70 protein-coding genes and 3 pseudogenes (1 of these 73 running past the window's edge) are annotated in these 85,027 nt (G+C 49.8%); 51 read left to right on the top strand and 22 right to left on the bottom strand.

What is annotated here, in order from left to right; genetic code table 11:
- Nucleotides 1-171 precede the first annotated feature (171 nt).
- The gene (locus BLW33_RS04550) at nt 172-987 is read left to right on the top strand and encodes a MerR family transcriptional regulator (protein ID WP_090305713.1); all 816 of its coding nucleotides are present in this window, start codon (nt 172-174) and stop codon (nt 985-987) included.
- Between the two features lie 82 nt (nt 988-1,069).
- On the opposite strand, the gene BLW33_RS04545 is transcribed toward BLW33_RS04550, so the two are convergent.
- From BLW33_RS04545 to BLW33_RS04535, 3 genes are read right to left on the bottom strand one after another with little or no spacing between them, the layout of a single operon-like run.
- Nucleotides 1,070-5,359, bottom strand: coding sequence for a SpaA isopeptide-forming pilin-related protein (locus BLW33_RS04545; protein WP_090305709.1), 4,290 nt, complete (start codon nt 5,357-5,359; stop codon nt 1,070-1,072).
- A 39-nt stretch (nt 5,360-5,398) separates the two neighbouring features.
- The gene (locus tag BLW33_RS04540; protein ID WP_090305706.1) at nt 5,399-6,223 is read right to left on the bottom strand and encodes a class C sortase; all 825 of its coding nucleotides are present in this window, start codon (nt 6,221-6,223) and stop codon (nt 5,399-5,401) included.
- A gap of 35 nt (nt 6,224-6,258) precedes the next feature.
- Nucleotides 6,259-7,914, bottom strand: a complete 1,656-nt coding sequence (locus tag BLW33_RS04535) for a SpaH/EbpB family LPXTG-anchored major pilin (protein WP_090305703.1) — start codon at nt 7,912-7,914, stop codon at nt 6,259-6,261.
- A gap of 370 nt (nt 7,915-8,284) precedes the next feature.
- Here BLW33_RS04535 and BLW33_RS04530 point away from each other — a divergent pair.
- The 6 genes and pseudogenes from BLW33_RS04530 to BLW33_RS04500 all read left to right on the top strand — a co-directional run bounded on the left by BLW33_RS04530 (nt 8,285) and on the right by BLW33_RS04500 (nt 14,430).
- Nucleotides 8,285-9,540, top strand: a pseudogene (locus BLW33_RS04530) (putative bifunctional diguanylate cyclase/phosphodiesterase).
- A gap of 112 nt (nt 9,541-9,652) precedes the next feature.
- A complete protein-coding gene (locus tag BLW33_RS04520) occupies nt 9,653-10,366 on the top strand; it encodes an alpha/beta fold hydrolase (protein ID WP_090305694.1) in 714 nt (237 codons plus the stop codon).
- Between the two features lie 78 nt (nt 10,367-10,444).
- Nucleotides 10,445-11,191 (top strand): GntR family transcriptional regulator, encoded by a 747-nt coding sequence (locus tag BLW33_RS04515; RefSeq protein WP_090305692.1) that lies wholly within the window; start codon nt 10,445-10,447, stop codon nt 11,189-11,191.
- A gap of 104 nt (nt 11,192-11,295) precedes the next feature.
- Nucleotides 11,296-11,982, top strand: a complete 687-nt coding sequence (gene deoC, locus BLW33_RS04510; RefSeq protein ID WP_090305689.1) for a deoxyribose-phosphate aldolase — start codon at nt 11,296-11,298, stop codon at nt 11,980-11,982.
- 18 nt (nt 11,983-12,000) lie between these two features.
- A complete protein-coding gene (gene xylB / locus BLW33_RS04505) occupies nt 12,001-13,521 on the top strand; it encodes a xylulokinase (RefSeq protein WP_090305686.1) in 1,521 nt (506 codons plus the stop codon).
- Between the two features lie 96 nt (nt 13,522-13,617).
- Entirely contained in the window at nt 13,618-14,430 is an 813-nt protein-coding gene (locus BLW33_RS04500; RefSeq protein ID WP_143032588.1) for a CpsB/CapC family capsule biosynthesis tyrosine phosphatase, read from the top strand.
- On the opposite strand, the gene BLW33_RS04495 is transcribed toward BLW33_RS04500, so the two are convergent.
- Together BLW33_RS04495 and BLW33_RS04490 are read right to left on the bottom strand one after the other, a co-directional pair.
- Nucleotides 14,354-15,604: a sensor histidine kinase gene (locus tag BLW33_RS04495; RefSeq protein WP_090305680.1), complete on the bottom strand. Its 1,251-nt coding sequence runs from the start codon at nt 15,602-15,604 to the stop codon at nt 14,354-14,356. The genes BLW33_RS04500 and BLW33_RS04495 overlap by 77 nt on opposite strands.
- Nucleotides 15,597-16,295, bottom strand: a complete 699-nt coding sequence (locus tag BLW33_RS04490; RefSeq protein ID WP_090305678.1) for a response regulator transcription factor — start codon at nt 16,293-16,295, stop codon at nt 15,597-15,599. The genes BLW33_RS04495 and BLW33_RS04490 overlap by 8 nt, the downstream gene beginning before the upstream one ends.
- Nucleotides 16,296-16,457: 162 nt before the next feature.
- Between BLW33_RS04490 and BLW33_RS04485 the strand changes: the two genes are divergently transcribed.
- The 4 genes from BLW33_RS04485 (at nt 16,458) to BLW33_RS04470 (ending at nt 19,270) form a co-directional block, all read left to right on the top strand.
- Nucleotides 16,458-17,369, top strand: coding sequence for an ABC transporter ATP-binding protein (locus BLW33_RS04485; RefSeq protein WP_090305676.1), 912 nt, complete (start codon nt 16,458-16,460; stop codon nt 17,367-17,369).
- Nucleotides 17,369-18,106: an ABC transporter permease gene (locus BLW33_RS04480; RefSeq protein ID WP_090305674.1), complete on the top strand. Its 738-nt coding sequence runs from the start codon at nt 17,369-17,371 to the stop codon at nt 18,104-18,106. Before BLW33_RS04485 ends, BLW33_RS04480 begins: the two co-directional genes overlap by 1 nt.
- Nucleotides 18,107-18,108: 2 nt before the next feature.
- Nucleotides 18,109-18,843: an ABC transporter permease gene (locus BLW33_RS04475; protein WP_242911592.1), complete on the top strand. Its 735-nt coding sequence runs from the start codon at nt 18,109-18,111 to the stop codon at nt 18,841-18,843.
- 94 nt (nt 18,844-18,937) lie between these two features.
- On the top strand, nt 18,938-19,270 hold the full coding sequence (locus BLW33_RS04470; RefSeq protein WP_090305671.1) for a CGGC domain-containing protein: 333 nt from the start codon (nt 18,938-18,940) through the stop codon (nt 19,268-19,270).
- An 87-nt stretch (nt 19,271-19,357) separates the two neighbouring features.
- Here BLW33_RS04470 and nagA read toward each other — a convergent pair whose 3' ends face one another.
- Nucleotides 19,358-20,482, bottom strand: coding sequence for an N-acetylglucosamine-6-phosphate deacetylase (gene nagA / locus BLW33_RS04465; protein ID WP_090305668.1), 1,125 nt, complete (start codon nt 20,480-20,482; stop codon nt 19,358-19,360).
- On the bottom strand, nt 20,472-21,218 hold the full coding sequence (gene nagB, locus BLW33_RS04460) for a glucosamine-6-phosphate deaminase (RefSeq protein WP_090305735.1): 747 nt from the start codon (nt 21,216-21,218) through the stop codon (nt 20,472-20,474). The genes nagA and nagB overlap by 11 nt, the downstream gene beginning before the upstream one ends.
- A 169-nt stretch (nt 21,219-21,387) precedes the next feature.
- Between nagB and BLW33_RS04455 the strand changes: the two genes are divergently transcribed.
- The 6 genes from BLW33_RS04455 (at nt 21,388) to BLW33_RS04430 (ending at nt 26,925) form a co-directional block, all read left to right on the top strand.
- Nucleotides 21,388-22,209 (top strand): MurR/RpiR family transcriptional regulator, encoded by an 822-nt coding sequence (locus BLW33_RS04455; RefSeq protein ID WP_090305665.1) that lies wholly within the window; start codon nt 21,388-21,390, stop codon nt 22,207-22,209.
- A gap of 166 nt (nt 22,210-22,375) precedes the next feature.
- On the top strand, nt 22,376-23,074 hold the full coding sequence (locus BLW33_RS04450; protein WP_090305662.1) for an N-acetylmannosamine-6-phosphate 2-epimerase: 699 nt from the start codon (nt 22,376-22,378) through the stop codon (nt 23,072-23,074).
- Between the two features lie 68 nt (nt 23,075-23,142).
- On the top strand, nt 23,143-24,012 hold the full coding sequence (locus tag BLW33_RS04445) for an N-acetylneuraminate lyase (protein WP_090305660.1): 870 nt from the start codon (nt 23,143-23,145) through the stop codon (nt 24,010-24,012).
- A 20-nt stretch (nt 24,013-24,032) separates the two neighbouring features.
- Nucleotides 24,033-25,574 (top strand): sodium:solute symporter family protein, encoded by a 1,542-nt coding sequence (locus tag BLW33_RS04440; RefSeq protein ID WP_090305657.1) that lies wholly within the window; start codon nt 24,033-24,035, stop codon nt 25,572-25,574.
- 2 nt (nt 25,575-25,576) lie between these two features.
- Complete coding sequence (locus BLW33_RS04435) at nt 25,577-26,026, top strand: NanQ anomerase/TabA/YiaL family protein (protein ID WP_090305654.1); 450 nt, start codon at nt 25,577-25,579, stop codon at nt 26,024-26,026.
- Nucleotides 26,023-26,925, top strand: coding sequence for an ROK family protein (locus BLW33_RS04430; protein WP_090305650.1), 903 nt, complete (start codon nt 26,023-26,025; stop codon nt 26,923-26,925). The genes BLW33_RS04435 and BLW33_RS04430 overlap by 4 nt, the downstream gene beginning before the upstream one ends.
- 95 nt (nt 26,926-27,020) lie before the next feature.
- Here BLW33_RS04430 and BLW33_RS04425 read toward each other — a convergent pair whose 3' ends face one another.
- The gene (locus tag BLW33_RS04425; RefSeq protein ID WP_090305646.1) at nt 27,021-28,277 is read right to left on the bottom strand and encodes a cytochrome c biogenesis protein/redoxin; all 1,257 of its coding nucleotides are present in this window, start codon (nt 28,275-28,277) and stop codon (nt 27,021-27,023) included.
- A gap of 175 nt (nt 28,278-28,452) precedes the next feature.
- Between BLW33_RS04425 and BLW33_RS04420 the strand changes: the two genes are divergently transcribed.
- The gene (locus tag BLW33_RS04420; protein WP_090305643.1) at nt 28,453-30,531 is read left to right on the top strand and encodes a DEAD/DEAH box helicase; all 2,079 of its coding nucleotides are present in this window, start codon (nt 28,453-28,455) and stop codon (nt 30,529-30,531) included.
- Nucleotides 30,532-30,570: 39 nt separating this feature from the next.
- Here the strand turns inward: BLW33_RS04420 and BLW33_RS14460 are convergent.
- Nucleotides 30,571-31,047, bottom strand: a pseudogene (locus BLW33_RS14460) (DUF308 domain-containing protein); the annotation flags it as partial.
- 261 nt (nt 31,048-31,308) lie between these two features.
- Between BLW33_RS14460 and ahpC the strand changes: the two are divergent.
- The 6 genes from ahpC (at nt 31,309) to BLW33_RS04385 (ending at nt 38,400) form a co-directional block, all read left to right on the top strand.
- A complete protein-coding gene (gene ahpC / locus BLW33_RS04410; RefSeq protein ID WP_090244631.1) occupies nt 31,309-31,872 on the top strand; it encodes an alkyl hydroperoxide reductase subunit C in 564 nt (187 codons plus the stop codon).
- A 4-nt stretch (nt 31,873-31,876) separates the two neighbouring features.
- Entirely contained in the window at nt 31,877-33,487 is a 1,611-nt protein-coding gene (locus tag BLW33_RS04405) for an FAD-dependent oxidoreductase (protein WP_090305638.1), read from the top strand.
- Nucleotides 33,488-33,692: 205 nt separating this feature from the next.
- Nucleotides 33,693-35,087 carry a solute carrier family 23 protein gene (locus tag BLW33_RS04400; protein WP_242911590.1) on the top strand — a complete coding sequence of 465 codons (1,395 nt, stop codon included), beginning with the start codon at nt 33,693-33,695 and terminating at the stop codon, nt 35,085-35,087.
- Nucleotides 35,088-35,190: 103 nt separating this feature from the next.
- Nucleotides 35,191-35,847 carry a TetR/AcrR family transcriptional regulator gene (locus BLW33_RS04395; protein WP_090305636.1) on the top strand — a complete coding sequence of 219 codons (657 nt, stop codon included), beginning with the start codon at nt 35,191-35,193 and terminating at the stop codon, nt 35,845-35,847.
- Nucleotides 35,848-35,912: 65 nt separating this feature from the next.
- Nucleotides 35,913-37,178, top strand: coding sequence for an MFS transporter (locus tag BLW33_RS04390; RefSeq protein WP_090305633.1), 1,266 nt, complete (start codon nt 35,913-35,915; stop codon nt 37,176-37,178).
- Between the two features lie 61 nt (nt 37,179-37,239).
- On the top strand, nt 37,240-38,400 hold the full coding sequence (locus tag BLW33_RS04385; RefSeq protein ID WP_090305631.1) for a PP-loop family protein: 1,161 nt from the start codon (nt 37,240-37,242) through the stop codon (nt 38,398-38,400).
- A 33-nt stretch (nt 38,401-38,433) separates the two neighbouring features.
- Here BLW33_RS04385 and BLW33_RS04380 read toward each other — a convergent pair whose 3' ends face one another.
- On the bottom strand, nt 38,434-39,072 hold the full coding sequence (locus BLW33_RS04380; RefSeq protein ID WP_176966626.1) for a YigZ family protein: 639 nt from the start codon (nt 39,070-39,072) through the stop codon (nt 38,434-38,436).
- Complete coding sequence (gene hflX, locus BLW33_RS04375) at nt 39,044-40,882, bottom strand: GTPase HflX (RefSeq protein WP_090305624.1); 1,839 nt, start codon at nt 40,880-40,882, stop codon at nt 39,044-39,046. The genes BLW33_RS04380 and hflX overlap by 29 nt, the downstream gene beginning before the upstream one ends.
- A 106-nt stretch (nt 40,883-40,988) precedes the next feature.
- Between hflX and BLW33_RS04370 the strand changes: the two genes are divergently transcribed.
- From BLW33_RS04370 to BLW33_RS04340, 7 genes and pseudogenes are all read left to right on the top strand, one after another.
- Entirely contained in the window at nt 40,989-41,483 is a 495-nt protein-coding gene (locus BLW33_RS04370; protein WP_090305622.1) for an HD domain-containing protein, read from the top strand.
- Between the two features lie 191 nt (nt 41,484-41,674).
- On the top strand, nt 41,675-43,486 hold the full coding sequence (gene kdpA / locus BLW33_RS04365) for a potassium-transporting ATPase subunit KdpA (protein WP_090305619.1): 1,812 nt from the start codon (nt 41,675-41,677) through the stop codon (nt 43,484-43,486).
- A gap of 11 nt (nt 43,487-43,497) precedes the next feature.
- A pseudogene (kdpB, locus tag BLW33_RS04360) lies at nt 43,498-45,564 on the top strand (potassium-transporting ATPase subunit KdpB).
- A 25-nt stretch (nt 45,565-45,589) separates the two neighbouring features.
- Nucleotides 45,590-46,195: a potassium-transporting ATPase subunit C gene (locus tag BLW33_RS04355; protein ID WP_423230232.1), complete on the top strand. Its 606-nt coding sequence runs from the start codon at nt 45,590-45,592 to the stop codon at nt 46,193-46,195.
- A gap of 63 nt (nt 46,196-46,258) precedes the next feature.
- Complete coding sequence (locus BLW33_RS04350; protein ID WP_090305613.1) at nt 46,259-48,949, top strand: sensor histidine kinase; 2,691 nt, start codon at nt 46,259-46,261, stop codon at nt 48,947-48,949.
- Nucleotides 48,939-49,634 carry a response regulator gene (locus BLW33_RS04345; protein ID WP_278286188.1) on the top strand — a complete coding sequence of 232 codons (696 nt, stop codon included), beginning with the start codon at nt 48,939-48,941 and terminating at the stop codon, nt 49,632-49,634. Before BLW33_RS04350 ends, BLW33_RS04345 begins: the two co-directional genes overlap by 11 nt.
- 108 nt (nt 49,635-49,742) lie before the next feature.
- Entirely contained in the window at nt 49,743-50,420 is a 678-nt protein-coding gene (locus tag BLW33_RS04340; protein ID WP_176966625.1) for a cobalamin B12-binding domain-containing protein, read from the top strand.
- 46 nt (nt 50,421-50,466) lie between these two features.
- Here the strand turns inward: BLW33_RS04340 and BLW33_RS04335 are convergent, their stop codons facing one another.
- Nucleotides 50,467-51,270: a methyltetrahydrofolate cobalamin methyltransferase gene (locus tag BLW33_RS04335; protein ID WP_090305607.1), complete on the bottom strand. Its 804-nt coding sequence runs from the start codon at nt 51,268-51,270 to the stop codon at nt 50,467-50,469.
- A 272-nt stretch (nt 51,271-51,542) separates the two neighbouring features.
- Here BLW33_RS04335 and BLW33_RS04330 point away from each other — a divergent pair, with 272 nt between their 5' ends.
- The gene (locus tag BLW33_RS04330) at nt 51,543-52,175 is read left to right on the top strand and encodes a cobalamin B12-binding domain-containing protein (protein WP_090305604.1); all 633 of its coding nucleotides are present in this window, start codon (nt 51,543-51,545) and stop codon (nt 52,173-52,175) included.
- Nucleotides 52,176-52,265: 90 nt separating this feature from the next.
- Here BLW33_RS04330 and BLW33_RS04325 read toward each other — a convergent pair whose 3' ends face one another.
- The 3 genes from BLW33_RS04325 to BLW33_RS04315 form a co-directional block, all read right to left on the bottom strand.
- The gene (locus BLW33_RS04325) at nt 52,266-53,801 is read right to left on the bottom strand and encodes a BCCT family transporter (RefSeq protein ID WP_090305601.1); all 1,536 of its coding nucleotides are present in this window, start codon (nt 53,799-53,801) and stop codon (nt 52,266-52,268) included.
- 96 nt (nt 53,802-53,897) lie between these two features.
- Nucleotides 53,898-55,208 carry an MFS transporter gene (locus BLW33_RS04320; RefSeq protein ID WP_176966624.1) on the bottom strand — a complete coding sequence of 437 codons (1,311 nt, stop codon included), beginning with the start codon at nt 55,206-55,208 and terminating at the stop codon, nt 53,898-53,900.
- 104 nt (nt 55,209-55,312) lie between these two features.
- A complete protein-coding gene (locus BLW33_RS04315; RefSeq protein WP_090305595.1) occupies nt 55,313-56,773 on the bottom strand; it encodes a trimethylamine methyltransferase family protein in 1,461 nt (486 codons plus the stop codon).
- A 247-nt stretch (nt 56,774-57,020) separates the two neighbouring features.
- Between BLW33_RS04315 and BLW33_RS04310 the strand changes: the two genes are divergently transcribed.
- Nucleotides 57,021-58,424, top strand: a complete 1,404-nt coding sequence (locus BLW33_RS04310) for a sigma-54 interaction domain-containing protein (RefSeq protein WP_090305593.1) — start codon at nt 57,021-57,023, stop codon at nt 58,422-58,424.
- A 26-nt stretch (nt 58,425-58,450) separates the two neighbouring features.
- On the opposite strand, the gene BLW33_RS04305 is transcribed toward BLW33_RS04310, so the two are convergent.
- Nucleotides 58,451-60,247, bottom strand: a complete 1,797-nt coding sequence (locus tag BLW33_RS04305) for an ASKHA domain-containing protein (RefSeq protein WP_090305590.1) — start codon at nt 60,245-60,247, stop codon at nt 58,451-58,453.
- A gap of 170 nt (nt 60,248-60,417) precedes the next feature.
- Between BLW33_RS04305 and BLW33_RS04300 the strand changes: the two genes are divergently transcribed.
- From BLW33_RS04300 to BLW33_RS04280, 5 genes are all read left to right on the top strand, one after another.
- Nucleotides 60,418-61,062, top strand: a complete 645-nt coding sequence (locus BLW33_RS04300; protein ID WP_176966623.1) for a DUF1638 domain-containing protein — start codon at nt 60,418-60,420, stop codon at nt 61,060-61,062.
- 395 nt (nt 61,063-61,457) lie between these two features.
- On the top strand, nt 61,458-62,279 hold the full coding sequence (locus BLW33_RS04295) for a hypothetical protein (RefSeq protein WP_143032586.1): 822 nt from the start codon (nt 61,458-61,460) through the stop codon (nt 62,277-62,279).
- Nucleotides 62,224-62,610, top strand: a complete 387-nt coding sequence (locus BLW33_RS04290) for a hypothetical protein (RefSeq protein WP_143032585.1) — start codon at nt 62,224-62,226, stop codon at nt 62,608-62,610. The genes BLW33_RS04295 and BLW33_RS04290 overlap by 56 nt, the downstream gene beginning before the upstream one ends.
- Entirely contained in the window at nt 62,595-62,783 is a 189-nt protein-coding gene (locus BLW33_RS04285) for a hypothetical protein (RefSeq protein ID WP_090305577.1), read from the top strand. The genes BLW33_RS04290 and BLW33_RS04285 overlap by 16 nt, the downstream gene beginning before the upstream one ends.
- Before the next feature lie 11 nt (nt 62,784-62,794).
- On the top strand, nt 62,795-63,445 hold the full coding sequence (locus BLW33_RS04280; RefSeq protein WP_090305574.1) for a DUF1638 domain-containing protein: 651 nt from the start codon (nt 62,795-62,797) through the stop codon (nt 63,443-63,445).
- Nucleotides 63,446-63,449: 4 nt separating this feature from the next.
- Here the strand turns inward: BLW33_RS04280 and BLW33_RS04275 are convergent, their stop codons facing one another.
- The 4 genes from BLW33_RS04275 to BLW33_RS04260 all read right to left on the bottom strand — a co-directional run bounded on the left by BLW33_RS04275 (nt 63,450) and on the right by BLW33_RS04260 (nt 68,727).
- The gene (locus BLW33_RS04275; protein WP_090305572.1) at nt 63,450-64,892 is read right to left on the bottom strand and encodes a sigma-54 interaction domain-containing protein; all 1,443 of its coding nucleotides are present in this window, start codon (nt 64,890-64,892) and stop codon (nt 63,450-63,452) included.
- A gap of 106 nt (nt 64,893-64,998) precedes the next feature.
- Nucleotides 64,999-66,414: a trimethylamine methyltransferase family protein gene (locus BLW33_RS04270; protein ID WP_090305568.1), complete on the bottom strand. Its 1,416-nt coding sequence runs from the start codon at nt 66,412-66,414 to the stop codon at nt 64,999-65,001.
- 52 nt (nt 66,415-66,466) lie between these two features.
- Complete coding sequence (locus BLW33_RS04265) at nt 66,467-67,897, bottom strand: trimethylamine methyltransferase family protein (protein WP_090305566.1); 1,431 nt, start codon at nt 67,895-67,897, stop codon at nt 66,467-66,469.
- A 50-nt stretch (nt 67,898-67,947) separates the two neighbouring features.
- Entirely contained in the window at nt 67,948-68,727 is a 780-nt protein-coding gene (locus tag BLW33_RS04260; RefSeq protein ID WP_090305564.1) for an aspartate/glutamate racemase family protein, read from the bottom strand.
- A gap of 530 nt (nt 68,728-69,257) precedes the next feature.
- On the opposite strand from BLW33_RS04260, the gene BLW33_RS04255 reads away from it, so the two are divergent.
- The 13 genes from BLW33_RS04255 (at nt 69,258) to BLW33_RS04195 (ending at nt 84,221) form a co-directional block, all read left to right on the top strand.
- Nucleotides 69,258-70,979 (top strand): BCCT family transporter, encoded by a 1,722-nt coding sequence (locus tag BLW33_RS04255; protein WP_090305555.1) that lies wholly within the window; start codon nt 69,258-69,260, stop codon nt 70,977-70,979.
- A 395-nt stretch (nt 70,980-71,374) separates the two neighbouring features.
- The gene (locus BLW33_RS04250; RefSeq protein ID WP_090305553.1) at nt 71,375-72,592 is read left to right on the top strand and encodes an NAD/NADP octopine/nopaline dehydrogenase family protein; all 1,218 of its coding nucleotides are present in this window, start codon (nt 71,375-71,377) and stop codon (nt 72,590-72,592) included.
- Nucleotides 72,593-72,615: 23 nt separating this feature from the next.
- Nucleotides 72,616-73,467: a 3-methyl-2-oxobutanoate hydroxymethyltransferase gene (panB, locus tag BLW33_RS04245; RefSeq protein WP_090305550.1), complete on the top strand. Its 852-nt coding sequence runs from the start codon at nt 72,616-72,618 to the stop codon at nt 73,465-73,467.
- A gap of 20 nt (nt 73,468-73,487) precedes the next feature.
- Nucleotides 73,488-74,111 carry a cobalamin-dependent protein gene (locus tag BLW33_RS04240; RefSeq protein WP_090305547.1) on the top strand — a complete coding sequence of 208 codons (624 nt, stop codon included), beginning with the start codon at nt 73,488-73,490 and terminating at the stop codon, nt 74,109-74,111.
- A 94-nt stretch (nt 74,112-74,205) separates the two neighbouring features.
- Nucleotides 74,206-75,063, top strand: a complete 858-nt coding sequence (locus BLW33_RS04235; RefSeq protein WP_090305544.1) for a DMT family transporter — start codon at nt 74,206-74,208, stop codon at nt 75,061-75,063.
- Between the two features lie 28 nt (nt 75,064-75,091).
- A complete protein-coding gene (locus BLW33_RS04230; RefSeq protein ID WP_090305541.1) occupies nt 75,092-76,447 on the top strand; it encodes a uroporphyrinogen decarboxylase family protein in 1,356 nt (451 codons plus the stop codon).
- Between the two features lie 76 nt (nt 76,448-76,523).
- Entirely contained in the window at nt 76,524-77,459 is a 936-nt protein-coding gene (locus tag BLW33_RS04225) for a CobW family GTP-binding protein (RefSeq protein ID WP_090305538.1), read from the top strand.
- A gap of 163 nt (nt 77,460-77,622) precedes the next feature.
- Nucleotides 77,623-78,267 (top strand): cobalamin B12-binding domain-containing protein, encoded by a 645-nt coding sequence (locus BLW33_RS04220; RefSeq protein WP_176966622.1) that lies wholly within the window; start codon nt 77,623-77,625, stop codon nt 78,265-78,267.
- A complete protein-coding gene (locus BLW33_RS04215) occupies nt 78,254-78,979 on the top strand; it encodes a GntR family transcriptional regulator (RefSeq protein ID WP_090305531.1) in 726 nt (241 codons plus the stop codon). The genes BLW33_RS04220 and BLW33_RS04215 overlap by 14 nt, the downstream gene beginning before the upstream one ends.
- An 11-nt stretch (nt 78,980-78,990) precedes the next feature.
- On the top strand, nt 78,991-79,674 hold the full coding sequence (locus BLW33_RS04210) for a GntR family transcriptional regulator (protein ID WP_090305528.1): 684 nt from the start codon (nt 78,991-78,993) through the stop codon (nt 79,672-79,674).
- Between the two features lie 206 nt (nt 79,675-79,880).
- Nucleotides 79,881-81,170 carry an MFS transporter gene (locus tag BLW33_RS04205; RefSeq protein WP_090305526.1) on the top strand — a complete coding sequence of 430 codons (1,290 nt, stop codon included), beginning with the start codon at nt 79,881-79,883 and terminating at the stop codon, nt 81,168-81,170.
- 36 nt (nt 81,171-81,206) lie between these two features.
- Complete coding sequence (locus BLW33_RS04200; protein WP_090305524.1) at nt 81,207-82,613, top strand: trimethylamine methyltransferase family protein; 1,407 nt, start codon at nt 81,207-81,209, stop codon at nt 82,611-82,613.
- A gap of 72 nt (nt 82,614-82,685) precedes the next feature.
- Nucleotides 82,686-84,221, top strand: coding sequence for a BCCT family transporter (locus tag BLW33_RS04195; protein WP_207647804.1), 1,536 nt, complete (start codon nt 82,686-82,688; stop codon nt 84,219-84,221).
- A gap of 26 nt (nt 84,222-84,247) precedes the next feature.
- On the opposite strand, the gene BLW33_RS04190 is transcribed toward BLW33_RS04195, so the two are convergent.
- Together BLW33_RS04190 and BLW33_RS04185 are read right to left on the bottom strand one after the other, a co-directional pair.
- A complete protein-coding gene (locus BLW33_RS04190) occupies nt 84,248-84,952 on the bottom strand; it encodes a GntR family transcriptional regulator (RefSeq protein WP_090305519.1) in 705 nt (234 codons plus the stop codon).
- A protein-coding gene (locus tag BLW33_RS04185; protein WP_090305516.1) for a DUF3089 domain-containing protein crosses the window boundary here: on the bottom strand, nt 84,949-85,027 show its end. 857 nt of this gene lie beyond the right edge of the window; the window shows 79 of its 936 coding nt (coding positions 858-936); its start codon lies beyond the right edge, outside the window; its stop codon occupies nt 84,949-84,951. Before BLW33_RS04185 ends, BLW33_RS04190 begins: the two co-directional genes overlap by 4 nt.

The following is an 85,027-nucleotide window of genomic DNA, read 5'->3' as shown; positions in this document are numbered from 1 at the left end:
TCATTTGTTTGCCTTCCCACACCTTACTAACACACCTGCCTATTATTCATTATAAATCCTTCGGATTTTTGTCTTGACAAGCGCACCATTATAATAACCCGTTGACTCTGACATGGTGTGAGGCATTATGATAATGGTGAGCTCAACAAAACACACGTGTGGAGGAATCGAATGTTAAAAATTGGTGATTTTTCAAAACTATCCAGGGTCAGCATTCGGATGCTGCGCTACTACGATGATAATGGACTGCTAAAGCCTGCGACCACCGATACCTTTACGGGATATCGGTATTACAGTGAGGATCAGCTTCCCATCATTGGGCGTATCGTGGCACTTCGGGATATGGGATTCGGATTAGCGGCAATCCACGAGATATTGGACTGCTACGAAAACCGCTCCCAGCTTGAAAAATGTCTGCACATTAAGCGGGCGGAGCTGTCCGTACTGCAAGAAGAAACAGACAAGCGTTTGCGACTCCTGGATACAGCCATTGAAAGGCTGAGAAAGGACGAAAAAATGGACTATGATGTCAGTATTAAAACCCTGCCCGAGCGTCAGGTCGCCAGTGTGCATCGGATTATTCCCAGTTACGACCAAGAGGGAATACTGTGGGAGATGATGATGAAGGAAACTGCCGGGATGAATTTAATTCCCGGAGATCCCTGCTATTGCAGCGTTATCTTTTATGATGGAGAGTATAAGGAATCGGATGTCGATGTGGAGGCCCAAAAGACGGTGCGGGGTGCGTATCCCGATACCGACAATGTGCGCTTTAAGAAAATGCCGGCGGTCACCTTTGCCAGTGCAACCTATAAGGGGCCCTATGATTTGATTAATGATGTCAATACTGCAGTGGCGGCTTGGGTAGAGGCCAATGGCTATACCTATGATGGCCCGGCCTTTAATATCTACCATGTCAGCCCCCACGAAACACAGAACCCCGAAGAATATGTTACGGAGGTCTGTTATCCGGTGAAAAAACAATAAATAAGAATACCTGCCATCAAAAGCTCTGCTATCGACGATGGGATAGCAGAGCTTTTGGTTGTGTTGAAGCAGAACCGTTGGGTTAGTGGCGCCAGTACCGAAGGGTAAATAGGGCAGAAGCGCCGATCAGAACACTGCCAGCAATGATGGCTCCCAGGAGGCTGAAGCTGCCACTGGCAGGGAGGGCGAAGCCTGGGTAATTTTTAATGGTCAAGGGGAGAATAGCCGAGGTGCTGGATCCATCACTTCCCAGGGAAGCGGTTCGACCATCTACCGTCGCCTGGGCCTTCCCTGTAGAGCCATCTACTGTGGTGATGACAAGGAGGACGGGCCGCTTAAGGAGCTGATACCCTGGGAGGGTCTGGGTTTCGGTTAGATAATAGGTGCCGGGCCCAATACCTCGAATGGTAATTTTCCCTTGGGCATTGGTTTCCAGTACGGGGCTTCCTCCCGTTTGGGGGACCATGCTGCCGGTATAGGCACCACTGACAACGGGGTTGAATTCGAGGACGGTGCCATCGGAACGGGTGAGGGTAAAGCGGACCCCCGCCAGTTGTGTACTGCTTAAAAGGGAAGCACCTTCACCTAATTTTTCAATATTGAGCCCGTAGGTGTAAAGAATACAGGGTGGGGCTTTAATGGTGCTGGTTAATCCATCCCCGGCACGATAATTGAAAGCCGCTGTATTTTGATTTCCTTTTTGACCCAACAGGGCGTCCGCCGTGGGGACCATGGTGTAATGAATATAGAAATTGGGATTCCATGGTGCTGTCTGAGCCAAAAAGTCACTTGAAAAGTGAATGGTTAATGTTCCTTTATCAAGGTTTTGAGTATAATCGACGCCTTGGGTCAGCCGTGTGCCCTGGGCATTGGTACCGCTATAGATGGCCAGAGTATTGGGCAGGAGGCTCAGTCCAGCATCCGCTGTGTCCGTGATGTCAAGGGCCGTCAGTCCGGCGCTGGGACGCTCCATGGTTAGAGAGAGGCTAACACCCACAGGCTTTCCAATATCGGTACTGAGGCGGGTGCCTCCTTCAGTGGTACTGCCGTCCAGGCGTTTTTGAAGGCTCATGGACAAAGGGCGATAAACCGCATAATATTTGGCATCGCTGTTTTGAATCGTTTGCTCCGGAGCATAGGGGGTTCCCGTTCCATCGGCTTTGGTATTCCACTCTTTAAATTCCAGATAGTTGCCCTGGGCATTAATCGTAGCACCGGGGTTTTGAGCCGGGGCAGCACCGACGGAACGACCGGATAGAATTCCTGAGTTAATGCTAACATAGGGATTCTGGGGTGTGGTTCGAATCGGATCAATGAAGAAGGTGTTGTACACCCGGGCTACGGTGATTTGCAGCTTGGCATCTTCGGCCAAATCCTTATAGGAAAGGACTTCACCATTGTCCAGAGGCTGGGTTGCGTTACAGTTCAGGGTGAGGACCTTGGTTCCACCGGTCAGGGTGGCTAACAGATAATCTCGAAGGATGCTTCCTTTTTCAACCACATACCCGGAGCCATCGGGACTCTTAAAAAGATCATAAGCCGCTTTGGTCAGTTGGTAATGGGTTCCGTCAGGAGAGTCCACAGGGCTGGCCGTCGTCCATCCCGTGGTGGTACTGCCTGAGGATAGGCTAAGGTTCGTCACGGCATAGCGGGGCAGACCATCGCTTCCCGGGACAAGCCGATAGGACAGGTACACGGGGGTGCCATCGTTAAAGGTAGCCTGGGTACTAGAAAATGGCGTAGAACTCAGGCTGGATCCTGTGGTCGAGGCACCGATGAGGGCAGCTTCTGCATTCGGGGTGCCATCAGTATTGACCACAGTAATGGAGACCTGGTGGGTGCTATCCTTTAAAGAAATAATTTTACCGTTTCGAATGAAGCGACCATCAGAAAGCTCCCAAACATAATCCATATAGTAATGGCCGTCCTCCCCCTTGACAAATGGGGTCTGGGCTGTCCATTTTTTATCCAAGGCTGAATAACTTCCATTATCCACAGGGTTTTGAATCCAGCCCTGGAGGGTATTGGATGTAATGACTGTGCCAGCCGCCAGGGTATCTGGTGCGAGTTTAGCCAGCAGGGCATGAATCCGATGACTGGTAAGGGGAGAGGCACCGTCGGCATAGTTCAGGCGTGTGCTGGAATTGGTAGCCTTGTTGTAGGTGTTGTCAAAGGTATATACCGCTTTGTTAGGATCAAATTCCCCAGTATTGGGGTCCATAGCGCCATTGGTGTCCAGAATGGGGGCGGTGCTGTAGGTGAGCACTGGCGTCGTTATTGAAGGAACTCCCCGATGGTCATAGGTTGAACCAATGGATTGTTGGACATCGGCACCGGGAGATAGGGTACAGGTGGGAACCAGACGGATTTCCCGTCGGGCAGTTTGATCCCCTTGGGTAACCAGGGCATTGACCCATTCCACTCCGGGTGCCGAATCGACAACGTAGTTTTTTCCACCCAATTGTCCTAGAGTGACAACTGGAAGAGTGCGCTTAAAGGCTGCCCCGGCACCACTACCGATGATGGTTTGGGCTGGACGATAGCCCAGAGAACCGTCGCTTAGGCGGGTGTAGACCCCTAAAGCCCAGGTGAGGTTATCCATGGTCGCCATGGGAAAACGGACCGTAATGTCCCTGACGGTATCGTACACGGTGGTGGGGAGTGCCCGGTTGTTGTACCCGCTGTTCCAAGTATCAAGATAGACAGTGGTGACGGAAGCCAGGGAGTTGGCCTGAACCAGATTGGCATCCTTACCCCAAATGGCTGAATCTCCATCAGAGAAGGCGGTCAGTTGGGGGTAGGAACCCGAATGATAACGCCAGCCCGTGTTATTACTTGAAAAGCCTTTAAATCCAGCGGTGCCTGGGGCTTCCGTCAAACCGGTTTGTCCATCGGCCCCTGTGGTTAGGATACCGATTAGGGTAGTGGTGGGTTGGGTCGATTGGGTATAGCTGTTGCCTCCAAAGCCCTTTTCTCGCATGGCGGAGGTTTGTTTATCATAATAACAATTGGTAAAAACCAACCCATTTCGATAATCTCCGGAAAAGCCACCCTGGGTTCCCGTTTGGCTGGGCAAGGTTTTTAAGGAGCCCACCTCCCCTGCGGCGTAGCAATCGGCAAAGCGATAGGTCGAATTGGTAGTGTTGCCAATGAAACCACCGAGATTGGAGCCAGCGGTAAGGACCCCGACTTGAGCTGTGGTATAGCAGCGGGTAAAGTTTACGGTACCGCTATCTGCTCCAGCGTAAAACCCGCCGACATCCTGGGTACCCTCGCATCGTCCGGTGGTAAAGCAATCGGTGAAGGTGAGGTTGCCCGTGGTTTTATAGCCAAAGAAAGTTCCTGCTTTATCGGCAGAGCAATACACTTTGATATTGGCAAAACATTTTGAAAAGGTGGCTGAAATGGCGTTAGCATTGCCATAACAGCTGGCAAAGCCCCCAGAGTGCCCCCCAGTAATGACATAACCATTGACAACCCCAGTGTTACTGATGGTTTGACCAGTCGTACTGGTTTGAAGGGAAACGGTGGCTCCATGGTTTTTAGCCAGGACATAAGCATTGGTTAAAAAACATCGATCAATTTGGTACCCTCCAAAGGTTAAGATTGAGGCATAAGTATTATTCACCGTCATCGCATTATCAATTCGGATATTACTTAAAACCTGATTGCGAAGGTTCACCGCATCGTGGGAGCCAAAGAGGCTGAGGGGGCGGGTACCGATGCCAGCGTTTGCGGCGGCAGAAGCTAATACGACATTCTTAAATTTGAGGTTTTTAATGGTCGTACCATTTCCCGTCGCTCGGATAAAGCCTGTATCCGAATAAAAATTATAGAGGGTATATTCCTGACCATCAAACTGGATGTTGGTGGTAGCGAAATTGTTGGCATTGGTAGCGTTGGCCAGTGCCGTAAAACGATAGCCATTAAAGTCTAAATCGGCCGTTAAACGAATCCCTTTGTTGTTTAAAGTGGCGGCAGGCAGGTTAAAAACCGCCTGAAGTTCACCAGGAGTAGCGACATTGTACCACAGGCGGGTACCATCGGAAACGGGTGTTGGAACGATGCCGACTTGGCCATTCCAGGGAGTAATGCCCGAAACGGATTGAGGAAAAGCGCCCTGGGTATTGTCCAGAAATTCCTGCTGGGCCAAGGTCCATTCATCATTATACTTGGTGTAGAGGGCATCACCACTGCCGACGTTTATATAATTCATGGCAAATAAATCAGATGGTGCCGTGGCGGTTAGTTGTCCGTTGGCATCCACACCAGCGTTTACTGAACCGGGAAAAAGGCAGAAAATCGCCATGAGTATTAAGATCGTTACGCTTGTGTGGACAGAGAATAAAATAGAAGATTCCAGTGATTTCATAGCTTTTTCCTTATCTGTTCAGGGGTAACCCTGGAATAACTACTTGCGCCGAAAAAGAAGGATTCCACATCCAATGAATAAAATCGTTCCAAGGATGAGAACCATGGAGTAAAGCTGCCAAAAGGTGAGGGTGAAGGACTCTTTCGGCGGTTCTGGCATTCTTTGGCTCTCGGAAATGCGGCTTCCTTGAACCAGGAGACGCTGGGAGTTGATACCCGGCGGGGTACAAGTCACCAGGGTCACTAAATCTTCTCCCGGCTGGATGCGGAGATCCCCAAGGTCCTGGGGATCGACAATCTTCTTTTGGCGAACCTGATAGGCGAGATGTTCACCGATGATATCCAGGTAAAAGACATCCCCGACTTTAAGACCATCAAGGTCCGTAAAAATCCTGGCACCGGGAAGTCCGGCATGGCCAGAGATGACTGCATGGGTATCCCTCCCTCCCACGGGGAGGGAGGTGTTTTCTAAATGGCCGACTCCCGTTGATAGCACGGAATCAGAGGTGCCATGATAGATGGCTTCCGATACGGAGATGGATGGAATGGATAAAATTCCCATAATACTGTTACCTTTGGGATTGAGTAAATCGCGGTAGGGCGTTTCCAGAGTGCGCAGGACATCAGGATCGAAGGGGTCGGTAAGAACCGCGCTATCGGCCAGGGTGCTGTTGTAGGTTCGGGCATCGGAAAGGACTGCTTGCCGTTCGGCTTCAGAAAGTGCTGCCACGGCTGAGTCGTATTGCCCCCATACCTTGTCCTGCTGTCTGTCCCTCAGGGCGTTGCTAATGGCGGGATAAGCCAAAAGGGCCAGCCCTGAGAGCAGGCAGATGAACAGGAGTGCTGGAACAAGTTTTTTCTTCATGGCAGGTATCCTCAGGCCGACTCATCGGCAATGGGTTAAACTTGCTTTTTCTTCCAGATAATCAGTAAAAGAGTCGCTCCGCCAACGAGGGTAATTCCCAGGAGGACCATGGTGATGGTCCCTGTGCTACCGGTAGCAGGCATGTTGAAACCACGATTGTTCTGAATGGTCAGAGGGACCAGGGCGGTAGTGTTCTCACCACCTTCGTCCAGCATAGTGACGGCTTTATCTGAAACTTTAGCCGTGACGGCACCGCTGAGACTGTTTTCCACAGCAATGATTTCAACCTTAACAGGATTCTTTAGAAGCTGATATCCGGTATTGGTTTTGGTTTCTGTCAGATAGTAGGTACCCGGGGCCAGGCCACGGATATTGATTTGTCCGTTTGCGTTGGTGGACAGGCTTTCCTGGGAACCGGCGGCGGTAGATGGCGAGTAAATATCCGATAAATTATGATTAAAGGTCATTGCTGGCTGACCATCGCGGTGGCACGTGAAAGTGACATCTTGAAGCTTGGCCCCATTATCTCCCAGTTTGGATAGCTGAATCCCATAGGTATAAACCTTAGGAGAAGGATGGGCATCATCCAAATTAACCGTTGTGACCTTTGTGGGGGGATCTCCCTTTTTTACATAATCAAAGGCGACGGTATTGGTGTGTCCGTTTTGCCCCATAACGGCCTGGTCATTTAGAACACCCGTATACGTCACGGTATAATCCTGAGTGCCTGCGGTTAAAGTATTTAGATGGGTCGATTTTAAATCAATGGCGAGTTTACCGCCATCGGAAGTAACACTGTAGTCGGTATCCCGGGTGAGTTCGGTTTTACCATCGCCATGGCCAAGATACACTTTAACCGATTGGGGATCTAAAATTAATGCCATATCGGGAGTATCCCGGATGGTCAGACTTGTTAGTCCTTCGGTAGGTACAATCGCGGTAAAGGGGACTTCATAGTTGATGGTGTCTCCGATCGATACGGCATAATTCTTGGTTATTCCATGATCGGTAAGAATTCGTTTATCCAGTTCCGTTAAAGCAGTGGTGTTTTTCGGATAGAGGTTAATTTGATAAAGCCAGCCGTTTCCATTTTGATTGGACATCGGAAGAGAGATTAAGACTGGAAGCGCATTTTGGGTGACATTACTCGGATAGTCTGTCTCAACGACGATGTACAAGCCAAAATCTAAATTTGAAAAAGCGGTTTGTCCATCGGCATTGGTCGGGTGGGGATCAATGTGTCCGGTCCAGTTGGAAATATCTTGTAAATCCCCGGCTTTTTTGCCATTGATCAAAGCTTGGAGTGTTGCACTGGAGTAGACCTCACCAACGGTGATGTTTGATCCGGCCCAACTGGCAAAATCTGAGGAGGTTACCTTGTACTGAAGGGCGTTATCCTCCTGGACTAAATCTGCAACCTTTTGGGTGGTGAAAATGACATTGGCAAGAGGGGTTCCCCCTGTGGGGGCATCAGCGGTGGTGCCGGTTAGTGTGCCAGCAGCTGCAGTGGAGGGGGTGTAGCCATCACCGCCATATTTGGTAATGGTCATACTGCAACGGCCTTTCATCGAATCGTCAATGGTACTTGGTGGACTTGCCGATGCCCCAAGAACAGGGAGACACGACAGTAAAAAAAGAATGAAAAAGGTAATAGCAACAGGGATAATGGTAAAATGAAATTTCCTTTCCATAATGGACTTCTCAGAATACTTAGAATCTTGCCCGATACCAACGCGTAAGAATATCGGGAGCCGAAGGAATAGAAATCAGACCGCTTTTTCTAGAAAAAATCGGCTCTTTCCATGTAATCCCATCAGTCTGGCCAGAGAGGATGGTTCTGTTTAGAGACAATCATCTGATTGATTAGGGCCCATTATAAAACCTTTTGCAACCGAGGACAATCTTTATTAATAAATTTAATATGACTTTAAGGGAACGTTGTTGGAGAAATACAGATAAAACACAGGTTATTCTTAAAAAAGAGATTGACAATAAGGTCCTAAAGTACGAAAATGATTTTAATTAGGACACAAAAGAAAAAGATTGAAAGAGAGGAATCGGATGAATAACCCGATCACTACCCGGGACCCATTAACAGGGCTATTGGATCGATCTGGATTTCTATGCTATGTTGAGAACCAGCTAAAAGCAAATAATGGGGCTCAATATACTATTATTTATGGGAATATCCATAATTTTAAAGTAATTAATGAAATCAGAGGAACCCAGGTTGGGGACAAGGTTTTAATTGACTTCGCAGAAAAATTTTCCAGTTGCTCTCATTTGGAAGCGGCTCGGATGGAATCCGACCATTTTATCCTTTGTATCCCCCTGGAGGATTTTGACGTGGATCGGCTGGTTGGCTTGAGCCAAAATCAATATAAGGACATTCGATATACTGCTCGTTTTGGTATTTATCGCATCCGGGATCTTACAATGAGTGTTAACGCCATGTGTGACCGGGCCAAAGCAGCAAAAAGGTATATCACCGATGAGTATTACGTCCCTTACGCCATTTGGGATGAAACGATGCGGGAAGAAATTGTTTCAGAAGGAATATTGTCCACAGAGCTGAAACCAGCCATTGAAGCTGGAGAATTTGTCGTATACTATCAGCCTATTGTGGATGCTAAGACTCAGGAAATTGCTTCGGCGGAGGCCTTAATTCGATGGAATCACCCGAAATACGGATTTATTTCTCCAGGAAAATTTATTCCTGTGTTTGAAAAAAATGCCTCTATTGCCAAATTGGATTATTTTGTAGGAATCACTGTTGTAAACTTCATCCAATCCCGGCTGTCTGTGGGAAAAGCCATTGTTCCCATTTCGGTTAATGCGTCCCGAATGGATTTTCATAATCATCAGATTGCACATCTCATCATCAGTAAGGTGGATTGCCTCGGAGTACCCCCGGAATTGCTGCGGATAGAGGTTACAGAATCCATTTATGCCCTGGAGCCAAAGCAGATATTGACTGAGATTCAGCAAATGCGGACCTATGGCATCCAGGTTCTTTTAGACGATTTTGGCAGTGGGTATTCGTCCTTTAATACCCTCACAACATTGATGTGGATATCGTTAAAATCGATATGAAATTTATTGCTGATTTCGAAAGCAATCATAAATGTCGCATTATTATCAAATCCATTATCACCATGTGCCATGATTTGGGCTATCGTGTGGTTGCAGAGGGCGTCGAAACCAAGGAAGAATTTGAATTTTTGAGGGAGTCCCAGTGTGACTTTATCCAAGGATTTTATTTTTATAAACCTATGTCTCAAGCTGATTTTGAGGATTCTCTCGATGCGTCTTTATAATGGTTGTGAGCCCCCTTTGGCTATTTGCCAAAGGGGGCTCACAACCTTATGCCTCAAACTCAAGAAAAACGGGTTATAATGGCTACAAAAACGAATTAAAGGGGAGGATAGAATGGAATCACAATCAACGCAACATCGAGGATTGAAACGGTTGGGGTTAGGATTGGTTGTTTTTTTAGTGGTATGCATTCTGGGGTTTTATGCGTATACCTCAGACTACTACCATGCCGATGCTACGGCCCGCGCCGTGATGACGACGGATTCGACCATTGAGGTGGTGGACAATTTAACTATCCTGCACCCGGAGAATCCCAATGGAACGGGTCTGATTTTCTACCCTGGAGCCAAGGTTGAGGCAAAGGCCTATCTGCCACTCTTGGAAAAACTAAAGGTCCAGGGCATTACCTGTGTGCTGGTGAAAATGCCTTATAATATGGCCATTTTCAATCCCGATGCGGCGGATGCGGTCTATGCGGCAGTCCCAGAAATCAGCCGGTGGTATATTGGCGGGCACTCCATGGGCGGGGCCATGGCCAGCAGCTATGCTGCCGGGCATCCCCAGGATGTCGAGGGACTGATTCTCTTAGGGGCCTATATTTATGGAGATTACCTGCCGGAAAAAACCTTGACGGTTTATGGCTCTTTTAACGCAAACCTGGAAAAAAATATCAACTATACGGAAAATATTGTGGTCATTGACGGTGGAAACCATGCTCAATTTGGCAATTATGGGATCCAGAAGGGTGACCCTCTGGCAACCATTAGCTCAGAGGAACAGCAAAATGCAGCGGTGGCGGCCATAGTGGACTTTATGAAAGAGAAATGAGCAAATACAAGTCATTGTATAGACATTATAACATAGAACGGGTATACTGGAATTAATCAAATTGAAAGGATGAACAGTATGGATTTCTTAGAGCGAAAACTTAACCGCAATATTCCGGTACCACTTTATTACCAGCTTAAGGGATATCTTGAAGATTATATAAAAAATGAACATGGTTCGTTAGATGTCCCCATTCCAACGGAACTGGAAATCAGTGAAGCATTTGGTGTCAGCCGTCCCACTGTCAGGCAGGCGATTAATGAACTTGTTGTAGAAGGAAAACTCTATCGTAAAAAAAGCAAAGGAACCTTTATAACAAAGCCGAAAATTAATCAGGATTTTTTAACATCCATTCAAAGTTTTGATGATGAAATGCGGGCAAAGGGTCTAACACCGAAAACAAAGGTACTCGGCATCTATGCCAGAGAGAGTACGGCGGAAGAGGCAGAAGCGCTTCAATTACCCCTAAAAAGCAATGTCCTTTGCTTAGAAAGATGCCGTTATGCCGATAATGCTCCTGTCGTCTATGTTATGACTGTATTACCGGAAAAAGAATGCCACTCTTTAATAGAAACCGATTTTTCTAACCATTCCTTATACAGCATGTTAGAAGACACGCTTGGATTAAAAATCGCCTATGCAACCCGGCAGCTGGAAGCTATCGTTGCTGATATTGCGACGGCTAAGCTTTTAAATGTTGCGAAAGGATCACCAATCCAGTTTATTAAGACAATTACCTATTTGGAAAATGATCACCCCATTGAGTATTCTCAAGCTGCATATCGCGGTGATCGAAGTCAATTTTCTTTTTTATTAAAACGATAATCTACTCTCAACTCCTCGAAAGAGGATTTTTTTATTGACATTATTTTGACGTTACGTTATTATGTAATTACATTAAGTCAATATAGAAAATTGGAGGATATAATATGGAGAGATTAACGGTGGAAGCATTGGCAAATTATTTTGACCATACTCTTTTAAAACCTTTCGTGGATGATGAAAAATTTAAAAAGTTGTGCGATGAGGCCCATCACTATGGTTTTAAAATGGTGGCAATCAATTCAGCACCCGTTGAATTATGTAAATCTTACCTTAAGGATTCACCCGTACACGTTGGAGCAGCTATCAGCTTCCCTTTAGGACAAACAACCATAGATGCAAAAGCTTTTGAAACAAAAGATGCCATTGCTAACGGAGCAGACGAAATTGACTATGTCATCAATATCGTTGAATTAAAAAATGGGAATTTAGAATATATCGAAAAGGAAATGAAAATCATTGTCGATATTTGCCGTCAAGCGGGGGTATGTTCCAAAGTTATTTTCGAAACCTGTTATTTAACAGAAGAAGAAATCGTATCGGTGGCTGAAATTGCAGGCAGAGTAAAGCCCGATTTTATTAAAACATCCACAGGGTTTGGGACGGCTGGAGCAACGGTAGAACATGTTCAATTAATGAAAAATACGGTGGGGGATCGAGTAAAGGTAAAGGCATCCGGAGGAATCCGTGATCTCGAAACCTGCCTGGCCATGATAGAAGCGGGAGCGGAACGGATTGGAACCAGTAGCAGTATAAAAATTCTGGATGAATATCGCGCTTATTTAAAACAATAATATTACGGGGGTAATAAAATGAAATATTTATTAGCACATGATTTAGGGACATCCGGCAATAAGGCGACGCTCTATAGTACAGACGGTCAATTGGTTGGAAGCAGTGTAAAGGCTTATGATCTTCACGTTACCAATAATAACTGGGCGGAACAAAACCCTAATGATTGGTGGCAAGCTGTTTGTCAGTCAACCCAGGAGTTATTAACGGATATCAATCCGGCTGATGTTTTGGGAGTATCTTTCAGTGGACAGATGATGGGCTGTATTTGTGTAGATAAAGGAGGGAATCCTTTAAGAAATGCTATTATCTGGGCAGATATGCGTGCCACGAGAGAAGAAGAATTGATTCGAGAACGAATATCGGAGATGGATTCTTATAAATTGACAGGGCATAAGATCAGTCCATCTTACGGTGGACAGAAGTTAATGTGGGTCAAACGGAATCAGCCGGATATTTATGAAAAAACCTATAAGATGTTAAATGCCAAGGATTATATTATCCTCAAATTGACAGGGCGTTTTGTAACAGAATATACAGATGCGTCTTCGACTAATTTGTTAGATCTCAACAAGCTGGAGTGGTCCGATGCGCTCCTTAATATTATGGAAATAGATGCGGACAAAATGCCAGAACTTCTGAGATCCACAGACATTGCCGGGACTGTTACACCGGAAGCGGCACAATTTACAGGACTATTACCGGGAACACCTGTGGTTTGTGGTGGCGGGGATGGTGTTTGTGCTGCCGTTGGAACAGGATGCACACGGGAAGGGATTGCCCATAGCTGTATGGGGACATCCTCATGGATATCGATCACAACGGAAAAACCCATCTATGATGATGAAATGAAAACTTTCACTTGGGCGCACATCGTACCAGGATATGTGCTACCAACCGGAACGATGCAATGTGGTGGTGGTGCCTTCAATTGGTATAAAGATATTCTTTGTCGGGAAGAAGAAATGATAGCGGCTCAAGAAGGGAAAAGTCCCTTCGAGTTATTGAAAGAGGAGGTAGCATCATCACCGGTAGGGGCTAATGGCCTGCTGTTTTTACCTTATCTTATTGGTGAACGGAGTCCCCGATGGAATCCTGATGCAAAGGGAGCCTTTGTGGGTTTAAAAATGGAAACCCAGAAAAAGGATATGGCCCGAGCTGTGCAGGAGGGAGTAGGGATGAACCTGAACGTCGTTTTAGACACTTTCCGAAAAAATGGCGTGACCATCGAAGATATGCTAGTTATCGGAGGCGGAGCGCAAAGTGATGGATGGCTTCAGATTTTGGCGGATATCTATCGAATGAGGATACAAAAACCAAATATGCTGGAAAAAGCCACTTCCATGGGGGCGGCAATCACTGCAGGGGTTGGCATTGGTGTATTCAAAAACTTTGATGTTATCGATCAGTTCCTAAAAGTAGTCGATACGAAAGTTCCCAACGAAGAAAATGCAAAAATATACGATCGCTTAAAGCCCCTATTTGATGAAAGCTATTTTGGCCTAAAAAAAGTATTTGGTGCTTTATCACAGTTCAGCTAGGCAGAAAATAATAGGAGATTACGTTTTCCTTACGAATATTGAGCAGAGAAGAAAGTGCAGAATATTTTCTGGAAATAAATATCAATCTAAATTATAATGGAAAAGAAAAACATACTTTATAGAGAAGAGAATTCCATTATGATTGATCTCCACACCCATTTTCTCCCCGGCGCCGATGGCTGCGTCGCCACCGCCAAAGAAAGCCTGTCTATTTTGAAAAGTGCCGCAGCCCTGGGCTTTACGGATATTGTGCTGTCGGTCTGTTATCTGCCCCATTTGGGGTATACCCAAAACGTGGCAGAAAATGCAGCGGTCCAGAGAACGTTGCAGGAGATGGTGGATACCGCTGGACTGCATCTGCACCTTCACCCGGGAAATGAAATACTATTTGATAATGCACTACTTAACCGTATCGGGGATGGCGCCTTCTGCCCTCTGGGGACCGGAAAGGTCTTTCTAACGGAGCTGCCCGGGGATGATTCTGTGCTGATATCGCTTTTGGAGCGGGGCTATACCCCGCTGCTGGCCAACCCAGAGCGTTACGAAGCCATCCAGCGTTCCCCGGAAAAGCTGGCCCATTACCGGCGCCTGGGAATGATGGCCCAGGGAAGCCTGTTAAGCTTGGCGGATCATTATGGGAGTGCCGCCCGAAAGACCCTGATCCAGCTGCTAAAGGCGGGCGAGATTGACTGCCTGGCCACGGGTGCCCGGGATGGATCGGCCTATACCCAGTTTGATGAGCTGGCACAACGTGCCCGGAGCATTGTGGGGGAGCAAAAATTTGAGGCGTTGATGACGACGGTTCCGGCACGACTGCTCGGAATAAGCCCCTTTAAGGAAAGGGATGGTACCATCGACGGGATGGCAGCCACAGCTCAGCCTGAAGCCGCCCCGCTTCCGGTGAAGTAAAGGCCAGCCGCCCCTTATGTACGGCGGCGATGCGGCGGACAAGGGTGAGGCCGGTGCCGTGGGGTGCCAGACCGTCGGGGCTTTTCCCACGGGTTGGTGGGGCAGTACCCAGTTGGGCCAGCTGGGAAGGGGTGAGGCCGGGCCAGGCGTTGGTCACGGTAAAGATCACCTGGCGTCTACGGGTGGTCAAGCCCAGAGTCAGAGTGTTTTCTGACCCGTGCCGAAGGGCGTTTTGAATCAGGTTGAGCAGCGCCCGGCGCAGCAGTGACGGATCCGCCCGGAGGATGAGCTTCTCGGCTTCAGCGGCGATGTTGATTTCCAGGGAGGAAGCCAGGCCGCTATTGAGGACTTCGGCACCTAGGGCGCGTAAAAGCGGGGCTGGTGCCACAGATTCCAGACCCAAGGGTTCCATGGCATAATCCAGGCGCATGGTCAGGTTTAAATCTGAAATCAGATCCCGGACATTTTGGCTGGCCGTCAGAATGGCATTAGCGTCCTGGGCCACCGGGCCACAAAGGGTAGAGTCTGTGGAGAGGGCCTCTGCCTTACCCATGATGATGGCAAGGGGTGTGCGAATATCATGGCTGATGCCGTCAATCCATCCAGATCGTGCGCGGTCTCTTTTTTTTTGCCCGTAATGGAGAATGAGGATGACCAGAAGGATGACCGAGATGAGCAGGGTGAAGAAAAAGGTTGGAATTCCCCGCTTTAACAGCTCCATAATGGCAATGGAGATGGTGAGGTTATATTTCCACTGCATCCCCGGGGGGCTACCAGCCACTAGAAGGCCATCCGCCCGATTCCACACCGTCACGGGGTAATCCCCCAGATACCAGTGGGTAAAGCTGGCCACATCCGATAGGGTGTAGTGATCGGGGATATCCTCGGGCTTGTTCTGGGACCAGATAATCTCCCCCTCATCGTTTATCAGAATGGCCCAGGCCGAGTATTCTGAAAGCAGGTCCTGACACTCCGGGGCCAGGGTATAGCCGCCGGCATCGGTGGTGAGTCCCTGGGACAAAAGGCGGATGGGGACTGCGGCAGCTCCCATGTCCTGATGGGTGAGATAGCCGGCGTAGCCTGCCAGGCCAAGAAAGGCCACCATAAAAAGCCCGAGGGAGAGGATGAGGGCCCCTGAAAAAATTCCGATTCCCCGGAGTAGATGTTTAATCATGTCGATCCTCCACCACAAGCTTATAGCCCAGCCCCCGGACGGTTAAGAGTCGGGTGGGATGGGAGGGGTCCACCTCGATTTTTTTGCGCAGGCGGCGGATGTGGACCATTAGGGTGTTTTCGTAGCCGATGAGCTCCCCCTCCCAAAGGGTGGCGCAGAGGGCATCGATGGTGACGATTTTGCCGCTGTTCTCCCACAGCTTTTTCAAAAGGGCATACTCCTTGGCGGTGAGGCGTTCCTCACGGCCACCGTCATGGGTGATGGTGGCGCTGTCAAAATCCACCAGGATATTCTCCAGTCTCAGGTGATGGCCAGTGTCGGACCCGTACACCCGGCGAAAGACGGCGGCGATGCGCAGCTCCAGCTCCTTTAACAGAAAAGGCTTGGTAATATAGTCGTCAGCCCCCAAACCCAGGCCCTTCAGCCGGGCGGCATCCTCGTCCCGGGCGGAGAGGAAGAGCACCGGCAGGTCTGGCCGCACACGGCGCAGGGCACCAAAGAGGGAAAAACCATCGCCGTCGGGGAGCATGATATCTAAGAGCACGGCGTCCGGGGCGGCAGCGTTAAAAATATCCAGGGCCTGGGCACAGCAGGTGGCGGTGTCCACCTCATAACCGGCCTGGACGAGGTGCTTAGCCACCATCTGCCCCAAGGCGGGCTCATCGTCTACCAGTAATATCTTTCGTCCCATTTACCGTCCCTCCAATTCGTTAACATAAATCTATTATAATCCACAGGCCCCTTTAGACCAAGATGTCAGGGCCTTTTTTAATGTAAATGTCAGGATGCCGTCATGGAGGCGTAAGCCGGAGGTGGTAGAATTGAGGAAACGAAAAAAGAAAGAGGTACGCCGATGGATATTGTACAAACCCAGGATTTACGCAAGCGCTACGGTAAGGTAGACCGGGTGTGTGACTTAAGCCTCCATGTTCCGGAGAAAAAGGTCTATGGTTTCTTGGGTCCCAATGGGGCGGGAAAGACAACTACCCTTAAAATGATATTGGGACTCATCCACCCCAGCGATGGCGGGGTGACCCTCTTTGGGCAGCCCATGGATGGGAAAAACAGACTGTCCCTCCTCCGGGATGTGGGCAGCTTAATTGAAAGTCCCAGCTATTATGGGCATTTGACGGGTCTTGAGAATATGGTGGTGGCCGCCCGGATGCGGGGGCTGGGAATGGCAGAAATTGATGAGGCCCTGGGGGCCGTGCGCCTGTCCGAGGCCAAGGATCGACGGGTGCGGGAATACAGCCTGGGCATGAAGCAGCGCCTGGGTCTGGCCATCGCCATTCTGGGGCGGCCCAAACTGCTGATTTTAGACGAACCCACCAATGGCTTAGACCCCGCAGGCATCCAGGAAATCCGGGAGCTGATTATTAGCCTGCCGATACGCTACGGCATGACGGTTCTGATTTCCAGCCATTTGCTGTCGGAAATCGATCAAATGGCCGATGTGGTGGGGGTCATTAACGAGGGACAGCTGATTTTTGAGGACAAACTCTCTGCCCTCCACGCCCTTAGCCAGCAGGCCTTGGCCATTCGTACCACGGACAACCACGCCGCCGGGGAGCTTCTGACGGCGGCAAAGGTGGCCTGGCAACGGTCTGAGGACTACCTGCTGCTCAATCGCCTAAGGGACGACAATGTGGCCCGGCTGAGCCAGATCCTGGTGGCCAAGGGCATCGGCCTTTTGCGCATAGAGGAACGCCAGAGCAGCTTAGAGGATATCTTTCTGCGCATTACCGGAGGGGCGGTGAGTCTGTGATGCTGTTCACCCTGGAATTTTATAAAAGCCGGCGGCGCCATCTCTTTCTGGTGGAGGGATGCTTTCTTTTCGCCATTCTCTTTTACTTTGGTTTTGATATGGCCCGGATGGATCCCATTAATGGCTGGATGGATGTAATCTACACCGTTCCCATTTTGGATGCTCTATTCCTGCCCCTTACCCTGGCCCTGGTGGCCAGCCGTCTGTGTGAGGCGGAGCACAAGGGACAGACCTTTAAGTGGCTTTCGACCACCGCAAAGCCCGGGGCCATCTACGATGCCAAGTGGCTGTGCGGCGGGGTGCACGTACTCCTCGTGGTTGTCCTGCAAACCCTGTTCCTTCTGGTGATGGGCCTACTTTTAGGCTTTCCCCGGCCAGTACCCCTTGGCCCCCTGTTTGGTTACAGCGCATCGGTGCTGACGGTAAGCCTGACCATCTACAGCCTGCAATACGGCCTATCCATGGTCTTTGCCAACCAGATGATTCCCCTGGCGGTGGGAGTAGTGGGTAGCTTCATCGGTCTTTTCTCCCTGTATTTTCCCCAGGCGATCCAAAAGCTTTTGCCCTGGGGCTATTACGGCGTGCTGGCCGTGGTGGGAATGGATTGGAATCCGGCAACCCGTGTGATCCGCTATTATTGGGCGAGCTACGATTATCTGGGCCTGGCTCTGCTGGGACTATGGTTCATTGCCATCTTTGGTGGATTCCGGGCGATCTTTGTCCGACAGGAGGTTTGAAAATGGGATTTAAACAGGCTTTTATGGCTGAATGGGTTAAGTTTCGGCACAGTCCGGTGTGGCTGGCCTTCGTGGTGATGTTGGTGCTCTCCGCCTTCATGGGGACCGTTAACTACCAGGCGAATGTGGCGGTCCTCACCCAGGGCTGGGTGAGCCTGTGGACCCAGCACACCCTTTTTTCCTGTGCAGTGTTTCTTCCGGCGGCCCTGGGGGTACTGTGTGCCTGGCAGTGGCGGTTAGAGCATACCGACCACAGCTGGAACCAGATTATGGCGGCGCCCCTTGGACTGGGGGCCATCTGGTGGGCGAAGCTGTGCTGGGCGGGGGTGATCGCTCTGGGAACGGCGGTTATAGTAGGGCTTTTTTATATTGTCGGTGGTGTCCTCATCGGTCTGCCCCTGGGGGATTTACCACCAGAGCTGCCGGGTTGGCTGTTTTTCGGATTTCTGGGCATGGTGGCCATTTGTGCCTGGGAGGAGTTTATTGCCATGGTGATCCGTATCTTTGCAGTGCCGGTGGCCATAGGTCTCTTCGGGGGAATTGTGGGGCTGTACATCACGGCCAAGGGCTTTGGCCTGTACTGGCCCTGGGCTTTGCTCAGTCTGGGAATGCGGGCCAATAATCCCAATCTGGAGCTGGCGGTGGCCCCTTTTGTCCTGCTGTGCCTTGTCTTTACTCTGATTCCAGGGGCTATTGCCCTGGGCGGTGCCAGAGTACGGGATGTGCGGTCGGAGTAAATGAATCCTAAATGGATTTATGATAAAATAATATCCCTTCTTTTGTAAGGAAGATAGGAACACGTTTAATGAAAATAAAAAATGGAGGGACAGCATGAAATTAGGGATTATACGGTGCGCACAGACAGAAGATTATTGTCCGGGGACAAGAGATTTTGCAGTGATCCGGGAAAAGCAAGGGGCTTTTGCGGGGGGAACCGAGGAAATTGAAATCATTGGCTTTATCAATTGTGGGGGCTGCCCTGGGAAAAAGACCGTGCTGCGGGCCCGGGAGCTGGTAAAACGGGGGGCAGATACCATCGCCTTTGCCTCTTGTATCCAAAAGGGCATGCCCATTGGGTACCCCTGTCCCTTTGCGAAAAAGATGAAGGATGTGGTCCAGGAGGATTTGGGAGAATCCGTCCGATTTTTGGACCATACCCACTGAGGTTATCTAACTAAAAAAATACCCTTCGGTTTTCAAAACCAGAGGGTATTTTGGTTTAAAATAGGGCAAAGGGATGAGACTGCGGCATCATGCGCTGTGGGGATAGACCTCTCCCTTAATCATGACATTGACGATGTTTAACTCCCGATCCAAGAGGACCACATTGGCCAGACAGCCTGGGGCCAACTTCCCAAGCTGGGTCTCACCAATTCGGCGGGCGGGGTTTAAGGTGGCTGCCTGGACGGCTGTTTCCAGGGGAATACCGAAGGATACAGCCTGGCGGAGGCAATCCATGAGGTTGGTGGTGGAGCCGGCAATGGTGCCGCTCGAAAGGGTGGCCCGTCCGTTAACAACCTTGACAGGCTGTCCCCCCAGGCTGTAATCTCCATCGGCCAGTCCGGCAGCCCGCATGGTGTCGCTAATGAGGATCACCCGATCTGGGCCGAAGAGCTTAAAGGCCGCTCGGACCATAGAGGGATCGATGTGAATGCCGTCCGAGATCAGCTCCACCGTGGCATCCGGCTGATCAAAGGCGGCGCCAACCACACCGGTTTCCCGATGGCCAAAGGGTGGCATGGCATTGAAGAGATGGGTCACGTGGCAGGCTCCCACCTCGAAGGCCGTCCGGGCCGTGTCGTAATCCGCCGTGGTGTGGCCAAGGGCCAGGACGGTTTGACCTGCGGTGTGATGGATGAAATCCATGGCTCCGGGCAGCTCCGGGGCGATGGTCATTAAACGGATACTCCGGCCAGATGCTGCCATGAGGCGTTCAAACATTTTTCGGTTAGGCACTTGGAGGTAATCGGCGTTTTGGGCGCCCTTTTTTTCCTTGGAGAGAAAGGGGCCCTCCATATTGATGCCCAGGAGCATGGCACCGGACTTAGGCTTGTGGTCCCTGGCGTTGGAGAAAATATCCGACAGCTGGGCTTCGGGCAAGGTCATGGATGCCGGAGTAAAAGCGGTGATGCCGTTTTGGGCCTCGTACTGGGCAATGGTCGCTAAAGATTCTGGGGTGCCATCACAAAAATCTGCATCCATGGCGCCGTGAAGGTGAAGGTCAATGAGTCCAGGGATGGCATAAAGTCCCTGGGCATCCAGTACGGGATGGGATTTTGCCCCCGGGCCAGTGGCAATGATTGGCCCATCGATGACCAGGTCCTGCTGTTTAAAGCGGCCATCGGGGGTGAAGACCGCTGCGTTTTTAATGATCATGGTGGACTCGCTCAATAACGGTCATGGCGGCTTCATCGGCCACAACCATCAAGCCGGAATGAAGCTGGAGGATGGAAGCCGGGACCTGGGGGGTGATGGGGCCGTACAAGCTTTGATACAGGGCTTCCGCCTTGGTGGCACCACTGACCACCAGCAGAATGCGTTTGGCCTGCATGATCGCCTTGATTCCCAGGGTGAAGGCGTATTTTGGCATAGCTTCTATGGTGTCAAAATACCGGGCATTGGCGGCGATGGTACTCTCGGTTAAGGCCACACAATGGGTTTCCCGTTCAAAGGATTCACCGGGTTCATTAAAACCAATATGGCCATTCTGCCCCAAACCCAGGATTTGCAAATCGATCCCGCCGGATTCATGGAGAAGGGCGTTATACCGACGGCATTCCGCGGCATCGTCAATGGCCATGCCATTGGGCAGTTGGGTATTGGCTTTGTCAATATTAATATGATTAAATAAATGGGTGTCCATGAAATAGCGGTAACTCTGGGGATGATCACCCTTCAGCCCCTTGTATTCATCCAAATTGATGGACTTTACCCTGGAAAAATCCAAATCGCCCTTATTATACCACTCCACCAGATGTTCATAAAGACCGATGGGGGTAGATCCTGTGGCCAGACCGAGGATACAGTTCGGTTTCATAATGACCTGGGCGGATACAATATTAGCAGCCTTGCGGCTGAGGGTTTTATAATTTTCTGCACGATAAAATTCCATAATAGCTCCCTTCATGGATAACAGTTTCCTATAGCATAGCGAAGAAGAGGGGGCTTTTCAATTGTTTTAGTAATACAGAAAGAACTTTCAGGCTGGGCTAAGAAAAAAGGTGAAAGAAGGGAGAAAATTTGTTATGATGGAACCAAGAGTCATGGATTGAGGTGTACACATGAAGGATTACAAAAAAACAGTGGTTCCGGTGATCGAAAAGGCCTATGGAGAGATGACCGCAGTGGAACGCAATATTGCGGATTTCTTCATCCATAATAATGAAGAAATGGATTTTTCAGCCAAGAGTATTGCCGCCCATCTCTTTGTTTCAGAGGCGTCCCTATCCCGCTTTGCTAAAAAATGTGGTTTTAAAGGGTATCGGGAATTTCTATATCACTACGACAGTACCTTTACAAAAAATGAGAAAACCATTGATGATTTGACCAAGGGGGTTCTCAATACCTATCAGGAACTCCTGAATAAAAGCTATGCCCTGGTGGATGAAAACCAGATGCGCCGCATCGCCCTGCGCTTAAGCAAAAGCCCCCGGGTCTTTGTTTATGGCATGGGGAGTTCAGGTTTGGCGGCCCAGGAGCTGAAAATGCGTTTTATGCGTCTTGGTCTGGATGTGGAGGCCATCGTCGATTCCCATATTATGAAAATGAATTCTGTTCTGGTGAATGAGCGGACGCTGGTCATCGGAATCAGCATCAAAGGAAAAACCCAGGAGGTGCTCAGCTCTTTAAAGGCAGCCAAAGCCCATGGTGCCAAAACCGTATTGATTACAGGTAATGCCGCTCCAGGACAGCATCAGTACTGCGATGAGCTTTTACCCATTGCCCTCACTAAAAATTTAGAAGGAGGGAGCATTATCTCTCCCCAGTTTCCCATTCAAATTATGGTCGATATTTTTTATGCGTTCTTTTTAAATACCGATTTTACGAATAAAACCGCTCTGCACACAGAGACCGTCGGAGCTTTGAAGAAATTGGCAGATTGAAACAAATTGAATTGAAAGTCAGTGCAAATGCGCTGGCTTTTTTGTATGTGACGGTTTCTTAACTGGGCTGAAAGTTCTTTCTATAATGAACCGAAATATTGAAATTAAAAACAAACTTCGCTATACTGAGTGCAACAGAAATCAAACAGAGATGGAGAGCATTGAAATGAGTCAAGAAGACAGTTTAAACATAAAGGGACATTTGATTGTCTCCTGTCAGGCGTTGCCCAACGAACCGCTGCATTCTTCTTTTATTATGGGAAGAATGGCCCTGGCGGCTGCGGAAGGCGGGGCCTATGGTATTCGGGCCAACACACCTGAGGATATCGAAGAAATTAAAAAAAATGTGACACTGCCCGTTATTGGGATTGTCAAAAAAGATTACCCGGATAGTCCGGTGTATATTACACCAACCATGACCGAGGTGGATGTCTTGGTGGCAGCCGGGGCGGAGATTATCGCCATGGATGCTACGGTCAACCAACGACCGGGTGGATTGGATTTGGAAACATTTTTTAAAGAAGTGAAGCAGCGCTACCCCAATCAGCTATTCATGGCTGATTGTGCCACGGTAGACGAAGCGGTCGTTGCTGATGGTTTGGGTTTCGATTTTATCGGGACAACCCTGGTGGGGTATACCGCCCAGAGTATTGGGGATCGCATTGAGGCGGATGATTTTAAAATCATCCGGGAAATCTTAGAACACGTCAGCCACCCGGTGATTGCCGAGGGAAATATCGATACCACGGATAAAGCCGTGCGGGTGCTCGATTTAGGGTGCTATAGTGTGGTGGTGGGGTCCATCATTACCAGACCACAGCTCATTGCAAAGCGGTTTTCAGAACGTATTGAAAACCGGGACTGAGATTATTTTTTCGTTTTTTTAAGCCGACTGTGGCTTTGAGCAATAAAGAAATATAGGAGAGTTTTATTATGAAAGGTATTTATTCTGCATTATTAGCTTCTTTTGATGAACAGGGCAAGATTAACGCCCAGGGAATCCGGGAAATCGTTCGGCACAATATTGATGTGATGAAAATCGATGGTCTATATGTCGGGGGGAGCACGGGTGAAAACTTTATGCTTTCAACCGAAGAAAAGAAAGAAATTTTTGATATCGCCAAGGATGAAGCTGGGGATCAGGTCAAGCTCATCGCCCAGGTAGGGTCCATCAATGTTTATGAATCCATGGAGCTGGCGAAGTACGCCACCAAGCTGGGGTATGATGCCATCTCAGCGGTTACCCCTTTTTACTATAAGTTTAGCTTTGCGGAAATCAAGGAATACTACAATATGATTATGGAGGGCGTGGATAATGAGCTGATCATCTACTCCATTCCCTTCCTGACCGGTGTGGACATGAGTGTGGAACAATTTGCAGAGCTCTTTGAGAACCCCAAGATTATTGGTGTGAAGTTTACCGCCGCCGATTTCTTCCTGTTGGAACGGATGCGCAAGGCCTTCCCGGATAAGCTGATCTTTGCTGGCTTTGATGAGATGATGCTGTCTGCTGCGGTTCTGGATGTGGATGGTGCCATTGGTTCTACCTTCAATATTAATGGGATTCGGGCAAGACAGATCTTCGAGCTGGCTAAGGCAGGTAAGATTGATGAAGCCCGTGCCATTCAGCATGTGACCAATGATCTCATTGCCGCAGTTCTGGACAATGGCCTGTATCCCACCATTAAGTGTATCCTGGAAGAACAGGGTGTCCATGCGGGGTATTGCAGGAAACCCATGGCCAGTGCCACTGAGGAAACCCGGGCCAAAGCGGTGGAAATTTACAACACCTATATTAAATAAGGGAAAGTGGGGGAATTATTATGCAAGGTTTTACAATGATCGATTTGATCATTCTCATTGTGTATTTGGCAGCGGTGCTCATTATCGGGCTGGCCTTTGCCAAGAAGGATATGGAGGGGAAGGAGTTTTTCAGAGGGGATGGCACCATTCCCTGGTGGGTCACCTCAGTGTCTATCTTCGCCACGCTGTTAAGTCCTATTTCCTTCCTCTCCCTTGTGGGGAATTCCTATGCAGGGACATGGATTTTATGGTTTGCCCAACTGGGGATGCTTATTGCCATCCCGGTGACCATTCGATTCTTCCTGCCCATGTACAGCCGCCTGGATATCGATACGGCTTATGAGTATTTGCAGCTTCGCTTTAACAGCAAGGGGCTGCGCATCCTTGGGGCCATTATGTTTATTATTTACCAGGTGGGTCGGATGTCCATCATTATGTACCTGCCATCCATGGTGCTGTCGAATCTCATTCACGTGGATGTGAATATCTTGATTGTGCTCATGGGGGTTGTCGCCATTATTTACTCCTATGCTGGCGGGATTAAATCCGTGCTATGGACTGACTTTATCCAGGGATGTGTGCTGATTGTAGGAGTTGTTTTCTCCCTTATTTACCTGGTTGCCAGTATTGACGGCGGGATGGGTGCCATTGCAACCACCTTGGCTAATGGGAAATTCCTATCGGATACCCAGGCCCTTATCGATCCCCAGATTTGGAAGGACAGCATTCTGATTATCTTAATTGGGGCAGGCTTCAATACCTTCTCATCCTATGTGTCCAGCCAGGATATTGTCCAGCGGTTTACGACGACTACGGATGTTAAAAAACTGAATAAGATGATGCTGACCAATGGGGCGCTGTCTATCTTTATTGCCACGGTATTTTACTTAATCGGAACCGGCCTTTATGTTTTTTATGGTCAGAATCCAAGCCTGGCTCAGACGGCCCAGCAGGACCAGATCTTTGGCTCCTTTATTGCTTATCAGCTGCCGGTGGGGATTACCGGAATTCTGCTGGCTGCCATTTATGCCGCATCCCAGTCCACATTGTCAACGGGGCTGAACTCTGTGGCTACCAGCTGGACCCTGGATATCCAGACCATGGTTTCCAAGAAATCCCTGAGCTTTAAAACCCAGACCCGCATTGCTCAATTTATTACCCTGGGAGTGGGTGTTCTGTCCATTGTTGTGGCGATTATCCTGGCCAACGGGGAAATTAAATCGGCTTACGAATGGTTCAATGGCTTTATGGGGTTGGTATTAGGGGTTCTGGGCGGCACCTTCGTCCTTGGCGCTTTCACCAAAAAAGCCACCAATGTGGGGGCCTATGTTGCCTTTGCAGTTTCTGCCATCCTGGTGGTTTTCCTAAAATACAGCGGAGCGGGCGTATCCATCTGGTCTTACTCCATTATCTCTATTTTGGTCTCCCTCATCGTGGGTTATGTGGCAAGCTTGATCCACCGGAAATTGGTTCCTGAACAACAAATCTGCGATGTCCGAACCACTATTTTTTATCACAAGGGAAAGAATATTGCCCTTGATGAGGAAAAGGCAGGTGAATAATTATGATCTTTGGACAACTTGACGGGGCTCATCCGTATGGCTTTTTAGACAAAGCCATTCAGAGATGTTTTGATTATTGCCGGGAAACGGATTTAAAGGCTCTGGCCTTAGGCTCCTACCCCATTGAGGATCAGGATATCTTTGTCAATATTGTCTCCTATGAAACGGGCACATCCCAAGACCGCAGCTGGGAAGCCCACCGGAAGTATCTGGATATCCATGTGATGCTGGATGGAACAGAAACCATTGAAATGGCCTTTATTTCAAAGATGGATCAGGGGACCTTCGACCCGGATGCCGATAACCTCCCTCTCACAGGGACGGCACAATGTGGCATATCCCTGATGCCCGGAGATTTTCTGATTTGCTATCCAGAGGATGGGCATAAGCCTGGGGTCTGCGTGTCGGATCCCCAGGTCATTAAGAAAGCGATTTTCAAGGTACGGATATGAAACCCTATCTCTGTATTGATATTGGAGGGACGGCCATTAAGCACGGACTATTCTCCGAGGATTTTAAGTGTATGGCTAAAAAGAAGGTGCCGACCCATAGTGCGGCAGGACCAGAGCCCGGTGTGTTAGAGCAGGTTTTCACCATTATAAAGGATTGGCAGGCCCAAACAGAAGTTGAGGGGATTGCCATTTCCACGACGGGGATTGTCGACCCAAAAGCTGGCCAGATTATTTATGCCTCAGAGGTCATGCCGGGTTACACCGGGACAAAGCTGAAGGCACCTGTGGAGAACGCTTTCAATCTCCCCTGTATCGTTGAAAATGATGTGAATTGCATGGGGTTGGCTGAAGCCAACCTCGGGGCAGGCCGAAGTGCCCAAAGCTGTCTATGCATCACCGTGGGAACAGGCATTGGGGGATCTTTCATCTGTGGTGGCGAGATATTCCATGGCTTTAGTAACAGTGCCTGCGAGGTTGGTTATCTCCGGGTACCTGGTGGGGTTTATCAGGATTTAGCATCCACCAGTCAGCTGGTTAAAAAAATTGCCGAAGGCCGGGGGATCTCACCCTCCTCCATCAATGGCTTCCAAATTTTTGAAGAAGCCCGGGCAGGGGCCAAGGATTGCATCATCGCCATTGATGAAATGGTGGATATCCTGGCAGATGGTTTGGCCAACATAGTCTATCTCCTTAATCCAGAGATGGTCATCCTTGGTGGTGGTATTATGGAGCAGCGGGATTATATGGAACCCCGCATTCAGTCGGCTTTATCCAAACGGATCATCCCGGTGGTGTTTGATCAAACCCAGATCGCCCTGGCACAGCACGGCAATGATGCGGGTATGCTCGGTGCGCTGATGGTGCTTCTGCGTCAGTTAAAAGAATCGAGCGAAGGATAAAAAGGCTTCACTATACGGAGATGTAAAAAGAGAGGGTACCCATTACAGGATATCCCCTCTTTTTTACATGCGGTGTATTGATGGAATTTTTTGTGTTATTGTGCCTGGGGGGCACCAGTCTGGGTTTGCGTCACGATGCTCTCCATAATATCCATGGTCAGGGCGCTGCTGACATAGCCGTAGATATTCCCCTGGGAGTCGATCATATAGGTGGTGGGATAGGCGCTGATGCCATAGGGGATGGTGGCGGCGGTCCCCCCTTCATCCATGACCACCGGGAAGGTATAACCATTATCCGAGAGGAAAGACTTGATGTCCCCCGCACTGCCTTCCTGGCCCACATTGGGGGAGGCTACCCCTAGAACGATGAGGTCCCCCTGGTTTTTGCCATGGGCCTCATAGAGCTTTTGGATGTCCGGCATTTCACCCCGGCAGGGGGGACACCAGGTGGCCCAGAAATTCAGGAAAACCGTTTTGCCCTTATAATCCGAAAGGCGATGGGAGACGCCATTTTGGTCGGTCAGGGTAAAATCTGGGGCGGGGGTTAAGGCTTTGGTGCTGGGGACAGGGGTAGTCTGTGGGGTTGGGGTGGCTGCCCCTTGCTCCTGGGTGGTGGAATTGGTGGTGCCCACATTGGAGAGATAGCCGGTCAGCCCATTCATAAAGCCCGTTAAGGTCATCAGGCCCATGAGGATGAGGAGAATGGCCCCGGCCTTTACCGTATAGCGGACAATGTTTTTATGCTTTTTAAAGAAAGCCAGGACCTGGGCGGTAAAGAGTCCCACGGCGAGGAAGGGCAGAATAAAGCCAAGGGTGTACACACCGATGAGGAGAAAGCCATCCGCCATTGTACCCGCAGACCCAGCCATCAGAAGGACGCTGCCTAAAATGGGCCCTACGCAGGGGGTCCAGGCGAAACTAAAAGCAAACCCCAGGATAAAGGCACCCAGGGGACCCATGGCCAGCTTATCCAGCTTAAAGGGCAGGCGCCACTCGCGCTCGCTGTTTTTACTGTGGAAAAGCCCGAATTGGTAGAGGCCAAAGAGAATCATTACGATCCCACTAATGCGGACAAACCACAGGCGATTATTGTTAAAGAACTGACCTAAGGCTGTAAATCCAAAGCCCAGGATAAAGAAGGTCGCACTGATACCCAGCACAAAGAACAGGGTATTGACAAAGACCTTTCCCCGGGGATACTGGGGGTTGCCATCGGCGTCCATCGTCGAGGCACCACCAGCAAAATAGCCGATGTATAATGGAATCAGGGGAAGTACGCAGGGAGAGAAAAAGCTGAGGAGCCCCTGGGCAAAGACGGTGAGCACTGGGACACTTAAATCGAGAGAAAACATAGTCGTCAGACCTCCTAAATGTATTTTGTAAAATTACAGTTATAGCTTAATTTATAACACGCTCAGTTACAGTTGTCAAGAAAAAGCCAGGGGACTAAAGGAATCCCCAGAATTTGACAAAGGCATCTTGCCCATCCTATAATGAGGGTATTACATCACATTTGAAGGAGTTTCCATGGCACGATCCAAGCAGCAAGCCAGTCGGCGCGCCCGCCTGCGCAAGACTTTTCTGAGTGAGGAAAATCAGGCCGCACTCAAAGCTTTAAATGAAGCCCGATACCCCACCCGGGAAGAAGCGGCCCATACCGCCATTACCTTTTACAGTAACCGCTTCAAACATGAGCGGCTTTATCAGTTTAGTGGCAACAGGCGAGGTGGGAAGAAGGAAATCACCAGTACCTTTGAGTACGATTTATCGGAATTTGTTGAAAAACATCCGGAAATGGGGGCCATGCGCTATTTTAGGCGGCCACCAGACAATGAGGGCGAGAAGCTCCTTCGGGGTATTTTTTATAATGATAACCCCAAGCTTCGGGGAATTGAATCCGTTGTGAAGGAAAGTGGCCGGGTAGAAACCGTGGACAGGATGATTGCCAGACGGCTCAACCGTATCTGGCAAAGCGCCCTGGCCCAGGAGGTCGCAGATTATTTTACCAAGGATGTCATCTTTGACTGCGTGGAGGACAACGGCTATTATCCCTTCACCACGAAGCGTAAGGAGGCCCGGGAGGCCATGCTCAAGGAAATTCCTGAGAGTATGCCGGAGCTGTTTCCTGCAGCCAGAAAGCTGACCCGGCACTTTATCCTCCATGTGGGGCCCACCAACTCCGGAAAGACCCACGATGCCGTGGAGGATTGCGCCGCCGCCAAGCGGGGAATCTATTTAGCCCCCCTGCGACTGTTAGCCATGGAAATTGCGGAACGCCTTAATAAAGAGGGGGTTCCCTGCAGCATGATTACCGGGGAGGAGGAACAGATTATTCCCGGAGCTCAGCACGTAGCATCCACTGTGGAGATGATGGATTTTTCCTGGTACGATGTGGCGGTTATTGATGAATGCCAGATGGTGGGAGAACGGGAGCGGGGCTGGGCCTGGACCCAGGCCATTTTAGGAGTAACGGCGGGGACCGTCCATGCCTGTATGGCTCCGGAGGCAGAGTCCCTGATCATCGCGCTCATTGAAGAGTGTGGCGATACCTGGGAAGTGGTGCGCCACCGCCGGGCGACGCCCCTGCGCATGGACGATGAAGAATTCATGTTCCCCGAGGATGTCCGGGATGGGGACGCCCTGGTGGTGTTTTCCCGGCGAAGCGTCCTCCAGGCGGCCTCTCTCTTAGAGGATGCCGGCCGACAGGTCAGCGTGATTTATGGCGCTCTGCCCTACCAGGCCCGCCGGGCGGAAACCGAGAAATTTGCCCGGGGTGAAACCAAGGTGGTCGTGGCCACCGATGCCATCGGCATGGGGATGAACCTTCCGGTGAAGCGCATCATCTTTTTGGAAACCCAGAAATTTGACGGTCAGAAAAAGCGAGATTTGGAGCCGGCAGAGGTTAAGCAGGTGGCAGGCCGTGCCGGAAGGCGAGGCTACGAGGAGCTGGGTCTGGTGAATGCCTGCTTTGATAAAAATAGCGTTAAATGGAAACTAAAGGTTAAAAACCCTCCCATTGAGGCGGCCCGGACCACCATGCCAGGGTTCTTAGTCAATATGGACCGATCCCTTTCCCAAACCATGCGGGACTGGCAGAGCCTGACGGATCATGCCCCCTATAAAAAGGCCAGCATGACCCGAGCCATTGATTTGTGTGAGTGGATGGAGACCCATTGCCCCCTGCCCAAGGACGAAATGTACCGGGGAATTACCATCCCTTTTGATGAAACCAACTACGATATCCTCTCCCGGTGGAAGGAAGCCATGCACAACCGCTTAAAGGGAAGGCCAATTCTGGAGGGGCTAACCATTGTCATTGCCCAGGAGGGGGATTCCCTGGAAACCTTGGAGGGAAAATACAAGATTCTGGATTTGCTCTATTCCATCCTGCGCAGCTTTAGTTCCGATGAGGAAGAGGCAGAGGCCCAGAAGGCTTATATTCTAGAGTGTAAGCTGGAACTCTCCGGAGCCATTATCGCGAAGCTTAAGCAGAATAAGAATACCTATAAAAAATGTAAAATCTGCGGGGATCGGCTGCCCTGGAATTACCCCTATGGCATTTGCAGTGCTTGTCATGCCCTGGAGATGGTAAGATCGGATCACTAAGCCCCATCCAAAGTGCATTGCTTATTATTTTTCGGTGTATTAATCGGATTGTTCAGCACTTTTTTCTGCCCGAGCAAAAAAGCTGATAATCCCTTCAAAGATCATATCTATCCCCAGAAGGAGGACATGGTGCTCCACACTGTTAAAGGGATTAAAGATAACGGCCATAGAAAGGGAAAATTCTATCAGGCCCTTAAGAAGATCCCAAAAGAAATTTTTCCCGTGGGCCATTTTAAACAGGGCGGTATTGAGGTAACCCGTTGCCTGGGTTAGGCCTGTCAGCCCCCAGAAAATGGCGATGATGAAAAGGGCATCCTCTTGGGCGAAGAAGATACCAACACCCACGGCAATGGCAGAAAAGGACTTGACTAGGTCAGTCTGTTCTAAAATCTTGTAATCCCGATTAATGATGCCTTTGTAAAATTGCAGCCCACCCTTGATGACCAGAATACCACCGCAAAAAGTGGGAAGGAGATGGGTGACATTTTTAGCGAAAATAAGACAGAGAATTCCGTTGAGTAAAACGAGGAATGCATCGGTTCTTTTATAGGTTACTTACTTCATAAGAGAATCCTTCTTTCTTTGGAATGTGAAAATATTAATTTTATTATAACATGTGCACATTCCTGTGACATTTCTGATTTAGTTTAAAATAATTATAAAAAACAATTGACAGCCTTCACTAACATTGCTATAATTTAGTCAAGTTAGCAATAACTAACACAATTGTTTATTACGTATTTTATAGAATTTTTTTAGACATAGGAGGAAATTAACATGTCATTGATTAAAAAGCAAGTCAGCGATTTTGCAGTACAGGCCTACGTAGGTGGTGAATTCAAGGAAGTTAAAAAAGAAGATATCCTCGGACGTTGGTCCATCTTTTTCTTCTATCCTGCAGACTTTACCTTTGTGTGTCCCACTGAGCTGGAAGATTTAGCGAATAAATATGATGAATTCCAGAAAATCGGCTGTGATATCTACTCGGTTTCCTGCGATTCCCACTTTGTCCATAAAGCATGGCACGATGCCTCCGACACCATCAAGAAGATCCAGTACACCATGCTGGCGGATCCCACTGGCGTCCTCGCCCGGGATTTCGATGTCATGATTGAAGCCGATGGTATGGCAGAACGTGGTACCTTCATCGTTAATCCCGAAGGAGAAATCGTCGCTTACGAAGTTATCGCCGGGAATGTTGGCCGAAACGCTGACGAGCTGCTTCGTCGGGTTCAGGCATCCCAATTTGTGGCTGAACACGGTGATGAAGTTTGCCCCGCCAAATGGCAGCCTGGTGCCGAAACCTTAAAGCCCAGCTTAGATTTAGTGGGCCTCATCTAGTCCCATGTCGAACCAGTATGATGTGATTATCGTCGGCGGAGGCCCTGCGGGGCTCTCCGCCGCGATTTATATGGCCCGGGCACAATACAAGACCCTGGTGGTGGAAAAGGAACATTTTGGCGGACAGATCACCATCACCTCGGAAGTGGTGAATTACCCGGGAGTACGAAAGACCAGCGGGACGGAGCTTACCGAGGATATGCGTAAGCAGGCGGAATCCTTCGGGGCAGAATTTTTATTGGCAGAGGTTTCAGAGCTGACACTGGATGCCGATGTTAAAAAGATTAAAACCGATAAGGGCACCTATGAAGCCTTTGGGGTGATATTGGCCACCGGGGCCTCCCCCCGGATGATTGGCTTCCAGGGAGAAGCGGATTTCCGGGGACGGGGTGTGGCCTACTGTGCCACCTGCGATGGCGAATTCTTCACCGGTAAGGATGTCTTTGTGGTGGGAGCTGGATTCGCTGCGGCTGAGGAAGCGGTGTTTTTAACAAAGTATGCCCGACAGGTCACTATCCTGGCCAGAGAGCCAGACTTTACCTGTGCCGCCGCTGTGGCCGATGAAGCCAAAAATCATGAGAAAATTACCATCCATTACAATACCCAGGTGGTCGAGGTGGATGGAGATACCAAGCTGCGTCATATTATTTATAAGAATGATATGACCGGGGAAATCACCCGTTATGATGCCCCAGCTGGGGACACCTTTGGTGTTTTTGTTTTTGCAGGCTACGCCCCGGCCAACAGCTTGTTTAAAGGTCAGGTTGAGCTGGATGCCCAAGGCTATTTAGTGACGGATATAAACCAAAAGACCTCTATGGATGGCGTCTATGGTGCCGGCGATATCTGTATTAAAAACCTGCGCCAGGTGGTCACTGCCGTGTCCGATGGGGCCAAGGCAGCCACTTCCCTGGAACATCATGTCTCCACCCTCCATGAAAAGCTGGGTATTCCAGCCTTTGAGGTAAAGGGGATGAAGCAACCTGAGGAAGCGCCCCAGGCTGATACCGGGGCAGACGGCGGCTTTATCACCGCAGAAATCCGGGCTCAGCTGGCGGGTGTCTTTGCCCGATTTGAACGCCCTGTGGTGCTAAAGGCACACGTTGACGGCACAGCCATCGCCAAGGAAGCCTCCGGCTTCGTCCAGGAGGTAGCGGCATTGTCCGACCTGCTGAGTGCTGAAATCATCCAAGGGGGAGAAGAATGCCCTGCCATTGAAATTTGTGATGGTGCCGGGGTCCCCACTGGTTTTGCCTTCCACGGTGTCCCTGGAGGCCACGAGTTCAACTCCTTCGTGGTGACCCTGTACAACGCCGCTGGACCGGGACAGCCCCTGGGGGACGAACAATTAGCCGCCATCAATGCGATTTCCGGTACCCATCATCTTCAGATTGCCATCTCCCTCTCCTGCACCCAGTGCCCGGATTTGGTCATGGCTGCCGCCCGATTGGGTTTAGAAAACCCCAACATTACCGTGGATGTTTACGACCTCAACCACTTTGAAGACTTGAAAAACAAGTATGACATCATGAGCGTCCCCTGTATGGTGGTGGATGGCCAGGACGTCCAGTTCGGTAAGAAAAATCTGGATCAGTTGATCGGATTGCTTTCCTAGGTTCAGATTGCTTCTAAAATACCCATTCCTGTTTGCCAGGGAATGGGTATTTTTTGATGAGATAGTGTCACATAATATGATAATAAAATATCATACATCGATAAAAAATTATTGAAACGAACACCATTCCTTGTTATAATAAAAAAATAAAGTGTAATTTTATCAATTTTTTATCAATTGGAGAAAAAAGATTAGGGGGATTTTAATGGAAAACTACCAGGGAATGGATGGCGATATCGTCTCGGTAACAGCATTGGGGAAGGCAGCGGTGCCAGCAAAGTCGGAACTCGCAGAGAACTTATTGGCAGGCCTGCAGCATGTGCTTACCATGTGTCCGGGGGCCATTGCCGTTCCGATGATTTTAGGCAATGGCATGGGACTCGATCATCAGACCATTGCCTTTTTAATAGCAGCAAATTTTTTTGCAGCGGCCCTGGCCACCCTATTGCAGGTGGTGGGTGTCGGAAAATTTGTGGGGTCGAAGCTGCCCATTGCCCTGGGCTCAGCTTTTGCCCCCCTGGGACCGATGATCATCATCGGACAGGCCCATGGTCTGCCGGCGGTCTTTGGTGGGGTTATCGCGTCTGGGGCCATCCTCTTTGTGGTGTGTATGGGCATCAACCGGATTTTGAAATTTTTCCCGCCCATTGTGCTGGGGGCCTTTTTAACCATGGTGGGGGTGACGCTGATTCCCACGGCCTTTGAAAATTTGGCAGGTGGCGCCGGTGCGGTAAATTTTGGTAGTCCCATTAATCTGGTCCTGGGCTTTGGGGTGCTGCTGCTTATCGTGCTGCTCAACCAATTTGGGAACACCCTTCTTCGGTCTACAGCCCTGCTCATCGGTCTGGGAACCGGGACGCTTCTGGCCATTCCCTTCGGCTTGGTGGATTTATCTCCGGTGGCCGGGGCGGCACTTTTTGATTTCAACCTGCCCTTTCATTTTGGAATGCCGGAGTTTCGCCTGGATGCCATCCTCATCATGACCCTTTTTAGCGTCATCAATATGGTGCAGTGCATTGGGGTGTTTGCATTTCTGGACAATGTCCGGGGAACAACAACGGATGAGGCCACCATCACCCGGGGAATGCGGGCCCAGTCCCTATCCCAGATGATGGCGGGTGTCTTTAATTCTTTTCCTTCGGCGATGTTCAATGAAAATGTCAGCGTCGTAAAGCTTTCAGGGAACGATAGCCGCCAATCCGTCGCCTTTGCGGCGGTGCTGCTGCTGATCCTCAGTCTGTGTCCCAAGCTGTCCACCTTTATTACCTGTATCCCCACTCCGGTCATTGGTGGGGCTATGGTGGCTCTCTTTGGGACCATCGCTGCGGCAGGGGTTTCCATCCTGGCGAAGGTGGATTTGTCCGATAATAAAAACACCCTGATTCTTGGGGCTGGTCTGGCCGCCGGGGTGGGGGCACATTTTACCACCGATGCCTTCAGCGGCTTGCCGGAGGTGGCAGCGATGCTCTTTAGCAATGGCCTGTTCATGGTTGCTTTGGTAACCGTGGTGCTCAATGTTGTTTTTAATTGGAAAACCTTTTGGGAAAGGGAGGAAAGCCCAGCTCCTTGTAAAGGTGGTGAGGGTCAATTGGCAGAATAAAAGTGCGTGTGGTAATATTCATTCTTCAGAGTTTCTTGACAATGGAAAAGGGACGTGGTATCATCCATACATACTACCGGTATGTATAATAGGAGGAGTAAAGATGGCACGCAATAAATACCCCGAGGAGACAGTGGAAAAAATTTTGGAGGTGGCCCTGCGCCTATTCCTAGAAAAGGGTTATGATAAAACCTCCATTCAGGATATTATCGATGGGCTTGGAGGGCTGAGCAAGGGGGCCATTTACCATCATTTTAAGTCCAAGGAGGCCATTCTTTTGGCAGTTACCGATCGGGTAGGGATGGAGTCCGCCCGTGAGATGGATCGGCTTCTCCACGATTCATCTTTAAATGGAGCTGGAAAATTGCAGAAAATGTTTTTATCCTCATGGAAGAATACGCCCCAGCGGGATTTTATCGCCTCCATGCCCAACCTCCTTCAGAATCCCCAGCTTCTCTCGATTCATATGGCGAGCACCATAGAGGATGTGGTTCCCCATTATATCTTGCCTGTCATCAAGGAAGGGATAGCCGATGAATCGATTCAATGTGATTATCCCCAGGAGATGGCGGATGTGCTCATGCTCCTGACCAATGTTTGGATGAATCCTCTGATTTACCCGGGAGACGGCGAGGCGGTGGATCGAAAAATTGATTTTTTTAATGTCCTCCTGAATAAGCTGGGCTTCCCCTCCCTGGAGGAGGGCATGGCAGAGCATATGCATCAGATGGAAGAGAAAAGAAAGGTGTCGATTCCTTAAATCCCTTAGGGGATTTAAATTTTACAACAATACATACCAACGGTTGGTATTAAAGGAGAAATATGATGAATACTAAATTATTTCAACGGGATTTTACACTGGTGGTGGTGGGACAGATTATTTCTTTATTTGGGAATAATATTTTAAGGTACGCCCTGCCCCTGTACCTCCTCAACCAAACGGGTTCGCCCACCCTTTACGGGATGGTGCTGGGCCTATCTTTTATCCCCATGCTCTTGCTTTCCCCGGTGGGGGGGATTATTGCAGACCGGGTGAATAAGCGCAATGTGATGGTGTTTTTGGATTTCTTTACAGCGGCCCTAGTGGGATTTTATGCCCTGAGCTATCTTCGGATGGAGCTGGTTCCCCTGCTGGTGGTGGTGCTAATGCTCCTCTATGGCATACAAGGGGCTTACCAGCCAGCGGTGCAGGCATCCCTTCCGGTGCTTTTACACTCGGACCATCTGATGGCAGGGAATGCGGTTATTAACGGGGTTAACTCCTTGGCGGGCATCCTTGGGCCGGTGCTGGGGGGACTGATGTATGGGTTGTACGGCCTGGAACCCATATTATACCTGAGTGTCCTGTGCTTCCTGATTTCGGCCATTATGGAGATCTTTATCCATATTCCCTTTCAGAAACGTGGGGAAGACCAAGGGATTCTGGCCCTGGCAAAGCTGGATTTATTAGAAAGCTGGCACTTTATTCGGCATACCCGTCCAGAAATTGGGCAGGTTGGGGTGTTGATGATGGTCATTAACCTGGTGTTCTCTGCTCTGATCATCATTGGGCTGCCGGTGGTTATTACAAGACACCTTGGCTTTCCAGAGGGGTTGGGGAACAGCCTGTACGGCTACGCCCAGGGTGCCCTGGCCGCAGGAGGACTACTGGGGGCCTTGCTTTCCGGGAGTCTGGGGCAGCGGTTGGACATCCGACATTCCCATCGCCTTTTGCTCCTGTGTGCCTTGGCCTTGGTCCCCATTGGCTTAGTCCTTTGGCTGAAGGCAGACCCCTGGATCATCTATGGCGTCATCACCCTAACCTGTGGGTTGATGATGGTGTTCTCCACCTTGATCAGCATCCAGATGCTCACCTATGTCCAACAGGTGACCCCAGAGGGACTCATCGGCAAGGTGATGGCCCTGATTACCTGTTTGGTGCTTTGTGCCAATCCCCTGGGACAGGCCGTGTACGGGGTGCTCTTTGAACATTTAGCAGGCCAGCTGCCCATGATTTATGGTGGGGCCTTTCTCCTTTCCGTCCTCATCTGCCGGTTCTCCAAAAGGATATTTGGAAAGCTTGGGGATGTCCGTTGTTCCGATGCGGGTTAAATGGTATGATGGTATTCGAAAATCCTAAACAGATGAAAACACGGAAAGGATTGGAGAATCCATGACCAATAATAATGAAACAACCATTACTCTGGGGGAATTAGACAAATTATCCTCAGAGGAATATATCCTCATCGATATCCGGGATGAAGCCGCCTACACCCTGGGCCATATCCCCGGAGCCATCCGCATGGATGAGGGGGAGCTGTTGGCAGAAGGCTGTGCGCTGCCTCTGGATAAGCTTATCATTCCCTATTGTATCCAGGGCCTCTTAAGTGAGGCGACCGTTGATGCCCTGGTGGACCGGGGCTATCGGGCGGCGAATCTGATGGGGGGCTATCGGGAATGGCTCCTTGGGGCCATTCAGAAGGATCTTAAAAAAACGGATCGGAATCAGACCATTGAGAAAAGCCTTCAAAAGAAATATCACAAAAAGCTTTTGGGACGATTTACCAAGGCCGTGGTGGAGTATGCTCTCATCGAGCCTGGGGATAAAATTGCGGTATGCATCTCCGGGGGAAAGGACTCCATGCTCATGGCTAAGCTTTTTCAGGAGCTGAAGCGCCATAATAAAATCCCCTTTGAGCTGGTGTTTTTAGTGATGGACCCGGGGTATAGCCCGGTCAACCGCCAGGTCATTGAGGGGAATGCCAGGCTAATGGGGATTCCCATCGAAATCTTTGACAGTCAGATCTTTGATGCGGTGGTGAACATTGAAAAATCCCCCTGCTATCTGTGTGCCAGAATGCGTCGGGGGCATCTGTACAATGCGGCCAAGGAGCGGGGCTGTAATAAAATCGCCCTGGGCCATCATTTTGACGATGTGATTGAGACCATCCTCATGGGGATGCTCTACGGCGGTCAGGTTCAGACCATGATGCCCAAGCTTCACAGCACGAATTTTGAGGGAATGGAGCTCATTCGCCCCCTATACCTCGTTCGGGAGGATGATATCAAAGCTTGGCGGGATGATAATGACCTCCATTTCATCCAGTGTGCCTGTCATTTTACGCATACCTGCTCCCTGGAAGGGAAGAGCATGGGGGATGGCGGATCGAAACGGGTGGAAATCAAGCACCTCATTGCCGAGCTGAAGAAAACCAACCCCCATGTGGAGAATAATATCTTTAAAAGTGTGGAAAATGTCTGCCTGGACGCCGTTATCGGCTATAAACAGGGTGGGGTGCGGCATCGGTTTTTGGAAGGGTATGATGGGAAATAGATGGGCACCAGCGAAGGGGCGCTTTAATCGTCTTTACGCCTTCTCCACCACATCCACAAACCGCTGCTCCAATACCGCATAGTCAAATCGGTCATTGGTGGCATCCCGAATCATGCTGATAAAGCCCTCGGTTTCAGCCACGGGGAGGTAGAAATCCAGGGTAACTTTCTCTCCAAAGTCCTCGGCGATGGGGGTGTAGCCCCACTCCGTCAGCTTATTGAGGAGTCCCCCGTATTGGGGATAATCAATTTCCAGGGAGAGGCAGTCGGAGTATTGCTTTTTAATGATGGAGGACTGGGCGATGACCTCGGCGGCACAGCCGGAGTAAGCCCGAATGAGTCCCCCGGCTCCCAGCTTAATGCCCCCAAAGTAGCGGATGACGAGGACGAGGACATTTTTTAACGTCCGCTTATGAATGACCTCCAGGATGGGCTTGCCTGCAGTACCCGAGGGCTCGCCATCGTCATTGGATTTTTGGCGCTCGGGGACGGTGTGGAGGACGTAGGCAGAGCACACATGGGTAGCCTTGTAGTGCTCCTTCTTCACCCGGGAAATAATTTCTTCAATGGCGGTTTCATCCTCTACATGGTATACCCGGCCGATAAATCGGGATTTTTTTATTTCAATTTCAATTTCACAATCCTCAAGAATTGTCCGGTAATCCTGTTCCATGATCCTCCTCTGTCAGTGCATAGGCTTCAAAACGGTGGCTGGGGAAATCCTGATCGGTGATAGCCGTAACCTGGGTGCCCGCTTCCACATAATCCATTTGGGTGACCTCTGCTTTTTGGTGGAGGGCAGCCAGCGCCTTGCTGTGGGTGTAGGGAATAAGGAATTGACGTGTGCAGGTACCGCCTCCCAGATGGGTGGAGATGGCGGCGGTGAGGCTGTCGATGCCCAGGCCTTCCCGAGCAGAGATGCACACCGCCCCTTCCCGTTCAGCCCGATTTTGTAAGGCCAGGGCGCCCTCTTCATCCAGAAGGTCAATTTTATTATACACGACCAAAATATCCTGGTGTCCGGCACCGATGCTCCCCAGGACCTCATCCACCACGGCCATTTGGGCCTGGGCGTGGGGCCCGGCGGCATCCACCACATGGAGGAGTAAATCGGCATCATCCACCTCCTTTAAGGTGGTCCGGAAGGCGGTGACCAGGTCATGGGGGAGCTTTTCGATAAAACCGACAGTATCTGAGAGCAGGTAATTGCCATATTCCGGATTGATTTGACGCATGGTGGAATCCAGGGTGATAAAGAGTCCATCCTGCATGACCACATCGCTGTCGGTCAGGCGGTTGAACAGGGTGCTTTTACCGGAGTTGGTGTAGCCCACTAGGGCGACCGTGCGGACCTGGTTACGGGTTCGCTGTTTGGCACCCAGAGCGTTACTCTTGTCAATGCGCTCCAGGCGGCTCAGAAGCTCGTCAATCTGACGGCGGATATGGCGCCGATCGGTTTCCAGCTTCTTCTCCCCAGGGCCCCGGGTGCCAATGCCCCCACCGGTTCGAGAGAGGACGATGCCCAGGCCCTTGAGGTGGCCCATGCGATATTTTTGTTGGGCCAGTTCGACCTGGAGCTTCCCCTCTCTGGTCTTGGCGTGGCGGGCGAAGATATCTAAGATGATGGTGGTGCGGTCGATGGTTTTACACCCGGTAAGGGATTCGATACAGGCAATCTGGTTGGAATTCAGCTCGTCATTGGCGACGATGAGGTTGGCGTCGGCATTCTGGACGAGGCGCACAATCTCCCGAAGCTTTCCCTTCCCCAGATAAAAGACGGGGTCGATTTGGCTGCGGCTTTGGGTAACCACATCGACCACCCGGCCATCGGCGGTTTCCACTAGGCGGCGCAGCTCTTCCATGGAGGAGGCCAGATCGATGCCGATGCCCCGGGTGCCTAAATCCACCCCAAGGAGCAGGGCCCGCTCCTCGGTATCCACGGTGTCAAAGCCGGCCCCCGGCAGGCGGCGCAGCTCCCTTGAGGCCAGGGCGGCATAGCCCGACACATCCAGGGCATTTAAACGCTTTAATGAATCCACCAAGGCGTAGCGGTACACCAGGGCCTCGTCCTCCACCATGGGCAGGCCGATGCCGAAGCGGTTGGTCCCGTCCGGGGCGACACCCACGGCGACCATGCACTGCAGGCGCTGACGGACCGCTGCGGAGAGGTCCTCATCGGAGAGATGGGGATTGCCCCCGGGATGGGTGTGAATGACCCGGATGCGGTTTAGTCCGATGGCGGTGGTTTCCATTTTGGCATCGCCAAAGGCCACGGTATTCACATCCCCCAGGGCAACGTTGTGGATGACGTTGTGGTCGTCCAGCATGAGGAGGACCTCCCGGTTCAGCTTGAGGGTGATGTCGGTGAGGAGCTTTAGGACGGTTTCGTCCAGCAGGCGCCCCTCTTCCATCGCTGTGCCCTTTAAATTATTTAATTCGTTGAGGATGCTTTTACGCACACCCTCGGCTTTTAGTTCGCTCATGTTTTATCCTTTATTAAAATGGCTTAAGCCATTATTCATTTAATTTTATTATAGCATGGGGGGCTTATAATAAAACAATAAAAACACAATTCAAGGAGGCCCCTTTATGGACACAAATCAATTAACCCTGGCGATGATGGAATATTATAACGGTGATCCCAAGCGCATCCAGCATTTTTTAAAGGTACATAGTCTGGCTTCTCTCATCGGGCAGATGGAGAAAATCGATTCGGTGGATCAGGAGGTCTTGGAGGTGGCTGCCCTGGTCCACGATATTGGCATAAAGGTAGGGGAAGAAAAATACGGTCGGTGCGATGGTAAAATCCAGGAGGAAATGGGACCCGCCGAAGCTGAAGCCCTGCTTGACCGATTGGGCTACGATGATGTTATCATTGCCCGGGTGAGCTCTTTGGTAGCCAACCACCACAGCTATACCGATATCCAGGGAAAGGACCATCAAATCCTGGTAGAGGCAGATTTCCTGGTGAATATGTACGAGGATGGGGCTGAGAAAAAGAGCGTGATGGCCGCCTACCGGAATATCTTTAAAACCCACGCGGGCAAGAAGCTTTGCCGGATGATGTACGGGCTGGGGGAATAGAGAATCTCATTTTTATACAATCTTAATACCAATCCCCAAACCCTAACACCATCTTTATACAGATGGTGTTAAAATTTTGTCATCAAATAGAAAGAGGTGCATAAAATGACCATTGTCATACCAATTATTGGGGCAGTTGCTTTGGGGTTGCTTGTTTATTATTGTGTCATACTGATTCGAGGTGACAAGAGATGAGTGCTTTAATTCTGGAATACGCATTATACTTAATGGTCCTGGTGGCCTTAGCCATCCCCCTGGGAATGTATATCAATAAGGTGATGTCCGGGGAACGGGTGTTTTTATCGGCGGTGTTAAAGCCCTGTGAAAGTCTGATCTACCGGGTGCTCCACATCAATCCGGAGGAGGAGATGGGCTGGAAACAGTATTTGCTCTCGGTTCTGATTTTTAATCTTTTTGGGCTGGTCTTTTTATGGGTGCTGCTGATGCTCCAGGGGGTGCTTCCCGGCAACCCCATGCAAATCCCCGGAATGCCCTGGGATTTGGCCCTGAACACCGCCATCAGCTTTGTGACCAATACCAATTGGCAGGCCTACAGCGGGGAATTCCAGCTAAGTTATCTCTCCCAGGCCCTGGGGCTGACGGTCCAGAATTTTGTTTCAGCAGCTACGGGGATTGCCGTACTTTTTGCCCTGATTCGTGGTTTTATGAAGGTTCAAAAGAAGGGCCTGGGCAATTTCTGGATCGACCTGACCCGGGGAACCCTGTATATCCTGTTGCCCCTGTCCATTATTTTAACGGTGGGCATCGCCTCCCAGGGGGTAGTACAGACCTTTCAGCCCGGACAAACGGTTAAGCTGGTGGAACCGGTGGCAGTGGATGCCCAGGGAAGGCTGATTGCTGGTGGGGTCATTCAAGATGGTGTGGTGACGGTGGATGGAGCACCGGTGCCAGGAGCGACCGTGGTCAATGAAGAAACCATCCCCCTGGGACCAGGGGCCAGCCAGATCGCCATTAAGCAGCTCGGGACCAACGGTGGGGGATTCTACGGCGTCAATTCTGCCCATCCCTTGGAAAACCCGACCCCTTTCTCAAATTTCTTGGAGGTTATCTCTATTTTGCTGATTCCCATGGCCCTGTGCTTCAGCTTTGGCCGAGCGGTGAAGGATAAGAAGCAGGGCCGGGCTATTTTCGCGGCGATGTTCATTCTATTGATGGTGGCTTTGGCCAGCGTCGCCGTGAGTGAACAGGCGGCCACGCCTCAGCTGTCAGCCGGGGGCGCAGTGAATCTGACCGTGGCCGACCAGGCGGGGGGCAATATGGAAGGAAAGGAAGCCCGCTTCGGCATTGCGTCTTCCGCCACCTGGGCAGCCTTTACGACGGCGGCCTCCAATGGATCGGTGAATTCCATGCACGACAGCTACACTCCCTTGGGTGGGATGATGACCATGCTGCTGATGCAGCTGGGCGAGGTGGTCTTCGGCGGTGTGGGCTGCGGCCTCTATGGAATGCTGGCCTTTGCTATTCTCACGGTGTTTATCGCCGGGCTGATGGTAGGGCGAACCCCGGAATATCTGGGGAAAAAGATCGAGCCCTACGAGATGAAGATGGCGGTGTTGGTCTGCCTGGCCACACCGGTGGCCATTTTAATGGGCAGTGGGATTGCCGCCCTGCTCCCGGACACCATGGCGAGCTTAAGTAACAGTGGTCCCCATGGTCTGTCGGAAATGCTCTACGCCTATTCCTCTGCCGGGGGCAATAATGGCTCGGCCTTTGCCGGATTTAAAGCCGACACCCTCTTCTTTAATCTGAGCCTGGGCATCATTATGCTCGGTGTGCGATTTGTGCCGATTTTTGGAATTCTGGGCATTGCCGGCAGTTTGGCAGCAAAGAAAAAGGTGGCCGTCACGGCAGGGACCCTGTCGACCACGGGGCCAATCTTTGTTTTCCTGCTCATTGTTGTGGTACTGCTCATTGGGGCGTTAAGCTTCTTCCCGGCACTGTCCCTGGGGCCCCTGGCTGAATTCTTCAGTCTGTCCATATAAAGGTGAATACGATGAAAACTCAAGAAAAAAGTGTTCTGGCGGATCGTCAGATGGTTCTGGGAGCGGTGAAGGATGCCTTTGCAAAGCTGGCACCCCGCACCTAGGCCAAAAACCCAGTGATGCTGCTGGTTTATATTTCAGCCATTCTCACGACAGGGCTTTTTATCCTCTCGTTGTTTGGTATTTCAGATGCCCCCGGTGGCTATACCCTGGCCATTGCCATCATTCTTTGTCTGACGGTGCTTTTTGCCAATTTTGCCGAAGCCATTGCCGAAGGGCGGGGAAAGGCCCAGGCCGAGTCCCTTCGGGCGGCCCGACAGAATGTTATGGCCCATCGCATAATGGATGTGGTGAACCGGGAAGCATGGGAAGAAGTGATTTCGACCCAGCTTAAAAAGGGTGATTTGGTGGTGGTGGCCGCCGGAGAACAGATTTCTGCCGATGGCGATGTCATCGATGGGGCGGCTTCGGTGGATGAATCCGCCATTACTGGGGAATCCGCTCCGGTTATCCGGGAAAGTGGCGGGGACCGCAGTGCGGTTACCGGCGGGACCACCGTGCTGTCCGATTGGCTGGTCATCCAGGTGACCAGTGAAAACGGTAAAAGCTTTTTGGATCAGATGATCGCCATGGTGGAAGGGGCCTCCCGGAAAAAGACACCCAACGAAATGGCCTTGGAAATCTTTCTGGTGGCCCTATCCATTATCTTTATTTTAGTCACCATGGCCTTATATGCCTACTCCGCATTTTCAGCCCAGCTCATCGGGGTGCATAATCCCACCTCAGTCACCACCTTGGTGGCCCTGCTGGTCTGTCTGGTACCTACCACCATCGGGGCTTTGCTGTCGGCCATTGGGATTGCAGGGATGAGCCGGCTGAACCAGGCCAATGTCCTAGCCATGAGCGGCCGAGCCATTGAAGCCGCCGGGGATGTGGATACCCTAATGCTCGATAAAACCGGAACCATCACCCTGGGGAACCGCCAGACCTGCGCCTTCATTCCCGTGGATGGAGCCAGCGAAGCGGAGCTGGCCGATGCGGCCCAGCTGTCCAGCTTAGCCGATGAAACCCCTGAGGGCCGGAGCGTGGTAATCCTGGCCAAAGAAAAATATGGTCTTCGGGGACGGGTTGTCGGAGAGGGAATGACCTTTATTGGCTTTACGGCTAAAACTCGGATGAGCGGGGTGGATCACGACGGCATCGAGATCCGCAAGGGGGCGGCAGAAGCCGTCCGGGATTATGCAGTCGAGGCCGGTGGGCGTTACAGTGACGCGTGCGATCGGGTGGTTAAGGACATTGCCGGACAGGGGGGAACTCCTCTGGTGGTGGCCAAGGACCATCGTATCCTCGGGGTCATTCACTTAAAGGATATTGTAAAGGATGGGGTGAAGGAAAAATTCTCAGACTTGCGTAAGATGGGGATCCGGACCATTATGATCACCGGGGACAACCCCATGACCGCAGCCGCCATCGCCGGGGAAGCCGGTGTGGACGATTTTCTGGCGGAAGCCACCCCCGAGGGCAAGCTTGAAATGATTCGGGACCTCCAGGCCAAGGGCCATCTGGTGGCCATGACCGGGGACGGAACCAACGATGCCCCGGCGCTGGCCCAGGCCGATGTGGCTGTGGCCATGAACACCGGGACCCAGGCCGCTAAAGAGGCGGGGAATATGGTGGATTTGGATTCCTCTCCCACCAAGCTCATCGATATTATGCGCATTGGCAAGCAGCTTCTCATGACCCGGGGGAGCCTGACCACCTTTAGCATCGCCAATGATGTAGCCAAGTATTTTGCCATCATTCCGGCGCTGTTTATGGTCCTGTATCCGGGGCTGGCCGCCCTCAATATTATGGGGCTTCATTCCCCCATGACAGCGGTGCTTTCCGCCATTATCTACAATGCCCTTGTTATTGTGGCGTTGATTCCCCTGGCCCTTCGGGGGGTGGCATATCGGGAGGTTCCTGCAGGGGAGCTGCTTTCCCGGAATCTGCTCATCTACGGTTTGGGGGGAATCATCACCCCGTTTATCTGTATTAAGTTGATCGATATGATCTTAGTGCTGTTGGGTGTGGCATAAGCCAGACCCCAGGACATTGGAGGAAATGATGAATACAAGTTTAAAAGGGACAGGGCTCCGGGCATTGGGGCTTCTGGCCATCATGATGATCATCTGCGGCGTATTGTACACTGGGGTCATGACGGGCTTAACTCGCCTGCTTTTCCCCGAACAGAGCACCGGCAGCATTATAACCGTGGACGGGGTGGCCTATGGCAGTGCCTTTATGGGACAGCCCTTTACGGCCACCAACCATTTATGGGGACGGCCCGAGGCCTGGACCGCAATCCAGGGAGATGACGGCACGCTAAGGCTGTACGGCGCACCCACTAATTTAAGCCCTGGGGATGATGCCTATGGCGCAGAGATTAAGGAGCGGGTAGCAAGGATCGCCGCTGCCCACCCAGACCAGGGGAATAACCCGGTACCTGTGGATTTGGTCACTGGCTCAGGCAGCGGTCTGGACCCTGAAATCTCGGTGGCAGCAGCCCGTTATCAGGTGGGCCGACTGAGCCAGACCACTGGAAAGAGTGCCGCGGAAATTAACCAGATTATCGATGAATGCACCCGAGGAAAATTCCTGGGGATCTTTGGGGAAAAGACCGTGAATGTCCTGAAGGTCAACCTGATGCTGGATGGGATTCTTAAATAAAGGTAAGGAAATTGTGTTATACTGAAAAAAAGCCGGGATATCTGGGAGGGAAGAGGTGTCGCTATGGATGATGGACGGGCAGCTCCCGAAATCTTTTTAAAACAAATTGAAGCCGAGGAAGCGATGGAGAGCCGTGGCCGCCTGAAGATATTTCTAGGCTATGCTGCTGGTGTGGGGAAAACCTACGCCATGCTCCAGGCTGCCCATCAGGCCATGGCAGAGGGAATCGACGTGGTGGCAGGGTACATTGAGCCCCACGATCGGGCGGAGACCAAGTCTTTAATGGAGGGATTGGTCATCCTGCCGCCCCTGGAAGATGAGCACCACGGGGTTCGTGTCCGGGAATTCGATCTGGATGCGGCCCTGGAAAGAAAACCAGAACTAATCCTGGTGGATGAACTGGCCCATACCAATGGAGAAGGTTGCCGGCATGCCAAGCGGTATCAGGATATTGCAGAGCTCCTCAAAGCAGGCATCAATGTGTACACCACCGTGAACATTCAGCATGTGGAGAGTCTCAACGATATTGTGGCAGGGATAACCGGGGTAATGGTCCGGGAGCGGATTCCCGATCGGATCTTCGATTCCGCAGATAGCGTTACCCTGGTTGACATCGATCCCGGGGAGCTCATTGATCGTCTGAAGGCGGGGAAAATCTATAATAAGATTCAGGCAGAACGGGCAGTTGTCAATTTCTTTACCATCGATAATCTGATGGCCCTTCGGGAAATTGCCTTACGAAGGATGGCTGAGCGGGAGACCAATCGCTCGGCTTTTTTGGCGATGGGGGAAGGACGATTTAGTGGGGAGCATATCCTGGTCTGCGTTTCTTCGGCGCCCTCCTCTGCGCGTATTATCCGGGCAGCGGCCCGCTTGGCCAAAGCCTTTCAGGCCAATCTCACAGCACTCTTTGTGGAGACCACCGATTTTCCTCAACTATCGGCAGGCGATAAAAACCGGCTTCGGGAAAATTTCAAATTAGCAGAGCAGCTGGATGCCCATCTGGATTTAGTTTATGGGGATGAGGTGCCTGAGGAAATCATGACCTATGCACAATCCGCCGGGATTACCAAGATTGTATTGGGAAAATCCAATATGAAAAGTGGTCTTTTCGGTAGCCGTCGAACCTTGGTGGAAAAGCTGTCGGAGATGGACTCCAATCTGGATATCTATATTATTCCAGATCAGGAGGGTAAAACCAGCCGCCGGGAGAGATGGTGCCCCTGGAAAAGCCGCTTTCCAGATCTGACCTTGAAAGACAGCGCGAAAACAGTCGCTATTTTTGTTTTGGCTGTCTTGCTGAGTACCACCTTTCGGGCGCTGGCCTTTAATGATGCCGATGTGGTGACCGTTTTTCTGTTGGCGGTTCTGGTCACCGCCGTAGTTACCCGAGAGCGTGTTTATAGTGTCGCCATGGCCATTATGGGGGTGGTGGTCTTTAATTTTCTTTTTGTAGACCCTCTTTTCACATTGGCCACCCAGGAACGGGGCTTTGTCGTGACCTATGTGGTGATGTTCATTGCGGCATTGGTGAGTGGTCATCTGGCTAGCAGCATCAAAAAACAAGCGGAGGCATCGGCCCAAACCGCCCAGCGTACAGGGGTGCTGTTGGAAACCAACCAGCTTCTCCAACGGGCAGCGGATAGTGCCGCCATTTTAGAAACGACGGCTAGACAGCTGATGAAACTTTCGGGGCGGCCGGTGGTGGTTTATGGGATAGAGGATGGGGAACTGGCGGAGCCCCACTATTACGCCGCAGATGCCTCCATTGATGGTAATCCCTATTTGGTTGAGCATGAACGCCTGGTGGCCCACTGGGTATATGTCAATAACCAGCACGCCGGAGTGGGAACGAAAACTTTTTCTGGGGCGAAATGCCTGTACCTAGCCATTCGCAATGGTCATCAGGTCTTTGGGGTGGTGGGCATTGCGGTTTCCTCTGCGTTGGAGGTGTTGGAGAATAATCTGATTCTCTCGATTTTAGGGGAAGCGGCCCTGGCCTTGGAAAAGGATTTGTACAATCAAAAACAGCAGGCTACAGAGCTAAAGGCCCAGCAGGAAAAGCTTCGGGGAACCCTGCTTCGAGCCATTTCCCACGATTTGCGCACCCCCCTCACCAGCATTAGCGGGAATGCCCGAATGCTCATGACCCGTGGCCCTCAAATGGAGGATGAACGCCGAAATCAGCTCGTTGTGGATATTTATGACGACTCCCTCTGGCTAATCAACCTGGTTGAAAATCTGCTCTCCATTACAAGGCTGGAGGAAAACAGTCTGCCCATTAAGATGGAGGCTGAATTGGTGGAGGATATTGTGAATGAAGCGCTGCAGCACACCAGCCGTTTGGCCGTGGAGTACCATATTGGGGTCAAACCCATGGACCCCCTGCTCATGGCCCAGATGGATGCCCGACTGATTATACAGGTTATTATTAACTTGGTGGACAACGCCATTAAGTACACGGCCCCTGGATCGACGATTCTCATCGGGGCCCAGTCCGAGGGAAAGGGTACCATCGGGATTGAAATTTCTGACGATGGCCCGGGAATGGATCCAAAAATGATGGATCAGGTTTTTGAAATGTTTTACACAGCGGGCCGGGGCTCCGGAGATAGCCGTCGGGGCCTTGGATTGGGCTTGCCCCTGTGCAAAAATATTATTGAAGCCCATGGCGGTGAATTGACGGTTCGGGCCAATAAGCCCATGGGGACGGTCTTTCATTTCACCCTGAAGGAGGTTAAAATTGAAGCATGATTATTCCATACTGGTGGTAGAGGACAATCCGGCGCTCCAGCATCTGATGTCGGCAGCCCTGGAGACCAGTGGATATTTCCATCAAATGGCACAAACAGTGGCTGAGGGCATTGGCATGGCGGCCCAAATGGAGCCAGGGGTTATTCTGCTGGATTTAGGTTTGCCCGATGGCGATGGCCTGGAGGTTATCAAACGGGTGCGGACCTGGAGTGAGGTTCCCATCATCGTCATTAGTGCCCGGGGGGAGGATGGGGATAAAATTATCGCCCTGGATGCTGGTGCAGATGATTATCTGACGAAGCCCTTTTCGGTGGAAGAGCTTTTGGCCCGAATTCGGGTGGCCATTCGGCGGCTTACAAACCTGGGCCAACCCCTGGAAAATGCTGCCTACTTTAATGGGAATCTCACCATTGATTACGCTGCCGGTAACGTGCTGGTGGCGGGCCAGGAGGTCCACTTGACCCCCAATGAGTACCGCCTCCTCGTGCTTCTGGCACAAAATACAGGGAAGGTCCTGACCCACACCTTTATTTTAAACCATGTTTGGGGCAGCACCTTGAAAAGTGATATGGCCAGCCTGCGGGTGACGGTGGCGACGCTGCGTAAAAAGTTGGCCCGGCAGGCATCTGCCGCCAATATTCAAACCCATGTGGGTATCGGATATCGGATGATGCGGGCGGAGTAGCGCTTTATGCGGCCTCAAAAATGAGGGGTAAAGTATTGTGGAGTGCGGACAAAAATGACAGAATGTGCTATAATGATACCTAACATAAGAACGTAAATGAGGGGTAATATGAAAAATAGCATAGTGCGTTCAGTTGAAGCACTCCACGAAGAAATGACTATTGAATTGGTGCGCATGGCCCTGGAGCGGGGCTATCCTGCCATTGAAGTCATCCGTTGGATGCAGCAGGGAATGGAAAAGGTTGGCCTGAAATATGAGAATGGGGAATATTTTATCGGTGATCTGATTTTTGCAGGAATCCTTCTTGATGAGGTTCTGAATCTGCCGGAATGGCTTCAGGCTTATGCCCAATCCATGGGGAGTGCATCAGAAAAAAAATACGAGGGAAAAATATTGGCTTTCTCGGTGTATGGCTGCTGCCATAACCTGGGAAAAAATATCTTTGTGAGCTACGCCAAGGCGGCGGGCTTTAATGTGAAGGATCTGGGGCAGGACGTGCCCCTGGAGGTGGTTCTGGATGAGCTCGATCGATTTCGACCGGATATCATCGGCATGAGCGGCATGCTCTCAGAAACCGCCGAGGAAATGAACCGGGTGATCAAAACCCTTGAGGAACGGGGTATTCGCAGTCGGTACCGCATTATTTTAGGGGGAGAAGCCGTTTCCAATCATGATGGCTTACATATCCAGGCAGATGCCGCCACCCAGGATGTGGTGGAAGGCGTCGAGATTTGTAAAAAATGGATGCAGGAAAAGGAATCCCAGCGGAAAGTGAGTGGGATGTAAGGAGAAAAAAAGACTGTCGCCCAAGGAGATGCGACAGTCTTTTCTTCTATTTCTCTGGGCCAATCTTCCCTTTTCGGAAGGCCTTGCTGTAATTTCGACACAGGCGATCCCGTCCAAGGAGCGCTTCGGTGGCGTAGATGGTTCCCATCATATCCCGGTTGGTGGGATCCATGACGGCGGCATCCATACCCGCGCTGATGGCCAGGGTCATGGCGTTGGTGTTCATGAGCTTCCGGGCAGGGACGCCGAAGGAAATATTGCTGATGGCACCTAGTACATGGATTCCTGGGAAGGCCGCTAAAATCGCCTTGATTTCTTCCGTCAGGTTGAGCATGGCGGCATTTTCAGCGGAGAGTGCCATGACGCAGGGATCGATGTACATCCGATCAACGGAGACACCGTAGGCGGCGGCGCGTTCGACCATGTCCCGGGTAATGGCTAGCTTTCGGGCTACATCCTTTGGGATACCGTCATTATCGCAGGTCAGGCCGACGACCCCCCACTGGGTATCCTTCATCAAGGGCAGAAGGACATCACATTTATCCCCCTCACCGGAAATGGAATTAATGAGGCCAGGCTTCTGGGCATAGGGCAGGCAAGCCTCGATGACTCGCGGGTCCGGGCTATCCACACACAGGGGTACATCCGTTACGTTCTGGACCACGTCCATCAGCCAGCGCAGAGCTTCAATCTCTTTGTCCGGGGAGGTACTGGCGCACACATCGACATAGTCTGCACCTGCTTCTACTTGCTTCACAGCCCGGTCTGCAATAAAATCGGCATCCCGTCTTTCGATAGCATCTTTCACGACGGGAATGGTTCCATTAATCTTTTCACCAATAATAATCATTACCAAAACTCCTCTCTCTACCAAAATCTTACAATGGTTTTAACCGTAAAAAAGCATCTGTATCTTCTATCAAAATCATAGCACTCTGGGCAAAAAGAAGTCAATTAAAAGATAGGAGAAAAAAAGCACTGATGCGGGAGTAATCCTTTTCACAAAAAGGGGACAAATACTTATAATGGAAAGCTTTTGACAAAGGGAAGGAAAGGGTCTAAGATTAAATTAGAATCAAAAGAGCGGGTACCTGAGGTGCCACAAAGAGGAGGATTTTAAAAATGTTAGATCTCGAAAAATTAACCCAGGCTGTCGGTGAATTGGAAGAGGATGATGTCAATGAACTCTTAGAGGACTTCATGGCAGAAAATCCTGACGAAGCGGCAGCACAGGATGCCGTAGCCGCATGCCAAAAGGGGATGGCAATTGTCGGGGACCTGTTTGAACAGGGTGAATATTTTGTTGGTGATTTGATCTTTGCGGGAGAACTCCTCACCAATGCCATTAACATCGTTAAACCGGCCCTGAGTACCGATGGCGATGTGGCTGGCGGAAAGCTCCTCATTGGAACGGTCCATGGCGATCTCCACGACATTGGAAAAAATATCTTTAAGAGTATGGCAGAAGCAGCCGGGCTAGAAGTTATTGATCTCGGTATTGACGTGGCTCCGGAAGTCTTTGTTGAAAAGGCAAAGGAATTTAATCCAGATATCATTGGAATGAGCGGCGTGTTAACCCTGGCCATCGACTCCATGAAGGATACCATCGATGCCTTTAAGGCTGCAGGTATCACTAAGAAATTCATCATTGGCGGCAACCCGGTAACCAAGGAAGCCTGCGAAATGGTCGGTGCCGATGCTTATACGACTAACGCAGCGGAAGGCGTTAAGATTTGCCAGAATTGGGTCGCCTAGTTATTGAAGTAAAACCAATCCCTTAAATCACTAAAAAAAGCTGGAGTGGAAAAATCCTCTCCAGCTTTTTTAGTGACCCGATAAAATTGATTAGTAATGGGTGTTGTAATAGTCCCGGAGCATTTTAAAGCAGCCCAAACAAATAATAACATACAGAATACAGGTGGGCAAAGCCATGACCACGCTGAGGGTTTGGAGCTGGGTTAAAGAGCCGCCCAAAAGCATCATGATCATGGGGATGGCAGCAATACACACCGCCCAAAAGACACAAAAGGTCTTACTGGGGCGGCCCCCCAGTTGAATCTTCCGTGAAGAGACCATGGCCATGGTGTAAGAGGCGGAATCGAAGTTTGTCGCCATGGACAGCATAGAAGTCAGCAGGATGACAAAGACGAAGATGGTCCCGGCGGGGAGCTGGAAAAAAACTTCTACCACAGTGGCTGGGCCGCCAGCGGTTTGAAGGCTCTCCAGAATATTGAAGTTGCCGAAGAGCTGGACCCCCATAAAGTAATTGCCAAAGACAGAGAAAAATACGAAGGAGCCCAGGAAGCCGTAGCCCAATCCACCAAAAATGACCTGACGAACGGTACGTCCCCCCGAGATTTTGGCGACGAAGATCCCCATGAAGATGGAGTAGCTCATCCACCAGGCCCAATAAAACACCGTCCAGTTTTCGGGATATCCGGCGCTGACCCCCACGGGGTCCAGCCAGGTACTCAGCCGGACGAATTCATCCAGCATAACACCGATGGAGGTGGTTTGCATCTTCAGAATAAAGGTGGTCGGTCCAAAGATGAATAAAAAGATGACGGTGCCCAGCATGAGATAAATATTGATATCACTTAAGATCTTAATCCCTTTATTGATCCCCTTGTAGGCGCTAATGGTAAAGATGCAGGACACGATGATAATGACGATAAACCGCAGCAGGGGCGTATCCGGGATATTGAATAATTTATTCAGGCAGGCCGAAACCAAAGGGGAGCCAATGCCCAGGGCGGTTCCAACCCCACCCAGGATACCCAGGATAAAGAAGACATTAAGGACCTGGCCCAGCCAGCCATCCACACGGTCTCCAAAGATTGGGCGGCAGGCATTGCCCACATCAAATTTCTCACTCTTTTTATTGAAATGGATGAAGGCAAAGGCCACCGCAGGAATAAGGTACAGGCTCCAGGCCGAAATCCCCCAATTGAAAATGGGGATGGTGGCGGCGTACTCAGCGGCCAGCCAGCTTTCGGGCTCAATTCCGAAGGGGGGCGCGATATAATGGCTGGCCCATTCGATGCTGCCCCAATAGATAAAGCCCGCCGCCATGGAGGCACAGAACATCATGGAGGCCCAGGAAAATTCAGAGAAGGCCTTTTTCCCTTCCCCAAGCTTAATCTTACCGTACTTGCTGCAGCCCAATGCCACACAAGCGATGATGGATAAAAAGGTCAGCCAGACGTACACAAAGCCGAGATTGCTGCTGATAATTCCATTAAGATCCGTGATTATGCCTTCGGATTTATTGGGAAACATCAGGAGCAGGGCACAAATCAAGGTAATGATGCATAAAACACTGATGACCGTACCCTTGGCAACATTGGAAAAGGGACGGAGATCATTCACTTGTTTTTTCATAATAACATCCCGTCTAAAATAAGGAAGCACTGATTACAGATTACATCAGTGTTTCCTTTCAACCATTGGATCATTTAAAATTAAAGCGTAATCGAATTACAACGATTCCCGGGTGTTCTCCTCAACAGGAACAGGATCGCCGTTTTCCCCTTTGTGTTTCTTGACATAACGCAGGGTGATCACACAGAAAACCATGGCGATAAGGGCACTGACCAACAGACAGATGAAAATATAATTATATCCTGTGTTGGCATAGTTATCAATAAAGGTTCCGAAAATTTGGGCCATAAAGCTTTCTGGAAGGAATCCAATAACGGAAAGCAGGCCGGTGGCGGCACCAAAGATATGGGCCGGAACATGGGTTTCTGTTAAAAGGGAGGACGCTACGCCGTAGGCACCGTTAGCCACAAATCCCAGCAGCAGGGTAATGATGATGGCCATTGTCAGGAAGGTCGCTGTGGTGGGGAGGATTAAATAGCCCCCAACGCAAAGGGCGGAAGCTGCCATGGCGATGAAGGTCACCTTAGAGGGAGAGCCCACTTTTTTGGCCAAACTCCCCATAAGGGGCGAGGCCACGATGGCAATGCCATAGTAGCGAATCATCCCGACGATACTGACCAGGGTCAGAGGAGCCAGGAAGACATTGGTCAGGTAGGGCGTGGTGTAATTCATGCCCATGTAGACAATCATGACAAAGAACAGGGTGGTGCTGGCCAGCCATACCCCTGGGGTCTTGAGGGCCTGAAGGAATTCGTTGACGTTGAACTTCTTATCCGGATCGGTGACGATTTCCCCCTTGAATTTAGGAATGGCAATCCAGGAAACAATGCCCAGCACCAGGATGACCACGGCCAGGAAGATGAGGGAAATCTGAACGCCGGTCCGGTAATCCGGTGTAGAATTGAATACCGAGAGGGTGGCCGCATTGATGACCAGTCCCCCTAAACCGTACAGGGCGTAACTGATCCCAACGATGAGGGGATAGTCCCTCTCTGAGCCGGAGAAGCGGAGGAGCTTATACCGACAGCCCCAGAAAATGAGGATGGTCGTCACGGCCAAAAGGGCGAAAATCAGCACCAGAATGGCGTAGGATGGCAGGAAGGAATACCAGAGCACCACGGCAGCGGTGCTGATAAACCCCCCGGCCGCCAGGGTACGGATGCGAAATTTATCGGCCACAATACCACAGGGAATGTACAAGATGGTGGCCATGATGCCATACATCCCCGTTAAGAAGCCCAGCTGGGCATTACTGACATTCAGGCCCACCAGCAAAGGCTCGTAAAATACGTTTTTTAGGTAAACCGGAACGTAAATAATCCCGCTTCCGGCACCGGATAAGAAAATCATCAGGGCGCGTTGGAATTTGCTCAGTTGTTTGTAGGTTATTTCTTCTTTATTTCTCATAATCATTCCTTTTGTCGATTCATCGACAGAGTTGAAAGAAAGCGGCAGAACCGTCCTGCACTCTGCCGCTTAACCACATTTTTAAAATCAATTGACGGGATAACCTAGAACTGATACTTCTTAGGAAGATGCTTATTCAAGAGATCCCTTTGGGTCTTCGTCATATCTGGGAGCTGATAGTTTTCGATACGTTCTTTAAAGACCTTGTAGGCCCGTTCTTCAATGGGTGGGGTTGCGGCGATGCCTTCGGGAGTGGAAGTGCCGCGGTTGAACACCGGGGTAGTCAGATAGGTTTCCTGGCGGTAATCCTTGGGTGTCCGGCCCGTTAAATAGACACCACGGGGGCCCACCTTTTTAATCAGGTCAAAGTTGGCTTTCTTTTCAGAAATCATCACACCCTGGCGCAGCCGTTTCATGTATCGCAGCATTTCTTCATCCATCATGAATTTAGGGAAGCTCAGCAGGTTGAAGTTGGACAAGTCGCCGGAGGCATGGGGCAGGATACAGCCGTTGGTTAAAGCGATGGCCAGGGCGCCCAGAGTACTCTCCACACCAGCCTGGTAGTCGAAGGTATTGCCATCGGCCAAGGAGCCACTACAGCGGATGGGAATTCGGTAGTAATCCCCCAGGGCCAGGTGTCCGAGCATAATCAGCAGGAATTCCGGTGCTCCGGTCATCAGGCGGACCTCCCGGAGGTCGGCGATGGATGAGAAGGGACTGAGAATGACAGGCAGGCCCGGGTTCTTTAACTGGATGAGTACCGCTACAGCTAGCATATTGGCAAAGTCCGAGACGATGGAGCCCATGAGGGACGGCGGTGCCGTCATAGCTGTCATGGAGCAGGTGGTAATGGTAATAGGCTGATTTTCTTCGGCGAAGGCCATGTAATGCTGGACGGCATCCCAGCCAACGGTCAGTGGCGGCAGGACGCACATACCAGAGTAGCACACATAATCGTCGAAATTATCCATGTATTGTTTAATGAGCTGGATACAGGCCCGCGCCCCTTCCTTAGCGGTGCCGCATTTGTAATTGTGGGGGGTGATACCCAGGATATTGTACATGGGCTTGGTGGAATACTTGGCCATCATGGCCATCTGGGCCAGGGCAGATTCCGTGGGGCAATCTTCAAAACCAGGAATATCCGCAGCCACCTGGCTGGAAATGCCATACACATCGCTGCTGTTGATAATCTTATAGAAATCCACTAAATCATCAGAATTTACCGGGCGGTAGGTGTGGTCCCAATCCTCCAGCTTCGGACAGCCATTGGTGGGGGCGATGATCAGATCCTTGCCGATGCCGATCTCCAGCTTACTGGAGGGCCCGACGATTTCGAAGGATTCCGGAACAGTGGACAGGGCCTTGGTGATGAGGGCTTCATCTAAAAATACGAGATCCCCATCGATCTTTGCGCCGTGTTCCCGGAAGATTTCTAAAGCTTCTTCATCTTCAAATTTGACACCGACCTCGCCACAGACCCGCAGGACGTTTTCGTGCATCAATTCGATATCTTCCTTGGAAAAGAACGTTGAAAATAAATTCCCCTTTAAAGTATTACTCATCCTCTTACTCTCCTTTTAAAAAATAGTATAGCTAGCTTTTGTATTAATATAAAAGCAATAACCGTGCCAGAATGATATGAATCTTAAAAGCCTGGATTTATGCCGTTTTAGCGGGAAATGCCTAGGATTTTGGTTATCAAAGTTGAGAATATGAACGTTGCTCAATCAAGGGTGAGAAATTATCATAGTCGAAAGAGAGTGACTGCGTTATAATGATAGAAAACCATTAACAAAAGGGGGGAGGGCTATGGAAAATCGGAAAATCATGAATAAGGCCTATCTGCATTATTTGGAATCCTTGCCGAAGGAGGTTTATATGCAGATTCTCCAAAACTGCTATGTGGAAATCACAGCGACGGACCCTGAGGGCAATGTGATTTACGCCAATCCAGCCAGTGTGCAATATCATAATATGCTGCCCGAGGAGATGACAAAATTTAATTTTGCCACATCCTTTAACGGTCTGTGGACACCGCCGTCCATCGACTATGCCAAGCAGGTCAAGCGCACCGTTTTCGTGCGCCAGCGATATTTACTGACCAATGAAGTGCATGTGACCATCACCACGCCCATTTATAATCAACACAAACAGCTTGAGATGATCCTTTTTACCTCCTTCAAGGAAAAGCCCATTACGGCCTTTGATCTGGATTGTATGCAGAAGGAATCTGACGCTCCCAAGAACCTCCACGAGAAGAACAAGGTGCATAACCATATCATCGGACGAAGCTACGTGATCTATGCGACTTTGGAGAAACTGAAACGGGGCGCGCGGTCGGATATCCCGGTACTGCTTTTGGGGGAAAGCGGTGTGGGGAAAACCCTTTTTGCCAAGTATGTCCATGACTGCAGTCCTCGGAGCGATAAGCCTTTTATCTCGGTGAACTGCGCCTCCATTCCCGATAATCTCATCGAGAGTGAGCTCTTCGGATACGTGCCCTACGCCTTTACCGGGGCCAGCCCCAAGGGAAAGAAGGGGCTCTTTGAGCTGGCTGACGGGGGCACCCTTTTTCTGGACGAAATTGGGGAGCTTCAGATGAATATTCAGGTGAAGCTTCTGGAATTTCTAGAAAGCCACCAGTTCATTTGCGTGGGTGGGTTGGAGCCCACCACCGTGGATACCCGGATTATCACGGCCACCAATAAGGATTTGGAGGAGCGGGTGAAGGAGGGCTCCTTCCGGGAGGATTTATACTGGCGGATCAACGGCATCGCCCAGACCATTCCACCCCTGCGGGAGCGGCGCAACGATATTTTTCCCATTGCCAATTTCTTTTTGGATAAGTACAATGCCAAGTATAAGAAGGACAAGGTGTTTTCCAACGAGGTGGTGGAGGCCTTCAATTATTATGACTGGCCGGGGAATGTCCGGGAGCTGCGTAACGCTGTGGAGTATATGGCGGTGCTCAGCATCGGTAATATCATCGACGACAATAAGCTGCCAGAGCAGATTCTGCGTTTCATTAATAATGGAGAGCATTTGAAGCACCAAACCATCTTTGAGGATATGGTGGAGGGCTATAAAAAGGATACAGTGGAGAAATATTATATCCTCTATCCTGAGGTCCCGGAATTTTCCGAGGCCCTGGGGGTCAGTCAGGCCACGGCCTATCGGCTCATAAAAAAATACATCAGGCCGGGGGAGGCGTGATGTATAGGGGGACGGCTGTTCGCCGCTTACCGATAGCTACTACCCAAATCCTCAAACTGCGTGTTCATCATATAGGTGTTGACAAAATCCGGGTCTGAGGCCAGCTCCACGTGGGTGGTAATGGTGGGGAGGGCGGTGCAGCGGGCTACCTCTTCCTGACTTAAGAGGAAGCGCTTGACGCCCATGCCGGCACCGTTGCCGATGGAGCGGACGGGGACGCCGGGGAAGGTGGGGAGCAGGCCCATGGCCTGGGCGTTCTGAATGTCGATATAATTGCCAAAGGCGCCGGAGATAACAATTTCAGAAAGATCCTTTCCCTGGATGCCATAACGGCTCAGAAGCAGCTCACAGCCGGTGTGGATGGCACCCTTGGCCAGCTGGATGGCACGGATATCCTTTTGGGTGATGACCATGGGGATCGTACCGCCATTTTCCTCGGCAGTTAATAGGGTGAACTGTCGCTGGCCATCCTCACAGAGGGTAATCCGATGGGCCAGGGGATGTCCCTCAAGCTTTGCACCCTTGTAGAAATTCCCCATGGGCGCCACAATTCCGGCCACCAGCAGCTGGGTAATGGCATCGATAATGCCAGAGCCGCAGAAACCCTTAGCGGGACCGCCACCAATGACCTCGCAGACAAAGCGGCCGTCCTGGTATTTGACGGCTTCAATGGCCCCGGTGGTTCCCCGCATGCCCATGGTGAGCCCGGCTCCCTCCAGGGCTGGGCCACAGGCCGTAGAGGCCACCAGATAACGGCTGCCATCTCCCACGGCGATTTCCCCGTTGGTGCCCAGGTCAATCATCAGGCGGGTGGCACCATCGGTGGGGAGCCCCAGGAGTACCGCTGTGGTATCCGCCCCCACAAATCCCCCCAGGAGCGGCAGCACCCGGTGGACGCAGCCATCAGCCACCGGCAGCCCCAGGGCGTTGTCCCGGAGGTCGATGCCGTTCTGGATGGTATTAATGAAGGGCACCCGGCCCAGCCGAGCAGGGTCCAGCTTTAGAAGCAGATTGACCATGGTGCTGTTGCCGCAGTAAGCGGCGTTATAAATCATAGAGGAGGGGATTCCCGCCTTTTCACACAGGGTGTGGATAATATCCGACAGGGTTTGGCGGATGGCATCGTGGATTTGGTTCAAATGGCCTTTGTCCACACCGGCGTATTCAATGCGGCTGATCACATCGGCGCCAAAGCTAATCTGGCCATTGAGGGCTGAAGCCTGGGCCAGGGGGAGCCCCGTGTTCATATCGAAGAGGAATCCGACGACGGAGGTTGTCCCGATGTCGAAGGCCAGACCATAAATACGGGGCGGGGTATCCCCGGCAAAGAGATCAAGGACTTCATCCCCTAGGGTGACGACATTCAGACGGGGTTTAGCGGTTTTACCGCCATCCCGCAAAAGCTGATTGAACCGTTGGATCAGGGGCCAGGATAAGGGCTTAAGGGAACGGCCAATCTCCTGGGACAGGGCACTAAAGTCAAAGCCTCCGAGGCTGGGCTGGAGGGCGTTTAGGCTCATGCTGTGAACCGCCACCGATGGATCGAAAGGGATACTTTGCAGGGCAGCGTCATCCTCCAGAATTTTATCCTTCTGGGTGCTGGGCTCCAGCAGAATGGTCATATTGTCAGATATCGGGTGTCTGCAGGCCATCACCAGGGATGTGGTTCCATCCTCCACGACGGCGATTTCGCATTTCTTGCAGGTTCCGTTCCCACCGCAAACGAGGTTGAGGGGATGGCCGACGCGCTGACAAGCCTCAGCAACGGTAATGCCCGCCTCCATAATGGATGAGAGGGATAGGTACGGAAAGTGAATTTTCATAATAGCCTCCTTGCTTCATAGCTCCATTATAGGGCACAATAAATGGGAGGACAAGTATTAACGTGAAAAAGTAAAAGCCCATCAAATCGGGGAAGAAAACGTAGACAAATCATTCCAGTGAAAAATTCCAGTAAAAAGCATAGCCCGTGGCGCTATCGGAGAGGATGATAATGAAAAAGAGTATCGTGATTGCATGTCAAACCTTACAGGACGAAATCGAAATGATTTGCCGGGACCAGGGGGTTACCCCGGAAATAAAATGGATGGATAACACCCTCCATGCCTTTCCGGAGAAGCTCAAGGCAGCCCTTCAGGAAACCATTGACACCTTAAGGGATGTGGATGAGATCCGCCTGGCCTATGGGAATTGCGGCAATGGTTTGGCGGGACTCACCGGAAATCAGGCCACCCTGGTGATTCCTGCCTTTGCCGACTGTATTGCCATGCTTTTGTGGAAACGGGAGGATATGAATACCCTCCGGACCAACACTTATTTTTTAACAAAGGGATGGCTGGATAGTGAAAAGGGTCTGGAGTGGGAGATGGCCTACAATAAAAAACGCTATGGTGAAAAACGGGCGAAGCAAATTAATCAGATTTTGTATGAAAACTATTCCGATCTCATGCTCATCCGAACCGGTGCCTATGATCCCGAATCCATTCGCAGCCGCATCGACCACCTGGCCCATGAGATGGAGATGGAGGTGGTGGAGTCCGATGGAGACCTGACCCCCTTGGAAAACCTGCTCCTGGGACGGGCGGATGATTCTTTTATTACAGTGAAGCCCGGGGAGTTTTCACCGGCGTACACCTGAGATCTGGGGAATGGCCTTATTCAAATTTTCCATCCAGAAAGGCATTGAGGATATTTTGCGGGGCATCATAGTAAAAGCTACTGTTATAGTCGTTCATTTCTCTGGTAATCATCCTGCAATTGAAAGTTTTCTTTATTATAGTACAGAGGGTGTAAAAATGCAGAGTGCTTTTCTTACATGAACCTGATTGAGCATTGGGGGAACATAGCTTTTAAACATCAAGCAACGAAGAGCAATAATTTCTAAGCAGAATCATTCATATCGGAGTGAGACTGCTTTTTTAAATTTTGAACAAAAAGCGAAGGACTGATGAATGGAAACAACGAATTGGCATAGAAATTGCTTTATTATCACCATAAGAAATCTCAAAAAATCATTCCAGAAAATGAGGTGGTATGATGATTAAATTTATCAAAACCGATTTTTCCTTCGATGAGGAAAAAATCTTTCGGCAGCTCCATTTAAAGGAAAACCGAAGTGCAACGAAGCACACCCGAATGGTGCTGCCCATGCTGACGAAACTCCTTAAGGAAAATATGGAGCTGACCACTTGCTACAGTTTGCAGGACAATGATTTTCAGGCACCACTGCCTGGAATTGGATGCTGCAGCCAAGTGGCTCTGTGCTATTGCTCCTGTACCCGGCGCATCAATGATGTGATCGACACGATGTTAAGCCAGGGGGAAATACTGGACGGATTTTTGCTCAATCACATGGCCAATGCGGTGTTTTTTGAAGCTTCCAATCAAATGAATGGGAAGCTTGCCCATGTTCTTTCAGAGCGAGGACTCCATCTGACAAAGCGTTATGCCGCCGGGGAGGGGGAAGTGCCCCTTTCTGTCCAGGCCATTATCCTGGATGCCCTTAAAACTGAGACTGAGCTGGAAGTGAATTTGACCTCGAATTATATGCTGGAACCGGAGCACTCCATGCTCTACTATTTCGGGGCCGACGCCGGCATTACCGGGCATTCCACCCGGCATGACTGTGGGGCCTGTAATTCAGAGGATTGTCCCTTTCGGGATGTGGAGGGAGATGTGGCAGAGGGCTTGATAAAAAATGCAAAACCACAGACCAGCTGGTCTGCCTTGAGGGCATTTGATCGGCTGTATCGGGGGTTTTCCAGCCACAGGGTAATTCCCTTCTTCCGGGGTGCTGTAAATGCTTGGACCTGGCCAGCTGGCGGCGGGACCATCCCTTTTGGGGGGAAGCGCTGAAGCAGAAGGCCTTGGCCCCCATCGGGATTGCCACCTGCACGACACTCGGGGGTTTTTACACAGCAACACCCCAGGGGATAACCGGGGTCACCTGGCCCGTCAGAATACCCTGCGCAACCAGACCGCTTACGATGAAAAGCAGGCGGTGCACGAGGCCATGATCACCCGTCTGAGGACCAGTATTTGCAATGCCCTGATGAATAAACGGGAGCGCTATAGGTACAAAGCGACTATGGCAGCGTCGATGTCAGATACCTGCGGCACCTGGGCCGGGTATCGGCACCCCGGCTTTTTCGGAAGCCAGAGGGGGATGATGTGGTGGATCTTTTAGCGGTGCGCCGGGCCAGGCAGCAGGGCATTGCAGTGCTGGGGGTGTATTGCGGAAAGCCAAAGGACCTGGCGGCGGAGCAGAAAATCTACGGCAGCCAGTTTATCTACACCCGGGATAAACGCCGCTTTGCGGATGTGGTTTCGGTTTATTTAAAACGTGTGATTGCGGATTAAGGAGGGAAAAAATGAAAAAAGTAATCATTGGCTGCTCGGTGCTGCGCAGAGAAATCGAAGCGGCTTTAGGAGCGCGGGAGGATTTTACCTGCATTTGGCTGGAGGACCAGCTTCACAATGTGCCGGAAACCCTGCACCAGAAGGTCCAGGCCGCCATCGATGCCGCAGTGGAAGCGGAGCGGATCTATTTGCTCTATGGCCATTGCGGCCGGGCACTGAATGGGGTGGTGGCTCGATATTGCCCCCTGGTGCTGCCCCGGGTGGAGGATTGTATCGACGTGATGCTCCATGGCAATCCAGCGGTTCCAGAGCTGCGCCGAACCTCCTACTTTGTTTCCCAGGGCTGGCTCTGGGGTGAGGAGGGCCTGGGCTACGAATACGACCGGATGAAGGCGGCCCGGGGAGAGAAGCGGGCCCTGTGCATGGTGCAGGCTATGTACCGAAATTATAAGTATATCCAATTTGTTTCAACCGGGGTGGAAACCCCGGAGGACCGGGAAAAGTGCGCCCATGTGGCAGAGACTCTGGGCCTTGAGCTGGCGGAGCTAACCGGCAGCGTTACCCTTCTCACAGATATGTTAGACGGTGCGGAGGATAATCGATTTATTGCGGTGCCGCCGGGTGGGGAGATTGTGGAGGGGATGTTTCATCGTGTGGATTAAATCCTTACCGCCCCAGCCCATACTGTTTTATCTTATACTGCAGATTCTGCCGGGAAAGACCAAGCTTTCGGGCGCTCTTACTGATGTTGTAATCACAGGCGTCTAAGGTTTCTTTTATAATAGAGCGTTCAATAATGGCCAGGGTGTCCTTTAAGCTTTGGTTTGCATCTAGGTTCGTCAGGTGCTTCGTTTGAATGTTGTGGTAGCTGCTGATCTTTTTTAGATAATCCGGAAGCAGGCTGACATCTAGGACGGTATCTCGCCGTTGGGCCATAAAGATGGCATGGGTGATGGCATGCTTAAGTTCCCGGATATTGCCGGGCCAGTTGTGTTTTTTTAAGACATTCAGGGCTTCGTCGGAGACGCGATAAAGATCCTTTCCCATGGGGATGCTTTCACTGGCGAGGAAGGATAAAACCAAATCCTCGATATCCTCCTTCCGTTCAGCCAGCCCGGGAAGGGTGATGCAAAAAACCGCCAGACGGTAATAGAGGTCAGATCGTATGCGACCTTGCTCAATAGCCTGCATAGGGTCCTGGTTCATGGCAGAAAGGATACGGGCATCCATAACTCGTTCCTTATTGCTCCCGACTTTTCGATAATGCTTGGTTTCAAGCACTCGGAGCAGTTTGGATTGAAGGCCCATGTCCATGGAGTTGATTTCATCAAGGAAGAGGGTCCCGCCCCGGGCCTCCTCCAGAAGGCCGTCAGAATTGACGGCACCAGTATAGGCACCTTTGACCGTTCCGAAAAGGGTGCTCTCCATCAAGTTTTCCGGAATAGCACTGCAGTTGATGGCGACAAAGGGCTTTTCAGACCGTTGGCTGTTGTTATGGATGCTCTGAGCAAAGAGCTCCTTCCCCGTTCCTGTGGGGCCGGCAATCAAAATAGGAGCAAGAGATTCTGCTGCAATTTTGCCATGGCGGATACATTCTTGCATAATAGAACTTTTTCCGATGATTTCTTTAAAAGTATATTGTGTTCCATTGCTATTGATGGGTTTTAAATCGGCTTGGAGTTTTTTGATAGTATTTGACATCTGTAAATAATCTGAGACATCCCGATAGATACAGAGGGCGGCCTCAACTTTTTTACTGTTATCGGATGCAAAAATGGGATAAGTACTACTGATAACATCAGCAATTTTTCCCGATGGTGTTCGATAACGGACATGCTTGTCCAGGGCTTTTTTTCCAGTTCGGAGAACATATTTTGTCATGGATTCATCAATATACTCATTGATCTCCCAATCTGTCCTTCCGATAACGTCTTCACGCTGCATGTTGTCAATGACTTCACATCCCTTGGAGTAGCAGATCGTTTTTCCCGAAATGTCGCTAATATGAATACAGACATCTTCCACAGCTTCCAGGGCGGATAGTGGGATGGCATTATGCCGCAAAGCATTCGTTACGTTTTCAAAATCCTTTTTAACTGCTGCCTTCATTATGGAACACCTCCTGAAGATATAACATTATTTTACAACGGTAAAGAAAAGAAAGCAACCCTGGGGATTGCTTTCTTTGTAGGGGATAGTGAAATAAAAGAGAGGATTAGTTGTATTTTTCTTCGATTGTATTCAGTTTCTGAAGGATAGCATCATCCAGGGGGGCCACAACATGGTTTTCTAAGATATCGTCGATTTTGGCGATAACGTCATCCATAATCGTGGATTCATCGGCGTTCACCATGGGACGATTGAAAAACTTAGGATACCAGACGCTCTTGAAATTGGATAAGGTATGCATTTCGTTGAGGTAATGTCCGCCGTGTCCCACCTGCTTGATGACGTCCATGGCCATGGTTTCTTCGCTGACCACCACACCCTTAGTGTAAGCTTCCAGCTGATCGATCATTTCGTTGGCTAGGACTACCATGGCGGGGGCCACGCTGTTGCAATGGTCCAGAACACCGATATCGTGGACGATATTGGCCTTGCTCAGGAGGGTGGAGAACAGCTCCATCTGGACTTCTGCCACAGATTGAGGGTCGACGGTCTTGGCGTCGGAACAGCCGGCGGTGCCAAAGAAGGGGAGGTGATAGTAGTCACACATTTCGGAGGCTGCGGCCACAGAAAGGTGGAATTCCGGGGCGGCGTAGGAGCCGACGGTGGTTTTCATATCGAATACCGTGGGCATGGAACCGTAGATCATGGGGGCACCGGGCTTGATGGCCTGGGTCATGACAACACCGGTCAGGATTTCTGCATTATTCTGGACCAGGGCACCGGCGATGGTGATGGGAGCGGTCCCACCCATCATGCAGTAGGGCATATATACCACGGGAATCATGTTTTCTGCGGAGATGCGCAGCTTTTCGGTGCTTTCAATGGGGTGGGTCAGGGGCGGAATCGGCTCGCAGTAGTTGAAGATGAAGGGCTTTTCTGCCAGCTTATCGTGGCCCCCAGCCACCATCGCGGCGATATCGATGATTTCCTGGAGGGATTCGATATCGTTGGTGGAGAAGTTGATGGTCTTATTGAAGTTTTTCACGGTTTCTAAGAAGGTAACCTGGGACTGGACCGCCGGGTCCACATCCCCGCACATCCCAACGGAAAGCACGAAGCTGATGTTTTTAAGGGCATCGGCAATGGTGCACATGGTTTTGATATCCGCTTTGTTAAAAATACGGGCGGTGTTGGTCTTGTAGTCCAGGTATTCCAGTTGGTCGGAGTGGGTACCGAAGTACACGTTATTCCGGCTGTCGATGACCATGCTTTCGCTGCCATCCCGGTTGTATAGGGTGAGTTCCTTGGGAATGGTATCCAGAGCCTTCTGGACAATGGCTTCTGGGATTTTAACCATTTCGCCATCCACGTCGCAGCCGTAGGCCGCCAGGGCGGATAACATTTTTTCACCGGAAATTCTCATGCCGACATCGGATAAGAGCTCCAGGCTTTTTTCATGGATCTGCTGGATCCCTTGGGAATCTAAGACGTTAAAGTTAATATTTCTTTTTTTGGTTTCCATTAAAAAATACTCCTAATTTTTATTTTTGAGGGAATACTATATTCTTCTGAGATTAAATCCGTTCACGGTATTTGGCAGGAATGTAGGGGTCCAGCATGGCGGCCTGTTCCGCAGTAATTTCCGGTGGGGTGTAGGAGGCCAGACGTTCATCTACAGATTTTTTGAGGGTACTGGTCAGGGCAGGATTGCCGTTTTGCTGCCATTGCCCTGGGTCCCCTTTATTGAAGTGCTTGGGTGCAAAGAATTCCTGGCGGAAGAGCTTGGGGGTACGGCCACGAAGGTAATTTCCCCGGGGGCCGACCTTTTCAATAAGCTTGTAGCTCAGGGTCTCATCATCCACGCGAATGCCCTCCTGCATCCGGCGGTGCATCCGGTAGACATCCTCGTCCAGCAGGAATTTTTCGAAGCTGGTGATGTTGAAGCTTCCCATGATGCCACAGGCATGCAGCACCAGGTCGGGCTTGATTTCTAGGGTGGAGCGGATCATCATATCCGATTCGTAACCGGCTTGGGCATCCAGATCCTTGGCGTCGCTTAAGCCGCCGCAGGTACGGAATGGCACCTGGTAGAAATCTGCCAGGCCCCGGGTGGCATAGCCGATGAGGGCGGTTTCCGGAGCGCCGATGCTGAGCTGGATCTCCCGGAGGTTGGTAGAGGCCGAGGTTTGGCCATAAACCACAGGGATACCTGGACGAGTGAGCTGGGCCATGACCATCCCTGCCACGATTTCAGCATTGGTCATGGCCACTAGGCCGGCAATGGAAGGGGGACCGGTGAGGACTGGCATGGCACAGGGCGAGAACCAGAGGGGCTGATTCATTTCTGCGGCCACCAAGAATTTCACCAAGGGGTCGTGATCGTAGCACAGCGGAGATAAGGAATTCACATGAACAATATTATTGTAGACATCGCTGCGGCCTTCAAATTGATTAATGAGCTCCAATCCTTTTTTGAAGGGCTCCCGGATGTCCCCCTGGAGGGGGAAGGTGTTGGGCATCAGATGAATGCCGGTTTTATGGGAATATTTCAGGAGCATGGCAACGGGACTGTAGACCCGTTCGTCCAGGCTGAGCTTTTTATCATTCAGGAAGATATTGAAATAGTTGGCGTCGATGACGTCGCTGGTATCGGAGAGCTTGAAGAGATCCACCGTTTCGTCGTTGGTCATCTTGTGGATTTGACCGTCTTCAAGACGATAGATGCTGCCCACGGCAGGCATGAGAACCAGACTTCCGCCGCCAAAGGTATGGTTACCCTTGGAATTTTCCACTGTGAAGCTTGGGGGAATGGTGGACAGAGCAGCCATTACCATTTTTTCGTCCATAAAGACGGTGGTAGCGTCCACACGGGCACCGTGCTGCTTAAATATTTCGAGGACCTCTTCATTCTCAAAATTGACACCGACATCTGCTAGGATCTTCAGTGAGGTTTCGTGGATCTTTTGGATGTCTGCTTTCGAAATATAATGTTCATATAATTCCATAATGACTCCTCTTTTATTTGACTTTAATTATGAATGGGTTTAGTATACCCTTAGATATGGCCGTAGTAGTCGCGGTGGGCGATGCAGGACCAGGCGTAATCCAGAAGGGTTCCCCAGCTGAACACAGGTAAATCCACGGCACGCTGGATGGCCCGGGCAAAGGGCTGCATGCCGGTGCATTCCAACATGATGGCTTTAATATCCGGATGTTTGGCAATGAATTCCTTGGTAATACGAATCATGTCCTTTTCAGATTCATCGTAGTAGCTTTCTGGGATTTCTGGACGCTTTTCATGATCCCAAAGGGTATCAAACTGTGGGCATCCATATTCATCCTGGGCACCGGCAATGTAGAAGTTGCTCTTTAAGTCGATGCCGACCTTTTCCAGATGGGTGTCTGTCAGGAAGCGCTTCTGGGCACAGATAATGCCGACGGCATTGGTGGGTCCGATGAGCTGCTGGATGAAGGGAACCTGGAGCAGGCTGGACATGAATACGGGAATATCCACTGCAGCAGCTACATCTTGTTGGAAGTAAGCGAAATAGCCACATTCAGCAGCGATGGCCCGGCAGCCCATGCGTTCTAAATTCTTAGCGGCCTGAACGATGGGGGCGCGGCAGGGGGTTTTGTCCTGCTCCCATACCAGGGTGTAGTTATCCACGCCCTTGGCGATTTCATATTGGATGGGGAAGCCCCAGGCACTAGCGTTGCGAACATCCCCAGGGAATCCTGGATAGGCATCATCCAGCACCATAATCCCGATCCCCATGCCGTAGCAGGTATGGTTCTTCCGGGTGGTCATGTAATTGATGTTTAAATCTCTTTGCATAATATTATCCTCCACGTGTGATGAATTTTGACTAAGTAGTAAAGCAAATTTCATGCCAGAGAAATATAAATTTACAGGAAATAGCAAGGAAAATCCGAGTGTTATATTTGGAAGGGTGTTGTTTCAATAATATATTTGAAAACATTGTATCAGAGGCGATAGAAAAAGTGAATAGAATTGAAAATTAAGGAAAAATTTCAATAATAAATGGATGGAGACATAAAAAAAGCAAAGAAGTCTTGGTGAAAAGTAGATTTTGTATCGAAAAGAGTGCAAAAAAAAAGACATGCAAAATATTGGTCAGTATGGATAAAGAATAGATGAAAACGGGAGTCGTAAATGTTTTCTTGTTTTATGTGACAAAAAAATTTGCATATTGAATAAGGAAAAATGTCTGAATTTGGAATGAAAACGGGGTAAATCCTATCAAAGACGCGTTGGCATAGAAATTGCTTTTAATAAAGAACAAACACATCTGGCAATTCTTCTTGGAGAGAGGGTGCTGGAAATAAGAAAGTAGAGGAGCGAATATGTCAAAGAAACTGCGTTATATTCCGATTGCGATTCCGTTGGTCATCATGGGGTTCGTATTAGTCATGGGGGTTATAAACCCTGATTTTATTACGATTATGACAGATTTCTTTTTGGCTTTGATGGGGGGAGGGGGCTGGCTCGTGGCCCTCGGGATTGTTCTGTTCCTGGGTTTTTTGGTTTTCCTTTATATCCATCCCATTGGAAAAACAAAGTTTGGCGGACCTAAGGCATTACCGAAGTATAGCACCTGGAACTGGTGGGCCATTTCCCTTTGTGCTGGAATTGGAACAGGGATTGTTTTTTGGGGGGCAGTGGAACCCCTTACCATTTCCTTTGCACCACCGACATCCATGGGGTTAGAACCCGGAAGCTATGAGGCCATTATATGGGCAATGGCAAAATCTTTCCAGCATTGGGCTTTCCAACCCTATTCCATTTATGCAGTGGCGGCCATTTGCTGTGGATACGCCTATTGGAACATGGGCAAGGATTATGCCACAAGTTCAGGGTTAGTTTATTGGAATAATGGGAAGAATCTTAATAGCAAGCTCAATGATGTTTTGGATGGGATCATCCTATTTGGTATCGTCGGCGGGGTTGCCGGATCCTTGGGTTATGGATTAATGCAAATCGGTGCGGGGTTGAATTTTGTTATCCCGAGTATTGAATCCGGCCCAATGGTGTGGACAATTATTGCGGTGCTTATCATTATATCCTATACAATTTCCAGTGCCACGGGACTGGATAAAGGAATCCAATGGCTTTCCGATAAAAATGCATGGATCTTTATCATATTGATGATATTTGTATTTTGCTGTGGGCCAATGCAATATATCTGTAATCTCTTCACAGAAGCATCCGGTTACTACATTAACAATATAATTTCCCTGACGACATTCACAGAACCTGTGGTTACTGCCATTAGCGATTCAGAGATGTGGCCCCAATGGTGGGATCTGTATTGGATGACCGACTGGATGGCTTTTGGACCCATCGTTGGATTGTTCCTGGTTAAAATGTCCTATGGGCGGACCATTCGGGAATTTATTACCGTCAACGTTGTCCTGCCCTCTGTATTTGGAATGATTTGGTTCTCAATTTTTGGTGGTTTTGCCCTGAATATCCAGTTGACGGGTGCCTTCGATTTAATGGCATTCTACAATGAGAGTGGTGCAGAAGCGTTTATGATGAAGCTTTTCGAGTTCCTTCCAGGTACAGATATTATCCGAGTCATCATGCTGGTATTGATCTCACTCTCCTTCATTACCTTGGCGGATTCCATGACATCGACAATTTCCCAGATGTCTTTAAAGAACCAAACCTCAGATGTAAAAGAAGCCCCCTTAGCCATTAAAGTATTCTGGGGTGTCTTGATTGGGGCCGTGTCCGTACTCTTCGTTTGTAGTGGTGGGATTGAAGGGATCAAAATCGTCAAAACCATTGCTGGTTTCCCAATTTTGTTTATCCAGATTGCCATGATTATCGGATTCCTGCGTTATTTCCTCAAAGGGAAGAATAAAAATGATGAGATTACCTATGCTGATGATTTGGAACGTCAGCTGGTGATGTCTGAAAAAGAGGCCCAAGAAGAAATAGCATCCGGAAAAGACAAAAAGAAATGGTTCGATTTTCAAAAAAGCGAAGCAGAGCGCCGCTATGAAAGAGAACAAAAGGCCAAGAAGGAAAAGGCTGCTGGTCAGGATGATGAGTCCCATTAGCTGAAAAAAACAGGCTGAAGCCTAGGCTATAAAAATACCGCTATCTTCATAAAAAAAGAAGATAGCGGTATTTTTTATGAGGTTTTGGATTTGAGTACCGTATAAGGTGACAATTAAATTGGCAGATGCAAAAAGATGTGCAGGGAAAGGCGTAGGAAAAAACGCCTGATCCTGCTTGGAAGGGGCTTTCAAAGAATTTGTCCTAAGGTCTGCAAAAAAATGGGCGGATATTCCGCTTTGTAGAATTTAACCCATGGAACGGAAGACCTTGAAAATGGCCTCTAAAGGGATATATCCACTCTTTTAGCGTAACTGCTTAGAATTGGCACGGTCCTTGCTTTATATACAGCCAAGAAGTTAAATTAATCTTTTATGATCAAAGGAGAACGAAAATAATGGCAGACATGAGTTATTTGAAGGACAAACCAATTGCAGTGTTAGGGGCTGGTGCCGTCGGCAAGGCCATCGCAGGAGACTGTGCCTTAGGTGGTGCAAAGGTTCGTATTTGTGATATGGAACCCTTTGCTAAAAAGACCCTGGCCAATGTTGAACGCGTCGGGATTAAATTCTACGGCGATCAGGTGAACCTCTACGGCTTTGAACGGGAAGGCTTCGCAAAAATGGATAAGGTCACCACGGATGTGGCAGAAGCCGTGAAGGGTGCTGGGATTATCGTCGTGGCCACCCCCACCTTCGGACACAAGCCCTTCTTTGAAAAGCTGATTCCCTGTCTGGAAGATGGTCAGGTCATCCACATTTTCCCGGATAACTACGGAACCCTGCTCCTGCGCAAGATGATGCGTGAAGCGGGCTGTACCGCTAAGGTTATCATCGGGGGCTGGTCCAGCTCGACCTACGGCAGCCGTGTGGAAATGCCTGGTGGTGTCATCACCCATAAGATCCGGGTCTACTACCGGGCCATCACCCTTCGTGGAGCCGCAATGCCCGCCTGTGACACCGAAGCCTTCATCGAAAGCTCCAAATACCTGCCCTCCATGGACGCCGTAACCTTCGGCGACGGCGCAGTGGCTGGGGATACTGTACTGGATACCGGCTTCTCTAATGTTAACCCGGTGCTCCACTGCCCTGGTGCCATTCTTGGTGTATCCACCATGGAAAACTTTGGGACCATCTTTGGGGAAGACAAATACAAATTCTCCATTTACTCCCACGCGTACTGCCCCTCCATCTCCCAGGTTCAGTACACCTTCTATCAGGAAGAATGCACCCTGGCCGATACCCTGGGTGTTGGCATCCAGCCCTATGAAAAGGAACACTTCTTCTCCCGGGAAAATGTTTTAGGTCAGGAATACATGGGTCTTGACTACCTCATTCCCTTCGACAAGCAGGATCCCATCCAGTACGGCACCGGCCCCTTCGACATGAACAATCGCTACATCACTGAAGATATTCCGGTAGGCTGCTACGTATACCAGCAGTTAGGTGATATCTTTGGCGTCGACACCCCAGTGGTGGACTCCATGATTTACCTGGCAAACGCCATCCATGGCAAAAACCTTACTGAAAATGGGTATACCTTAGAATATCTCGGCATCGACGGTATGTCCAAGGAAGACTTGAACACCTACCTCAGAACCGGTGAATTAAACTAAGTTTACATAAAAGGAGCAGATCAATGGCAAGAAAAAGCATCATCAAATTAAGAGAAATGAAGGCCGCAGGCGAAAAGGTCGTCTACATCACCGGCTACGATTATTTAACCGCAAAATACGAAGAACGGGCCGGGGTCGATATGATCCTGGTAGGGGATTCCCTGGGAATGGTTTCCCTGGGTTACGATACCACCTACCCCGTCACCATGGACGATATGATTTCTCACGCTCAGTCCGTACGCCGGGGAGCCCCCAACACCTTTGTAGTAGGGGATATGCCCTTCATGTCCTACCAGGTTTCCAATGAAGAAGCCGTTATGAATGCCGGCCGTTTCGTGAAGGAAGCCGACTGCGATGCCATCAAGCTTGAAGGGGGCACCGACAGCGTCTGTGACCGCATCCATGCGATTTCAGAAGTGGGGATTCTGGTCATGGGCCATATTGGACTGACCCCCCAGTTTGCCGCACAAATGGGCGGCTACCGTGCCCAGGGCAAGAATGCTGACGCCGCCTTGGCCCTCATCGATCAGGCCAAACGCATTGAAGCCGCCGGAGCTGCTTTTATCCTGGTGGAAGGCGTGCCAGCAGCCGTTGGCCAGGCCATCGTCGATGAACTGACCATTCCGGTTTATGGCATCGGCGCAGGGAGCTACACCGATGGACAGCTCATTATCTATGCGGATATGGTGGGCTACTACGATGATTTCACACCGAAGTTTGTTGAAAAATACGCCAATGTTGGCGCTGAATTGTTAAAGGGATTCACTACCTACACTGAGGAAGTCCGAAATGGGAACTTCCCCAACAACGATAAGCACGCCTATACCATGTCCGAAGAAGAGGTTTCGGCACTACAGGCAGCACTGAAAAAGTAAGGTTTGAAAGGGGTAATACTATGGCTGATTTAAATCAATTGGGTGAATTTGTTGTCGATGGCAATGAAGAAGCCGTTCAAAATGCCGTTAATAAGGCATTGGAAGAGAAGGTCGATCCGGTATCCATCATCAACGATGGTCTGCTGGCGGGGATGAACATCGTCGGCGAAGAGTTTAAAAATGGGGAAATGTACGTTCCGGAAGTGCTCATGGCGGCTCGGGCCATGAATGCTGGGATGGACATCGTCAAGCCCCTCATTGCCGATACGGATATGCCGACCCTGGGGACCATTGTCATTGGGACGGTGAAGGGTGACCTCCACGATATTGGGAAGAACCTGGTCGTGATGATGTTAGAAAGCGCTGGCTTTAAGATTGTGGATGTCGGTGTGGATGCTTCCCCCGAGGATTTCGTGGCAGCGGCTGTGGATAACAACGCGGATATCGTGGCCATGTCTGCCATGCTGACTACCACCATGCAGATGATGGACAAGGTTGTGGCGGCCTGTAAAGACGCCGGAGTTGACGCGCAGTACCTCATTGGCGGCGCACCGGTATCCACCATCTTCAGCGAAAAGATTGGGGCTGTTTACGCCGCAGATGCTTCTGCTGCTGTTGAAAATGCCAAGGAATTAGTCGGCTAGTCCCCCTAGCGGTTTGATGCAAAAAGATGAATCATAGCCCTCTGATTTCGGAGCATTCCGATGGGAGGGCTTTTTAAAAAGGGGAGGTCAGTGGGTGTCAAAGGGGATTTGGGCGGCGGTTTCCGCGGCATTGACAGCAGGCCTGCTGCCGGTTTTTACCAAGGTGATGATGAACCACGGGGTGACCGATGTTGAGGTGATGGTGGTGCGTTATCTTGGGGTATTCTTATTTGCTGGAATCGGTCTGATGCTCAGAGGACAGGGACTTCGCATTACGGGCCGGCAGTTTGTTACCCTGGTGTTATTAACGGTGTTCGGTTATGCCGGGGCCTGCTATCTGCTGGCGGCAGCCTTGAATTTTTTGCCGGTGGGCATGGCGACCATGCTGTATTTTACCTACCCCCTGTTCACCATGCTGATCATGACCCTGGTGTTCCGGGAAAAGCCAACGGGCCGGAAGCTGGTCGCTTTGGCCCTGGCCATTCTGGGCATCGCCGCTCTTATGGGTTTTGATTTTTCGGTATTTAATATTGGCAGCGTGCTGGCCCTTGGGGCCGGGCTGACCTACGGCATCTACCTGGTGGGCATTCAGAAAAGCTGTGTCTGCCAGCTGGATAATATGGTCATCACCTTCTATTTAGCTGGGATTTCCTGGCCCCTGTTCTTAATCCAGGGATGGGGCACGGGGGTGGAGCACTTTATGGCCCTGACACCCACCGCCTGGGGGGTGGGCATGGTCATGGGGCTGATTACCGTCTTTGTGCTGGTGGTGGTGGCCTATGCCACCAAATCCATCGGATCAACCCGGACATCACTGATTATTGCCTTTGAGGCAGTGGTTTCCCTGGTCCTGGGAATCCTGATCTTTGGGGAAGCCTGGACGGGCTTCACCGTTGTTGGCTCGGTCCTTATGTTGGGGGCCGTTATCCTGGTGACTCGGGAGAAGGCATAGTATTTTTACAATTTATGGAGGAGACATAATGGGTAAGGAATTAATCAAGCAAACACTGCGGCACGAAGCGACGAGTGAAGTGCCATGGGTGCCCTTTGCCGGGGTACACGCCGGAACCCTTAAGGGCTACACGGCCAAGGAGCTGCTCACCGAGGGGGATAAGCTGTACGAATCCCTCATGGAGGTGGCCAAGCTGTACATGCCCGATGGCATGCCAATCATGTTCGACCTGCAGGTGGAAGCGGAAATATTGGGCTGTGACCTGCTATGGGCAGAGGATAACCCCCCCTCTGTCATGAGCCATCCCCTAGCGGGGGAAGAGCTGACGATTCCCTGCAGCTGCCGAATTCCAAAGAAGACCGATGGCCGTATCCCCATGATCTTAGATGTCATGGGACGCATGAAGGCATCCGTTGGAGAGGACATTGCCCTGTACGGGCTCATCTGCGGGCCCTTGACTCTGGCCTCTCACCTTAGAGGGAGTGAGTTCTTCACGGATATGATCGCCAATGCGGAATACGCCAAAGGGCTCTTTGCTTTCTGCGTCGAGGTCTGTAACGCCATGTCATCCTACTATATCGAAGCCGGAATGGACGTCATCGCGGTGGTGGACCCTCTGGTCAGCCAGGTTTCCCCCCGGATGCAGAAAAAGCTTTTCCTGGAATCCTACAAGGTGGTCTACGACTTTATTCGCAGTAAGGGGGCACTGAGCTGCTTCTTTGTCTGCGGGGATGCCACCAATCAGATTAATGTCATGTGCCAGACCGGTCCCGACGGCGTCTCCGTGGACGAAAATGTCAATATCGTCGAAGCCAAAAAAGTAACGGATGAGTACAATATCACCATCTGCGGCAACATACCCCTGACCACGGTGATGTACTATGGAACCCAGCAGGATAACATGAAATACATTGTCGAAATGCTGGATTCCATCGATCACCATAACCTCATCGTCAGCCCGGGGTGTGATATGCCCTATGCGGTCCCCATGGAAAACACCATCGCCTGTGCCCAGGCCATTAAGCACCCCGAAGAAGCCCGGGAAATGGTTAAAAACTACGAAGCCGTGGATACCTTTGGGGATGTTGAGCTGCCGGACTATGAGCATCTTAAGCGGCCCTTTATCGAAGCCTTTACCTTAGACCCCGTGCAATGCGCCGCCTGCACCTACATGGAACGGGCCGTACAGCTGGCCAAGGACGAATTTGGGGATGCCATCGATATTGCCGTGTATAAATACTGCATCAAAGAGGACATCGCCAGAACCCAGAAGATGGGTGTGGCCCACTTACCTTCGGTTTATATTAATGGGGAGCTGAAATGGTCCTCCATCATCCCCAGTAAGGAAGAAATCTGCGGGGCCATTGAGGCACTGCTGAAATAGGAAAAAAAATGAGATTACAGGAATAAAAAAGGCCCGGGGGAAACCTCCGGGCCTTTGAAGCAGAAGGGAGAAAGCCATGAAGCTGGTGCTGTTGACAGGATTTTTAGGAGCTGGGAAGACGACACTGTTAAACATGCTTTTAACAGAAACCCAAGGAATGCGCGTGGGTATTTTGATGAATGAATTGGGGGCCATCGATATTGACAGTCGGATGATTCAAAGGAAAGATTCCCAGATGGTTTCCCTGACCAATGGGTCTGTATTCTGTGCCTGCCTGAAGCAGGATTTCATACAGGGCCTCATTGACTTGCTCAACCAGGATTTGGAAATTGTTTTTGTTGAATCCTCTGGTATTTCAGATCCCTCCAATATTCAAACCATTCTTGAGACCGTCTCTAAGGTATCGGGGCAATCCTATGATTATAATGGCGCGGTTTGCCTGGTGGATGCCCTGGGATTTTTTGATCAGTATGAAGTATTACCGGCTATTCAGCGTCAGATTGTCCATTCAGATCTGGCCATCATTAATAAATGTGATCAGCAGACCGAGGCCGTTCTCGAATATATCAAAGCGGAAATTCAAGCCATCCATCCGGAGATGCCCTGTATCCAGACGACCTATTGCCGGCTGGACCCCACTGTTTTTTTGAAAAATTTCAAACAGACACTGGCGGCGGAGGCGGAAACCACCAATACCTGGGAAAGCCGTCCGAAGACCATCGTTTTAAAGGTAGAATCCATACCTTTACCCTTAGAAGGCTTGGAAAATTTTCTCAGGGCAATCGCACCAGATACCTTTAGAATCAAAGGATTTCTGGTGACAGAGCAGGGGAATATGGCAATTAGCGCAGTCAGGAAAGAAATCCAGAGCACGCCATGGCCGACAAGCGTGGAGGAAAATGAGTTGGTAATTATCTCAGCTATTGGCGTATCGATCATCAGCCGAATCATTGGGGCCTGGGAGCATTGTTTACCCGTCTATAAAATGGATTTGGAACCAGCCAGTCCATAAAGAATGATTAGAAGCGGCGCGATAAGGTAAATTTTTTGATCCATTTCAAACCATTCTGTGATATAATTTTTCAAAACATGTATAGAACAGGCGACAAGGTGTTTTTTAAAGTGACAAAGGGCCTGTGCTGTTATCATAATGTTTAAGGAAGAGGAGAATGGACATGCTTGAAATGTTGATCAATGCCATCGAAGAGTTGGATGAAGAAAAGGTATTGAAAATCGTGAAGCGGTGCGTGGCAGCAGGTACTGCGCCCAAGGATATTTGGATGGCACTGAACAAAGGGCTTGAAAAGGTGGGAATGCGATATGAGACCGGTGAATACTCCATTGCTGATTTGATGGTTGTCGGGATTATTTTCGAAAATGTATTAGAATACACCAATATGTGTGATATATACGATGATATTGAGACCGAAGAATTTGGGAAAACCATGCTGCTGGGCACAGTGGAAGGTGATATCCATGATATTGGGAAGTCAATTTTTAAAGGGGCCATGCAGGCCGGCGGATTCATGGTCAAAGACCTGGGTGTCGATGTGAAGGCCCAGGATTTTGTGGATGCCGCTGTACGCTATCAGTGCGAAATTATTGGATTAAGTGCCGTATTGACAGATTGTATCATCTCCATCAAGGAGGTTATCGACGCCTTTAAAGCCGCTGGAATTCGGGATCAGGTTAAGATTATCATCGGTGGCTGTGTGGCGAACAAAACCGTCAGTGATTTTGTAGGCGCCGATGCCTATACAAAATCTGCTATTAAAGGGGTTGAAATCTGCCAGGGATGGTTAAAAGATGAGCAAGAATGAAGCCCGCTATCTGGGGATTGCCGATTCAATTAAAATCAAAATCCTGAGTAAGATTTTTAAGCCAGGAGATTTGTTGCCCTCAGAAAATAATTTGAGTGAGGAGTACGGTGTTAGCCGTATGACCGTCCGTAAGGCCATCGAGGTGCTTGTTGGAGAGGGATATCTGATGTCTTCGCCAGGAAAGGGTACCTATGTGCGGGAGTATTCTCTGAATAAATTTGAAATCGGCTTTAAAATTGAAGAAATTATCCAGGGCGGGTACACCCACGCCAAGCTGATTCATGCCAAAATCATGGCTCCAACCATCGAATTAGTCTATCATTTACAGACCGCACCTCAAACAAAAATTGTGTGTATCCGTTCCATGCTTTTTAAGAATGATCGGCCTGTGGCGTTGGATGAGAAATACATCCCCTATTTTCCAGGAATGAATATCAAAGAGGATAGCTTTAGTTATCGGGATATGGTCAGTATTATCTTTGGAGAGAACTATGGTTTTGGATATTGGGAGGAAATTTCCATTACTGGAGTTAAGACGGATGCAGCGGTTCGTGGGTATTTTGAAGAAATGACAGAAAAGACGACTGAGAAACAGAAATTTATGATGCTTTTTGAGCAGAAGGTTTATGATTCTGATGATATCCCCCTGGGTTACGGTAAGTTGTATGTAGAGAGTGATCTCTGCAGCCTTCATGGCAAGTCAATTATATAAGGGGGCGGGCCATGAAAACCTACGAGTTTATTTTAAATGATATTCAATCAAAAATTGAAAGTGGGATTTATAAACCGGAAGAACAGCTGCCATCACTAAGGGAGTTTTCTAAGATTTACACGACGACACCGGTTACGGTCAAAAAAAGTTTGGCAATCCTTGAGGAACAGGGCTATGTTTATGTGGTGGATCGAAAAGGGTTTTTTGTAAGCTCTGGGACGCATAAGGCTTACACCATGATTTTCCATGAAATTAAAGGGATTGATCATGTGACGGAGATCCGTCTTGAGGAAATCAACGAGACCAACGGTGCAGATATTAAAAAACGTTTTGGCTTAGAGGTGCCGGAGCATACTCGGTGTCTTCGGATTACCCGGATACTTTATGATTGTGATATGCCCATTGGGATTGATAAGAAGTATATCATCCACAATGCCCGCAGTGATTTACTCATTCGCAGTCCAGAACGTTTTTTAGAGCTTTTGAATTTAGTTTTAGGGAACTATGATATCCATAAAGAGCTGGAAATGACGATGATGACCGATAATACACCAGTTCGTGATATTTTATTCCTTGGTGCAGATGATGGTGTGTTTGAATTCAAGCAAACTTATCGGACGGAGAATGGACAGTTGGTCGGGGTATCCGAGACCTATGTGCCCTGTGAGGAAATCCAGTTGAAAATGAAATATTGATGATTAAAAGGTGTCCCATGGGCATCTTTTTTAGGTGTAGGGAAAAAAGGGTAAGCCATGATTGGTATATACATATATATATTCTGTTATATATAAAAATAGGTTATTCACTTGATAGAAACGGTTACACATGCTATAGTTGTTATATACTTGAATATGACAAATGATCCGGATCAAAGTATTGTCAATTTCTATGGAGAGAAAAAATGAATAAAAATGAAGTAACCAATGAAAGTATCAGTGGTTTCACCCGAGACGCGGTGATTGGGATTATTAGTTCTGGTGCAGTGGTGGTATTTCTGACTTTTTTAGTCCGATATGTGTTTTATGAGCCGGTTTTACAGAGTCTTGCCCTAAATAATGAACAGTTGGGGGTGCTCTATGGGCTTTATGGGACAACGGCCATGATTTCATATCTTCCTGGGGGAATTTTAGCAGATAAAATACGAATCAAGTATTTGGCGACAGCCGGGTTTGGACTTTCTGCTATTTTGACATTTTGGTATGCGACATTGCCAAGCTATGAAACATTGAAGGTCATTTTCCTACTTATGGGAATTTGTACAACCTTCATTTATTGGGGGGTCCGGTATAAGGGGATTCGCTTAGTCAGTACCGATAATACTTATTCCAGAAATATTGGCATCAGTTATGGTATCGTTGGTGTGTTGGGATTGGTTGTGAATTTCATTTCGATGTGGATTTTCAACTGCTTTAGTGATCCAGCTTCCGGCTTCAATATGGTTTTGATGTTTTATGCTGGTCTGAATATCGCTTTTGCCATTGCATCGTTTCTGCTCATCCCTAAATTTAAGGATGAAATTATTAAGAAAAAGAAGACATTTGATTTATCTGAGCTGGTAGCCGCTGTAAAGCATCCGGGGGTATGGCTGACGACGTTATGTATGTTCTTTACCTACACGGTTTATACATCCTTAAGCTATACGGTGCCTTATGTTCAAGCGGTATTTGGCGCCAGTGTCACCATGGCTGCGTTGATGGGGAATATCAGGATGTACGGAACGTCCCTCTTTTCTTCGCCCGTTATCGGTGCTTTGGCAACGAAGATTAAATCGCCGGCAAAGACCATTGTATTGTGCATGGCGATTACGGCAATTTGCCTGTTTGTCATTGTACTGGCACCCCAAATGGCTGGATTCATGATTCCTGCGATTATCCTGATTATGCTTCTTTCCTTCTTTATGAGTGGGGCCTATGGGGTAGAATCTTCTCTTTTTACAGAGACGAAAGTTCCCGCAGCCATCTTTGGGTCGGCTTCAGGTATTTTATCATTAATTGGATTTTTACCGGATATGTTTGTTTCGCCAATTGCTGGAAAATGGCTTGACACCTATGGGAATCAAGCGTACACGTATATATTTATTGCCCTGGGCATTAGTGCAATCCTATCCATGGGGTGTGCCTTGCTGGTACTTCTTTACAACAAAAAAATCCGGGCATCCCTTCAAACAGATGTGGAAGAAATTCAGGCTTAATAGTCAATAGGATATAAGAATCGGAGGAGAGATAATATGGAATTGGAAAAACTTTTTTTAAAGGCCAAGGATGTTGATTTCATCCATGAACAATCAGTGAAGCTTTTAAAGGAAACCGGGTGTGTGTTTGAGGATGACCGGGCCATTGAGATTTTTAAACAGAATGGGGCGACGGTGGATGGCTATACCGTCCATTTCACAGATGAATTGATCAATAAAGGGCTATCGACAGTCAGTGCAGCCTTTGATATTCTGAGACCCGACAGGACCCTTTACCATATGGGTGATGGCAGCCGGACGATGGCAACGGCGGGTAGTCCGCCCTATGTCATGGAGGATGGGAAGTTCCGCTTTGCTGAGATGCACGATTATATCGATATCTGTAAGCTGGTGCAAACCAGTGATTGTATTGACATGACCCATTTACTGCTGTGTGATACCTATGATGTACCCCGGGAAGAACGTTCTTACAACATGGCGGCGACATTATTAAATTATACGACACTGCCAATTTCATTAACAGCACTGGCGACGAAGCTCCATGATTCTGGGACAGTGGCAACCAATGTGGTCCAAATGATTCAAAATTTTACAGGAGTACAGGACCGCTATGTTGCAGTGGGATGTATTAGTCCCATTTCCCCGTTGGCCTGGGTTAAAGATAGCTTGGATGCGCTATTTGCTTATTGTGAATTAAATCAGCCCATGCAGCTGGCCACCTGCTCATTGCCAGTGCTTACCAGCCCGGCATCTGTTCTTGGAACTATTATACAGAATAATGCAGAGTTACTGGCGGTAACGGTTTTGATTCAGTTGATTCGCCCGGGGTTACCAGTCTTTTATGGGAATACGTCAACCTCTACGAATTTAAGGGCGGTTTCCATGGCTTTGGGCAATACAGAAACCGCACTTATTTCTTTAGCAAGTGCGGCAATGGCAAAATACTATAAAATGCCATTCCGAACATCGGGGGCCTTAACGGATGCCATCGATGTGGATTATCAGGCTGGGGTTGAATCAACCCTGAATCTTATGAGCGGCTTCCTCAGCGATACCGATTTAATTTTCTTTAGCTGTGGGATGCTCAGTGGCTTTAATGTGAGTTCTCTGGAAAAATATGTGGCGGATGAACAGCTCATTAAAATGCTCAAACGAATGGGTGAAGGCATTGCCATTGACTATGAGAAGGATTATACTAAGGAAATCAGTAAGGTCGGGCCAAGGGGAAACTTTATGGCAGGGAGAACCCCAAAGGAATATCGAAAAGAGCACTATGTCCCGGATCTTTTTGTCAAAGTGGATTACAATACATGGCAGACGGAGGATAAGAAATCCGTTAAAGAGAAGGCGTCAGCCAAGGTTGCAGAACGGCTGGCATCTTATGTGGAACCTGAAAAAACACCAGAACAAATGAAGGTAATTGAGAAATATTTAATCAAATAAAGGAAAATGAAGACGGGTGGGCGGTGCGCACGCCCGTCTTTACGTTATGAATTAAAGGATGGAAGGATGGATATGGATTCAAAAAAGAACAAAATCCCCATTGACAAGACAATTTTTGTAGGTGCTCTGTTACTGATGGTGCTGGTATCCGTGGCTTGTCTCGTGTTTCCTGATGAAGCGCTTGGCGTATCGTCCATTCTCAGAAATTTCGTTATTAAAAAATTTGATTGGTTTTTCTTGATTTTTGGGTTGGGGGTATTTGTCATCTGTGTCTTTGTAGGGGGCAGCCGTTTTGGACATATTCGCCTTGGTGGAGATGGGGAAAAACCGGCCTATAGCTTCTATAGCTGGCTATCGATGATTTTCTTTTCAGCCATTGGATCATCTGCAATCCTATGGTCGGTCTGTGAGCCCCTCAACTACATAGCATCCCCACCCTTTGGGTACGCGCCCTATTCCCTGGAGGCCTTTAATATTGCCATCCCCTATGGATTATTTCATTGGGGACCGGTTGCCTGGTCCTTTTATGCCCTTTCGGGACTGGTGGTTTCGTATTATTTTCTGGTGCTGCGCCGAAAAAATCTTAAGATTTCCGGGGTAATGTCGGAGCTCATTGGTGAACGGGCGGCCTTCGGGGCAGTGGGGAAGGGCATTGATATTGCAACCATTTTTGCGACATTTTGTACTTTTGCGCCAGCACTGGGATTAGGGGTTCCTCTATTGACGGTATTAATTTGTAAACTGACCGGATTGCCCAATACCACCGAGCTCCAAATGCTGGTCCTGATGATCTGGATGTTTATTTTCTCAATCAGCGTGTACCGTGGATTGGATAAGGGAATAAAGATTCTCAGCGATATTAATATGTATTTGCTCATAGCAGTGATTCTGCTGATTTTTTTGGCGGGGGGTCCGCGCTACATTTTATCGGCATCCGTGGAGGAATTTGGGACGCTGGCGACTCATTTTATTCGCATGAATAGCTACAGCGATGTTTTTGGAGGGGGGACCTTTGCCCAGGATTGGACGGTTTTCTATTGGAGTTGGTGGGTCGCCTCTGTTCCCTTCATGGCGATTTTCATCGCCAGGGTGTCAAAAGGTCGGACAATCCGTGAATTGATTTTTGGAATTATGGGAGCTGGTTCAGCAGGCACAATGACCATTTTTTGTGTTTTGGGAAACTATGCCCTGAAATTACAGCATTCTGGCGTTGTCGATTTAGCAAAAATAAATATGGAACAGGGAAGTGACTACGCCGTTTTAGCCATGTTAGATCAATTACCCTTTAAGAACCTCATTATGATCGGGGTTATCTTACTGTATTTTGTGTTTCTGGCCACCTGTGTCGATTCCTGTGCCTTTACCATGGGGTGCATTGCCTCCCGGGAAATGACGGATAATAGCCAACCCGCCCGATGGAATCGGCTTTCCTGGTCTATTGCCATTGCGGTTCTGGGGGTGGCAGTGCTGAAACTCGGCGGGGGGATTCAGGCTCTTCAGACATTTGTCATCGTCGTGGGTCTCCCCTCGGCCATTCTAGTGATTGCAATGACGATATTGTTATACCGCTGGCTTAAGGAACACCGGGAGACGCCCTCTAAAAAGTGAGGGGAAAGGGAGCACTGGTGTCGCCTTTATTTAAAGCTGGAGACGGCATCCAGATGTGCTTCATGCCCTGCCATGTAGACCGTTCCCCAGCCAATCACCTTGTCGGATTCATCCATGAGGGTCTGCTCTACAGAGAGAATCGGCATGCCCATGGGCAAGTTAAGATGTTTGAGGATTGAGGTGTTGGCGGGAATGGCACGAATGGATAATTTACGCTTAATGGCAGAAAGTGAGCCGTGAATGGCCACCATTTTGGGGAAGGTGGCGTAGCGGATTTCCTGTTCGATAATGGGGAGACCCCGATGATAGGGAATATATTTAACATCTAAAGCGATGGGGGACCCTTCTTGTCTTAATAGCCGCTGGATTTTAATGACACGTTGCTCGTCTGGTGTTTTTAAATGGGTCTGAATATCGGGTGTTGATCGGATAATATCCACGCCAATGATCTGGGAATCGGTATCGTTGAGACCATTTAAATTCATTTCATTAAACACCAGCTCATAGACATCAATGCGTGGCTCATGAACAAAATACCCTTTCCCGGGGATATTGTAGATATAGCCTTCATCAATTAGGGTCAGGAGCCCTTGGTGGAGGCTTTTGGGATCAAGATGGAAATGCTGACAGAGATAGCTTTCAGATGGCAGGATAGATCCCGCCTGCAGTTCCTGGGAGCGAATCATGCTTTTCAGGGTCTCAATAATTTTCAAATGCTCTGGGATGCTCATCCTAACCCTCCTTTCTCAAACCAGGCCGTCACCCGGTCCTGGGCATTTTTACGCAGATCATAGTAGTATAGGGAA

The organism is Eubacterium aggregans (assembly GCF_900107815.1).
In the GTDB taxonomy this organism is placed as follows: Bacteria; Bacillota; Clostridia; order Eubacteriales; family Eubacteriaceae; genus Eubacterium_O; species Eubacterium_O aggregans.
This window is presented reverse-complemented; position numbering and strand designations above follow the sequence as displayed.

Bases quoted from the DNA above. Each gene is read 5' to 3' on its own strand.
- BLW33_RS04550 (WP_090305713.1), top strand. From the start codon at position 172: ATGTTAAAAATTGGTGATTTTTCAAAACTATCCAGGGTCAGCATTCGG.
- BLW33_RS04545 (WP_090305709.1), bottom strand. From the start codon at position 5,359: ATGAAATCACTGGAATCTTCTATTTTATTCTCTGTCCACACAAGCGTA.
- BLW33_RS04540 (WP_090305706.1), bottom strand. From the start codon at position 6,223: ATGAAGAAAAAACTTGTTCCAGCACTCCTGTTCATCTGCCTGCTCTCA.
- BLW33_RS04535 (WP_090305703.1), bottom strand. From the start codon at position 7,914: ATGGAAAGGAAATTTCATTTTACCATTATCCCTGTTGCTATTACCTTT.
- BLW33_RS04520 (WP_090305694.1), top strand. From the start codon at position 9,653: ATGGAATCACAATCAACGCAACATCGAGGATTGAAACGGTTGGGGTTA.
- BLW33_RS04515 (WP_090305692.1), top strand. From the start codon at position 10,445: ATGGATTTCTTAGAGCGAAAACTTAACCGCAATATTCCGGTACCACTT.
- deoC (WP_090305689.1), top strand. From the start codon at position 11,296: ATGGAGAGATTAACGGTGGAAGCATTGGCAAATTATTTTGACCATACT.
- xylB (WP_090305686.1), top strand. From the start codon at position 12,001: ATGAAATATTTATTAGCACATGATTTAGGGACATCCGGCAATAAGGCG.
- BLW33_RS04500 (WP_143032588.1), top strand. From the start codon at position 13,618: ATGGAAAAGAAAAACATACTTTATAGAGAAGAGAATTCCATTATGATT.
- BLW33_RS04495 (WP_090305680.1), bottom strand. From the start codon at position 15,604: ATGATTAAACATCTACTCCGGGGAATCGGAATTTTTTCAGGGGCCCTC.
- BLW33_RS04490 (WP_090305678.1), bottom strand. From the start codon at position 16,295: ATGGGACGAAAGATATTACTGGTAGACGATGAGCCCGCCTTGGGGCAG.
- BLW33_RS04485 (WP_090305676.1), top strand. From the start codon at position 16,458: ATGGATATTGTACAAACCCAGGATTTACGCAAGCGCTACGGTAAGGTA.
- BLW33_RS04480 (WP_090305674.1), top strand. From the start codon at position 17,369: ATGCTGTTCACCCTGGAATTTTATAAAAGCCGGCGGCGCCATCTCTTT.
- BLW33_RS04475 (WP_242911592.1), top strand. From the start codon at position 18,109: ATGGGATTTAAACAGGCTTTTATGGCTGAATGGGTTAAGTTTCGGCAC.
- BLW33_RS04470 (WP_090305671.1), top strand. From the start codon at position 18,938: ATGAAATTAGGGATTATACGGTGCGCACAGACAGAAGATTATTGTCCG.
- nagA (WP_090305668.1), bottom strand. From the start codon at position 20,482: ATGATCATTAAAAACGCAGCGGTCTTCACCCCCGATGGCCGCTTTAAA.
- nagB (WP_090305735.1), bottom strand. From the start codon at position 21,218: ATGGAATTTTATCGTGCAGAAAATTATAAAACCCTCAGCCGCAAGGCT.
- BLW33_RS04455 (WP_090305665.1), top strand. From the start codon at position 21,388: ATGAAGGATTACAAAAAAACAGTGGTTCCGGTGATCGAAAAGGCCTAT.
- BLW33_RS04450 (WP_090305662.1), top strand. From the start codon at position 22,376: ATGAGTCAAGAAGACAGTTTAAACATAAAGGGACATTTGATTGTCTCC.
- BLW33_RS04445 (WP_090305660.1), top strand. From the start codon at position 23,143: ATGAAAGGTATTTATTCTGCATTATTAGCTTCTTTTGATGAACAGGGC.
- BLW33_RS04440 (WP_090305657.1), top strand. From the start codon at position 24,033: ATGCAAGGTTTTACAATGATCGATTTGATCATTCTCATTGTGTATTTG.
- BLW33_RS04435 (WP_090305654.1), top strand. From the start codon at position 25,577: ATGATCTTTGGACAACTTGACGGGGCTCATCCGTATGGCTTTTTAGAC.
- BLW33_RS04430 (WP_090305650.1), top strand. From the start codon at position 26,023: ATGAAACCCTATCTCTGTATTGATATTGGAGGGACGGCCATTAAGCAC.
- BLW33_RS04425 (WP_090305646.1), bottom strand. From the start codon at position 28,277: ATGTTTTCTCTCGATTTAAGTGTCCCAGTGCTCACCGTCTTTGCCCAG.
- BLW33_RS04420 (WP_090305643.1), top strand. From the start codon at position 28,453: ATGGCACGATCCAAGCAGCAAGCCAGTCGGCGCGCCCGCCTGCGCAAG.
- ahpC (WP_090244631.1), top strand. From the start codon at position 31,309: ATGTCATTGATTAAAAAGCAAGTCAGCGATTTTGCAGTACAGGCCTAC.
- BLW33_RS04405 (WP_090305638.1), top strand. From the start codon at position 31,877: ATGTCGAACCAGTATGATGTGATTATCGTCGGCGGAGGCCCTGCGGGG.
- BLW33_RS04400 (WP_242911590.1), top strand. From the start codon at position 33,693: ATGGAAAACTACCAGGGAATGGATGGCGATATCGTCTCGGTAACAGCA.
- BLW33_RS04395 (WP_090305636.1), top strand. From the start codon at position 35,191: ATGGCACGCAATAAATACCCCGAGGAGACAGTGGAAAAAATTTTGGAG.
- BLW33_RS04390 (WP_090305633.1), top strand. From the start codon at position 35,913: ATGAATACTAAATTATTTCAACGGGATTTTACACTGGTGGTGGTGGGA.
- BLW33_RS04385 (WP_090305631.1), top strand. From the start codon at position 37,240: ATGACCAATAATAATGAAACAACCATTACTCTGGGGGAATTAGACAAA.
- BLW33_RS04380 (WP_176966626.1), bottom strand. From the start codon at position 39,072: ATGGAACAGGATTACCGGACAATTCTTGAGGATTGTGAAATTGAAATT.
- hflX (WP_090305624.1), bottom strand. From the start codon at position 40,882: ATGAGCGAACTAAAAGCCGAGGGTGTGCGTAAAAGCATCCTCAACGAA.
- BLW33_RS04370 (WP_090305622.1), top strand. From the start codon at position 40,989: ATGGACACAAATCAATTAACCCTGGCGATGATGGAATATTATAACGGT.
- kdpA (WP_090305619.1), top strand. From the start codon at position 41,675: ATGAGTGCTTTAATTCTGGAATACGCATTATACTTAATGGTCCTGGTG.
- BLW33_RS04355 (WP_423230232.1), top strand. From the start codon at position 45,590: ATGATGAATACAAGTTTAAAAGGGACAGGGCTCCGGGCATTGGGGCTT.
- BLW33_RS04350 (WP_090305613.1), top strand. From the start codon at position 46,259: ATGGATGATGGACGGGCAGCTCCCGAAATCTTTTTAAAACAAATTGAA.
- BLW33_RS04340 (WP_176966625.1), top strand. From the start codon at position 49,743: ATGAAAAATAGCATAGTGCGTTCAGTTGAAGCACTCCACGAAGAAATG.
- BLW33_RS04335 (WP_090305607.1), bottom strand. From the start codon at position 51,270: ATGATTATTATTGGTGAAAAGATTAATGGAACCATTCCCGTCGTGAAA.
- BLW33_RS04330 (WP_090305604.1), top strand. From the start codon at position 51,543: ATGTTAGATCTCGAAAAATTAACCCAGGCTGTCGGTGAATTGGAAGAG.
- BLW33_RS04325 (WP_090305601.1), bottom strand. From the start codon at position 53,801: ATGAAAAAACAAGTGAATGATCTCCGTCCCTTTTCCAATGTTGCCAAG.
- BLW33_RS04320 (WP_176966624.1), bottom strand. From the start codon at position 55,208: ATGAGAAATAAAGAAGAAATAACCTACAAACAACTGAGCAAATTCCAA.
- BLW33_RS04315 (WP_090305595.1), bottom strand. From the start codon at position 56,773: ATGAGTAATACTTTAAAGGGGAATTTATTTTCAACGTTCTTTTCCAAG.
- BLW33_RS04310 (WP_090305593.1), top strand. From the start codon at position 57,021: ATGGAAAATCGGAAAATCATGAATAAGGCCTATCTGCATTATTTGGAA.
- BLW33_RS04305 (WP_090305590.1), bottom strand. From the start codon at position 60,247: ATGAAAATTCACTTTCCGTACCTATCCCTCTCATCCATTATGGAGGCG.
- BLW33_RS04300 (WP_176966623.1), top strand. From the start codon at position 60,418: ATGAAAAAGAGTATCGTGATTGCATGTCAAACCTTACAGGACGAAATC.
- BLW33_RS04295 (WP_143032586.1), top strand. From the start codon at position 61,458: ATGATGATTAAATTTATCAAAACCGATTTTTCCTTCGATGAGGAAAAA.
- BLW33_RS04290 (WP_143032585.1), top strand. From the start codon at position 62,224: ATGCTTGGACCTGGCCAGCTGGCGGCGGGACCATCCCTTTTGGGGGGA.
- BLW33_RS04280 (WP_090305574.1), top strand. From the start codon at position 62,795: ATGAAAAAAGTAATCATTGGCTGCTCGGTGCTGCGCAGAGAAATCGAA.
- BLW33_RS04275 (WP_090305572.1), bottom strand. From the start codon at position 64,892: ATGAAGGCAGCAGTTAAAAAGGATTTTGAAAACGTAACGAATGCTTTG.
- BLW33_RS04270 (WP_090305568.1), bottom strand. From the start codon at position 66,414: ATGGAAACCAAAAAAAGAAATATTAACTTTAACGTCTTAGATTCCCAA.
- BLW33_RS04265 (WP_090305566.1), bottom strand. From the start codon at position 67,897: ATGGAATTATATGAACATTATATTTCGAAAGCAGACATCCAAAAGATC.
- BLW33_RS04260 (WP_090305564.1), bottom strand. From the start codon at position 68,727: ATGCAAAGAGATTTAAACATCAATTACATGACCACCCGGAAGAACCAT.
- BLW33_RS04255 (WP_090305555.1), top strand. From the start codon at position 69,258: ATGTCAAAGAAACTGCGTTATATTCCGATTGCGATTCCGTTGGTCATC.
- BLW33_RS04250 (WP_090305553.1), top strand. From the start codon at position 71,375: ATGGCAGACATGAGTTATTTGAAGGACAAACCAATTGCAGTGTTAGGG.
- panB (WP_090305550.1), top strand. From the start codon at position 72,616: ATGGCAAGAAAAAGCATCATCAAATTAAGAGAAATGAAGGCCGCAGGC.
- BLW33_RS04240 (WP_090305547.1), top strand. From the start codon at position 73,488: ATGGCTGATTTAAATCAATTGGGTGAATTTGTTGTCGATGGCAATGAA.
- BLW33_RS04230 (WP_090305541.1), top strand. From the start codon at position 75,092: ATGGGTAAGGAATTAATCAAGCAAACACTGCGGCACGAAGCGACGAGT.
- BLW33_RS04225 (WP_090305538.1), top strand. From the start codon at position 76,524: ATGAAGCTGGTGCTGTTGACAGGATTTTTAGGAGCTGGGAAGACGACA.
- BLW33_RS04220 (WP_176966622.1), top strand. From the start codon at position 77,623: ATGCTTGAAATGTTGATCAATGCCATCGAAGAGTTGGATGAAGAAAAG.
- BLW33_RS04215 (WP_090305531.1), top strand. From the start codon at position 78,254: ATGAGCAAGAATGAAGCCCGCTATCTGGGGATTGCCGATTCAATTAAA.
- BLW33_RS04210 (WP_090305528.1), top strand. From the start codon at position 78,991: ATGAAAACCTACGAGTTTATTTTAAATGATATTCAATCAAAAATTGAA.
- BLW33_RS04205 (WP_090305526.1), top strand. From the start codon at position 79,881: ATGAATAAAAATGAAGTAACCAATGAAAGTATCAGTGGTTTCACCCGA.
- BLW33_RS04200 (WP_090305524.1), top strand. From the start codon at position 81,207: ATGGAATTGGAAAAACTTTTTTTAAAGGCCAAGGATGTTGATTTCATC.
- BLW33_RS04195 (WP_207647804.1), top strand. From the start codon at position 82,686: ATGGATTCAAAAAAGAACAAAATCCCCATTGACAAGACAATTTTTGTA.
- BLW33_RS04190 (WP_090305519.1), bottom strand. From the start codon at position 84,952: ATGAGCATCCCAGAGCATTTGAAAATTATTGAGACCCTGAAAAGCATG.